This window comes from Dyella jejuensis (genome assembly GCF_044904675.1).
Taxonomy (GTDB): Bacteria; Pseudomonadota; Gammaproteobacteria; order Xanthomonadales; family Rhodanobacteraceae; genus Dyella_B; species Dyella_B jejuensis.
Window position 1 is genome coordinate 57,672 of record NZ_JADIKJ010000004.1, and the last position, 115,343, is coordinate 173,014.

Consider the following 115,343-nt stretch of genomic DNA (forward strand, 5'->3'; position numbering starts at 1 on the left):
TTCATTCCCTTCCTGGTGATCGACGTGGTGGTGGCGAGCGTGCTGATGTCGATGGGCATGGCGATGGTGTCGCCGTCGATCATCTCGCTGCCGTTCAAGATCATGCTGTTCGTGATGGTGGACGGGTGGTCGCTGCTGATGGGTACGCTGGCAGGGAGTTTCTACACATGATCGCCGCCAGCGGGAAATCGCCGCCATGACGCCGGAGTGGGTCATCAACTTCGGCCAGCATGCGCTCTATGTCGCCATGATGGTGGCCGCGCCGCTGCTGCTGACCGCGCTGCTGGTGGGGTTGCTGGTCGGCATCATCCAGGCGGCCACGCAGATCCACGAGATGACGCTGAGCTTTATTCCGAAGCTGCTGGCGATGGCGCTGGTCGGGTTGCTGGTGGGCCCTTGGATGCTGCGCACCCTGGTGCAATTCACGCACGACATCATCGTGGGGCTGCCCGGGGCGATCAAATGACGATCCAGATGTCGGCGCTGATCTACTGGCTGTCCGGCCTGTTGTGGGCGCTGGGCCGGGTTGGCGGCTTGTGCATGGTGGCGCCGATCTTCAGCGCGACGGTGATGCCGGCGCGCCTTCGCGTGGCGGTCATCGTGGTGATTACCCTGGTGCTGTCGCCGCTTGCCCCGACGCAGATGGATCTGTTCAGCGCGACCGGCGCCGCGACCATGGTGACGCAGATCCTGATCGGCGGCAGCATCGGTTTCGTGCTGCAACTGGTGTTCCAGGCTGTTTCCTATGGCGGCATCCTGATCGGCCAGAGCATGGGATTGGGGTTCGCCGAAATGGTCAGCCCCACCAGCAACGCCAGCGCGCCGGTGCTGGGGCAGTTCTATCTGGTGATGGTGTCGTTGCTGTTCCTGGCGATGGACGGCCATTTGCAGGTGATATCGCTGCTGGCCGGAAGCTTTCGCAGCCTGCCGCCCGGCGCCACCGGCCTCGATGAAAAATCCCTGTGGGCGATCGTGCTCGCCGGCGGCGACCTGTTTTCCGGTGCGCTGCGCGTCGCCTTGCCCGCGATGACCGCCTTGCTGCTGGTGAACATCGGCTTCGCCGCTACCAGCCGCGCGTCGCCGGCGATGAATCTGTTCGCGGTCGGCTTTCCGATCAGCATCTGCATGGGATTCATCGCGCTGTGGCTGGGGTTGCGCGGCATCGCGAGCGCCTATGCCGCCTTGCAGGGCGTGGGCTGGACTTTGATGCAGCGATTGGCGGGCTTTTGATATGTGCGGCGAAGCCCACATGAACGCGCTATCTGCCTCCTCTCCCCTGCGGGGCACGCGCAGAGGAAGGAAATCGCCAGGAGCTGAGGACTAGCCCATGGCCGAGACCGAAAACGAAGACCGCACCGAACGAGCGTCGGAAAAACGCCTCCAGGAAGCGCGCGACAAAGGCGAGATACCCCGCTCGAACGATCTTTCCGCCGCGATGGTGGTACTGGCCGGCGCCAGCATCCTGCTTTCCTACGGCAGCAGCATGTACGTCCACATGCAGCGCATCTACACGCTGGGCATGGGCTATTCGCGCGAAGACCTTTTCAGCGACCGCCTGACCACCCATGTGCTGGGCGCGGTCATGCACGAAATGCTCGGCGTGCTCGCGCCGGTGTTCGCCGCCACCTTGCTGGCGGCGGTGGGTTCGTCGGTGCTGATCGGCGGCTTCAATTTCAGTGCGGAAGCGTTGATACCGAAGTTCGAACGGCTCGATCCGATCGCCGGCCTGGGCCGCCTGTTTGCGCTGCGTGGCCTGGTTGAGCTGGCCAAGTCGCTGCTCAAGGTGGTGTTCATCGGCGGCGCGCTGGCGCTGCTGTTGCGTCACGACGAAGCCGCCGTGATGACCACCGGCAACGGTTCGGTGGGCGCGGGCGTCGGCGCGGCGCTGTCGCTGGTGGCGCATGCGGCCATGTTGTTCGCGGTGGTGCTGGGCCTGATCGGCGGTATCGACGCAATCTGGCAGCGCTTCGACTACGACCGTCGCCATCGCATGTCCAAGCAGGAAGTGAAGGACGAGCACAAGGACACCGACGGTAATCCGCAGCTGAAGGGGCGCATCCGCCAGATGCAGTACCAGATGGCGCGGCGGCGCATGATCCAGGAAGTGCCCAAGGCCGACGTGATCGTGGTCAACCCCACACACTTCGCGGTGGCGCTGCGCTACGACGATGCACGCATGCGCGCGCCGCGCGTGATTGCCAAGGGCGTGGACGTGCTCGCCCAGCAGATCCGCATGGTGGCTGCCGCGCACCACGTGCCGCTGGTGGAGGCGCCGCCGTTGGCGCGCGCGTTGTACGCCACTACCGAACTGGGCCATGAGATCCCGGCCGCGCTGTACGTGGCGGTCGCGCAGATCCTGGCCTATGTCTACCAATTGAAGCAGGCCGTCGAGCGTGGCGCGCCTGCTCCCGAAGTGCCCAGGCCGGATGTCGATCCCGAGCTGCAGGGCCGCTACCGGCAACCGTAACCCAAGCAAGCAACCGTCAAGGCGACAGGGCATGGCCACAGCAAGCGTTCTGGATACTTTCAAGCAGGTGAGCCGCCGCGGCGCGGGTGCGCCGGTGGTGATGCTGGCGATGCTGGCGATGCTGATGCTGCCGTTGCCGCCGTTCGTGCTGGATATCCTCTTCAGCTTCAACATCGCGCTGTCGCTGGTGATCCTGCTGGCGGTGGTGTACGTGATGCGGCCGCTGGAATTCGCGGCGTTTCCCACGGTAGTGCTGATGGCCACGCTGTTGCGGCTGGCGCTCAATATCGCCTCCACCCGCGTGGTGTTACTGCACGGCCACGATGGCCCCGGCGCCGCCGGCAAGGTGATCGAAGCGTTCGGCGAGTTCGTGATCGGCGGCAATTTCGCGGTCGGCCTGGTGGTATTCGCCATCTTGATGATCATCAACTTCGTGGTGATCACCAAGGGCGCCACCCGCGTGTCGGAAGTCACCGCGCGCTTCACCCTCGATTCGATGCCCGGCAAGCAGATGGCGATCGACGCCGACCTCAACGCCGGCCTGCTGACGCAGGAACAGGCGCGCGAGCGCCGCCAGGAAGTGCGCGAAGAAGCGGATTTCTACGGCTCGATGGACGGCGCGTCGAAGTTCGTGCGCGGCGATGCCACCGCCGGCATCCTGATCCTGCTGATCAACATCGTCGGCGGCTTTTTCGTCGGCGTGCTGCAGCACGGCCTGTCGGCCGCCGAAGCGGCGCGCACGTATACCTTGCTCACCATCGGCGATGGCCTGGTCGCGCAAGTGCCCTCGCTGATGCTGTCGATCGCCACCGCGGTGATCGTCACGCGCGTGTCCAAGTCGCAGGACATGGGCAAGCAGATGGTGGGCCAGGTGTTCGCGCAGCCGCGCGCGCTGGCTGTGGCCGGCGTGGTGCTGCTGGTGATGGGCCTGATTCCCGGCATGCCGAACGTTGCCTTCCTGATGCTGGCCGCCGCCTGCGGCGGCGCGGCCTGGCTGATGATCCGGCGCGAACACGAAGCCAAGGAACGCCTGGCCAAGGCCTCGGCCGAAGCGCTGCCCGCGCCGGCCACGGCCGAGCGGCTGGAACTGGGCTGGGAAGACGTCGCCAGTGTCGATCCGGTCGGCCTGGAAGTGGGCTACCGGCTGATCCCGCTGGTGGACAAGAACCAGGGCGGCGAGCTGATGTCGCGGATCAAATCGGTGCGCCGCAAGCTGTCGCAGGAGCTGGGTTTCCTGGTGGCCGCGGTGCATATCCGCGACAACCTAGACCTCGGCCCCAACACTTACCGCATCGCCCTGATGGGCGTGCCGATGGGCGAGGCCGAGGTGTATACGGAGCGCCACCTGGCGATCAATCCAGGCCGCGTGCACGGCACCCTGCAAGGCGTCGCCACGCGCGATCCCGCGTTCGGGCTGGAAGCGGTGTGGATCGAGAACAGCCAGCGCGATCACGCGCAGACGCTGGGCTACACGGTGGTCGATCCGGCCACGGTGATCGCCACCCACCTGTCGCACATCCTGCAGAACCACGCGCACGAGCTGCTCGGCCACCAGGACGTGCAGCAACTGCTCGACCGCCTCGCGCAGACCGCGCCCAAGCTGGTGGAAGACCTGGTTCCCAAGCGGCTGTCGCTGGGCGTGGTGGTGAAAGTGCTGCAGAACCTGCTCGCCGAGCGGGTGCCGATCCGCAACATGCGCAGCATCGTCGAGTCTTTGGCGGAGCATGCCGGGCAGAGTCAGGATCCCGGCGCGCTGACCGCCTATGTACGGGTCGCCCTGGGCCGCCAGATCGTCCAGGAAATCGCCGGCCTGGGCACCGAAATCCCGGTGCTGACGCTGGCGCCGGAGTTGGAACAGATCTTGCTCGGATCCCTGTCAAGCAGTGGCGCGGCGGGTGCGGCGGTGGAGCCGGGGCTTGCCGACCGCTTGCAGCAGAGCGTGGCGGAAGCGGCGCGGCGGCAGGAGGCCAGCGGCGAACCGGCGGTGATGCTGGTGCAGCCGCAACTGCGTCCGTGGCTTTCGCGCTTCACCCGCCACGTGGCCCAGAACCTGCATGTGCTGGCTTACAACGAAGTACCGGACAACCGTCGCGTGCGATTGGTGCAGGCGATAGGGCGATAGCCCTGCGGGCCAGGATGGCCCGAGCAGAAAAAGTGCAGGACGCACTTTTTCCGCATCAAGCATGACGGTGGTTAGGTAGCAGATAAGTCTTGGAGCATCGGATGATTGACATCAGCGTGAATACAAAGTGGCTCATGCACGCGACATCCGAGGTCGAAGTCAGGAGCATGCCATGAAGATCAAACGTTTCCTGGCTCCCGACATGCGCCAGGCCATGCGCGACGTGCGCGCGGAACAGGGTGCCGACGCGGTGATCCTGTCGACGCGCCGCATGGAAGAAGGCATCGAGATCATCGCCGCGGTCGACTACGACGAGACGCTGATGCGCGAGGCCGTGCGCCACAACGCGCCCGCGCCGGCGATCACGCCTGAAGCGATCAAGCCGCCGCTGAAAGAAGTCGCCAGGGAACTGCCGAAGGAGCGCATGAAAGAAGTGCCCAGGGAGCCGGTCAAGGAAGTGCGCGCCACGACACCACCACCGCCGCCGATGCCGGTCCCGCCCAGCGAGATCGCCGCGCTGCAGCCGATGATGGAACAGAACGCGCTGGAGACCGCGCGCATGCGCACCGAACTGGGTGGCCTGCGCCAGTTGCTCGAGCAGCAGCTTTCCAGCCTGGCGTGGAACGATATGGAACGCCGCAGCCCGATGCGCGCGCGCGTGCTGCGCGACATGTCGCGGCTGGGCATCGAGACCGATGTGGCGCGCCAGCTGATCGACGAGCTGCCCGAGGAATTGAATGCCGACCAGGCGCGCTACCTGCCACTGGGCCTGCTCAGCCGCAGCCTGCAAGTCAGCGGCCGGCGCCTGGCCGATACCGGCGGCGTCACCGCGCTGGTCGGTCCCACCGGCGTGGGCAAGACCACGACGATTGCAAAATTGGCCGCGTGTGCGGTGATGAACCATGGCCCGGCCAAGGTGGCGCTGGTCAGCACCGATCACTACCGCATTGGCGCGGCCGCGCAGCTGGAACATTACGGCCGCCTGCTGGGCGTGCGCGTGTATCCGGCCTACGACGCGGCCGGCCTGGCGCAGACGCTCAACCTGCTGCGCGATCACCACACCGTGCTGGTCGATACCGCTGGCGTGTCCGGCAACGATCCGCGCCTGCAACAGCAGATGGATGTGTTGCGCGACGCCGGCGTACAGGGCGGCGCGAAGCTGCGCGCCTGCCTGGTGCTGGCGGCCAATGCGCAGGCCTCCGCGCTGGACGAATCCGTGCGCGCCTACCTGCCGCTGCGCCCGGGCGCATGCATCGCGACCAAGCTGGACGAGGCGCCGAGCCTGGGCGGCTTGCTGTCGACGCTGATCCGCCACCGGCTGGCGCTCGATTGCACCACCGACGGCCAGCGCGTACCCGAGGATATCGCCGCCGCCGATGCGCGCGTGCTGGTGTGCCGCGCGGCGCAGACACCGAAACGGCTGGGCTCCGGCCCGGACGACCTGGACATGGCCGAGCGCTTCGGCCTGGCGGTGGCCGGTCTATGAACACGGCGCACTTCAACGAATTTCATCGCCGCGCGAGCGTGGTCCCGAGCCTTGGACGTTCCCTGGCCAAGGCGGCAGGGAAGCATGAGGGTGCACGGAACGTATCAACGCACACGGGCGTCAACGCATGAGCGAGGCATTGCAAGTGAATCAGGCAGCAGGCTTGCACCATCTTTTTTCCGCCGCCCGCGAACACCGGGACGAGCTGGACAGTTTCCACCAGGCGGCGAGCCTGCGCCCGGTGGTCGGCAAGTGTCGCACCACGCGCACCATCGCCGTCGCCGGCGGCAAGGGCGGGGTCGGCAAGACCACGGTCGCGGTGAACCTGGCGATGGCGATGGCGATGGCCGGGCGCGACGTGATGTTGCTGGATGCCGACATGGGCGTCGCCAACATCGACGTGCAGCTTGGCCTGAACCCTACGCGCCATGTCGGCCATCTGCTGGAGGGTCACTGCACCTTGCAGGACCTGATCATGCCGGCCCAGCACGGCCTGAAGGTGGTGCCGGGCGGCTCGGGCGTGCGCCGGCTGGCAAAGATGGGCAACGGCGAGCACGCCGCGGTGATCCGCGCCTTCGACGAGCTGATCCAGCCGCCGGAGTTCCTGGTGGTGGATACCGCCGCCGGCGTCGCCGACAACGTGGCGATGTTCGCCGCGGCCGCCGACGACGTGCTGATCGTGGTCTGCGATGAGCTGGCCTCGCTGACCGATGCCTACGCGCTGATCAAGATCCTGGCGCACGACTTCGGCGTGCGGCGCTTCCATATCGTCGCCAACATGGTGCGCCAGGCTGGCGACGCGAAAAAACTCTACGAAAAACTGGCGCGGGTATGCGGGCGGTTCCTCGACGTAGCCCTCGATTACATGGGCATGCTGCCGTATGACGAATGGCTGCGCCAGGCCATCCGCCGGCAGGGCGCGGTGGTGGACCTGTGGCCGTCCAGCCGTGCGGCGGTCGGATTCAAGCAATTGGCGGGTGCGGTCGATACATGGGGAAAACCCGCGTGCCCGGACCTCGGACGCATTGCTTTTTTCAGCGGCCAGAACATACCGGCCGCGGGGTGGTGACATGAACGTGGCTTCGGAATACCTCCAGCTGCAGCGCGAAGATGCGGACCAATTGGTGCGCCGGCACGCGCCGCTCGTGCGGCGGATCGCCTATCACCTGATGGGACGGTTGCCGCCCAGCGTGGATGTGGGAGACCTGGTGCAGGCGGGCATGATCGGCTTGCTGGAAGCGGCGCGAAACTTCACCACCGATCGCGCGGCCAGCTTCGAGACGTATGCGGGCATCCGCATCCGTGGCGCGATGCTGGACGAACTGCGGCGTACCGACTGGACCCCCCGTTCGGTGCACCGCAAGGTGCGTGAAGTGGCCGAGGTGGTGCGGCAGATCGAAAACGAAACCGGGGCCGACGCGGAAAGCGCCGAAGTGGTGAAGCGGCTTGGCATCAGCGCCGAGGAATACCACCAGGTGCTGGCCGATGCGACCAGCGCGCGGCTGCTCAGCCTGACCGCGCCGGACGACGGCGAAGGCGGCGAGGGCAGTGCGCTGGATGTGGCCGACCACGACAACCTCGGCCCGCAGGACAGCATCGAGCAGAACGGCCTGCGCGAAGCGCTGGCCGAAGCGATCGGCACGCTGCCCAAGCGCGAGCAACTGGTGATGTCGCTGTACTACGAGCAGGAATTGAACTTGAAGGAAATCGGCATGGTGCTTGGCGTAACCGAATCGCGCGTATGCCAGATCCATGGCCAGGCGCTGGTGCGGCTGCGCGCGCGCATGGGGGACTGGCGCGATGGTTGACCGCAACAACATGTGGAAAGGCTGCGCACGCGCGCGCCCTCTGCCCACCGGGGAGGGGGCTGGGGTGAGGGGTCAGCCTTGCGAGGCGTCGCATCCATAGGCCGGCGCTTCAAAAAACTATCGCGCGAGCTTGCTCCCTCACCTCGATCCTCTCCCCGGTGGGGAGAGGAAGAACAACTCCCCACCCGTTTCTGCTTTCGGAGAAAAAGCGTTGGACAAGAACATGAAAATCCTCGTGGTGGACGATTTCTCCACCATGCGGCGAATCGTCCGCAACCTGCTGGTCGAACTGGGTTTCAGCAATCCGCTGATCCAGGAAGCCGACGACGGTCATAACGCGCTGGCCATGCTGAAGGCCAACCCCTTCGACATGGTCGTCACCGACTGGAACATGCCGAACATGACCGGCATCGAGTTGCTGCAGGCGATCCGCGCCGAGCCCAAGCTCAAAGGCTTGCCGGTGCTGATGGTGACCGCCGAGAACAATCGCGAACAGATCATCGCCGCTGCCCAGGCCGGCGTGAACGGATACATCGTCAAGCCCTTCACGGCGGTCACGCTGAAGGAAAAGCTGGACAAGATCTTCGAGCGCCTGGCTGCCAGTGGAGCCTCCGCATGAACGCCCCCGATAACGCCGCAGTCAGTGAAGGCCTGCCGCCCGAAGTCCTCGCATTGCTCAACAGCACCGACGGCGCCGCTTTCGAGCAAGCCCTGGACACGATGGTGCGCCAGCGCGAGCAACACCTGTTCCGCGCGCTTGGCGTGCTTGCGCGCGATTTGCACGGTGCGGTGAGCCGCCTTGGCAGCGACCTGGCCAACGAAGGCGTGCCCGACAGCATGGTCGACGCACGCAACTACCTGGCCGAAGTACTGGAAATGAGTTCCAAGGCGGCCCATCGCAGCCTGGATTTCGTCGACCGCATCCGTCCGGAAGCCGAAGCGCTGTCCAACAACGCCGTCGCCGTGCTTGATTTCAACAACAGCGAAACCGATCCGGCCGCGGTGCTGGCGCGCCAGGCACAAGTGTTCGCGAATGCCTGCTGCGAAGGCCTCAACGACATGGTGCTGGTGCAGTCGTGGCAGGACCTGGCCGGCCAGCGCGTCAAGAAAGTGGTGAGCTTTATCGAGAGCGTCGAATCCTCGCTGCTGGAACTGGTGCGGCTCACGGGTGCGCTCGCCGGGCGCGAAGCGCCGGTGGAAGTGGCCAAGGTGTCCAGCCAGGACGAAGTCGATCGCTTGCTGAGCGAATTCGGATTCTGAGCATGCAGCGAATGCGCGGCACTTCGGCGAAACGAACGATGGCCCTTTTCCTGGAGGGCAGGTTGGCGGGTAACGCTTCATCTCGCCGCGATGTCATGCCCGCGAAGGCGGGCATCCATCTGCACGTTCCGCGGGCGAGCAACGTGGATGCGCGTTTGGGTGGGCACGGCGCGAAAAGACTGGGCGTCGCCAGAAAGAACAGCGGCATGGCCAAGGATGCACATTGATGGATCCGAACCTGGACAGCGAGCTGCGTGACGACTTCCTGGTCGAGGCCGGGGAGTTGGTGCAACGGCTGGGCGAACAGCTGATCGAGCTGGAAGCTTCGCCGCACGATCGCGAGCTGCTCAACGCGGTGTTCCGCGTGTTCCACACGGTCAAGGGCGGCGCCGGATTCCTCGGCGTCGAGCCGATGGTACAGCTGTGCCACAACGCCGAGGAATTGCTCAACGACGCACGCAACGCCAGGCTGGTATTGAACGCGGCGCATATGGACGCGCTGCTCGAAGCGCTGGACCTGCTCAATGCGATGATGTCGGCGCTGGCCAACGGCGAGCCGATGACGCCGCCGCCGCAAGCATTGTTGCAGCGGCTGCAACCGGTGGTGGATGCCGTGCCGATGGCCGACGCCGCGCCGGCGCGCGCCGCCGATCCGGTCGAAGTGGAATTCGAAGCGCTGCTCGATACCTTGTATGGCCGTGGCGGCGTCCCCGGCGCTCCCGCGCATGCGGCCAAGGAAATCGGCGACGACGAATTCGAAAGCCTGCTCGATACCCTGCACGGCAAGGGTGCCGCACCGGGCGCGAAGCCGGAGGTGGTGGAAAAGGCCGACATCAGCGAGGACGAATTCGAAGCCTTGCTGGACAATCTGCATGGCAAGGGCGCGGCACCGGGCCACGTGGCTGCGGCGCCGGCTCCTGCGCCCGCACCGGCTCCTGCACCAGGCGCCGCCCGTTCGCCCGCCGCCAAGCCGCAAGGCGAGAACACGGTGCGCGTCGATACCACGCGCCTGGATACGCTGGTCAACCGCGCCGGCGAGCTGGTGTTGTTGCGCAATCGCCTGTTGAGCCTGGCTACCCGCAGCGAGAACGAATCGCTGTCGGCGATGGCGGGCGATCTCGATCGCGTTTCCGACGATCTGCAAACCGCCGTGCTGGGCATGCGCATGCAGCCGGTAGGCCGCCTGTTCCAGCGCTTCCCGCGCATCGTGCGCGATCTTGCGCGCCAGCTCGGCAAGGAAATCGAGCTGATCACCCAGGGTGAAGACACCGATCTGGACCGCAGCCTGGTCGAAGCGTTGGCCGATCCGCTGATCCACCTGTTGCGCAACGCCGTCGACCACGGTCTGGAAGATCCGGCCGGCCGCGCGCGTGCCGGCAAGCCGGCCAAGGGCAAGGTAACGCTGTCGGCCAGCCAGCGCGGCGAACGCATCGTGATCTCGGTCAGCGACGACGGCCGTGGCATGGATCCGGAAGTGCTGCGACGCAAGGCGGTCGAAAAAGGCGTGATCGACGCCACGCAGGCCGCGCGCCTGTCGGAAGTGGAATGCTATGAACTGATTTTCCGTCCCGGCTTCAGCACTGCCGCGACGATCTCCGATATCTCCGGCCGCGGCGTCGGCATGGATGTGGTGAAAACCCGCGTCGCCGAACTTGGCGGCACCTTGCAGGTGCATTCGCGCCTGGGTCATGGCAGCACGCTGGAACTTACCGTACCGCTGACGCTGGCGATCCTGCGCGTATTGATGGTGCGCGTGGCCGATCGCCTGTTCGCGCTGCCGCTCAGCAACGTCAGCGAAGTGTTCGAACTTTATCCGCAGCACGATCACCTGCTCGATGGCCGCCGCGTTGCCGCGCATCGCGGCCGCGCGCTGGTGCTGGGCGACCTGGCCGACTGGGCCGGCGTGCAAGGTGCCGGCGGACACCACGGGGTGGTGCTGCACGTAGGGCATATGCATCTGGGTTGCCTGGTGCATGAAGTGATCGGCCGCGAGGACGTAATGGTGAAACCGCTTGGCCCGCTGTTCGAAGGCGTACCAGGCGTGGCGGGCGCGACCGTAACCGGCGACGGCCGCCTGGCGCTGGTGCTGGACCTGGCAGCCCTGTCGCAGGACGACGGACGACTGCTGCCTTCGCTGAAGGTGTCGGCATGATGCACGCGCACTTCGCCGCGACACGCATGACTCCCTCTCCCCTGCGGGGCACGCGGAGAGGGAGCCATAGCAAGATCGCGTTGACGCACGGTGAGTCGGCATGGACGTCGTAAGCATCGCCGGCACCATCCTCGCCTTCGTGGTGCTGATCGTCGGCGCCATCCTCAAGGGCACCGACGTTTCCGCGCTGTGGAATCCGGCGGCGTTCGTGATCGTGTTCATCGGCACCATCTCCGCCTTGTTGTTGCATACACAGGGCAAAGTACTCAAGCGTGCGGCGGGCATGTTGAAGATGGTCTACAAGCCGCCGGAATTGCATCCTTCGGACCTGATCAGCCGGGTGATCGGCTGGAGCGAAATCTCGCGCCGCCAGGGCCTGCTCGGGCTGGAATCGCACATCGAGGCCGAAGAAGATCCGCTGGTGAAGAAGGGCCTGCAATTGCTGGTCGACGGCAGCGAGCCCGAAGCGATCCGCAGCGTGCTGGAGCTGGAAGTGGAAACGCGCGAGCAGGCCGATCTGCATGCTGCGAAAGTGTATGAGCAAGGCGGCGTGTATTCGCCCACCATGGGCATCATCGGCGCGGTGCTGGGCCTGATGGCGGTGATGCGCGATCTCACCGATCCGGCCAAGCTCGGCCATGGCATCGCCGCGGCGTTCGTCGCCACCATTTACGGCATCAGCCTGGCCAACCTGTTGCTGCTGCCGATCGGCGCGCGCCTGAAGGCGCTGATCAACAAGCAGACGCAGGTGCGGGAAATCTTGATCGAGGGCTTGATCTCGATCGCGCAGGGCGACAACCCGCGGCAGATCGAGAGCAAGTTGCAGGGTTATCTCGTATGAGACGCCGGCACAAGCACGAAGAGCACGCCAATCACGAAGCCTGGGTGATCCCGTATGCGGATCTGCTGACCTTGCTGCTGGCGCTGTTCGTGGTGCTGTATGCGATGTCGAGCGTCAACACCACCAAATATCGCGCGCTGGCGCAGGCGATTTCGGCTGCTTTCAACGGCTCGCGCAGCGTGATCCAGCCGATTACGCCCAACCCGTCGCAATCGAGCATGCCGGTGCCGACCAACAAGCCGGCGCCGATCCCGCGCACGCCGCTGGCGCAGATCCTGCTGCCGGTGCTGACCCAGCACATCGCCACGCCGGCGACCGAGCAAGGCAAGGCTTCGGACCAGAACAAGAACCGACTGAGCGACGAACAGCAAAACCTCGAACGCATCCGCAACGAAGTCGAGCACGCGCTGCAACCGCTGATCGACAAGAAACTGGTGATCGTGCGGCGCACGCCGAACTGGCTGGAAATCGAAATCCGCACGGACATTCTGTTCCCCAGTGGCGTCGCCACGCTGTCGCCATCGGCCAACCAGGTGCTGAGCAGCCTCGGCACGATCCTGGCGCCGTTTGCCAACCCGCTGCGCGTGGAAGGCTATACCGACGACATGCCGATCGATACCGCCGTGTATCCGTCGAACTGGGAGTTGTCCGCCGCACGCGCCGCCAGCGTGGCGCGGCTGTTCGCCGAGCACGGCGTGGATCCGGAGCGGCTGGGCATCGTCGGTTGGGGGCAGTATCGTCCCGCGGCCGATAACGCCAGCGAAGACGGACGCAACCGGAATCGCCGCGTGCTGGTGGTGGTGCTGAGCGACAAGGCGGGACCGCGACGCTTCTATACCAACAGCGACCAGATCAACCAGACCGCCGACGCAGATGGCCATGCCACGGACGATTCGAACGCCGCGCCCGTCGCGACACCGGTTTCCGCCGCGCTTGCCGCGCCCGTCCATACGGCGCCGCTGGTGGTGACGCCGGGCGGGCTTCCGTCCGCGCCGGTGATCACGCCGATCGCGACCATCGTTGCCACGCCAGCGGCGACCTCGCCGCCGCAACCCGTCACACCCCAGAGCAAGGGATAGGGCCCGCGCATGAACCTTGTGTCCGATATCGAAAAAATCGCGAGCGAACCGTGGCTGTCTTTCCAGTTGGGAGGACAGCACTACGCCGTATTGCTGAATAAAGTCAGCGAAGTGATCCGCGACCAGCTACCCACGCCGGTGCCCGGCGCGGCCGCGGACTTGCTCGGCATCTGCCATCTGCGCGGGCACATCGTGCCAGTCATGGACGGGCGCCGCCGCCTTGGGCTGGAGCGGGCGTCAGCGCCTGATCCGGCCTCGGTGCGCATCGTGGTGTTCGCGCATGACACGCATCGCGTCGGTTTGCGGGTGGACGCGGTGGGGGATTTGCTGCAGCCGAAGGCAGCCGCCATCGAGCCGCCACCCGCGCGTCCGGCGCGGATGGACGATCCCGTGCAGGCGGTAATGGGTTGGCAGGGTGGTTTTGTCGCGCTGCTCGATGTCGCGCGTGTGTGCCGTCTTCACCGGGAGTTGAAAGATGTTGCTTGAAACGACAGTGGTTTTGGTAGTGGCGCTGCAGGCGGTCGCGATCGTCCTGCTCTGGCAGCAAGGCCGTCGCTTGAAACGTGGCGTGCGCATGAAACGCGGTGGGGCCGCCAGCGGCGGCGAAGCCGGCGGCGTGCCGGAACTGCTGATCGTCAATGCGCTGAGCAAGATCGATCATCGCCTGGGCATGCTGGAGGAACGCACGCAGCAGCGCGCGGCCGAGCCGGCGGCGTTGCGGCGTTCGGTCGAGGTGCCCGCCACGCAGATGACGTCGCTGCGGTCGGCGGGCCATCACTCTTCCGCCAGCAATTACGAACTGGCGCAGCAACTGGCGCGCGAGGGTAGCGGCCTGGATCAGTTGATGGCGTGCTGTGGGTTGTCGCGCCACGAAGCGGAGCTGGTGCTGCGTTTGTACGCCAAGCGCGCCTGAGCGGCTTTCGGATGTTCCTCCTCTCCCTCCGGGGAGAGGATCGAGGTGAGGGGGACACTCTGGCGCCGTTGCATATCGAAGCGACGCTTCGAAGAATGCTTGCCGCGAGGATGGCTGGAGGGGAGAGGATGTTTCTTGCGACAGGGCTAGGCGTCCGCCTTGCGTGAAGCCTCATAGATGCTCGCCAGCACGGCCGCAGCCGCGGCATATAAAAGCGGCGGTACTTCCGCGCTCATGCGCAGCGATACCAGCAGCGCGGCGATCTGCGGATCGTGGTGCATCGGCAGGCCCAGCGCTTGCGCATGCCGGAACAGGTTTTCCACATCGTGCGTGGGGAAGTTCGCCGAAGCCTGGGTGCCATCCGCGCCTCCCGGCAAGCGAAGCACTACCTTGCGTTGCGGGGCGGGCAGCAGCGGCGCGCTCATACCGTCGCCTTCAGGAATACCGCGCTGACGCTGTTGCCGGCCTGCGGCAGGCCGAACTGGCAACTCAGTTGATCGAGGAACAGGCCGGTGGCATCCAGCCGTGCGCGCAGGTCCTCGAACTGATTTTCAAGGCGATCCACCGTATCGCGATGCTGCGCCCACAACCGCACCGACAGGCGCAAGCCACGCAGGTGCAGTTCGCCAACCAGCGGTCCCAGCGGCGGCAGGTCCAGCGAAAAACCCATCGTCCAGCCTTGTTCGGCTTCTTGCTCGTGCTTCAGCGACAGCTGCAGCACGTCGGCGCCGTCTGCGTTCTGTACCGGAATCTCCACCATCCAGTGATGTGGGTTGGCCTGCAACTGCGCCACTTCCAGTCGCGCCAGCGCGCCCTGCACGTCGGTATACAGGCGTGGCAGGAAGTCGGTGGCCTCGCCGGAACTGGCCAGTTCCTGCGGCAGCGGCAGGCGTCCCTGGGGTACGACGCCGCGGTAAAGCAGCGGCGGATCCACTTCGTCGTCGGCGCTTTCGCCAGGCAGCGGCTGGCCTTTCAGGATCGAAACCAGGCGCAGCATGGCGCCCTTCATGTCATCGTGCGCGGTGGTTGCTTCATTGGCCGGCGCCTGGGCCAGCTGCGATTCGAGGAACAGGCCGCTGCGATTGACCGCCTGGCGCAGGCCTTCGCCGGTTGCCAGTTCTTGCGGCGTGCTCATGCTGTGTTCGAGCAGGGCCAGCGCCGAACGCAAATACGGCGGCAACTGCTTGACGAGCGACCATTGCGACAACGCGCCGATGGTGGCGAGCAGCGGCGCATAACCGTTCTGCTGCGGCAGCCGCTCGCGCAGGGCCTGGTTGAGATGGCTGTCGAGCCGGGAATCGGCCCCGAGTATTTCCAGTTGCGGTTGCGCGCCAAGGCTCAACACGCGCACCTGGAATTGCGATGGAAGGCGGGTGCCGGGCGCCTCGGCTTCTACCGTAAGCGCGCCTACCTGCAAGACCATCAGCCCCTGTTCGGTAATGCCAAGCGGACGCGCGGACAGCACGCTGCCAATACGCCAGCCTTCTGAGCTGGCGCCGGCGGCGGCACCGAGCCAGGTCAGTGCGGCAACGCTGGTTGGCTGGATGATCACGCTTGGTCCCTCGGCCAGCGACAGGCTGGCTCGCACGTTTACGCGAACCTTGATGGCTATCGGCCGGACCGGTTCGAACTTTAGCGCCAGTTGCCCTGGTCTACATCCAGGCAAGGCGTCGCGGCATGCCCGCGCACCCGCCGCCGACCTCTAAAGCTGCCACCGGCCCGGCCGATAAAACCCCCATACAGATATCCGTCGAGGGCGTGGGCTATGGGCGGCAAGGGCAAAGGCGATGCGGTAGCGGTAAAGGGCGAGGCGCGGGTAGGCATGCCCGCCGATTGCCGCATCGCCGACGTAAGCGATCTGCACCGGCAGTTGCGCGAGGCGCTGGACGCCTCGCGCATCGTGCTGGACGGCAGCGCGGTGGAGCGCGTGGATACGGCGGCGCTGCAATTGCTGGTTGCGTTCCAGCGCGATGCGGGCACGCGCGGATGTCCGGTGAGCTGGGCCGGGGCAAGCGCGCCGTTGCGGGATGCGGCTGTCCAGCTCGGCGTGGCACAAGCATTGGCATTGCCGGCAACCGTGCCGGCCTGAACTTGAGGTGGAAGATGGCAAAGATTCTTGCGGTGGACGATTCGGCTTCGATGCGCGGCATGGTGGCTTTCACGCTGCGCAGCGCGGGCTATGAAGTAAGCGAGGCGGAAAACGGCCAGCACGCGCTGGACACCGCGGCCGGCTCACGGTTCGACCTGGTGCTGGCCGACGTCAACATGCCGGTGATGGACGGCCTCAGCATGGTGCGCGAATTGCGCACGCGCGCCGAGTACAAAGGCGTGCCGATCCTGATGCTGACCACCGAATCCAATACGGACAAGAAGATGGAAGGCAAGGCGGCCGGCGCGACCGGCTGGCTGGTGAAGCCGTTCGATCCGGAACAGTTGCTGGCGACGGTCAAGCGCGTGCTCGGCTGAACTTCAGCCGGTTCCCTCTTCCTTCGGGGAGAGGGAAGCCAATTCCCTCTCCCCTCCAAGGAGTGGGAAGCCTCAAGCCAGTCCCCGCTCCCCCTTTGGGGAGCGGGTTAGGGTGAGGGGCCAACTTGCGAAAAACAGCATTCATGCCGGCGCTTTGATTTTCAGGCTTGAGGCAGCGCGCCCCTCACCCCAGCCCTCTCCTCCAGAGGGGAGAGGGAGAAAAGCATGGCCACGAGCATCCGGATTAATCCAGGACTTTTCCTATGAGCAGCGTCAACATCGCGCAATTCCACAAAGTCTTCTTCGAGGAAAGCCTCGAAGGGCTCGACGCCATGGAAGCGGCGCTGCTGGCGCTCGATGACGGCGGCGACGCCGAGCTGGTGCACAGCATTTTCCGTGCGGCGCATTCGATCAAGGGCGGCGCGGCCACGTTCGGTTTTCCGGAGATGGCCGCGTTTACGCACGAGGCCGAATCGCTGCTCGATCAGGTGCGCGATGGCCGTCGTGCGATCGACAAGCCGATCGTCGAGCTGATGTTGCGCACGGTCGACTGCCTGCGCGGCATGTTCGAGCGTGCGCAGAGCGGGCAGCCGCTGGCCGATGCGGGCAGCGAAAGCCTGAAACAGCAACTGTCAGCCGCCGCGGGACACGCTACGCCGGTCGTCGCCAAAGCCAGTGCCAAGCCGGCCGCTTCCGGCGGCTGGATCATTCAATTCCGGCCGCATGCCGGCATGCTGGCCGGCGGCAACGATCCGCTGCGCCTGCTGCGTGAATTGGCCGCGCTCGGCGAGCTGGCGGTCGAGGCGCAACTGGATCGTCTGCCTGCGCTGGACGCGCTCGATCCTGCCGAATGCCACCTGGGCTGGCGCATGCAACTGACCGGCGCGGTCAGCCGCGAGGCCATCGCGACGGTGTTCGAATGGGTCGAGGACGAGTGCGATTTGAGTATCGAACCGCTCGCCGCCGTTGCCCCGCCGCCGGCGCCGGTGGCCGCTCCCGCTCCCGCCAGCACGGCAGGCGTAGCGCGCAGCGCCACCGCCAGCAGCAACGACGCCGGTTCGGTGCGCGTGGGCATCGACAAGATCGATGGCCTGATCGACCTGGTCGGCGAACTGGTGATTACGCAGGCGATGCTCGATCAGTTCCGCGAGGATTTCGATCCATCGCGCCTGGCGCTGCTGCAGCAGGGCCTGGCCCATCTGGCGCGCCATACGCGCTCGCTGCAGGAAAGCGTGATGGGCATCCGCATGCTGCCGATCGGGTCGGTATTCAACCGTTTTCCGCGGCTGGTGCGCGATCTCAGCCAGAAGCTCGGCAAGCAGGTGAAGCTGGAGCTGGTTGGCGAGCACACCGAGCTGGACAAGACCGTGCTGGAGAAAATCGGCGATCCGCTGGTGCACCTGGTGCGCAATGCGATCGACCATGGCCTGGAAACGCCGGACAAGCGCCGCGCTGCCGGCAAGGGCGACATGGGCACGCTGCGCCTGGAAGCCTTCCATCGCGGCGGCTCCATCGTGGTGGAAATCGTGGACGACGGCGCCGGCCTGAATCGCGAGGCGATCGTGGCCAAGGCGCTGCAGAAAGGCTTGCTCAAGAGCGCCGAAGGCATCAGCGACGAAGCCGTCGGCGAGCTGATCTTCCAGCCGGGCTTTTCCACCGCCGCCGTTACCACCGACCTGTCCGGTCGCGGCGTCGGCATGGACGTGGTTCGCCGCAACGTGGTGGACCTGGGCGGCAACGTTTCCATCCAGAGCCGACCCGGCAAGGGCACGACCTTCACCATTACCTTGCCGCTCACGCTGGCCATCATCGACGGTTTGCGCGCGGCGGTGGGCGAGGAGTGCTACATCGTGCCGCTGGTGTCGATCGTGGAATCGATCCAGCTGCCCGCCGATGCGGTGCGCAGCATCACCGGCGGCGGCGAGCTGTTCCGCTTCCGTGGCGAATACCTGCCGATCGTGCGTCTGCACCAACAGTTCGGTTGCGCCAATGCGCGGCCGAACATCGAGGATGGCCTGGTCATCGTGGTGGAGGCGGACGGGAGCCAGGTCGGGTTGTTCGTCGACGAATTGATTGGCCAGCAGCAGGCGGTGGTGAAGTCGCTGGAAGCCAACTATCGCCGGGTCGAAGGCATCTCCGGCGCCACCATCCTGGCCGATGGTTCGGTCGCGCTGATCATCGACATCGCCGGCCTGATCCGCCTGCAGGCGCGGCGCAAGGCGGCATAAAAGCAACAGGCTTGCGGTTTTTGCTCCCCCTGCGGGGAAAGGAGGAAAAGCATGCCTCGCGGATTGTGCTCCCTCTCCCCTTCGGGGAGAGGGTTGGGGTGAGGGGTGTTCTTGCGATAAAGCTCCTTCAAAGCGCCGCTCCGCCCTGGCTCGGTCGCGAGGTTTCCCCTCACCTCGGTCCTCTCCCCGCAGGGGAGAGGAGGAAAAGCATGCCTCGCGGATGGGGCTCCCTCTCCCCTGCGGAGAGAGGGCTGGGGTGAGGGGTGGTTCTTGCAATAAAGCCTCCATCAAAGCGCTGCCACAGTTCGCTGCTTTCGCGAGATATCCCCGCCTTTCGCTCCATTGCGCAGGCGGGCAAAGGCAAAGAGCAAGCCCGGCGATAGCTCAAGTTTTCCCCCGAACCGCCGATCCATCTTCCGAACGGGAGCACCGTGTGGGGCTCCAATGACGAGGCGAAACATGTCTGACCAAGCCCGGGGCGAAGCGCTCCCCTCGCAATACCTCACCGTGAACCTCGCGCACGAGGAATACGGTATCGACATCCTGGCCGTGCGCGAGATCCGGGGCTGGACGCCGGTGACGCGCATTCCGCAATCGCCGCACTATGTGCTGGGCGTGCTGAACCTGCGCGGCGCGATCGTTCCGGTGATCGACCTGCGCCTGCGCTTCGGCCTCGCGCGCGAGGAATACAACGCGACCACCGTCACCGTGATCATCACCGTGGCCGGACGCCAGTTCGGCGTGGTGGTGGATGCCGTGTCCGACGTGCTCGACGTGGCTGGCAACGCGGTGCGACCGGTGCCGGACATGGGCACCACCGTGGATACCGAATATCTGAAAGGACTGACATCGGTCGGCGACCGCATGGTGTTGCTGCTCGACGCAGACAAGTTGCTGCAACCGCAGGACGCGCAAATGCTCGAAGCCGCCTTGAATGCGGTCGACGATGTGAAAGCCGTGGCCTGAAGGAACAAGACAATGAAATTGCGCTTCCCAAAATTCAAATTCAAATCGCTGTCGATCAAGGCCCGCCTGGTCTTGCTGGTCGGATTGCTCGGCGTCATGTTGCTGGCCGGCGCGGCGATCGGCCTGTACTCGATGTCACGGCAGAATGCCGGCACGCAACGCATCTACGAAGCGGAGCTGGTGCCGTCGCAGATCCTGGATGTGGTGCGTGCCGACTCGCTCAAATCCTTCCTTACCCTCAATGAGGCGGCCAGCCTGGTCGGCAAGCCTGACCAGGTGAAGCAGAAGATGGAGGAGTTCACGCGCTACCAGAACGAAATGAACGACTACAAGAAGCGCTTCGCCATGCTTCCGATGAGCCCGGCGGTGGCGGTCGCGGCCAAGGACTGGCACTCCACCGACAAAGACTACGAGCAGGCCAAGCAGGACGTGCTCGATGCCATCAAGCAGGCCGATACCGGCGCCGCCGATCTGGTCGAGATGGAACTGCGCCCGCTGCTGATGCAACGCCAGGACGCGCTGTCCAAGCTGGTGCAGGTACAGAGCGCCGAAGCCGGCCAGATTTTCCAGGACCAGGTCAAGAGTTACCAGCGCGTGCGCACGATTACCATCATCGCGCTGCTCGCTGGCCTGCTGTTCGCGCTGTTGCGCTCCGCGTTGCTGATCCGCTCGATCTCGCATGCGCTGAGCTATGCGATGAAAGTCGCCCATGGCATCGCCGACGGCAAGCTGGGCCATGACGTGCAGGTCAAGGGCAATGACGAGTTGGCCCAGTTGCTCGGCGCCTTGCGCACGATGGACTTGCGCCTGGTGGAGATCGTCGCCGAAGTGCGCCAGGGTTCCGATGCGGTGAGTACGGCCGCGCAGCAGATCGCGCGCGGCAACGACGACCTCAGCCAGCGCACGCAGGAACAGGCCTCGAGCCTGGAAGAAACCGCTTCGTCGATGGAGGAAATGACCTCGACCGTGAAGCAGAATGCGGAGAATGCCAGCCACGCCAATCAGCTGGCCCGCGGTGCGCGCGAGCAGGCCGAGCGCGGCGGCGAAGTGGCGGCGCAGGCGGTGACCGCCATGCGCGAGATCAACAGTTCCAGCCGCAAGATTTCCGACATTGTCAGCCTGATCGACGAGATCGCTTTCCAGACCAATCTGCTGGCGCTGAACGCGGCGGTGGAAGCGGCACGTGCCGGCGAGCAGGGCCGCGGTTTCGCCGTGGTCGCCACCGAAGTGCGCAACCTGGCGCAGCGCAGTGCTGGCGCGGCGAAGGAGATCAAGCTGCTGATCAACGACAGCGCGGACAAAGTGCGCGCCGGCTCGGAGCTGGTGGATCAATCCGGCAAGGCGCTGTCCGATATCGTCGATAGCGTGAAAAAAGTCACCGACATCGTGGCCGAGATCGCGGCTGCCAGCCAGGAACAATCGGCCGGCATCGACCAGGTCAACAACGCCGTGTCCCAGATGGACGAGATGACCCAGCAGAACGCCGCGCTGGTGGAAGAAGCATCCGCCGCCGCGCGCGCCATGCACGAACAGGCCGGCGAGCTGTCGCGCCAGGTGAACTTCTTCCGTCTTGGCGATGCAACAGCCGCGCCGGCATCCGCCAGGCCGAAGACAGCACAGATCCTGGCCGAGACCGAAGCTGTGTTCGCCGCGGTGCGTCAATCGGCGCCAGCGGCGAATAGCGGCCGCCGCGCGGCACCGGAGACGGTCGATAGCGGTGCCTGGAAGGAATTCTGAGCCAGGTTGTTTTCGTCCGCTGGTGTCATGGCTTGCGTCCTCCCCTGCCAGCAAGCAGGGGAGGACAGTTAATCACCAGGCGGCACGCAGCAAGCACACGCAGGCAATGCAGGAGCGCCGTGCAGGCGGTAGGGACACCCGCGCATCGCAAGCGATGCTTGGTCCCATGACTCTATGAGGTTTGTGTCGTGACTCTTCGCAACAGGTTCTCGTTCCGCACATTGATCGCAGCTTCCGCTGTCGGAACCGCCAACGGCCGGATGGCGGCCTGAACCATGGCGACGACCGCGCCCAGCGATTTCCAGGCAACCCCGGCGAGCGGCGGCAGTCCATTGCTCGGCGATGCCGAATTCCAGTTCCTGCGTGACTTTGTCTACCAGCATTGCGGCATTTCACTGAGCGAACAGAAGCGCCAGCTGGTACAAGGCCGCCTGCTGCGCCGATTGCGTGCGCTGGGACTGAGGGATTTCAGCGGTTATTGCGATGTATTGCGCCGGGATCCGGATGGCGAACTGGGCGACCTGGCCAGCGCGATCAGCACCAATGTCACATCGTTCTTCCGCGAGATGCATCACTACGACCTGCTGGTCGACGAACTGCTGCCGCGCTGGCTGGAAGCCAAAAAGAACGGCGGCCGCCTGCGCATCTGGTCCGCCGGCTGCTCCAGCGGCGAGGAACCTTACGCGCTGGCGATGGTGCTGGCCGAAGCGCTGGAGCGCACCGGCAGCAAGGTCGATGCACGCATCCTCGCTACCGATTTGTCGCCGCAAGCGTTGGAGCAGGCGCGTGCCGGCACGTATGCGCTCGAGCGCATGGGCGGCGTCAGCGAGGCGCGTCGCAATCGCTGGTTCTTGCGCGGCGAAGGCAGCTATGAAGGGCTCGCCTGCGTGCATCCGCGGCTGCGCGAACTGGTCACGATACAGCCGCTCAACCTGTTGCATGAGTGGCCGATGCGCGGTCCGTTCGACGCGATCTTCTGCCGCAACGTAGTGATCTATTTCGACAAGCCGACCAAGCAGCGGCTGTTCGATCGCTATGCCGGCTTGCTTGAGCAGGGCGGTTATCTGTTCCTTGGTCATTCCGAATCGATGTACGGCCTGAGCGATTCGTTCGAACTGGTCGGCCGTACCGTCTACCGGAAATGCGTTCCATGACCGCCCCTTTGCCAGGTATCGCCGTCGCGCCGAATACCGCAGCTCCTGTCTTGCCCGGTTTCGAGCATATGCGCCGCTTTTGGGATCCCACGCACGGCTGCATGACCGTCAAGGTGCTGCCTGGCGAGTTCTATGTCAGCGCGCAGGAAGAAATGGTCTCCACCGTGCTGGGTTCGTGCGTGTCGGCCTGCATCCGCGATAACGAGCGGGGTATCGGCGGCATGAATCATTTCATGTTGCCCGAGCCGCTGGGCGCCGAGCGCAACGATTGGTCGGCCGCGGTGGGCCGCGCGGCGCGCTATGGCAGCGATGCGATGGAGCAGCTGATCAACGCGATTCTCAAGGCGGGCGGCAAGCGCGAGTCGCTGACCGTGAAGATCTTCGGCGGCGGCCGGGTGCTGGCGCAGATGACCGACGTAGGCCAGCGCAATATCGCCTTCGTCAGGCGCTACCTGGAAACCGAAAGCCTGCCGCTGGTGGCGGCGGACGTCGGCGATATCTATCCGCGCCAGCTGCAGTATTTTCCTGCCAGCGGCCGGGTGCGGGTGCGCCAGCTGCGCAGCCAGCGCGACGCCGAACTGGCCGCCAGCGAGCAGCGGTACCTCAAGCGTTTGGCGAACGATCCGATAAAGGGAGAGGTGGAGCTTTTCTAGCGAGGCTGGGAAAGCGCCATTCGCGAAGCAGGTGCCACGGGCATTGGCTTCGGTCGAGGTTCATCAGGAAAGGTTAGGCATCCATGTCAAAAGTTCGCGTCCTGGTAGTCGACGATTCCGCGCTGGTGCGGAAGCTGTTGTCGGCCATGCTCGATTCCGATCCGGGCATCGAGGTGGTCGGCGTGGCTGCCGATCCGCTGATCGCGCGCGAAAAGATCAAGCAGCTCGATCCGGACGTGCTCACGCTGGACGTGGAAATGCCGCGCATGGACGGGCTGACGTTCCTCGAGAACCTGATGCGCCTGCGTCCGATGCCGGTGGTGATGGTGTCCTCGCTGACCGAGCGCGGCGCGGAAGTTACCTTGCGTGCGCTGGAAATCGGTGCGGTGGATTTTTTCACCAAGCCATCGAGCGACCTGGCCAACAGCTTTGCCGAGAGTGCGCAGGAAATCTGCGCGAAAGTAAAGCTGGCCGCGCTGACCCGGCCACGCGCTTATACACCGGTGCAGAAACTGGACGTGCCGCCGCGCCTTTCCGCCGACGCGGTGCTGCCGCGTTCGCAATCGGCGGGCACGCGCGGCAGCACGCGCATCATCGCAGTGGGCGCGTCCACCGGCGGCACCGAAGCGATTCGCGTGCTGCTGGAAGCGATGCCGCCGGATGCGCCGCCGATGGTGATCACCCAGCATATTCCCGCCGCTTTCAGCGGTCCCTTCGCGACGCGCATGAATCATTGCTCGGCCATGCGCGTGTGCGAGGCGCGCGATGGCCAGCCGATCCAGCCGGGCCATGCCTATATCGCGCCCGGCGGCGAACATCTGCTGGTGATGTGGGATGGCGCCAAGCATGTCTGCCGCCTGCATGACGGCCCGCAGGTCAATCGCCACAAACCCAGCGTCGACGTACTGTTCCGTTCCACCGCCGCCAGCATCGGCGCCGCCGCCATCGGTGTACTGCTCACCGGAATGGGCGACGATGGTGCGCGCGGCCTGCTCGAATTGCGCGAAAGCGGCGCGCCGACGCTGGTGCAGGACGAGGCCAGCTCGGTCGTGTGGGGCATGCCCGGCGCCGCCTGGAAGCTGGGCGCCGCCGATGAAAAATTGCCGCTCGAACGAATCGCCGCGCACCTGCTGGTGCTGGCGCAACAACCCATTGCCAGCGCACGACGCGCGGCATCCTGACGCACGGAACATCATTATGTCCGCCATCATCTTTCCATCCGCTCCGCGTCCCTTTGCAGGCATTGGCGCAAGCCTGCTCGCCCTGCTGCTGTGCCTGGCCTGGAATCCAGGCTGGATGGCGCCGGTGCTGGTCACTGCGCTGTGCGCCGTGTGGATCTTCGAATGCCGGCGCCTGGCGGTACCTGCCGTCGTGCTGGAAACCTCGCAGAGTCCCGACCACGAACCGGTGCGCGAAGCGCTGGAAGATGTACGTGGCGCGCTGGTCGACGAACTCGGCCACGCCTCGCGCGAACTGCACCAGGCGCTGGACCTGCTGCGCGATGCGGTTTCCGAATTGGGCGGCGGCTTCGATGGCTTGTCGCACAAGACCGGGATGCAGCAGTCGCTGTTGAAGCAGATCATCGACGTGCAGAACGGCGGGGTGTCGGTGCAGGACTTTGCCGCGCGTACCGGCGACCTGCTGGAACACTTCGTCGGCCTGATCGTGCAGCTGTCGCGCGAAAGCCTGCGCATCGTCTATCGCATCGACGGCATGTCCAAGGAAATGGATGCCGTGTTCGCACTGCTCAAGAACGTCAACACGATCGCCGAGGAAACCAACCTGCTGGCGCTCAACGCGGCGATCGAGGCCGCGCGCGCGGGCGAGGCGGGGCGCGGCTTTGCGGTGGTGGCCGGCGAGATCCGCAATCTGGCCAGCCATTCCAACCAGTTCAACGAGCAGATCGGCAGCCACGTCGAGCGCGCCCGCATTGCGATGGAACAGGTGCGCGGCTTGATCGGCGAGTTGGCGTCGCAGGACCTCAACGTGGCGTTGTCGGCCAAGGGCGATATCGATGCGATGATGGCGCACGTCACCGAAAGCGACGCGCGTACCAGCGCGGTGGCGGACCAGGTGGTGGAGATCAATCGCGGCCTGGGCAACGATGTATCCACCACCATCCGCTCGCTGCAGTTCGAGGACATCCTCAGCCAGTTGCTCAACCAGACGCGCACGCGGCTGGTCGAGTTGCAGGGCGTGGCTGCCGAGACCACGCGCGACATCGAGACACTGGCTTGCGAAACCGTCGATGTGCAGGTGCTGCGCCAGCATTCCGAGCGCGTGCGTGAGCGCCTGGCGGTGCAACGCGAGAAAGCCCGCATCCGTTCGCGCGGCCCTGCGCTGCAGAACACCATGGATGCCGGCGAGATCGAACTCTTCTAAGGAACGCTGTCATGAATCTCAACGTCCAGCACGATATCGAGCAGGATTGCCTGACCCTGCAGCTCGGCCAACATTTTGATTTCAGCGTGCATCGCCAGTTTCACGAGGCATGCCTGGGCGAGCGCAAGCCTTCGCGCAGCTACGTGATCGACCTGGGCGAAGTGGAAAGCATGGACAGCTCCGCGCTGGGCATGCTGTTGCTGCTGCGAGAACATGCCGGCGGCGATCGCGCGGAAATCCGCATCGTCAATGCGCACAGCGCATTGCGTGGCACCTTGCGCGTGGCCGGTTTCGACAAGCTCTTTACCCTGCACTGAAGCTTGCCTGCGCCTGTCTTCCTGTAGGGAGCGGCAGGGCGAATCATTGGCCTCATGCGAATCTCACGCGGCACGTGCTTTTGAGCAATCGTGTCGGCGTTTTCGTGCGTATCTACCTTTGCCGTGGGTTGGCGTTGAGTCGCCTTCGTGCCGCGCACGGACGCGCGATTGCCGCGCAGGCGTGCGTCCCTAACTTGAGGCGAAAGCAGCTTTGGACTGGCGCGCTTGGCGGCTGATGAGGCGTCCGCGCCAGCGCGGATGAACGGCGACATCTATATCAAGGATGCGCGCGACACGACCGTGTGGTGCATGGACGATTCGCGCACGAAGCGCAACGATCGCCTCATAAGGGATGATTGGTGCCGAAGTGCAAAGGCCATGACATCGGCGAACTGGCCGGACTGCCCAAAAAAAGGCCGGCGGACATGGGCATGCCGCCGGCAGGTTCACACACGCATTTGGAAAAGCCGGATTACCAGGCGCGGACGCCGACCACGGTAAGGGAATAGTTCTGCATGTCCGACTGGTAATGCAGCAGGCGGCCCATATCGAAATCGACCGATTGGCCAGGGCTGATATTGGTGGTGCCAGCGGGCCAGCCTTGCTTGGATACCAGCACGTTGCCGGAGCCGTCCTTTGCATCCAGGCGCACCTGGGCGGCAGCTGCCGACGTACAGTTGTTGACCAATTTGCCTTTCACGCTCAGGCGCGTCGCGATGCCAGAGCCGACGGCGCTGACCTTGACGTCCTGGATCGCGAAATCGGTGGCTGCGCAGGCCGCATGAGCGGCGATGGGGGCGACCATCAGCACGGTCGCGGCAAGCAGAGTTTTCATATATCAGGTCCTTAGGCCGGGAGCGCCACGAAAGAGCGGCTTGCGGTACCTATCGGCCGGAATCGGAAGGACTTTAGGTTTGAGGCGGACGGATGCCCCGTTTACCGGTTGGGCATAAAAAAATCCCCCGGATGACTCCGGGGGATTCTTCTCGACAGACATGTATATCGCGCTTGCTTAGAAGCGGTATTCCACCGAGGCGGAGTACGCGGCGATATTGGTGCGGGTGTGGCCCACGCCCACGTAGTCTGTGCTGGTGCCGTTGCCGGCCTGCAGGCGGTAGTCATCGTAGTTCAGGCCCACGCTGACGTTCTTGGTAACGTCGTAGCCAACGCCCACACCGGCGTAGAGGCCATTGTTCCAGGTCTTGTAGCGGTTCTCGCCATCACCGGCGGTATAGGCCAGCTCGGTGCGCGAACGCAGGTAACCGGCGTGGGCGGTCACGAACCAGCCCTGGTAGAAGTTGTACTTGGCGTTCAGGCCAATCGTGGCGGCCTGCGGCTTGGCCGAGAACGAACCAAAACCGTTACCGACGTCGGCCTTGGGCCGGCCGAGGTATACGTAGCCGAGTTCCGGTCCGATGATGCCATTCCAGCGCCAGCCGAAGCGGACGTTCTGGAACACGCTGTTGTTGTGCGACAGGTCGCTGGTGCGAGCCTGGGTCTGGCCCAGGTTGCCGGCAACGAAGAAATTGTCCTGCCAGTTGGGGTTGACGTTGGCGCCGTAGGTGGCGGTGCTGGTGTCGTCCGCATGGGCGGCCTGGCTCAGCACGGGTGACAGGGCAAGGGCGGCCACGGCGGCCGAGAGGGCTAGCTTATTCATGGGGAAACTCCGTGTCTTTCTTATTGGCCGACACAGTGATGGGGAGGTCACTGCGCGGATCGCGCGGGGTTACGCGATGTAACGACATTGTAACATCTGTCTTACTCCAAACTTTCCGCAACCTTCCGCATGGAAGCTACTGTTCAGCTTTAACAAACAGCAGCAGGCGCGCGATCTGCCGGGAAAAGTGAGGAATTCGTTAGATGGGGCCACGGCGCGCCAGCACAAGAGCACCGATGGAATCCGTTCAGCCTGTGACCTCTGGCAGGGGAGCTCGGTGCATGCAGGTGGCTAGCATCGAAGGCTCACGCCGCGTTTACACGTTGAGCACGGCCGCTTGCCGCACCAGGAGATACCCCTTGAAACGCCACCCGCTTGCTGCTGCCATCCTTGCCACCGTGCTGGGATGCACCGCTTTTGCCGTTTATGCCGATGACGTGCCTGCCCCGCAGAACGTTCCCTACAGCGCAGGGACGCTGAAGATCGATGTCGATGCCACCGATCTCGCCCATCGCGTGTTCCGCGTGCACGAAGTGGTGCCGGCGGCGCCAGGTCCGCTTACCTTGCTGTATCCGCAATGGATTCCCGGCAATCATTCGCCGACCGGCCCGATCGACAAGTTCGCCGGCCTGGTGGTGAAGGCCAATGGCCAGACGCTGCCGTGGAAGCGCGACGAATACAACGTCTATGCATTCCACGTGGATGTGCCGCAGGGCGCCAACGCGGTAGAGGTCGAGTTCCAGTACCTGTCGCCGCAGGACACCCGCCAGGGTCGCGTGGTGATGACGCCGGAAATGCTCAATCTGCAATGGAATACGGTATCGCTGTACCCGGCCGGCTACTACGCGCGCCAGATCCAGGCCGACCCCAGCGTGAAGCTGCCGGCCGGTTGGCAATTCGGCTCGGCACTGGACGTAGCCTCGCAGGATGGCGACACCGTGCACTTCAAGCCGATCAACTATGACGACCTGGTCGATTCGCCGATCTACGCCGGCAAGTATTTCAAGCGCGTCGATCTCGATCCGGGCGCGAGCACGCCCGTGCACATGGACATCGTCGCGGACGATCCGAAGTTCCTGGAGATCACCCCGGAGCAGCTGAAGATTCATCGCGCACTGATCCAGCAGATGTACAAGCTCTACGGCGCGCACCATTACAACCACTACGACTTCCTGTTCTCGCTCAGCGACAAGATGAGCGGCAACGGCCTGGAACATCACCGTTCCAGCGAAGACGGCACACCGACCGGCTATTTCACCGAATGGGACAAGAGCTGGATCATGCGCGACCTGCTGTCGCATGAATTCAATCATTCCTGGGACGGCAAGTATCGGCGCGGCGCAGACCTCGCCACCCCGAGCTTCAACGTGCCGATGGGCGACTCGCTGCTGTGGGTGTACGAAGGCCAGACGCAGTTCTGGGGTCAGGTGATGGCTGCGCGTTCGGGCCTGTGGAACGGCGACCAGTACCACGAAATGATCGCCGCGGTCGCCGCCAGCTACGACAAGGGCCGGCCTGGCCTGGCCAGCTGGCGCAACGTGCAGGACACCACCAACGATCCCACCATCGCCCAGCGGCGCCCGCTGCCTTATCGCAATTACCAGGCGAGCGAGGATTACTACTCCGCCGGTGAAATGATCTGGCTGGACGTGGATGGCAAGCTGCGCGAACTCACCGGCAACAAGAAGAGTATCGACGATTTCGGCAAGGCCTTCTTCGGCGTGAACCCCGGCGCATGGGATGTCGATACCTACACGTTCGAAGACGTGGTCAAGACGCTCAACGACATCGCCCCGTATGACTGGGCGAGCTACCTGCGCAAGCGCCTTGACGGCCATGGCGGATTGACCGGAGGTTTGGAAGCGCACGGCTGGAAACTGGTCTACAACGACAAGCCGTCCGACGCGATCAAGGCCGCCGAAGCCTTCCGCCATACCGCCGATCTCACCTATTCATTGGGCGTGTCGGTAGGCAAGGAAGGCGCCATCTCCGATGTGCTGTGGGATGGTCCCGCGTTCAATGCCGGTATCTCGCCGGGCATGACGATCGTGGCCGTCGATGGCCGCAGCTACGATCCGGACGCCCTGAAGAGCGCGGTCACGGCTGCCAAGGACAGCAGCCAGCCGATCGAGCTGCTGGTGAAGAATTTCGACGAGTACAAGACCGTGCGCATCGACTATCACGGCGGCCTGAAGTATCCGCACCTGGAGCGCGATACCAGCAAGCCGGACACCTTGACCCAACTGATCAAGGCTCGCTGACAAACCGCATCCCGCTCCCTGCCGGGGAGCGGGATGCCGCGAGGGCGCGCTCGCGACCAGCCGTGGGCGTGTGCTCTCATCTCCGCTATACTCGCCCCTCGCCCTGGCGCGCATCCTCGGATCGCCTTCAGCCAGTGCGCATACCAGGCGCCCGTAGCTCAGCCGGATAGAGTAGTGGCTTCCGAAGCCATTGGTCGGGGGTTCGAATCCCTCCGGGCGCGCCAATTGATGGTCATCGATGCAAGGTAAGTCCAGAAACCTCGAAAAAATCGGGGTTTTTTATTGCTTTTTATCCGTCCCTGTCCGGGGGATCCATTGAAATCCAGGCAATCTGGGGCGCATGTGGGGGCATCCTGAGCCTCTCTTCTGAGAGACGCCCCAAAATCCTTGAGTGATGTCGCTATACGCAAAGCGCACCAGCCGGCCTTTGAGTTGTTTGATGGTGGCGGTTTGTACTTCGAAATCTTGCCAACGGGGGAGTGAACTTTGGCGTTGGAAGTATCGCTTTGCCGGAAAAGAAAAGAGGTCCGCCTTGGGCTCATGGTTGTCCTCCACCTGCGATACCGATGATTGGATTTCCGCGTCGCCATCATGGTGGTTGGCATAGATCCTGGCTATCGGTCTGCCTCGGGTGTTCGACTCGAGCCCTCCGCGCACACGAATGTCTCGCAGATGGGTGTTCGACGATGTCATTAGTGACTGACGATGGCCGCGACGACTTTGATAAGGCGCCGGATCACGTTCGTTCGAAGATAGCGGCGATCCCCTGACCGCCGCCGATGCACATAGTCGCGAGTCCGTAGCGGCCACCGGTGCGTTGTAACTCATGCACCAGCTTGACGGTGATGATCGCACCGGTCGCTCCGACCGGATGACCCAGCGCAATGCCGCTCCCGTTGGGGTTGACCTTGGCAAGGTCCAGGCCCAGTTCTCTGGAAACGGCACATGCCTGGGCGGCGAAGGCCTCGTTAGACTCGATCACGTCAAGATCGTCGATCGACAGGCCCGCACGCGCCAGCGCCATGCGCGTGGCCGGCACCGGCCCCATGCCCATGTACAGCGGCTCCACGCCGGCGTGCGCATAGGCGACCAGCCGGGCGAGTGGTCGCAAGTCGTGCCGCCTGACAATTTCGCCGGTAGCCAGCACGACCGAGGCGGCACCATCGTTAATGCCCGATGCGTTACCGGCGGTGACCGTTCCGTCGGGCTTGAATGCTGGTCGCAGCGAGGCCAAATCGTTCGGCAAGAGGTCGGTGCGGACGTGTTCGTCGGTCTTGAAAAATATCTCCTTGCCGCGCCTGCCCACCTTCACCGGAACGATCTGGCCATCGAAACGGCCATCGACGATGGCGGCGGTGGCGCGACGGTGGCTTTCGATGGCGGCCTCATCCTGCTGGATGCGGTCGACCCCATAGCGTTCGGCGATGTTTTCCGCCGTGACGCCCATCAGTATCTGATTGAAGGGGTCGGTGAGGGCGCCGTTGAGCGCGTCCACTAACATCGCATCGCCGAGCTTACGGCCCCAGCGATGGGTGGGTACGTGGAACGGCGCCCGGCTCATCGATTCCGCGCCGCCAGCCAGCGCCGCCGTGCAATCACCGAGCATCAGCGACTGCGCCGCCGAGATGATGGCCTGAAGGCCGGAGCCGCACAGCCGGTTGACGGTCAGTGCGGGTGTCTGGACCGGAAGGCCGGATTTGATGCCGATGACGCGGGCGAGGTAAGCGTCGCGGGGCTCGCTTGGAATGACCTGCCCGAAGACCGAGTGCCCGATCTCGTCCATGGGGATGCCTGTGCGTGCGATCGCCTCCCTGGCGGTCGCGACGCCGAGCTCCGAAGGTGGTGTGTCCTTGAGTGAGCCACCAAATGCGCCGATGGCAGTGCGTACACCGGAGACGATGAATACGTCGGTCATGTCATTGGTCCTCAAGGGTGGGAGTCATCGGGCGGCGTCAATGCCAGGAGGTTGTTGTGTGCGCCTACTTGATCGAGCCATAGGCTGGCCTTGGGCAATTCGTGTTCGAAGCAATAGCACGCGCGGACCGGCGCCGGCATCGAGACCATCCATGCCCGCACCGGCGGAAAGAACCGGGCACTGTCGATGGTGATGACCGTATGGATGCCGGATTCCTCGCTGATCGCGAATAACTCCAGGTCAGTTCGGCGGCCATTTCGCGTCCGCGTTGACGGGCGATGAGCACCGCGTCGGGTTCGTCTTCGCGGCATGGCCATCGTCCGGAATCCGGCTGAGGCTTGGTGAGGCATGGGTCGATGGATGAGACAGGACGAGGTGCCGACAGGGAACGGTCAGGTTGCTGTCGTTTCGGTCATGAAGAAACCGGCCTTCTTCAATTCGTGACGGCTTTGGTCGAAGCCCTGGGCCGGCACGAACTCGCCTTGTCGATCCGTAACCTTCGCCCATTGGGCAAGCAGGTCGTCGGCCGAAGCGGGTTGCTGGGGAAGGTAGACGCCTTGCGTCAAGGTAATGTTCGCCAGCTCAAAACCGCCGCCGCCGGCACAGACGATCGCGCGCGTCGGTGCGTGTTCTGAAACCAGCGCCAGCACCGCCGGGCTGACCAGCTCAGGCCGCAGCATCGCCAGCTGTGCCTGTGGAAGGATGTCTTCCATCATTTGCGTGGCGGCAGTGGGCGCGATGCAGTTGACGCGGATGTCGTACTTTACGCCTTCGAGCGCCAGCGTCTGCATCAAGCCTACCAGTCCCATCTTCGCGGCAGCGTAGTTCGCCTGGCCGAAATTGCCGTAGAGGCCGGAGGATGAAGTGGTCATGACGATGCGGCCGTAACCTTGCGCGCGCATCGTTTCCCAGACAGCCTTGGTGCAGTTGGCCGCGCCCATCAGATGGACTTCGATCACCAGACGAAAGTCGTCGAGGCTCATCTTGGCGAATGACTTGTCGCGCAGGATGCCGGCGTTATTGACCAGGATGTCGATCCGGCCCCAGTTAGTCAGCGTCGACTCGACCATCTGCTGCACGAACGCCAAATCGGAGACCGAGCCACGGGCCGCGCGCGCCGTGCCGCCGGCGTCGTTGATCTCGTTGGCCACGGATTCGGCGCCATCACCCAAATCGTTGACCACTACCTGTGCCCCGTGTTGGGCGAGCAACAGCGCATGACAGCGGCCCAAGCCGGCACCTGCGCCGGTCACGATCGCTACGCGACCTTTCAAATCGATCACCATCGCCTCCTGATTGATGCCGCCAGGTGCGGCGAGCGAAGGCTAGCATCCGGAAAATCAATGGTAAAGATATTCACTAAGACAATAATTAATATTGACACTACGTAAAAAACCGTGCCAAATGCCGGTCGGGGGGAACACGTCGAACCATAACGACGCCCCATCCAGATTGATTCCTTGGGGAGAAGGATGATGAAAAAGCATGTTTGGGATAACCGCGCGCGCTACCTGGGGCTGCTATTGGCCCTGCCGTACTGCGCGCTGGCACAGGCGCAGACGCAGCCCGCTGCAGCGCCATCCGCCACCGATCAGACGACGCAAAAATCCAAGCCCTCCAAGGGCGTGACCAATTTGAAGGCGGTCACCGTCACGGCGGAGCGACGGGACAAGCCCTTGCAGACCTCGCCGGTCGCGGCAACGGTGTTGTCGGGCGACGACCTGTCCAAGATGGGCGTCAATGTGGTCGATCAACTGCAGTTTGCGAGTCCGTCGGCCACCGTGAACAACTTCGGCCAGGGTATCGATTTCGATATCCGCGGTATCGGCAAGGCCGAGAACAACACACAAACAACCACGGGTGTCATTACCTACCGCGATGGTGTGGCGACCTTCCCCGGCTACTTCACCGAGGAGCCTTATTACGACATTGCGTCGGTGCAGATCCTGCGTGGTCCGCAAGGCACGTTCGGTGGTCAGAACGCCATCGGTGGCGCTGTACTGGTCAACTCGAATGACCCGGTTATCAACGGTGGCTATCACGGCTACGCGCAGGCGCAGGTCGGTAACTACGGCGACGTGGGTCTGCAAGCGGCGATCAATCTGCCGATCAGCAACACCCTGGCCGCGCGCATTGCCGTCGACAGCGATAATCGCGACAGCTTCTGGAACATCAAGGGTCCGTACACCGGCTCCAATGCTCGGCAGCGCGACCGCAGTATCCGCCTCGGCCTGCTTTGGCAACCCATCGAAAACTTGTCGGTGTTGTTCAAGACCGACTACGACCATCTCGATATGGGCGCCTATCCGGCCGATCCGGTAAATTCGCCCAATAATCCGTTCGATATCACCGCGAACGCGGATCTGATGGCGCTGGATCGCTTCATGCGCTCGGTGCTGAAGATCGATTACAAGTTCGCCAACGGTGTCGACCTGCGCGCAATCTCCGGTTACCAGCACGGCAATACCAGCTATCGCACCGATCTGGATGGTACGGACCTGGGCGACGAGACATTCCGCGACTCGGTCAATGAGACGATTTACTCGCAAGAGATCAATCTGATTTCGCCGGATAGCGGCTGGTTCACCTGGATCCTCGGCGCTTACTGGCAGCGGGACACTTACGATTTCCTGCCCGGTCAATATTTGATCGGCTTGCCGGCAGGCAATCCGGCCACCGAATACACGCTGCAAGGAACCAATCCGAAAACCAATGAGGCGGCGTTCGGCCAGGTGACCTTCCAGCTTGCCGATCCGCTCAAGCTCGATATCGGCGGACGTTTTTCCAAGAGCACCACCTCGAATGACGTTTCAGTTGTGCAGTATGGCCTGCCATTGCTAGATCAGCAGTCTGCCAGTTATACGAACTTCTCCGGCAAGGTGTCGCTCGACTACACCTTGAACGATCGCAACTTCCTCTACGCCTTCGTCGCCACCGGTTTTCGTCCGGGCGGCCTGAATGTTCCGGTCGGCCTGGGCATCCCGGCGCCGTTTAAGGCGGAGAAGGTGATCAACCAGGAAATCGGCTGGAAGGCGCAATGGTTGGGCGGCCATCTGCGTACGCAGGTCGATGCGTATCACAACAACTACGAAAACTTTCAGGTGACCATCGGCTATCCGGACAATCCCACGTTCGGCATCGAAATGAATACACCCAACCTCACCAAGATCTACGGATTCGAATCCTCGGCGCAGTTGGTGTTCGGCAACTGGTCGTTGAATGGAAATCTCGGTTGGATGCATAGCGAGCTGGGCTTGTTCTACGCCACCGATCCGCGAATTATCGCCGAAGCGTCGTGCAACCCGATGACGGGGCCAGCCAGCGCCAGTTGCTTCAATCTCGCGGGACATGAGCAGACCTATGCCCCGAACCTGACCTACAACATCAGCCTCGAGCGTGTCTTCAATATTGGCAACGACAGCATCACGCCACGCCTCAGCTATGCGCACATCTCGCCACAGTGGGCCACGTTGTTCGAGAACGAGTTGCTCGGCGATCGTCTGCAAAGCCGCAACCTTCTGGGTGCGCAGATCGACTGGAGTCACGGTGACTTCCTGACGACGCTGTATGGCTCGAACCTGACCAACCAGCGCTACATCGCAGCCATCAACTCGAACCTGCGCTTTGCCGGTGCGCCACGTCAGTTCGGTGTACGTGTCACGAAATATTTCTGATTGACGCGGTGCCCTCTTGTCGTTGCGTGACGATACCGAGGGCACCGCATGCAGGTACCTATAACCGCTCATGCAGTCCTATACCCTGACCATCGACAAATTTCTCGACCATGCCGCCAAGTGGTGGGGGCGACGTGAAGTCGTCTGGGCACAAGCGGGAGGCGCCAAGGGACGCATCGGCTATGCCGCGCTAAGAGAGCGCAGCAATCGTTTGTCGGGTGCGATGCAAAAGCTTGGCCTCATGCATGGCGATCGCGTGGGCACGCTGGGCTGGAATACCCAGCATCATCTTGAGACGTATTACGCCACGATGGGTGCGGGGCTTATCTGCCACACGCTCAATCCGCGCTATACCGCCGAGCATCTAGCCGCGATCATCAATGAAGCCAAGGACCGCGCGCTGGCCGTTGCATCGAATCTGCTGCCGCTGCTGACGTCGCTGTTGCCGCTTTGTCCGTCGGTCGAACATGTGATCCTGATGGATGGCGATCTATCTGGTGATTTTTCCGTCGCGAAATATGCGGCCACCTGGTGGTTGCATGACGTGTTGCTCAACCACTATGGTGCCGAAATCAGATGGGGCGACTTCGATGAAAACATGCCAGCCGGACTCTGCTACACCTCGGGAACAACCGGCGCACCCAAAGGCGTGCTCTATACGCACCGCTCAAACTATCTGCACACCTTGCGCATACTCCAGGCGGATGCCATCGCGCTGACCGGCCAGGATGTAGTGTTGGCCGCAGTGCCCATGTTCCACGCCAATGGTTGGGGCTTGCCGTTCGCCGCGCCCGCCGTGGGCGCCAAGCTAGTGTTGCCCGGCCGTCATGCCGACGGTGCCAGCATGGCTATGCTGATGCGCGAAGAAGAGGTCACCGTTGCCGCGGGTGTGCACACGTTGTGGCTGGGTGTGATCGACCATCTCGATGCCGTCGGTGGCGAACTGCCGCATTTGAAACGCATACTTATCGGCGGTTCGAAATGCCCCGATACGTTGATCCGGCGGATGGAAAATCGGCTGGGCGTGCAGGTGCAAACAAGCTGGGGCATGACGGAACTTTCGCCTACCGGAACGATTGCGTTGCCAGGTGTGCCGTCGTCGGATATTCAGCACTCCGGCCGTCCCGTCCTCGGTATCGATCTGAGGCTCACCACTGCGGACGGTACGGCGCTGTCACAACAACGCGGGGTAGTCGGGCATTTGAAGGTGAAGGGCGCGAGCGTGATCGACCGTTACTACCAAACGGATATCTCTGTGCTGGATGACGAAGGCTATTTCGCCACTGGTGACCTGGCCAGCCTTGATGAGGAAGGCAATCTCACTATCCACGGACGTTCGAAAGACCTGATCAAATCCGGCGGTGAATGGATCAACCCATCGGAAATAGAAGACATCATCGGCCAGCATCCAGCCGTCGGCCTCGTCGCTGTCATTGGTCGTCCCGACGTGAAATGGGGTGAGCGCCCGGTGTTGGTAGTCGAACCGCGCACGGGGCAAACCATCGATCCCAACGACTTGCTGGCTGACCTGAAAGGCAAGGTCGCCGACTGGTGGATTCCCGATGCGGTCGAGCAGGTCAGCGCCATGCCGTTAGCGGCCACCGGGAAAATCGACAAGCAACAACTGCGCGCGAAATTCGCCGCTGCGGACGGTAATGGGTAGGCCGTTGTTGACCTGGCCGAACCGCCGTGCATAGACTCATGCTACTTCTCCTTACAGCCGTTATCACGCCGCGATGCCAACGGATACGAAAAAGCGGCCACGTCAAAGAAAGTCCGAGCAACGCGCCGCGAGCATGGAGCAAATTCTCGACGTTGCCGAGCTGCTCTTTTCCAAACATGGACTCCACGGCGTCACCCTCGGCGACGTGGCCAAGCATGTGGGTGTCCATACGACGCTCGTCCATTACTACTTCCAGGACAAGCTGAGCCTGTTCGAAGCCGTGTTTGCCCGGCGCGCCGGCGTGACCAGCGGCCGCCGCATGGCCGCGCTGGAGCAGTACGAGGCGGAGGCCGGAGATTCACCCACGGTCGAAGGCGCGCTGCATGCGTTCCTGGATACCGATCTCGACCTGTACTTCGAAGGTGGCGAGAACTGGATGAACTACGCTGCCTTCTGCGCGCGCGTCAGCAACACGCCCGAAGGGGCGGCGTTGATGGATGAGCATTTCGATCCGGTCGTGCTCAAGCTGGTGGGCATCCTCAAACGCGCATTGCCCGATTATTCCGAAGAGGACATTTTCTGGGGCTATCACTTCGTGACGGGTGCGCTGATGAACACGCTCGCCCGCACCGGACGTATCGATCGTCTCTCGGGCGGTGTCTGTCATTCGGATGATTTTCCGGCCGTCAAGCAGCGCATCAGCCGTTTCATGACGGCGGGCTTTCTGTCGCTAAAGCGCTGAGCGTTTGCGAGTTGCATGATCACATGCGATACCGTCGTCAGCATGCTGACGACGGTAGGCTGCATTCATCCTCCAGCTTTGCTTTCGAACGTCTCTGCACTGATTGCAGCCGTTCAGTGCGATGCGCACTCCGGCGTCGCTGCAGGAAGCTTCGGCGCCCAGATGCCCACATTCCAATTCCATGGCTGATCGCCGCTGGCCCGTCGCCGGCAGACCACCTCGTTGACCAGTTTGTACATGCCGGGCATCAGATGCTGCGATGGTTGTGGCACATGGATGAATGCCATGTAGGCGTCATTGGAGCCAAACACCGGCCAATCGGGTTCACCCTTGGCCACCGGTTTGCCGGTGCGGGCAAAGCTGGTCCAGTAGCCGATCATCGCATCGGAGAGACGACGCTCGTTCGCGGTATCGGGAACCTTCGGCCATAGGGGTGGCGTGCCATCGAAGGTGCCGAACACGAAGGGCAACTCGCTGGCATGGAAGCCATGCAGCTTGGCGGCATCGGCCGCCGGATAGCCGTGGTCGAAGAAGTACAGATAAGCCGGCTGGCCGATCGCCGTCTGCTTGCGGATCAGTTCCTGTGCGGTCCAGCTGTACAGGGCGTCGCGGGTGGTGGCGATGATGCTCTCTTCCAGATGGTTGCTGGGATAAAGATGCAGGAAATCATGCGCGAGATCGCCATAACGTTCGCGAATCATGCTTTCGTAGATGGCCGCGCTGGCGGGTGGCTGGGGCGCCAACACCCGCAGCGAGCGGATCTCACCGCTGTTGGAGCCCGCCAGCAGCGGCACGGGTGCTTGTTCACCCTTTTCGAACGTATCGACCAGCTGCTTGGTCAGCAAATGGCCATCGATCGTTATCCAAGGGGCGAATCCGGCATCCGACGCGGCACGTGTCAGTTCGCCTGCGTCCATCGCCCGCAACGCGGCGAGATTCGGTGCATGCAACGCGGCGGCGAGCTGCGTGCCGCTTTGCTCGGCGGATGGCGCGCCATGCACGCTCTCTTTCAATGCCGGCATGGAGATCATGTACGCGCTTTCCGCGATCGCCTTTGCGAACAGCCCCCGTGCCTCCTGCGAGGCCATCAGGTACATCACGCTCAGACCGCCTGCGGATTCGCCGGCGATGGTGACATTCGCCGGATCGCCACCGAAGGCGTTGATATTGGTTTTGACCCAGCGCAGCGCGGCGATCTGATCCATCAACCCGTAATTGCCCGATATGCCGAGCGGCGATTCGGCACTGAGCGCCGGCAGCGCAAGCCAGCCGAGCGGCCCCAGTCGATAATTGATCGATACGACGACGATACCGCGTTCCGCCAGGCGCTTTCCATCGTAAAGAGGGTCGCGACTCGCACCGCCCCATAACGCGCCACCGTAGATCCAGAAAAACACCGGTGCGTTATGCGCGTTCTTCGGCGCCCAGACATTGAGCGTGAGGCAGTCCTCGCTCATCGGTACAGGCTTGGCTTCGTAGATGCTCGATAGCTTCGGCTTGGGTTGCAGGCACGCAGGCCCGAACTCGGTGCTTTTTCTGACGCCCGACCAGGCCTGCACCGGTGCGGGCGGCTTCCAGCGCAATGCACCGACCGGCGGTGCCGCGTAAGGGATGCCCTTGAACACATTCAAAGCGCCCTCGACGCTGCCCTGCAGTCGGCCGGCGGATGTGTTCACCACGGGAGCAGAGGTTGTCTGCGTTGTCGACGGCATGGCGGCACCTTCGCTCGAATAAGATGGGGTCAGGCTGGCAAGACCAACGATCAGGACGCCCAAGGCGCCCGTGCGAAGCGATATCACGGTGTGGTTCCCCCATTCTTGTTGGTGAGGCCTTCTCGCCGCAGCACCCGCGCCAGACACAAAAAAAGCACGATGGCGAGGATGTAGAACGGCACCAAGGTATAAAGCGCCATTTGCAACGAATGCGTCGGATGATTGGCCCGAAAATAATCGCTGGCAGCGCCGACGTAGGTCGGACCCAGACCGAGGCCGATGAAATTCATGATCAGCAACAGCAGTGCGCCCGACATGACGCGCTGCTCTGGCCGCACTTCCTGTTGTACCAAGGTCACCGAGGACGTCAGATAGAAATAGTTGAGCGACATCGGTCCGAGCAGGAACAACAATGACAGCGACCATCCCGGCGCCCACACAAAGCCCAGGTAAAGCGGCATGGCAAGGGCCAGCGATGCGGCAGGCAGCAAGCCATAGGCTGCTTTAGAACGACGGGTAAAGCGATCTACCAACCGTCCGGACAGAAAAATGCCCCCGCCCATGCCGATCGCCACGACCAATGCGTAATACAGCGCGACCTGATGCAGCGTCATACCTTTCTCGCGCATCAGGAACAAGGTGGTGAAGTTGCCCATTCCATAGGTGATCACCTGAGTCGCGCCACTGCCGAACGAAGCAAGCAACAGGACGGGGCGCGAAAAAAACATCTTCAATGTTTCGAGGAAACCTGCGGTTGCGGCGACGATGCTTCCCGCGGGTTTCGCAACGGCGTGATCCAGTCCACCGCGCGGCGGTTCGCGCACGATAAAGGTGAAAGCGGCGGCTGTCAGCAGCCCGACGCCGCCAAGAATGAGGAATGCATAGCGCCAACTGAAAGCGGCAGCGATGGAAGCGCCAAAAGCGATGCCCAATGCTGCGCCGATCGGCGGCCCCAGGTTGTACATACCCAACGCCGTGCCACGGCGGCTCGGTGGAAAATAGTCGGAGATAATCGCGTAGGACGGTGGCACACCGCCTGCTTCCCCAAAGCCCACCGTCATGCGGGCCGCCGCGAACTGCGCATAGCTCGTCGCGATACCGCAGGCCATCGTTGCCGCACTCCAGATGGCACACGCCAGCGACAGTACGCCGACCCGGTGGGTCTTATCCGCTAGCCAGCCGATCGGAATCGAGATGAAGCAATAGAACAGTGCGAAGTAGAGGCCGCCGATCAGCCCCAACTGGCTGTCTGACAAATGCAAGGTGTCCTGGATGGGTTTGGCGAGAATCGCCAGCAACTGCCGATCCAGAAAATTCAACACATAGACGAAACACAGCACGCCCAAGGCGACCCAGGCGCGGGTATTGGGCATCGAAGATGGATGGTGGACGGGGAGTTGAGCGTCAGGGATGTCGAGGGCTGCCATGCGTGCTAAGCCTCCCCGGCCGTGGAATCTGCCGGGCGGCCCTTGCTCGGATAGATGCGCCAACGATGGCAGCATCCGAATGGCCCATATCGAAGTTCCACTCGCACCGGCATCTCCCACTTCACCTTAGCTAACTGGCAGCACGCGAGCCATGCGTCTTAATTAAATCGATCGCAAGCCCAGCAACCCCGTTCCGGCCTCTTGTCACCGCAGCAGGTCGTTCCCGGCATGCGCCAGCCATGCCGATACCCGACGATCATGCAGGCAAATGCGAGAAGGGTCAATATTCACTATCATTAGTGTGAATATTATGAGCGCCGGGGAAAGATGGCTGCTGCGGTTGGCGGTGCTGGCCAGCAAGGCTTGGGCGAACTGGGCCAATCCGCGCTTCATCAGTGGTGCTCCCGTATTCAGCACGCACCGAATCCACATTTCACATCTTACGGAGGCTTGCGTGAATCGGTTTGTTGGCAAGGTTGCATTGGTAACGGGTGGAAGTTCTGGCATTGGCGAGGCCACGGCACTGCGGTTCGCCGAAGAAGGCGCCAAGGTGGTGATCGCTGCCCGACGCGCCGAGCAAAGCGCGCGCGTCGTGCAACGTATTATCGCTTTGGGGGGTGAGGCCCATTTTGTGCAAGCCGACGTTAGCCGGGCTGCGGATGTCGAAAGCATGATCAAGGCGACCCTGGAGCGATTTGGCCGTCTGGATTGCGCAGTCAACAATGCCGGCGTGGCGGGTCCGCGCTTCACTCCACTGGCGGAGGTTACCGAAGCGCAGTGGGATGAAGTGATGGGCGTGAACATGAAAGGTGTGTGGCTATGCATGAAGCACGAAATACCCGCCATGCTTGCCACAGGGAGCGGCGCGATCGTGAATGTTGCGTCGATCTACGGAACGAAGCCGAGCGACATCGGGCACTCTTCCTATTCGGCTAGCAAATTCGGTGTCATTGGCCTCACCCAATCGGCAGCAGCCGACTATGGTCAGATGTCCCTTCGCATCAACGCGGTTGCGCCGGGCTTCACCGTATCGGAAATGGTTGACCCAGAGCGACCAGGCGCCGCCGAACGTTACCACACGTTGACGGCTCGCCATTGCGGCATGAATCGATTCGGGGAAGCGCAGGAAACGGCAAACGCGATTGTCTGGTTGTGCTCAGAGTACGCCAGCTTTATCAACGGAGTTGTTCTTTCAGTGGATGGAGGGGGTGCTACTCGTTTGTATTGATCTACGCCATTAGCAGGCTGTTGAGAATACCCCCAACGCGCGACAATCACGGACCTCATCAATGGCTGGACCGTTGCCGTGCGCGGAGCAGATGTACAACAGTTAGGCATGTTTTCGTATGTGTCAGTGGACGAACGTGTCCCTGCCGATTCATCCGATCCGCAAGTTTGAAAAATTCAAATATTTATAGATTTGAATCCCTCCGGGCTTATGGTCCATCACTGTCCAATGCGCGATCCAGCATAGTTTGGACAAACTTCGATGGACGTCCAATAAGTTTGTCCAGTCGGACGCAGAGTTAGCTCCAGAGCTGGGTTGACCTCGGAATTGCGCTACGTGCAGGCGTCAAAAACGAGTGTCCAAAGGTCCACGCTGACGCCTCCGCGCAATTGCGAAGCTCTTTATGCGCTTAACTAGCCTCTAAATCAATGTTATCGCGCGAGTTCTTATGATTATCAGTTTCATTCGATTGTCCCTTGCGTGCGAGATCACGTGCGCAATCTTTGCGTTTCGGACGGGCTTCTCCGAGGAATCTCCAGGGCATTTAGCTGGCGCTCCCCCAAACTACTTTTTATGAGCCAAGGAGTCGTGTGCAATAGTTGGCACAGGATTTCGAGCGCTTGGATGCCAGATTTTTATGCATAGCACCTAGCATTGTGATGGCAATCATCGCTTCGTTGCCGCCATGTTTCGGCCCAGGAGTGATTAGGCACCAGATTCTGGAAAAACGCAGTTGCTCGCTAGCAGACAAACTATGGCGGATCGCGCAATCAAGTTTGATAATGCCGCCGCCTGGGTTGACGGACGAATCTGGAGTCGTTTTCATGTTTGCTTGTGGCGGGGCAGATCGAGTTGGAGCATAGGCTTTGTCCAGACTCGATCGTTAAACACGCACCCTCACGGCGAGGCCGCCTGTTGCCCCCGTGGCACTACGCTGCTCTGGCTTACCCCCAGGTTGGCATCGAAGAAGCCGAGCAGGTGACCATAGAAGTCGATGCGCTGGTCGTCCTTTTCCAGTCCGCCAAATTCGTCGGTGTAATCCAGATACACAGGCGCATTACCTGACTTGGCAAGCGCATCGCGCATCAGCTCGGCTATATAAATAGGTGCCGTGCCGTTCATGCGTGTATGCGCAATCAATACCGGCACTTTGATGTCGCTCGCGTGGGTAAGCGGTGAGCGATCCGCCAGTTGCTTGCTGTCGTTGCCGAGCAGTTCCTCAACCAAAGTGGCTTGCATCGGCGTTTCTCTGCGGACATACCATCGGGAAATCTTGCTCAGATCGTAGACGGCTGAATTGGCTGCCACGCACCGGTAGAGAGTAGGCTCTCGCACAGCCCCCATGAACGCTGCGTAGCCGCCATAATTGGAACCGTAGATGCAAATGCGCTTCGCATCGGCAATGCCCTGGTTGATGGCCCAATGGGTGGCATCGGTGACATCGTCTTGCATCGCCGCACCCCATTGCCTGTAGCCGAGCTGGTAGAAAGACCTGCCGAAGCCGTACGATCCGCGATAATTCACCCGCAGCACGGCATAGCCATGTTGCGCCAGCAACTGCACCTCGTTGTCGAAGTACCAGCTGTCGCTTTCGATATTTGGGCCGCCATGTACCAGCACGATCATGGGTGCCGGACCGGCATGGCCAGTTGGTCGCGTCACGAAGCCGGTCAGCACCAGTCCATCGCGCGCCCGCATGGTAAAGGGTTCGGAGGGAAGCTGGTGTTTGGGGTCGAGTGCTGCATAGGACCGGAACAAAAGCCGCGCCTTATGATTCCGGCGATCAAGCAGGTAATACGTGCCCGGGTCGCGGTCGCTCAGGGTGTGTATTACCATCAGATTTCCATCGGTGCTGACGCTAGTAACATTCGTCGTTGCATCCGGGAATGCCTTAAAAACCCACGCGCGCCAGATCGCGTCCTGACTGTTGGGGTCAATGAACCGAGCCTCAGGCCGTCCGGTACCAAAAAAAGCGCCCAACGTTTCGTATCCATCCAGGGATAAAAGCTTGCCCAAGGGATTGGTCACGGCATCACGCAGCAACTGCGTGCGCATACCTGTCGCAAAGTCGTAGCGGTCAAAACTGTTCGGACCTTCCTTATGCTCGACGATAAGGAACAAGGATCGGTTGTCGCGCGAGATGGAATTCGGATACATCTTCACCCCGCTAACGGTGCTGTCGTTCAGCGGCTTCCAATCCTTGCCGTTGTTCGTCACATAGACCGACATTTGATCATTGTCATCCAATGCCCAGGCCACGCGGATGACGCCGGCATGGTCAGCCATATACTTGGCGCCGTAGATCGGGCCTTCGGCGACGACATCGCCACCGTCCGGACTGATGTTGTTGGTATCCACCAAACGTGCCTGGGTTTTGCATTTTCTATTGATTACCCGCAGGCAGTAGTCAATCAGTACATGGTGGTCATCATTGGGAATAGTGCCGATCAACATGCCATGGAAGTTGACCTCGCTGGATTTGTCGATATAACCCAAGTGCAGGGTGGGATTATCCCCTTTGCCGTCTGGAAGCTGCACGAACTGGTTGTAGCGATCGGTGAAATGGGTCATCCGTGCAACCACCTGGTTGGAACCTACCCAGACAAGACTATTGATCGCGGTACGTTCGCCGGTGGAAATGGTTTTGACCACGCTCAGGTCTGCGACATTCACAATGACAATGAATGACGTGTCATGGGCGTGCTCGACGACAGCCAGCAACTTGCCATTTGGCGAAATGATGGCACCTTCGTGCTGTGGCCGGCTCACCAGCATCTTGCTGTTGTCGTCCAGTGCAACGGCGGTCTGTGGTGCCGCGGTAAGCGCCGCTGCCAGCCATAAAGCTCCAAGCATCATCTTTCCCCTTGTGAACGAAGCCGATTCGCTTCGATATCCGTACCGCTAAATCGGGGAGTGCGCGCGGCTGATATCCAGCGCATGAGGCTAGATAGCCTCGATGCTTGACTGCAACCGCCCGAACCTATCCCGCACGCACCATTTCACTCGCACGCAAGACCGTATAGCCCTTGCCAGAGCGATAGGCGCACAAGTAATGCAGCGTAAATTCCCCCAGACCCCCGCAGCAGAAAACCCAGTAGAGGTCTTCTGCTGATACTGTGGGTGCCAATGCTTACGCAAACGGGACATCTGGCGCAATGGGGTTATCCGGTACTCACGACAGTGGGCTGCTGTTTCCCTTTGTGCAATCCCTTACGTCGCTATATAAAACGCCCCCAATTGATTGGCGTCGGAAAATGCCCTGGGGGGCAGAGCACCGTCAGCAATTGGCTGACCATGCCGGACGGCCAGAGCGTATATCTTCGCGACTGGTCCAACCGTGACGCACGCGATGCGGTGTTGATCGTGCATGGACTGGGCGAGCATGGCGGGCGCTACGAAGCGCTGGCGCAATGGTTCCTGGCGCGGGGATACGCAGCGCGCAGCTATGACCAGCGCGGGCACGGCCTTACGCCGGGACAGCGTGCAGCCTTGCGGCATGACGACGATCTGTTGCGCGATCTTTCCGCGGTCTACCAGGATTACGCTGCCAGCTTCGGCAAGCCGCCGCTGTTGCTTGGGCATAGCATGGGCGGCCTGGTGGCGCTGCGCGCCGTATTGGACGGCCGTGTCGAGCCGCCTGCGCTGGTACTTTCGTCGCCCGCATTGCGAACGTTCGAAACGCCTTGGCTGCGCCGGCTGGCGCACCTGCTTTCGCGCGTGGCGCCGAATCTGCCGTTGCGAAGCAGGTTGCCGCTCGAAAAGCTGTCGCACGATGCGAAAGTGATCGAGGAATATCGCAATGATCCGCTCTGCGGCGGCTGGATTACCCCGCGCATGGCCGACTTCATCTTCAGCGCTGGGGCGTCCAGCATCGCCGATGCCTGGCGCCTGCGCGTGCCGACCTTGTTGCTGGTGGCCGGCAGCGATCGGCTGGTCGATCCTTCCGGCAGCCGCCAATTCGCCGACAGCGCATGGGCCACCAGGCAACTTACTAGCCGTTTCTTCGATACGCTGTTCCACGAGCTTTTCAGTGAAACGGAAACCGGCCGTCATCAGGTGCTGGCGCAGTTGGCGGAATGGCTGCGGCGAAGGGTAGCGGCTGGCTAACTTTATGGTGGCGGCCGATGAGCATTCGCGCGATCAGGCAGCCATCTCTTTGGGCCTTGCTGCATAGCGACATCGTCGCACGGCATGCGCCGCCCTTGGCACGCCGGGATGCATGCCGATAGCCTGTGCCAATTGATGCGGAGCCGATGCAGGCGCATGCTTGACTGACGCAAGCAAAGGTCAGCACGATGGCAACCAGCGCCTTGAAAGTCCTGCTCGACTGTCTGGAACAGGACCGGTCATGGCGTGCGCCGGATCAATTGCAACGGCGTGTCGATGCACTCGATCGCCTGGAAAGCTGTCTCATCCATGTGCAAGCCATGCTCGAACCGTCGCTCTATCGGCGCGTCGAAGCGATCCAGCTGGAGCTGGAAGCAATCAACCGTATGCTGTATCGCTCGATCCGCGACGAGATTCGGCGTGGAGCCGGTGTGCAGGCGTTACTGCCCTGGATGACCGTGCCGGAAGACGGCTTCGATCAAGATGGCTACGACCACCTGGATGCCCTGGCGAGCGGTGTCCTGCAATTGGCCGAACCCGAGGGCGATATCGCCGATCCGCTGCCCGGCATGGTGTTCTACCAGCCCACCCCCGCGCGTCACATCTTCGACTTCATCCGGCATGCGTCGCTCGGCGAGCGCGATGTGCTGATTGACCTCGGTTCCGGGCTAGGCCACGTACCGTTGCTGGCCGCCGCCTGCACGCCGGCTCGCTGTGTCGGTATTGAACGTGAGCCGGCCTACGTGGCCAGCGCCCGGCAAGCCGCCTTGGCGCTGAAGCTGGGCAACGCGACGTTCCTGCAGCAGGATGCGCGAAGCGCCGATGTTTCCGAAGGGACCGTGTTCTATCTGTATACCCCTTTCACCGGCGTCGTCCTGCGCAGCGTGCTGGACATGCTGCGCAGGGAAGCGCGGCGGCGCGAAATCCGCCTGGGCACGTTCGGTCCATGCACGTCGTTCATTGCGCAGGAAGCGTGGCTGAGGGCGGAAGGGCGATGCACGGAGCAGCGCGTTGCCATGTTTCACAGCGCCGGCTGAGCTTGCCGCGATCGCCTGTTCGCAGGTCAGACTGCATTGCCTCAGCGATGGGGTTTCCCGCGATGCGGACAAGGACCAGCCGGCACGCCTGCGCGATGATCTTTTTATCCAGGCGACGGGCTGAATCAGCAAGCATGCGATCGAAGTCATCGCATGGAAAAAGGGCACTGCGGCATCAACCAATGCCGCAGTGCCCTGCAAGGAAAGCGATTGATGACTTAAGGACGCGGTCCCCTGCGGATGCCGCCGAAAATCAACGACAGCACGAACAGGATAATGAAGACCACGAACAGAATTTTCGCGATGCTGGCTGCACCAGCGGCGATGCCACCGAAGCCGAAAATGGCGGCGATGATGGCGATAATGAAAAATACGGCAGCCCAGTAAAGCATGACAGTCTCTCCTGATGTGAAGGCATGCGTGTTTGCGCTAACTCCCAGGCCGGCGTCGTACTCGACATAAGCCGGACTGGGCACGCTGCGGTTAATGGCTACGGCTGCCGGTGCCTCGGCGGCTCATGTCCAGGTCTTCCTCGAACTCGCGCACTTGCCGTTCCGCGTCCTCACGGGCTATGCCGTAGCGCTCCTGCAGTCTTCCGGCCAGCATCTGGGCATTGCCTTCGACCACTTTCAGGTCGTCGTCGGTCAATTGGCCCCACTTCTGCTTGATTCGCCCGCTGAACTGTTTCCACCGGCCGCTGATCGTGTCCTGATTCATGACGGATACCTCGTGCGGATCGACATTGTGCCGACGCAGTGCGCGTTCGGCGTTATCGATTCGACCAATGCAGCCGTGAACACAATGTACGCGCGCGCCCAGGCGGTTCAGGCAGATGAAAAGGTTGCGCACATAGCGTGAGCATCGTGTGCGCACAGCGCCGTTGTTTTGGCGCTGACACGGTTTGAAGCGCGCAGACGCGAGCCCAAGATTGTGCGCAAGCGCTCCGGGCTGCTTAATTCCGGAGGGTGCCGGAGTGATGAAAAGGTGACTAAGGCCTGGACAACGTCTTCTATCGAGTCGCTGGCGCGGCGGAAGCCGTACCGGGCAGTTCGTCGATCATGCGCGCGGCAAGGCCGTCATAGTTGTAATCGAAATGATGGTCGCCCGGCATCTCGTGGACCTTTACCCAGGCGGGCAAGTGCGGATCGTCGCACACGGTGTCGTCGCTATCGTCGTGGCCGTAGTAGCACACCACCGGTGGCTGGGCCTGTAGCGCCTGGATCGGCGGCAGCGCCGGATAGTGCGGCACCGGGTTGATCCATTGCATGATTTCTTTCAGGTGCGTTTTGAGCCAGTTCTCGCGCACCATGATGTAGCCCTCCAGTTCCACCTCGAAGTTCACATCCTGGCTGGGCGAGAGCAACACCATCTGCGTGATCCGCGCGCGATTGGCCGGGCCAAGCTTGTCGACGATGGTGGGCAGCACGTCCGCGCCAAATGAAAAGCCGATCAGCCATATCTTTTGCTTATGCCATTGCGCGGTGTACCGGGTGATCAGCGCATCGAGGTCGCGCGCCGATTCCTCGGGTGAGCGATTGCGCCAGTAATAGTCCAGGCAGCTGACCCCCAGCACCGGAACGCCGCGCGCGACCAGCCGCGTGCCCAATTGCTTGTCCAGGTCGCGCCAGCCGCCATCGCCGGAATAGAAAATCGCCAGCACGTCGTCGTGGCCGGCCGGTGCCTGCGTGGTGGGCGACAGCTTGACCGTGGCCGCGTCCAGGCTGGGACGGGGGAAGGGCTTCCAGATCGCCAGTGCGGCGATGATCGCCACGCAGACCACCACGGCGATAACACGAAATTTCATCGACGCACCACTCCGGTAAGGCCGCCCGAGATCAGGCTGGCGACATTGGTAAGCACCACCGGCAGCGCAATGCCGCCTGGGACCGCCATATAGCGAGGCTCCCACTCGGGATCGAACTTGTCCTTGTAACGGTGCAGGCCCTGGAAATTATAGAAGCGCTCGCCACGGCCGAAGATAAGCGCGCCGAAACGATTCCACAGTGGCGCCTGGCGCCTGCTCTGCAGGCCCGAAAGCGGCGCCATGCCGAGATTGAACCAACGGTAGCCTTCCGCCTTGGCCCACAGCATCAGCTCCACGAACAAGTAATCCATCAGGCCGGCTGGGCCATCCGGCAACTGGCGCATCAGGTCTACCGAGGCTTCTTCCATGCTGTCGCTGAGGAACAGATTGGCGAAGGCGACGGCTTTGTCGTCCTGCCACACCACCGCCATCGGCGTGCGCGCGAGATACGGTTCGTCGAAGGCGCCGAGCGAAAAGCCTTTCTCGCGCACGCGCTTGTCGCGCAGCCAGGCGTCGGAGATCGGCTTCAGCCGCGGCAGCAAGGCGGGAACCTGCGCGATCGGCACGATCTCCAGGCGCAGGCCTTCGCGGGTCAGCTTGTTGACGGTGCCGCGCAGGGTCTTTTTCGATTTGCCGTCGAGGTTGAACTGTTCCAGCCTGACGCGAGCCTCTTCGCCGACCTTCAGCAGGCTCATGCCGACTTCGAGGTAAAGATCCAGGTCGGCCGGATTCACCTGGTAGAACACCGGCCAGCCGCCGCCGCGCTCGCAACGTTCGCGGAACGTCCATACCAGCTCCTGCCGCGCGCGATCGTCGCGCCCGACCGGATCGCCCATCGCCACCCAGCTGCGTCCCTCGATGCCGTACATGATGAAAGCCTTGCCGTCCGGGTCGAACAACAGGCTCTTGTCGCCCATCAAGGCCAGATGCGCCTGGGCGGAAGGAAATTGCTTGATCAGCGGCAGCGCGCGCGCCAGCTCCGCGTCGTCGGGCAGGGTGGGGCGCGGGCGCGCCGAGCGGATCAAGGTAGTGAGCGCGAACAGCAGCGCCACGCCGGTGGCGCCAACCAGCGCGCGCAACGCACGCGGCGCGTTGCCGTGGTAGAAGCTGAATTGCCACCACAGGTCGCGGCTGTAGTCCACGTGCTGGTAGCTGAAGAGCACCAGCCACACCGTGCAACCCAGCACCGTGGCGCAAGCGAGCAGCCAGCCGAACGAGAACGTCATCTCGAACAGCGAGGCGCGGCGATAGAACAACCGATGCGCGGGGGCCAGCGCCACGGCGAGCAGGATCAGCAGACAGGCTTCTTCGTAGTCGATGCCCTTGAGCAGCGAAGCGACCGCGCCGGCGACCAGCAGCACCAGCGTCAGCCAGTACGCCGCGTCCAGGCGCCGCTGCAATCCTCGCGCGAGGATCAGCAGCGACATGCCGATCACGCTGCTGAGGAAATGCGAGGCCTCCAGCACCGGCAGCGGCAACAGGTCGCTGAGCAATTCCAGCCGGCCCGGCAGCACGGCCGTGGCGCCGGAAAACAGCAGCACCGCGCCGGATACCAGCGTAAGCCCGGCGAAGAACGGCGGCAGCAGTCCGTTGAACCATGGCGAAAGCAGCGCGGCGTGGCGCAATCCGCGCGCTTCGCGCACCACTACCACTACCGTTGCCGCACATAGCGGCAGCAGATAGTAGACGCCGCGATAGGCCGCCAGTGCGCCGAGGATCGGAGCCGACAAGGCCTGGTTGCCGGTGGCGCCGAAGCCGGCCAGCATCACCGCTTCGAACACGCCCAGGCCGCCGGGCACATGGCTGATCAGGCCGGCGATCTGCGCCAGCGCGAAAATCGCCAGGAACGAGCCGAAATGCAGCACCAGGGCGTCCGGCATCAGCGCATACAGCACGGCTGCGGCCAGGCCCCAATCCAGTGCGCCCACGAAAATCTGGCGCAGCCCCACTTCCAATGGGGGCAGCCGCAAATCCCAGCGCCATAGCCTGATCGTGCGACGGAAAACCTGCCCGCCGATCAGCCACGCCAGCGGCACCAGGCACAACACGACGCCAAGCAGGAGCCGCGCGTGTGCCAGTTGCAATCCCGGCGGTATCGGCACCAGCAACAGGGTGACGCCGGTGATCGCGAACAGCCCAAGCCAGAAACTGACGGTACAGAACAGCACGACCTTGGCCACGTCCATGGTGGACAGGCCGGCCTGGATGTAGAAGCGGTAACGGATCGAGCCGGAAACCAGCATCGCCATGCCCAGCGTGTTGCTGAAGGCGTAGCTGATGAAAGAGATCAGCGCCACGCGCCGCTTCGGCAGCGTGCGGCCGATGGCGCCGAGCGCGAACAGGTCGTACAGCGGCATCACGGCATAGCCGAGCGCGGTGAGCACGATGGCCTGGCCGATGCGCCCGCGACGCAGGCGATGCATGTACTCGCCCACCTGGTGATAGCTCACCTCGCCAGCCAGGCGATAAAGCGCCCACAACGCCAGGCACAGCATCAGCACCGAAAGTGCCGGGCCACCGAACCGGCGCAGCCACACCGGGCCCGGCCGGGTCAGGGCATCTTCCTGGCTAAGGACTTCAGCCCCGCCTTGTTGCTCCACGCTACGATTGCCTCCTAGCGCCGGACCACGCACAGACCATGATCCGGCCCCACATTCCCCAAAGACCGCGATGGTGCCACACCCATCATGGCAGGCGACAACTTGCGGCCTGCGGGTTATGGCGTCCGCATGACGGCGCGTGATCGGAACGCGCTGCGGCAAGGGGGCTATGACAACAAAAGGGCGCTCCATCGGAGCGCCCCGGCGTACTTCGCGTCAGCGGCGATCAGCTCTTCTTGATTTCAAAGGTCTTGCTTGCCGCCTGCTTGCCGTCCAGCGAGATATCCACCTTGTACTTGCCTTCCGGCCACAGGTTCGGATTCTGCACCCGGAAGGTGGTGGTGGCCGGGCCATCGGCGATGATCGACTGGCTGGTGCTCATCACCTGCTGGCCGCTGCCTTCGAGGTAGCTCCACTTGGCGTTGAGGGTGGCGCCGGGCGTGCTGCCGGTGGTGTCGACGCTGACGTAGATGGTCTTCTGGCTCGGCGCGAAGGTGGTCATCTCCTTGCGCACCTTGTGGTCGGCATTGACCGCGTCGCCTACCGTGATGGTGCTGACCTGGAAACCCTCCGCGGCCGGCGTGGCCGCGGCAGTTGTTGCTGCCGCCGTACTGGCCGATGCCGGCGCGGCGCTGGCGGTGCTGGTCGCTGCGGGTGCGGCGGCCGTGCCGACCGGCGCCGGCTTGGTGGCGGCCGTGGACGGCGCGGCGGGCGCGGCGGCGGTGCTGGGTGCAGCAGGCTGGTTCGCCGGCTGTTGCTCGTTCTTGCCGCAGGCGCTGAGTGTCAACAGCCCGGCGAACGTAACGCTGCAGAGGACGGCGGAACGTGCGGAGAGTTTCATGGGTGAGATTCCGAAAGGGGGGACAGGAAACCGGAGGCCGGCGGCTTCATGGCAGTCCGACTAGGCTAGCGCCGCCGATCTGAAGTGCCGATGACCAAAACGCAGAGTTTAACCGTTTGCGCGTCGGGTTCGACGCAGGCCGCCACGCTTATTGCCGGGCTCCGCGGCGGTTGTCCGGAAGCGCCTGGTCCGTGCTGCGGAAGGGGTTGATGTCCAGCCCGCCGCGTCGCGTGTAGCGCGCGTAGACGCTCAGTCGCTCCGGTGCGCAACGCTGCCGCACATCCATGAAGATGCGTTCCACGCATTGCTCGTGGAATTCGTTGTGGATGCGGAACGACACCAGGTAGCGCAGCAGTCCTTCCCGGTCGATCGGTGCGCCGTGGTAGCTGATCTGCACGCTGCCCCAATCCGGCTGGCCGGTGACCGGGCAGTTGGAGCGCAGCAGGTCCGAGACCAGGATTTCGTCCACCGCTGGCGCGGTTGCATCGGCGCGCAGGTAGCCGGCGTTCGGCGGCCCGTAGTCGTCGACGGTTATCGGCAGCGCGTCGATCGAATCGCCCGCCAGATCCGCAAACACGTGTTGCGCGGTACGCGCCGCGCGGAGCTGCACCATCACCGGCGCGCCCGCCGCGCGCGACAAGTCCTGTTGCAGCAGCGCGCTCAGCGCGGCCGGATTGGCCAGCGGCTCTTGCGCGAAACCATTGAGATACAGCTTGAACGATTTGGATTCGATGATGTTGGGCGAATGCGCCGGCACCCGGAACTCCGCCACCGCCGCCACCGGCTTGCCATGCATATCCAGCCACGACAGTTCATAGGCGTTCCAGATATCCACGCCCTGGAACGGCAGCGGCTCGCTCACGCCGATTTCATCGCGCTTGGCCTGGCGAGGAATGGGAAATAGCAGGGTGGGATCGTAACGGTCGGCGTAGACGGTGTGCTTGCCGAGCGGGGAGTGTTCGGGAGTGCTCATCCGTGCATTCTATCGCTTCGGCCTGCCTGCTTCGCCGGGAACGGATCGAGGAACCCGGATCACAACGCGCATCGACGGTGGATCCGGCGCGGGACCATCCGCTCATCGCGGCCCTCTCCCTGGAGAGGAGAGGGCCTGTGCATGCGTGGTAGACCGGCGCTATCGGTTGACGTGCGCCATGCCCGCCGGCGCATAACGCTCGCCGGCCACCGCTTCGGCAGGAAAAATCCTTTCGATCGAATCCAGTTCCTGCTTGCTCAGCCGCACGTCGAGCGCGCCGAGGTTTTCGTCCAGGCGCGAGCGGCGTTTGGTGCCGGGGATCGGCACGATGTCCTCGCCTTGTGCCAGCACCCAGGCCAGTGCCAGTTGCGCCGGCGAACAGCCTTTTTCCGCGGCCAGCTCCTCCACCTGTTTCACCAGTTGCAGGTTGCGCGCAAAATTTTCGCCCTGGAAACGCGGATTGGTGCGACGGAAATCATCCTCATCGAAATCCTCCGGCTTGCTGATGGCGCCGGTGAGAAAGCCGCGGCCCAGCGGCGAATACGCCACCAGCGCAATACCCAGCTTGCGGCACATCGCCAGCGAGCCGTTTTCTTCCGGATCGCGCGTCCATAGCGACAACTCGCTTTGCAGCGCGGCGATCGCATGCACCTTGCTCGCCCGCTCGATGTTGTGCGCCGACGCTTCCGACAAGCCCAGGTAGCGCACCTTGCCGGCCGCCACCAGTTCGGCCATCGCACCGACGGTTTCCTCGATCGGTACGTCCGGGTCCACGCGATGCTGGTAGTACAGGTCGATGTGCTCCACGCCCAGCCGCTTCAGGCTGTGGTCGCAGCTGGCGCGCACGTAATCCGGACGGCCGCTGATGGCGCGCTTGGCGGGATCGGACGCATCGCGCACGATGCCGAACTTGGTCGCCAGGAATACCTGGTGGCGCCGGCCCTTGATCGCCTTGCCGACCAGTTCCTCATTGGTGAAAGGGCCGTACATGTCGGCGGTGTCGAGCAGGCTCACGCCGCGGTCGAGTGCATGCTGGATGGTGGCGATGGATTCGGCGTCGTCGCGCTGGCCGTAAAAGTCGCTCATGCCCATGCAGCCGAGGCCGAGGGCGGAAACGCCGGGACCGTTCTTGCCGAGAGTGCGGGTCTGCATGGGATCGCCTTTTCACGAGTGGAAGATGGCGCATCTTCGAACCATGCGGGCGTGCGATAAATGCTCAATAATGGTTATCACTATTCCATCTAGATCAATAATCCGTGGATCGTCTCGATGCCATGCGCCTGTTCACGCGAATCGTCGAGCTGGGCAGCTTTACCGCCGCGGCGGACGACCTGGACCTGCCGCGCGCCACCGTCACCCACACCATCAAGCGGCTCGAGGCGCGGTTGGGCACGCAACTGTTGCAGCGAACCACCCGGCGCGTGCATACCAGCCGCGAAGGCGAACTCTATTACGGCCATTGCGTGCGCCTGCTGGCGGACATGGATGCGGTGGAAACGGATTTCCGCGAAACAGCCGTGCTGCCGCGCGGACGCTTGCGCGTGGACCTGCCCGCGCAAATGGCGCGTCTGTGGCTGATTCCCGCCTTGCCGACTTTTTTCGCGCGCTATCCGCAACTTGAACTGGACATCGGTACCGGCGACCGCTTCGTCGACCTGTTGCGCGAAGGCGTCGATTGCGTACTGCGCGTCGGCCAATTGCCGGATTCGGGCTTGACCAGCCGGCGCGTTGGCACACTCGAGCAAGCCTCCGTGGCGAGTGCGGCCTATGTGCGCAGGCAAGGCATGCCGCAAAGCTTGGCGGATTTGCAAAACGGCCATTACGCGGTGAACTGGGCATCGCCAACCACGCATCGCAGCGAGCCGCTGGAATTCATGCTCGGCCGCAAGCGGCGCGAAGTGACGCTGCCCGGCCGTGTCACCGTCAGCGGCGTCGAAGCCTACATGGGCTGCTGCGAAGCCGGCCTGGGCATCGCGCAATTTCCGCGCTATCGCGTGGCGGACGGGTTGGCGAGCGGACAGCTGCGGGAAATCCTGCCATCGATGCCGCCGCCATCATTGCCGGTGTCGGTGTTGTATCCGACCCACCGGCAGATGCCGGCAAGGTTGCGGGTGTTCGTCGACTGGTTGGTGGAGTTGATGGCCAGGCAGCTTTGAGCATGTTGGACGTTCCCCCCGGCTGGCGCTTAGGGACCTGCCGGCGCGGCAGTGCGGCACCCTTCTTTTACTCGGTCCTTCAGGGGCCGGGTTGCCCCATGCCATGCCGCGTTTCGTGCTGGCGATCAGTCGAGTCAGGCGAAACTCATTCTCTTGGCAATCCATGTCGTGGTCGTGCCGTTGCCATCGTCTCCCGTGTAAGCGGCGCTCCCGCCGCCGCCAGCGCATCGCGTTGCTGTGCAAGCGGAATGCGCAGCGTGCAATCCTCCAACTGCGCCAGTTTCCGGAAGACCGGCAGCGCTTGCACGCGCTGTACGAAGGCGGCCGTGCGCGGCCAACGTTCGGCATCTACTGCGTAGCGCACAAAAGCTGCGGTGCGGAAATAGCAGGCGATGCTGATATCGGCAATCGATAGATCGCTGAAGATAAAGCCATCCGCAGGCAGCTGTGTTTCCAGATAATCGAGTGCGGAAGGAATTTCGATTTCGCGCGCCTGCTTGACGATCTGCTCGTCCGTGGTCTCGCCGAATACGTGGCGGCGGACTGACAACTGGTAGAAGAGGCGCCAGATCAGCACGTCCGCAAGGCGGGTATCGGCATATTCTTCCAGCCAGCGCGCCTTGGCACGGTCGGCGATATTGGCGGGATAGAGCGGGGGCACCGGATGCTTGTCTTCCAGGTATTGGCAGATCACCGAAGAATCGTTGAGCACCAGATCGCCGTCGAGCAGCACCGGCACGCGACGCAAGGGGCTCAAGTGACCGAAATCGTCGTTGCCGACGAACGGCGCGATCGGATCGATCTCGTAGTCGAGCCCTTTCAAGTCCAGGCACACCAGCACTTTGCGCACGTAAGGCGATACGTAATTGCCAATGACGATCAGTCGGTGCGACATGCTTGCGTTCCTTCAAGCGACAGGCAGGGACGGTACGGCCGTGGGCGAGCCGTTGGAATCGAGCGCGATCATCACGAAGCGGCCGGTGGTGCAGACGCGGCGGTCGCCGGTGAGCGGGTCTTCGGCGGTCATTTCCACTTCCACCCGCATCGAGCTATGCCCGACGCCGACCAGGCGCGCCACCAGTTCCACCAGCTGGCCTTCCCGTACCGGCACGCGGAAATTCACCTCTTCCGAGCGCGCGGTGACGACCGTGCGCCGGGCGTGGCGGGAGGCCACGATAAAGGCGGCCTTGTCCATCCAGGCCAGCGCCTGGCCGCCGAACAGGGTGCGCAGGTGGTTGGTGTGGTCGGGAAAGACCATTTCCAGCAGGCGGGCTTCGGGCAGGGTCGGAGTCATGGATCGCGGGCCGGAACGGAGAGGTGCACACGATACGGCGCCGCTTGCCGGGATGCCATGCCAGGGACCTTTGGCAGGGGTGCGGCGCGATCGCCGCTACTACGATGAAGGGTCATGACAAGATGGGGTGGCCGCCGTCGCGGCCAAACGTTTTCATTGGGAGCAAGCATGCGTTCGATAATCGGCACGTCGCGTCTGTACGGCGCTTTGGTGTGTGGTCTGCTGACACTGGCTGCGAGCCCGGGCAGCGCGAAGGCGGAAGGTCGCACGTTGACCGCGCAGGATTATGCGCAGGCCGAACGGTTCATGCCGTACAACACCATGCCGCTGGTGGATCATGCGGTACACGTCGTGCATTGGCTGGACGGCACGCACTTCTGGTATCTCGACCATGACGCGAGCGGCGATCACTATCTGCGCATGGATGCCACCAGCGGCAAGGCGTCGCCGCTGTTCGACCAGGCCAAGCTGGCCGCGGCACTGGACCACGCCGGCGACAAGTCGGCCAAGGCCGACAAGCTCGGCATCGCCGACTACCGCGTGGCTGCCGACGGACGTGATGACATCGAGGTCCACGGCAAGCATTACCTGTGCGACCTGAAGGGCGCCGGTGAATGCGTAGACCGGAACACGCTGGTAAAAACCGGCAAGGAGCCGGGCGTGCTGTCGCCCGACCGCAAGCAGGAAGCCTTCATCCGCAACTGGAACCTGTGGGTGCGCGACGTCGCCACCGGCAAGGAAACCCGGCTCACCACCGATGGCGTGGAGAATTTCGGCTACGCCACCGACAACGCCGGCTGGAAACACACCGACAACGCGATCCTCGAATGGTCGCCCGACTCGAAGCGGATCGCGACCTTCCAGCAGGACCAGCGCCAGGATGGCGACATGTACGTGGTGACCACCCAGGTCGGCCATCCGCAATTGCAGTCCTGGAAATACCCGTTGCCGGGCGACGAACACGTCACGCTGATCCAGCGCGTGATCATCGATGTGCCGGCGCATCGGGTAGTGCGACTGAAGATGCCGCCTGACCAGCATCGTTCGTCCCTGTGCGACGACGTCAGCTGCGGCGAGGATGGCGGCTGGGACGATGTGAAGTGGGCGCCGGACGGCAACACGCTGGCCTTCGTATCCACCTCGCGCAACCACCAGCACGAAACCTTCCGCATCGCGGACGCCAATACCGGCGAAGTACGCACCGTGTTCCACGAAGACGTGCCCACTTATTATGAAAGCGGCAACGGTGCGGTGAACTGGCGCTATCTGCCGGCCAGCCACGAAGCGATCTGGTTCAGCGAGCGCAACAACTGGGGCAATCTCTACCTCTACGATCTCGGCAACGGCAAGCTCAAGCACGCGATCACCACCGGCGACGGCAACGTGACCGAAGTGCTGAAGGTGGATGCGAAGACACGTACCGTGTGGTTCCGTGGCGTAGGCCGCACGCCTGGCGTCAATCCCTATTACCAGCAGCTCTGGAAGGTGAGCCTGGATGGTGGCGAACCGGTGCTGCTGACGCCCGAGCCGGCCGACCACACCATCACCCTGTCCGACGACGGCAAGTATTTCGTCGACAGCTATTCCACCACCACCACGACGCCGGTGACTGTGCTGCGCGATGCCAGCGACGGTCGCACCCTCGCTACCGTCGCCAAGGCCGACATCAAGCGTCTGCTCGCCACTGGCTGGCAGCCGCCGGAACAGGTCGTGGTCAAGGCGCGCGACGGCAAGACCGATCTGTATGGCCTGATGTTCAAGCCCACGCATTTCGATCCGCAGAGAAAATATCCGATCGTCGATTACATCTATCCCGGCCCGCAGACCGGCTCCGTGGCGACCTTCGGCTTCACGCCCTCGCATTACGACAATCAATCGCTGGCGGAACTGGGCTTTATCGTGGTTGCGATCGACGGCATGGGTACGCCATGGCGCTCCAAGTCCTTCCATGATGCCTGGTACGGTCACATGGGCGACAACACGCTGCCCGACCAGGTGGCCGCCATCAAGCAGCTGGCGCAGCGCTATCCGTGGATCGATCTCGATCGCGCCGGCATCTGGGGCCATTCCGGTGGCGGCGATGCCACGGCGGACGCCATGTTCCGTTATCCCGATTTCTTCAAGGTCGGCTGGTCGGAAAGCGGCAACCACGACAACCGCGACTACGAGGATGACTGGGCCGAGAAATGGCAGGGCCTGCTGGAGACCCACAAGGACGGCAGCACCAACTACGACAACCAGTCCAACCCGCTGATCGCCAAGGACCTCAAGGGCAAGCTGATGCTGGTGCACGGCAGCATCGACGACAACGTGCCGCCCTACAACACCTTGCTGGTGGTCGATGCGCTGATCAAGGCCAACAAGGATTTCGACATGTTGCTGTTGCCCAACGAGCACCATGGCTACGCAGACGATACCCCGTACATCACGCGCCGCCGCTGGGATTACTTCGTGCGCAACCTCGCTGGCGATACGCCGCCGAAGGAGTACGCGCTTAAGCCGTGGCCGTGGCGATAAATACGTGACCGGGCGCCGCGGCAAGGCAAGTTGCCTTGCCGCGGCGCGGGGCCATCGGTGTCTTCCTTTGTTCTGGCCGACAATCCACCCTGGGCTTTTCTTCGCGTCGTAGCGGCGATACAGCATGGCGCGCAAGGCGGGACCAAGCACCGCCAGTTGGCCGGGCAACCCTGGTGCGATCGCGCCGATCGCCAGGCACGGTGCCGGTAGCCTGAGCTGCTCGTCGCTGTTGGCCGCGCCAGTAATCGGAGAGAAAACCGCGGCAGGCACGGGCCTTGGCGACGCTATCAAGTGATCATCCGGCATCACGCGCAACCCGGTGATCATGGTCATGCTGGCACCAAGGCCCAGGCTGATAGCCGCCACCATCAGGGCGGTCATGACGCGCTGGTGCCTGAGGTTGCGCAAGCCAGTATCAGGTAATACGCGAGCAGGAGCGGATTTCCTCGGCGATAACCACGGGCGCAAAATTGCTGGCGCCTGCCGCAGCAGGCGTTCGCTTTGATCCATGCATTTCAACAGCAGCAGCGGAACCCTTCTCTGCCGCAGCAGATCCGGTGCTTGAGTCGGTTACATGCGCATATGCCGTAGTGACTCGGAAGGTAAGTGGCCGCTCAGTGGTTCACCGGCTCAGCCATGCCGTTCGTCACCGCATCGTCCAATAGCTTGTCCAATTGCTGATTGGCGCGTTGCGTTGCGAGCTTTTCCTGCTTCGATAGTTCGGACTCGCGCACCGACAGTTGCGCCTGTTGCCTGGACAGCGTTGCAGCGGACTGGTCGAGCGTTCGGGTTTCGCGTGCGATCTCGGCGTTTTCCTGGTTCAGGCCGTGCAGGCTTGCCTGTTCGGCGAGGCCTTCCTGTGAGCTGCCGCTGACTTGCAGGGCGATGCGCTGGGCTTCGATGCTGGCGCGCCGGCTTTCCAGCTCGGCCTGGCGACTTGCCAAGGCACTCTGGCGCGCGGCCAGTCCACTTTGCTGCCCAGCCAGTTCGCCCTGCCTGCCGGCCAGTTCGCCCTGGGCGCGCGCCAGTTCGTTGACCGGAACGTAGGCCTGTTTGGCTTGCTCGATCGTGCCCGAACTGAATGCCGGCACTTGGCAACGCGGATCGCGTTCGAAACGTCCCCTTGAGGTCACGCGGCCCGTGCATACTTTCACTCATGCCCGCAGCGTGCCGGCGTCCACAAGCAGCTTTACGGAGTCCCCATGACACCCCAGGAACAACTTCTCCTCGATGATTTTCTCCAGCGCCTGGCTGCCGTCGGCGGCGTGGCGAAGGACGCGCAGGCCGACGCGCTGATCCGCCAGCGCCTGTCCGGCCAGCCGGATGCGCTTTACCTGCTGGTGCAGCGCAGCCTGTTGCAGCAGCATGCGCTGGACGCGGCCAAGGCGCAGATCGCGCAGTTGCAGGCTCAGGTGACCAGCCAGCAGGGCGGCGGCAGCTTCCTGGGTGGCCAGCAACCGGCGTGGGGCCCTGTTCCGCCTGCGTATCCGCCGGCCCCGCAGCCGGCTGCTGCGCCAAGCTGGCGCGAGCGCCTGTTCGGTGGCGCGCCCGCCGCGCCGCAGGGTGGCGGTTCCAGTTTCCTTTCCAGCGCAGCCACCACGGCGGCCGGCGTGGCCGGTGGCATGTTCCTGTTCGATGGCATCGAGAACCTGCTGGGCGGCCACCACGGCGGCGGTTTCGGTGGCGGTGGTTTCTTCGGCGGCGGGCAGCCGGAAGTGATCGAGAACGTCACCGAAAACAATTTCTTCGACGACGGTAATGCCTCGCAGGGCGGCGGTCAGGATTTCGCGTCCAACGATTTCGACGACGTCAACTCGGACAACAATTTCGACGACGACAATTCCGGCGGCAATTTTGACGACGACAGCAGCTGGACCTGAGCTCGTTGCGCACTGCCTGGAGCGAGGGCGAACCTGGCCCATGCCATGTGATCCTGGAATGGCATGGGTGGCGCGATCGAGGCGGTGATCGTCTCGTGTAAGCGCGTTACAAGGCGTCGCGACGGATTCAATCGGCCGCGATCAGCGGCTTGCTAAGGAAGATGCGGCAGGAACCGGGCGGGTCGCACGGGATGGTGCCGAATTCGCGCCAGCCGTATTTTTTGTAGAAACCCGGGGCCTGGAAATCGTTGGTATGCAGCACGCCCGTATGACAGCCGCGTTGACGGCCTTCCGCTTCGGCCTGGCGTAGCAGCGTGCTGCCCAGTCCTTGCTTGCGCAGGGCCTCGGGCAGAAAGAACATATCGATAAACAGCACTCCGCGCGACGTGCGGCCGCTCAGGCCGCCGAGTACCTCGTGCGTGGCAGGGTCCTTTACCACCAAGGCGAGCGGCCGCTGATCGTCGATGCCGCAGGCCGCGACATTGAACCGGTCAAGCTGCTGACGGATCACCGCCAGCTCGCCGGCCTGTGGCGTATCCGTAAGAACGATCAGCGGCGCGTGCATGCGAGTCGGTTTCCGTCAGAACGCCATGTCGAACGCGACTTCGCCTTCCACGCCCACCTGGTAGGCCGAGACGCGGCGCTCGAAGAAGTTGGTGACTTCCTGCACGTCCTGCAGGTCCATGAAGTCGAACGGATTTTTCGCGCCGTATTTCTTCGGCAAGTCCAACTGCGCCAGCCGCTGGTCTGCGCAATATTCCAGGTATTGGCGCATATCCTTCACTGACAGGCCAGCCACGCCGCCGGAAAGCACGTCTTCGGCGAACTGCGTTTCGCAGGCGATGGCTTCCTCCAGCATCGCTTCCACTTGCGTGCGCATGTCCGCATCGAACAGCTCCGGTTCCTGCGCGCGCACGGTGCGCACCACGTCGAAGGCGAACGCCATGTGGCCGGACTCGTCGCGGAACACCCAGTTGGTGCCCGAGGCCAGGCCGTGCAGCAGGCCGCGCGAGCGCAGGAAGTACACGTAGGCAAAGGCGGCGAAGAAGAACAGTCCCTCGATGCAGGCGGCGAAGCAGATCAGGTTGAGCAGGAACCGGCGCCGCTGTTCGCGCGTTTCCAGGCGCGGCAGGTTCTGGATCGAATCGATCCATTTGAAGCAGAACGCGCCCTTCTGGCGGATCGAAGGAATGTTCTCGATCGCGGCAAACGCCTTGTTGCGCTCGCTCGGGTCGGGAATATAAGTGTCGAGCAGGGTGAGATAGAACTGCACGTGCAGTGCTTCCTCGAACAACTGGCGCGACAGATACATGCGCGCTTCCGGCGCGTTGATGTGCTGGTACAGGTTCAGCACCAGGTTGTTCGACACGATGGTATCGCCGGTGGCGAAGAACGCGACCAGGCGGTGGATGAGATGGCGGTCGGCATCCGTCATCTTCGACTTCAGGTCGGTCACGTCGAGCGAGAAATCCACTTCCTCCACCGTCCAGGTGTTCTTGATCGCGTTGCGGTACATCTCGTAGAACTCGGGATAGCGCATCGGGCGCAGGGTGAGCTCGAAACCGGGATCGAGGAGGTGCGAAGAACGATCGGACATGGTGGTTCCTTCAAAACAGCGATCAGTCGAGTTTGCGCACATAGCGATCGCGCACGAACCGGCTGATATAGGTGGAAAGGCCGACCCCGGCCGTGGCGAGCCGCTGCATGTTGTGCACATGCGCGCGGCCGGGTGTCGTATCGGTGTATTCGTAGGTGCCGTCGTGCCCGAACCGCACCCGGATGAAGCCTTTGCCGATCGCATAGGCGCTCACGCCGGAGCGCCCGCTGCGATTGCGATAAGGCGTCATCCCAGGCATGGCGCGCTACTGGCAGGCCTCGCAATATTCCGGGTTCTCCAGCGAGCAGAACACGGCGGCGGTGGCCGCTTCCTGCGCATCCGGCGCCATTGTCGCCACCGCAGGCGCGGTCACGGTGGTCTTGGTGATCTTGGTCGCCGGTCGCGAGCGCAGGTAATAGGTGGTTTTTACTCCCGACTTCCACGCATACATATACATCGAGCTGAGCTGGCCGATGTTCGGGTTCTCCATGAACAGGTTCAGCGACTGGCTCTGGTCGATGTACGCGCCGCGCGCGGCGGCCAGGTCGATCAAGGCCTTCTGCGGCAGTTCCCACACCGTGCGATAGATCGTGCGCAGGCGTTCGGGAATGGCGGCGATGCCCTGGATCGAACCTTCCGCCAGCTTGATCGCATCGCGGACTTCCGGCGTCCACAGCCCCAGCGTCTTCAGTTCGTCCGCCAGGTAGCGATTCACCACCAGGAAGTCGCCCGACAGCGTTTCGCGCTTGAACAGATTGCTGACCTGCGGCTCGATGCACTCGTAGCAACCGGCGATCGAAGCGATGGTAGCGGTCGGCGCGATCGCGATCAGCAGCGAATTGCGCAGGCCGTTGGCCTTGATCGCTTCGCGCAGCGCGTCCCAGCGGGCGCTATCATGCGGCGTGGCGGCGGGCCAATAGTCGAACTGCAATTCGCCGTTCGCCGCGCGGCTTTCCGCAAATCCCGGATGCGCGCCGTGCTGTTCGGCCAACGCATTGGATTGCGACAGCGCGTTGAAGTAGATCTCTTCCGCGATGCGCGTGGACAGGGCCAGCGCCTCGGCCGAATCGAACGGCAGGCGCAGCTTGAAGAACACGTCCTGCAGGCCCATCACGCCCAGGCCGACCGGGCGCCACTTGCGATTGGCGACGGCAGCGGTATCGATCGGATAGAAGTTGAGATCGATCACGCGGTCGAGCTGGCGGATGGCGGTGCGCACGGTACTGGCGAGCTTGGCGAAATCGAACGCTCCATCCGTCACATGGCGCGCGAGATTGATCGAGCCCAGGTTGCACACCGCCGTCTCGCCGGCGTTGGTGACTTCCAGGATCTCGGTGCACAGATTCGACAGATGGATGACGTTTTCGGCCTTGGCCGTCTGGTTGCTGGTGGCGTTGCTGCGGTCCTTGAAGGTCATCCAGCCATTGCCGGTCTGCGCCAGGGTACGCAGCATGCGCGCGTACAGTTCGCGTGCCTTCACCGTCTTGACCGCCAGCCCTTCCGCCTCGGCCTGGTGATAGGCGCGCTCGAACGTTTCGCCCCAGCTGTCGACAAAGTGCGGCACCACCTTGGGATCGAACAGCGACCAATGGCCGTCGTGCTCGACGCGGCGCATGAATTCGTCGGGGATCCAGTTGGCGAGATTCAAGTTATGCGTGCGGCGCGCCTCGTCGCCGGTGTTGTCGCGCAGTTCGAGGAATTCTTCGATATCGGCGTGCCACGGCTCCAGGTATACGCAGGCCGCACCCTTGCGCTTGCCGCCCTGGTTCACCGCGGCGACCGAGGCATCCAGCGTCTTCAGCCACGGTACCAGGCCGTTGGAATGGCCGTTGGTGCCCTTGATCAATGAACCACGCGAACGCACGCGCGAATAGGCCAGGCCAATGCCGCCGGCGAACTTGCTGAGCTTGGCCACGTCGCCGTATTTCTCGTAGATCGATTCGAGCGAATCGGTCGGCGAGTCGAGCAGGAAGCATGAACTCAGTTGCTCGTGCGCGGTACCGGCATTGAACAGCGTGGGCGAGCTGGCGATGTATTCCAGCGAGGAGAGCAGGCGATACAGCTCCAGCGTTTCGCCGATCTCGTTGCCGCCCAGCGCGCAGGCGATGCGCATGAAGAAATACTGCGGGGTCTCGATCACCTTGCGCAGTTGCGGATGACGCAGGAGATAGCGGTCGTAGACCGTGCGCAGGCCGAAGTATTCGAAGCGGCGCGTGGCGAGCGGATCGATCGCATCGTTGAGCTTGCGCGCGTTGGCGGTGACGAAATCGCGCAGGCGCGCATTGAGGATGCCCAGTTCCGCGCCGCGCGCGATGGACTGCGAGAAGCTCTGGATTTCCTGGCCGCTCACTTCCTTGTCGATGAACGCCCCGAGCAGGCGCGCGGCCAGCTGGCCGTACTCGGGTTCTTCCGCGGTGAGCGCGGCGGCGGTGCGAATGGAAAGCTGATCCAGCTCCTGCGTGGTGGCGCCGTCGTACAGGCCGCCAATGGTCTTCAGCGCCACGCGCAGCGGATCGACCGCATGCAATCCTTCGGCGCTGCGCGTTACGGCGCGCACGATCTTGTTGACGTCGACGACCTCGTGTCCGCCGTTGCGCTTGGTAACGCGCATCTGGCCGGGGTTGTGCGGCGGGGTGAGGGCGAACGGTTCACTGGGAGCAAGGGTTTGGGCGGTGGCGGACATCGGTGCGTACTGGGCAGTGGCCGGCGCGTCGGCGTCGGCGGAAAAAGCGGACGTGTCCGCGCGGGCGGCGCTGCGCTCGCGCGATTCGGTATCGAGAGGCTGCATGTCGGATGCTCCGAGTGGCGGAACCTGCCCAGGCCGGATGTAGATCCGGTTCGATCGGGACGGGCTCCAGGGATTCAACCGCCTGCTCCCGCGCGCAGGGCTGATGTGGCGGTACCGCGGTCGATCGCGCGTTGCGGGCAGGCATCCCGCGTCGCGCGACACGCCTCCCCGCGGAGGCCGTCACCTTCGGCCTGGCACTCCGGCCATGCCGTGTCGGCAGGTCTTCGGACTCGCGGACATGGGCCTTGCGGCCCGCCTACTCACCCGGCTTCCCGGCCCGTGGGCCAGTGCTGAAAGGGCTTTTGTTTCCGCTTACCGCTGCGGGGCAGCTCCGGATTCACACCGGATTCCCTCGAACCGGACTCGAAATTGTTCGAGTTCGGCGACCGACGGGGCACAACATATCGGGGTGGCGGGGTTCGGTCAACCCAAGAAATTGTGGATAAGCGGTGGATAAGCGGCACGAGCCCAGACGGGGCGCGGCCTGCGCGATGTTCATGATTTCCAGGCAACGCCGGCGTTACGCCAGCACCGCAATCGCCGTCGTCAGCTACCACGGGCCCGGCCCTCGGCGAATGCCTGGCATCTATTCCTCGCCCGGCGAAACCACCTGCGGCGGCTTCACCGGCAGCTATGGCCATGAGGCGCAGGATGCCCGCCTGTTCGCCAGTTGGGGCGTGGATTACCTGAAGTACGACCTGTGCAGTTTCCACCGGCACATCGAAGGCAAGCCGGAAGCCGAGCAAACCGCGATGATGAAAGCGGCGTATTGCCTGATGCGCCGGCAACTGGATGCCACCGGACGCCCGATCGTCTATGCCTTGTGCAGCTACGGCTGGGGACGTGTATGGGAATGGGGGCCGGAAGTCGGCGCCAATCTCTGGCGCACCACCGACGATATCCAGGCCAACTACGACAGCATGATGTTCAACGCCAGCGCGCAGCTTGGCCTGCAGCGTTACGCCGGACCGGGCCACTGGAACGACGCCGACATGCTTGAAATCGGCAACCAGGGCCTGGACCAGCTCGATCCGCAACGCACCCATATGACGTTGTGGGCCATCCTTGCCGCGCCGCTGATGGCCGGCAACGATCTGTCGGCGATGAGTGCGCATGCCCGCGAGGTGCTTACCAACCGGGAAGTGCTGGCGATCGACCAGGATACCCGCGGCATCCCGGGCAATCGCGTGATGCAGGAAGGGCCGATCCAGCTATGGGCGCGCCCGCTGTCCGACGGCACGCTGGCGGTGGCGCTGGTCAATACGCTCAATCATTCGTTGCGCGCCACGCTGGATTTCAAGGCGCTGGGCTTGAGCGGTCCAGTGCCGGCGCGCGACCTGTGGCAGCACCGCGACCTGGGGAATGTCGATCGACAGCACGTGTTCGAGGTGCCGTCGCTGGGCGTGGTGTTGTTGAAGATGGGGGTTGCGTCCGCCAGCCTGCGATGACAGCCATCAAGCAAGATGTTGCGTGCGGCTGCGTGGATCGCGGAACGCCACCAGCGTTGCCGTCAGGCCGCAAAGCGCCGCGAACGACAGCCACAATCCCGGCGCGGCCTTGTTGCCGGTGGCATGGATCAGCCACTGCGATATCGCCAGGCTGGAACCGCCGACTGTCGTGGCCAGGCTATAGGCCAGCGAGAAGCCGGTCGTGCGCACGTCCACGGGCATCAGTTCGGTCAATGCCACCACCAGCGCGCCGTTGTAGCTGGCATAGATAAAGGACAGCCACAATTCCACGCCGAGCAGCCTGCCGAAGTCCGGCGCCGCGACCAGCCAGTGCAATACGGGGTAGGCGCTCAGCAGCGCCAGCACCGTGCAGCCAAGCAACAGCGGGCGGCGCCCGATGCGATCGGACAATGCGCCCATCAACGGCAGCCAGATGAAATTCGACACCCCCACGCACAACGTCACCACGAACACATCGGCCTGCGAAAGCTTGAGCACTTCCACGCCGAAGGTCGGCGTATAGGCGGTGATCAGATAGAACGACACCGTGGTCATCATCACCAGCGCCACGCCGACCAGCACGATGCGACCGTTGGCAAGCATCGAGCGGTAGATCGTGCCGACGTCTGGGCGGCGGCGTGCCAGGAAGGCCTCGGTTTCTTCCAGCGAACGGCGGAGCAGGAACAGGAACGGCACGATCAAGCAGCCGATCAGGAACGGAATGCGCCAGCCCCACGCGGAAACCGCTTCCGGCGGCAGCCACGATTGCAGCAGCAGGCCGAGCAGCGCAGCAAACACCACCGCCACCTGCTGGCTGGCCGACTGCCACGCGCAGTAGAAGCCGCGGTGCCCGGGCGTGGCGATTTCCGCCAGATATACCGATACGCCGCCCAGTTCCACGCCGGCCGAAAAACCTTGCAGCAAACGCCCCGCCACTACCAGCAGCGGCGCCAGCACGCCGATCGTGGCGTAGCCGGGAACCACCGCCACCAGCAGCGTGCCGATCGCCATCAGGCCCAGGGTAAGGATCAACCCGCGGCGCCGCCCGTGATGATCGATGTACGCGCCCAGCACGATCGCGCCGACCGGGCGCATCACGAAGCCCGCGGCGAACGCGAGCAGGGTAAGCAGCAAGGAGGCATACGCGCTGTGGCTGGGGAAATACGTCCTGGCAATGGCCGGGGCGTAATAGCCGTAGACCATGAAGTCGTACATCTCCAGGAAATTGCCCGAAACAACCCGGAAAATCGCCAGGATGTTGTGATGCCTAGTGTTCGCCGCCATCGGGCCCCCAAAAAATCACCCAGGTGGCAAAATCGGCGGAGAAATGCTCAAACCGATGCTCGATACCCGCTTCCACGAACAGGACGTCGCCTGCTTTGAACGAACGGCGTTCTTCGCTTTTCAAAAATTCGCCAGTGCCACGGATGACGATGTAGAGCTCGTCCTGCTTGTGGGGTGATTGCGAGTCAATGCCTCGGGGCGCATAGAGTCCGACTTTCCTCGAACCATGCCGCAGGCCATAGTGGAAACGGAACACGTCCGGGCTATCGGGAAGTTTTCCCAACGTATCTTCCAGCCCGAACATCCAATCGCTAGCTGACATGGCGTATCGATCTGCCGTTTGCGCGCACGCCTGAATTTACGGCACGTGAGTCTTGCCACGCAAACATGTCGACCATGCAGAACGGCTCGGATATTTCCAGGAAGCTGCCGTTGCCGACCCGGAAGATGGCTTGGGCATCCTCGTTGCGCGAGCGCCGGGGCGGGACGGTGATCAACGCAGGGTTCCTTCGTTCAACATGGCGGCAAACTCACGTGCGAAGCGATGCACGTCGCCGGGCCAGCGCGCGGACAGATAGTTGCCGTCGCGCACCACGAAGGCCGGCGTGTCGTCGGTATCGCTATCGCGCACCAGGCCGGAAGTCTTGCAGCGATAATGCGGTGCGTCGTGCGGCACGTCGAGAAAATCGGCTGGACTGGCCAGCGCGCGCGACACTTCCTGCTGCACCGACATGTAGCCTGCGGGTTGTCCCGCCGATTCGGTGTAGGTGCGGTAATAATCCGGATCCCAATAGCGCGTGATGCGCGTCAGCGACCAGGCCGACTTTTCCAGCGCCCACGTCAGCCCGGTCGTGCGGCGTCCATATAAGACCGAACGCCCATCGGCGCGGCGTGTACGCGCAACCAGCAATACCCCGTGGCAGATGGCGGCGACGGGTTTGCGGTCGGCGAAGCAAGTGCTGACGAAGGACGCCAGCTGGCCGCTTTCCAGATAGCTGCGCATGCCGCGCGCGCAATGACCGCCCGGCAGCAGCAAGGCATCGATGGATGCCATGTCGACGCCGTCCCATCGCAACGGTGCGCGATAAGCCGCGTCGTATTGCAATCGCGCATGATCTTTGCGCGCATCCCGATTCGCACGCAGCAACAAACCAAAAAGCCGCAAGCGACGCAGGCCAGGGACGCGGCCCCACACATCGAGCCCTGCGCCGCTCAGCATGAGCGGATCAGCCGATGCGATCGCGCCGTCCGGCGTGGCGAATACGATCTTATGGCCAGCCTGCGATAACACGCGCCACGGTACGGCGACCTCGCTGGGATCGTAGTCCATGCCGGGAAGCGGAATCAGTACCGTGGCCATGTGCGGCCTACTTCACGCTCATGTCGATCACGATCGGGTAATCGGCGGAGCCGCCGAACGTCGGCGGCGCGGGAAATGTCCAGGTCGAAAACTGCGCGGCCACGCAACGCGCCACCGGTATCGGCGCAACCACTTCCACGTTGAGCGGATGGCCATCCGGCGAAATATCGGCCACCAGCGTAAATGGCGTCTTGTCGCCACCATGGCTATCGATGCAACTGCGGTACGTATCGGTCATTGCATGGCCGGTCTTGTTCCAGAACTGCTTCTGATAAGCCGGTCCGCTGGCCGCCCCCTCCGCCATATGGGCGCGTTGCACGCGCGCATCAAAGGTATCGCGGGCCGCCGCGGTTTGCGGGGCGCCCGCCAGTGCGGCGAAGGCAAGGATGCTGAGCATGCTGGTTCCAGGTGTCATCGAATGGTTGACGGTAGCAGCTTGCGCCGGTGCCGGAGAAGTAGGCGCCTTATCGGTTCGGTTCCGCTCGCTGGATCTGAAACGACCTGATGGCGATCAAGCATGGCGGAGAGGTTGCACCCTTGAATGGGTGAACGTGTATCGCTTGCTTCGTGCGCCGGCATCGCTATCGAAAAACGCCAGCGGCAATTCCATCGTAAGTGGGTCAATTGGCCCGCTTTTTTCCGGGAAATTCTTCACTGTTGATCGACAATGCGCCACTCACTATCCGCGAGCAGCAGGGCTTCCGCGCTGCAAGCGTCTTTAATGCCGTGAAGCGGCATCGTCATCGCACGTCGGTTTTTTTCGCGTATCAGCTAATGGTCGCCAGGTGCTTGGCTGGGGCGACCCCCTATCTGTTTTGCGTTTATGACTTGGACAAGGAGCCTGGAGCGATGAAACGCATTCCTGAGCCGTTCCGCATCAAGATGGTCGAGAACATCCGCATGACTACGCGCGAGGAGCGCGAGCATGCGCTTGCCGATGCGGGCTATAACCCATTTCTATTGCCGAGCGACAGCGTTTATATCGACTTGCTGACCGATTCGGGCACCGGGTCCATGAGCGACAAGCAGTGGGCCGGATTGATGCTCGGCGATGAAGCTTACGCCGGCTCACGCAACTTCTTTCATCTTCGCGACAAGGTGAAGCGGCTCATCGGATATCCCTTTGTTATTCCCACGCACCAGGGACGGGGCGCCGAACAGATTCTGTTTCCATGTCTGATTGCCAGGAAGAAACGGGAATGCGGCGAGAAAAAGCCGGTTTTCATTTCCAACTTTCACTTCGATACGACCGCTGCGCATATCGAATTGAATGGCGGCAGGGCCATCAATGTCGTGACGCCTTTGGCGTTTGATACCGCCACGCACTACGACTGGAAAGGCAATTTCGATCTTGACCTGCTGCGCGCGGCGATCCATGAGCATGGCGCCGATACCGTGGCGGCGATTATTGTCACGGTGACTTGCAACAGCACCGGTGGACAGCCGGTCGCCATGAGCAACATGCGCGAGGTCTACCGGATCGCCAAACGGCACCGGATACCCGTGGTGATCGATTCGGCGCGCTTTTGCGAGAATGCGTGGTTCATCAAGCATCGCGAGCCTGGTTATTCGGAAAAGTCCATCCAGGACATCGTGCTTGAGATGTACGGCTATGGCGACATGCTCACCATGTCTGCGAAGAAAGACCCGATGGTGAACATCGGTGGCCTATGCGCTTTCCGGGACGATGAAGCGCTGTTCAACGAGGTGCGGATTCGTTGCGTGCCGATGGAGGGCTTTGTCACGTATGGCGGCTTGGCGGGACGTGATATGGAGGCCATGGCCATCGGCATCGAGGAAGGCATGAACGAGGACTTCCTCAGTTATCGCATCGGACAGGTTGCGTATCTTGGAAAGCTCCTGCAACAAGGCGGCGTGCCGATCCAGCAACCCACCGGAGGACACGCCGTATTCATCGACGCCAAATTATTCCTGCCGCACATCCCTTCCGACCAGTTCCCGGCCCAGGCGTTGAATAATGAGCTTTATCTGCAAGCAGGCATCCGCAGTGTCGAAATAGGTTCGTTGCTGCTGGGACGGGATCCGGACAGCGGCGTGCAAAAGGATTCGCCGGTGGAGTTCCTGCGTCTGACGATTCCACGGCGCGTGTATACCAACGACCACATGGATTATGTCGCCGACGCGCTGATTGCCCTGAAACGTCGGGCCGGCGAGATAAGGGGGCTGGAATTCACCTATGAGCCACCCGTGCTGCGGCATTTCATCGCGCGCATGAAGCCGGTCGAATGGAGTTATGCCTGATCGTGCTATTCCACGCGATGCGGCAGGGCGAGATATTCCTCGCTCTGCATTTCGATCAGGCGCGATTCCGTGCGGCCGAATTCGGCGCGCAGCCGTTCGCCGTCATACAGCTCGGTGATCGGCGCGGCAGCGGAGAGGATCAGCTTGACGTGGCGATCGTAGAACTCGTCGACCAGCTGCACGAAACGCTTGGCCGGGTCTTCGCTGTAGAGAGTGAATTGCGGCACGTTGGAAACGATCACTGCCGGGCCGGACTTGGCCAGCGCGATGTAGTCGGCCACGGCGCGCGGGCCGTCGCATAGCGCGGCGAAATCGAACCACAGGATATTGTCCGCGCGCTTGCGCACGGGAATCGGCCGATCGTTGATCGCGATGGTGCCGCCGTCGACGACCTCGCCCTGCGCCTGGCTGGAAAAGATGTGCGACAGCGCGCGCTCGGCTTCGGCGCCCGGTGGCGTGTGATACACCGGCGCGTGCGTCAGCGCGCGCAGGCGCCAGTCGTGTGTGGAAATCATCTCGACCACGTGGCAATGCGCCTGGATCGAGGCGATCGCGGGCAGGAAGCGGGCGCGCTGCAAACCGTCCTGGTACAGGTTTGCCGGCGCGGTATTGGAGGTGGTGACAAGCGTGACGCCACGCGCGAACAGGGCCTCGAGCAGGTTGGCCAGGATCATCGCGTCGCCGATGTCGTTGACCAGGAATTCGTCCAGGCACAGCACCCGGCAGCGCGCGGCGATGCCGGCCGCCACTTCAACCAGCGGATCCTGCCGTTCGCCCAGTTCGCGCAGGCGTTCATGCACCTCGCCCAGGAAGCGATGGAAATGCCGGCGCAACACCAATCCATGCGGCAGGCTGGCGGCGAACAGGTCCATCAGGAAGGTTTTGCCGCGACCGACGCTGCCCCACAGGTACAGGCCCGGTATCGCCGTGCGTTCGTCCGCGCCGAGCAGTGATTTCAGGCGACCGAACAAGCCGTGGCTGGTATCCACGCTGGCGCACAGCGTCGCATGCATGCGATCGAATTCCGGCAGCACGGCCAGCTGCGCAGGGTCGGCGCTCCAGCGGTGCGCGGCAATGCCTTCCTGGTAACGTGCGCTCGGCGCGCCGGGGGGTGTGTCGGCCATAGCTGGAAAGCCTGCTCAAGAAGTTATTTGCCCGTGCCCACAGGCTGCGCGGAAACGTCAATCCCGGACGGGTGGCAACCAATGCTTGATGACGTTTTTCACCGCGCCGCGCAGGTCCATCAGGCGGCGGTGAAAAAAGTGGCCGGTCTCCGGCATGCGGACCAGCTCGGGCGGCCGCTCCAGGCTGTCGATCCAATCGAACACCGCCTGGGGTTCGACCACTTCGTCTTCCTCGCCCATCACCACCAGCCAGGGACAGCTGGGCAGCGCCAATGTTTCGTGGGACCAGCGGCCGACCGGCGGCGCAATGCTGATGAGCGCATCGGCGCGCAAGCGGACGGCGTTGCGCAGGGTGACGTAGCTGCCGAAGGAAAATCCGGCCAGCCATAACCCATCGTCGGGACGCACCTTGCGCACCCACGCCACTACTGCGGCGAGGTCGTCGCTCTCGCCCTTGCCATGGTCGTAGTCGCCGGCCGATTCGCCGGCGCTGCGGAAATTGAAGCGCAAGGTGTCCAATCCGCATTCGCGCAGGCTGCGTTCGAGCATGGTCACCACTTTGTTGCGCATGGTGCCGCCATCCTTGGAATTGGGATGGCAGATCACCGCCACGCCGCGGCGCGCGCCGGGACGCTCGGCGACGTCGCCGATGGCTTCGAGCGGGCCGACCGGGCCTTGCAGCGTGAATTCGCAAAGCCCGTCGGGAAAGCTGGACGGATCGGGGAAAGGAGCAGCGGGTGTCATGGCGCTCATGATAGCCGGCTGGCCCGCGTCGCGTTTTCGCGCCTGCCGGCTGGTGTCACAGTGCTGGCCGCCGGAGCGGATCCATGGCGGCATCGAACGACAACGCCGTCCGCCGGCGGCGTCGGGCGGTAGTGCGCGAAGGTTACTTCGCCTGGCTCACGATCCAGGTCACCGCGGCCTTTACCTGCGCATCCGTCAGCGCGGGATTGCCGCCCTTGGCGGGCATCGTGTTGCCGTCCGGTCCGTGGTAGCCGTTGATCGCATGCTGTACCAGCGTGTCCAGTCCTTCGGCGATGCGCGGCCCCCACATGGCCTTGTTGCCCAGTATCGGCGCGCCCGCCACGCCGGCGGTATGGCAGCTGTGGCAAAGGTTGTCGTAGATGGTCTTGCCGTCGGTGGTGCCGCCGTAGGCGACCTGCGCGGCGGCGGCCTTGGCGGCGGCTTGCTGCGCGGCTTCCATGGCGGCGCGGCCGGTATTGCCCGCGTACACCGCACCGTTCGGGGCGAGGCTGGCGGAAAGTTGCTGCGCGGCTTGCGGATCGGTTTCCTTCGGCTCGCGCTCGTAAATCGTCCAGGCGGTGAAGATCAGGACCAGGGTCAGTACGCCGAGGCCGGCGATAAGCAGCGAGAACTGACGCAGGAAGCTCTGGTCGGATTTGCTCATGGAACCGCTCACGCAATTACTCCAGTCATCGAATGATCAATCTGGAAAGCCGCCACGGCCGCCGTGGCGTGCCTTGCCGCCCCTGGGCGACCATGCGCCGCGGCCGATGGAGCCGCAGCGGACAACAAGTTCCGGAGTATAGACGAAGCCTGCGGCAAGTTTGAGACCTTGGTCTTGCCGAGCTTGAGTCTTGCCGATACGCGCGCGCCGGCCCGGCAGCGATTCGACCGGCGGGGCCGCGCACGGCGGCGCGCATCTGTCCATGCAGCCATCGAGTCATGTTTCGCTGCTAATCTTTGACGCGCGGACCCTGCCATCGGTCATAAGGCACCTGTGTCAACCGGCATTGTCCAATCTCGTTGAGCAGAGCCTATGCTTGCTTCCAGGTAAGCGTGCAATGTTCGCACCGGCACAGTCGGGTGGCTCGGCCGTTTTTATTCCAGGAGTTTCACATGTCGCGTTTTTGGAAGATCGCGTTGATCGTGATCGCCGTACTCGTGGTGGGTGGCGTGGCGTTCCGCCTGCTGCACAAACCCGAAGCCGCCGGTGAGCACGGCGAAGCAGGTCGCAGGCACCATGCGGGCCAGGAGGCCAGCCAGCCTGGCGGCAGCGGTGGTGACAACGCACCGGTGCCGGTAACGGTGGAGGCCACGGCCAAGCAGAATGTGCCGGTCTACCTCACCGCACTGGGCACGGTGACCGCGCTCAACAATGTCACGGTCAATCCGCAGGTGGCCGGCCAGCTGTGGACCATCAATTTCAAGGAAGGCCAGGCGGTGAAGAAGGGCGACGTGATCGCCCAGATCGACCCGCGCACCTTCCAGGCCGCCTACGATCAGGCGGTGGCCAAGCAGAACCAGGACGAAGCGTCGCTGGGGACCGCGCAAAGCACGCTGGAGCGCAACCAGAAGCTGGTCGCCAACGGCTACGTCGCCGCCCTCGACATGGATACCTACCGCAACAACGTCGCCCAGTACAAGGCCACCGTGATCGCCGATCAAGCGAGTGCGCGCTCGGCCAAGGTGCAGCTGGACTTCACCAAGATCGTCTCGCCGATCGATGGCGTGGCCGGCATCCGCAATGTCGATCCGGGCAACGTGGTCACCACCACCACCTCGATCGTCACGCTGACGCAGATCCAGCCGATCTACGTGATCTTCAGCCTGCCCGAGCAGAACCTGGAGACCGTGCGCGATGCATTCCAGAACGGCGCCGACAAGCTGCAGGTAATCGCGCTGGATCGTGCCGATGCGCATCCGCTGGATACCACCGGCTTCCTGCAAGTGGTCGACAACCAGATCGATACGACCACCGGTACCTTCAAGCTGCGTGCGCAGTTCAACAATCCCGGCAGCACGCTGTGGCCGGGACAGTTCGTCAACGTGCAACTGCGCGTGCGCACCGTCGCCGGTGGACTGGTCATCCCGGCGCAGGCGGTGCAGCGCGGTCCGGACGGCGATTTCGTCTACAAGCTGCAGCCGGACCAGACCGTCGCCATGCAGCCGGTCACCGTGGCCGGCGAAGTGGGCGACAGCCATGTGATGGTGAGCAAGGGCCTGGCCGATGGCGACCAGGTGGTAACGGAAGGCCAGTTCCGCCTCAAGCCCGGCAGCAAGGTGCAGGCGCTGAAGCCCGGTGAAGTGCCGGCCGCGCCGACGGCTTCGGATGCGGACAAGAAGAAGTGGAAGAAGGGCGGCGGCCGCCGCGGCAATGCTGGCGGTGGTGGTGGCGGCTGATGCGGCCCATGCCTTGCCCTCTCCCCATTGGGCGAGGGCAGGGTGAGGGGACAGCCTCGCGATGCGTGTCTTCGAGAAAAATCAAAGGCCAGGCGATGACCGGATGTCATGTAACCGGCGGCAAGCCCGGCCCCTCACCCCAACCCTCTCCCCGGAGGGGAGCGGGAGCTGACCTCTAAACGGTATTTCGCATGGGCTTTTCCTCACTCTTCATCCGTCGACCCATTGCCACCGCGCTCCTGATGGTGGCGGTCATGCTGCTGGGCATACTCGGCTATCGCGAACTGCCGGTGTCGGCGCTACCGGAAATCGAAGCGCCCAGCCTGGTGGTTACCACGCAATACCCGGGCGCCAGTGCTTCCACCATGGCCTCGCTGGTGACCACGCCGCTGGAGCGCAACCTGGGCCAGATCTCCGGCCTGGACATGATGACCTCCGACTCCTCGGCGGGCCTCTCGACCATCGTGCTGCAGTTCAACATGGATCGCGATATCGACATCGCGGCGCAGGATGTGCAGGCCGCGATCAACCAGGCGCGCGGCACGCTGCCGACCACCTTGCCCTATCCGCCGGTGTACAACCGCGTGAATCCGGCCGATGCGCCGATCATCACGCTGGTGCTCACCTCGGACAGCCGCCAGCTGCGCGACGTGAACGACCTGGCCGATTCGATCCTCGCGCAGAAGCTCTCGCAGGTGCAGGGCGTGGGCCTGGTGTCGATTGCCGGCAACGTGCGGCCGGCCGTGCGCATCCAGGTGAATCCGGCGCAGCTGGCCAATCTCGGCCTGACCATGGAAGACGTGCGCAATGCGCTGACCGAAGCCAACGTCAATGCGCCCAAGGGCACGCTCAACGGCGCGACGCAGTCGTACACCATTTCCACCAACGACCAGCTGGCGACCGCGGCCGAATACAAGAACACCATCATTTCGTACAACAGCACCACCAATGCGCCAGTGCGCCTCTCCGACGTGGCCAAGGTGGTGGACGGCGTTGAAAACGACCAGCTCGCCGCGTGGGCGAACGGCAAGCCGGCGGTGCTGCTGGATATCCGTCGCCAGCCGGGCGCCAACATCGTGCAGACGGTGGCGCAGATCCGGCAGATCCTGCCGCAGCTGCGCGCCGTGTTGCCGGCGGACGTACACCTGGACGTCTTCGCCGACCGCACCGTCACCATCCGCGCCTCGGTGGAGGACGTACAGTTCACCCTGCTGCTCACCATCGCGCTGGTGGTGGCGGTGATCTTCGTGTTCCTGCGCCGGCTGTGGGCCACCATCATTCCGTCGGTGGCGGTGCCGTTGTCGTTGCTGGGCACGTTTGGCGTGATGTCGTTCGCCGGCATGTCGCTGGACAACCTCTCGCTGATGGCGCTGACCGTCGCCACCGGCTTCGTGGTGGACGATGCGATCGTGATGATCGAAAACATCGTGCGCTACATCGAGCAGGGCAAGGAAGGCAAGGAAGCGGCGGAGATCGGCGCCAAGGAAATCGGCTTTACCGTGCTGTCGCTGACCGTATCGCTGATCGCGGTATTCCTGCCGCTGCTGCTGATGCCGGGCGTGACCGGACGCCTGTTCCACGAATTCGCCTGGGTGCTGGCTACCGCCGTCGTGATCTCGATGCTGGTGTCGCTGACGCTCACGCCGATGATGTGCGCCTACCTGCTCAAGCCCGATGCGCTGCCGGAAGGCGACGACGCGCACGAGCGCCACGCCGCGGCCGGCAAGCGCACGGTGTGGTCGCGTACCGTAGGCATGTACGAAACATCGCTGGACTGGGTGCTTGACCATCAGCGGCTGATGATCGTGGTGGCGTTCGTGGCCGTCGCCGTGACGATCTTCCTGTACATCGTGATTCCCAAAGGCCTGCTGCCCGAGCAGGACACCGGCATGATCACCGGCGTGGTGCAGGCCGACCAGAACGTCGCCTTTCCACAGATGGAACTGCGCACCAAGGCGGTGGCCGACGCGCTGCGGAAAAATCCCAACGTGGCAGGCGTGGCGGCCTTCATCGGTGCCGGTTCGATCAATCCCACGCTCAACCAGGGCCAGCTCAGCATCGTGCTGAAGGACCGCAGCAAGCGCGCCAGCCTGGATGACGTGGTGGCCAGCCTGCAGAACGACGCGGCCGATATTCCCGGCGTGGCGCTGTACCTCAAGCCGGTGCAGGACGTGACGCTGGATACGCGCGTGGCCGCGACCGAATACCAGTACTCGCTGTCCGACGTGAATGCGCAGGAGCTGGCCACCTATGCCACGCAGATGACCCAGGCCTTGCGCCAGCGGCCGGAACTGGCCGACGTCGACAACAACCTGGCCGACCAGGGCACGGCGCTGAAGCTCGCCATCGATCGCGACAAGGCCAGCACGCTGGGCGTGCCGGTGCAGACCATCGACGACACGCTGTACGACTCGTTCGGCCAGCGCCAGATCTCCACCATCTTCACCCAGTTGAACCAGTACCGCGTGGTGCTGGAAGTGGAGCCGCAGTTCCGTACCAGTACCGCGCTGCTCAATCAGCTGACGGTCAAGAGCAACGGCAGCGGCGCGCTCACCGGCAGCAATGCGACCAGCTTTGGGCAGGCGACCTCGAGCAATTCGTCCACCACTACCGGCATCGGCGTCGCCAACACCGGCATCATCCTCGGTGCCGGCGGCACCATTCCGCTGGCCTCGCTGGTCAGTGCCCAGGTCACCAATGCGCCGCTGGTGATCAGCCACCAGCAGCAGTTGCCGGCCGTGACGGTGTCGTTCAATCTTGCGCCCGGCTATTCGCTGTCCGAGGCGGTGGATGCCATCCGGCAAGTCGAGCAGCAGTTGAACTTTCCGCCGCAGGTGCGCGGCCAGTTCATCGGCAAGGCCGCGGAATTCTCCTCGTCGCTGACCAATGAAGCGCTGCTGCTGCTGGCTTCGATCATCGTGATCTACATCGTGCTGGGCGTGCTGTACGAAAGCTACATCCATCCCATCACGATCATCTCCACCCTGCCGCCGGCCGGCGTGGGCGCGTTGCTGGCGCTGATCCTGTGCAACATGAGCCTGTCGGTGGACGGTATCGTCGGCATCGTGCTGCTGATCGGTATCGTGAAGAAGAACGCGATCATGATGATCGACTTCGCGATCGAGGCGCAGCGCACCGGCATGAAGCCGCGCGAGGCTATCCATCGCGCCTGCCTGCTGCGCTTCCGCCCGATCATCATGACCACCGCCGCGGCCATGCTCGGCGCCTTGCCGCTGGCGCTGGGCAACGGTATCGGCGCGGAGTTGCGGCGTCCGCTGGGCGTGTCGATCGTCGGCGGCCTGCTGCTGTCGCAGCTGGTGACGCTGTACACCACGCCGGTGATCTACCTGTACATGGAACGGTTCTCGGATCGGCTGCGCGAGCGCAGGGAGCGGCGAGCGCTGCGTCACGCGCCGCGTGGCACAGCTTGAAATACGTGCTTCTGACGCTTGCCTCCTCTCCCCTCCGGGGAGAGGAGTGAGGTGAGGGGCCGCTCTTGCGCAGCCAACCACCCAGGCACGCTTCGAAAAGCTGTTGACGCAGGCATGGCCCCTCATCCGATCCTTCGGGCCATCTTCTCCCGGAGCGCGGAAGGGATGTGCGGCTCAACCAATCCGCTCCTAGCACGTTGATCCAGGCATGAACATTTCCGGTCCCTTCATCCGCCGCCCGATCGGCACCTCGCTGCTGGCGATGGGTGTCTTCGTGATCGGCGTGATCTGCTATTCCCTGCTGGGCGTATCCGCACTGCCGGACATGCAGTTTCCGGTGATCTTCGTTTCCGCCAGCCAGGCCGGGGCCAGCGCCGAGACCATGGCCGCCACCGTGGCGGCGCCGCTGGAGCGCCACCTGGGCCAGGTGCCGGGCATCGATACCATGCGTTCGTCCAGTTCGCTGGGCAGTACGCAGGTCCTGCTGATGTTTGACAGCGGCCGCAATATCGACGACGCCGCGCGCGACGTGCAGGCGGCCATCAACGCGGCCCAGTCGGACCTGCCTTCCGGCCTCAACAGTCCGCCCAGCTACGAGAAGGCCAATCCTAACGACGATCCAATCATCGCTTTTGCGCTGACCTCCGAAACGCAGTCGGCGCGCGACCTGTACGACGTGGCCGACTCGCTGCTGGCACAACGCCTGCGCCAGCTTACCGGCGTGTCGGAAGTGGACATCCTTGGCGCCGCGACGCCGGCGGTGCGCGTCGACGTCAACCTGCGCGCGCTCAATGCCATGGGCATTTCGCCGGACCAGCTGCGCAACGCGCTGACCGCGGCCAACGTGTTCGAGCCGCAGGGCTTCCTGTCCGATGGCAAGACCACCATGGCGGTCCAGGCCAACGATGCGCTGCATACCGCCAGCGACTTCGCCAACCTGGTGGTGGCCACCAATGGCAAGGGCGTGCCGGTGCGGTTGAAGGACATCGCCAACGTCTACGACGGGCAGCAGGATGCGTACCAGGCCGCCTGGTTCCAGGGCAAGCCGGCGATCCTGATGTACGTGTACAAGCAGTCGAATGCCAACATCATCGGCACGGTCGACCGCGTCAAGGCGGAAGTGCCGATGCTGCGCAGCTTCCTGCAACCAGGCACCACGCTGACCCCGTACTTCGACGACACGCCGACCATCCGCGCATCCCTGCACGAAGTGCAGGCCACGCTGCTGATCAGCCTGGCCATGGTGGTGCTGGTGATGGCGTTGTTCCTGCGCCGGCTGGCGCCCACGCTGATCGCTGCCGTGGCAGTGCCGCTGTCGCTGGCGGGCGCGGCGGTGATCATGTACGCGCTGGGCTTCACCTTGAACAATCTCACCCTGCTGGCGCTGGTGATCGCGATCGGCTTCGTGGTGGACGATGCGATCGTGGTGATCGAGAACATCATCCGCCACATCGACCAGGGCATGAATCGGATGGAAGCGGCGCTGGCCGGCGCGCGCGAGATCGGCTTCACCATCGTCTCGATCACCGCCTCGCTGGTCGCGGTGTTCATCCCGCTGCTGTTCATGGGCGGCATCACCGGCATGTTCTTCAAGGAGTTCACCCTGACGCTGGTCGCGGCCATCGTGATGTCGGCACTGGTATCGCTGACGCTCACCTCCTCGCTGTGCGCGCATTTCCTCAGCGGCCACCGTGACCCTGGCAAGCCGTCGCGGCTGGGGCGCGCAGTGGATCGCTTCCACGAAGGCATGCTCAAGTTCTACCAGGCGTCGCTCGATTTCTCGTTGCGCCACGCATTGCTGTTCTCGCTTACGCCGCTGTTCCTGATCGCGCTGACAGTGTTGATTGCCCTGTCCGGCCAGATCAAGACCGGCTTGTTTCCCGCGCAGGACACTGGCCTGATCCGCGGTCGCGCCACCTCGGGCGCTACCGTATCGTTCGACGATTCGGTCCAGCGCCAGCAACGCCTGATCGACATGCTGCTGCGCGACCGCGATGTGGCGGTGGTCGGCTCGCGCCTAGGCAGCACGCGCCAGGGCGCCGCCGGCACGTTCGACATCCAGTTGAAATCGCACGCCCAAGGTCGCACCGACGACACCTTCACCGCGTTGACGCGCCTCAGCGAGAAAGCAGCGCGATATCCCGACCTCAACGTTCGCCTGCGCGCCATCCAGGATCTGCCCAGCTTCGGCGGCGGCACCAGCCAGGGCGCGCAATACCAGATTTCCCTGCAAGGCAACGACACCGCGGAGCTGCAACAGTGGCTGCCCAGGCTGGTCGCCGAACTGCGCAAGAATCATAAACTGCGCGACGTCGGCAGCGACCTGGACGAGGCCGGCCTGCAACAGAACATCGTGATCGACCGCGACCGTGCGGCGCGCCTGGGCGTCAACATCGGCACTATCGATTCGGTGGTCTACGATTCCTTCGGCCAGCGCCAGGTCAGCACCATCTACTCCGATCTCAACCAATACAAAGTAGTGGTCAACGCCTTGCCCGGGCAGACAGCCACGCCCAGGTCCATCGACGAGATACTGGTGCCGGCCACCAACGGCACGATGGTGCGGCTATCTGCGTTTGCGCATCAGGTACCGGGCCTTGCGCCGACCCAGGTGTCGCACATGAACCAGTACAGCACCATGGACCTCAGCTTCAATCTCGCACCGGGCGTCAGCATGGGCGAAGCCTTGCAGATCGTGCAGGCTACCGCGTCGAACATGCGCATGCCGGGCGATATCAAGCTCAACGTGGGCGGTGACTTCCGCCGCTTCCAGCAGTCGCAGAGCGGCATGCTGTGGCTGGTGTTCGGCGCGATCGTGACGGTCTACATCGTGCTCGGCATTTTGTACGAAAGCCTGATCCATCCGGTGACCATCCTCTCGACCCTGCCGGCGGCGGGCGTGGGCGCGCTGCTGGCGCTGTGGATCACCAACACGGAGTTGTCGGTGATCGCGCAGATCGCACTGGTGCTGCTGATCGGCATCGTGAAGAAGAACGCGATCATGATGATCGACTTCGCCCTCGTCGCGCAGCGCGAGCACGGCAAGACGCCGCTGGAAGCCGCGCGCGAAGCCAGCCTGGTGCGCTTCCGCCCGATCATGATGACCACGATGGTGGCGATCCTCGCCGCGCTGCCGATCGCGATCGGCCTGGGCGAAGGTTCGGACCTGCGCCGCCCGCTGGGCATCGCGCTGATCGGCGGCCTGATCATTTCGCAAAGCCTGACCCTGCTCAGTACGCCGGCGCTGTATGTGATCTTCTCCTGCCTGGGTGAGCGCTGGGCAGCATGGCGTGCGCGCCATCGCAAGCAGCAAGGCGTGCTTGCGCGCGAATCCTGAGATCCGGCCCGCATAGGTGCCGCCGACGACAGGGCGCTTCATGCGCCCCGCCGCATGCGTCGGCTCAGAACAACTGCTGGGTGTACTTCAAGTAAAGCACGCGACCGAAGTCATACTCCGGGTTATAGGCAAAGGCCGTATAGCCGTCCGTACCGGTCGGCCCCAGCGGGCCGATCACGCTTTCCGCGCCGGTATACGTCAACGGTGCATGCCGGTTGAAGATATTGGTGGCGCCCACGGAAATGCGGCCCTTCCAGGGGGCGTTCCAGTTCACCTGCAAATCGTTGAAGGCCAGGTTGCCTTGGCGATACACGCCGGATTGTTGTCCCTGTACGCTGCCGGTGGGATCGGGGCAAGGAAAGTATTCGGCCAGCTGCGGCGTATCCGGGCGGCATGACTCCTTCAGCGAAGAGAAGTAGCGGATCGTCCAGGTAGCGCCGAAGTTGCCGTATGACCAGTTCAGGTTGGTGGTATCGCGGAAGCGCCATATCGGCCCCAGGATCGGATCATACGTGCCCACGTCGTAGGTAATCACCGGTCCGCCGGCGACATCCTGTTCCTTCAGCGCATTGATGTAGGTGCCGTTGGTATCGATCTTGAACTTGCCGACCGGCGTTTCGGGGAACAGGTAGCTCATGGTCAAGTCGGTGCCACGCTCATCGATGAAACCCTCGTTGACCACCGCCTGCAGCAGGTCGATCACCTGTCCATTTGTCGCCGAGCGCTGGAACTGCGCGCACTGCTCTGCTTCGCCGAGCAAATAGCAATTGTCGAGGATACTGTCGGCGGAGGGCAGGGTAATCACGTTGTCGACGCGGATCCGGTACGCATCCAGCGTGACATTGAAGCCGTTGAACCAGCTCGGGCTGTAGACGATACCCGCCGTGTAGCTCTTGGAAGTTTCCGGTCTCAGCCTGGGGTTGGCGCCGGTGTAATAGGGCGTGGTACTGGTGCTGTTGGGACTGCTGACGGGTACCCCGGTCGCAGTCAGCTGGGTAAAGCCCGGACTGACCGCGGGCAAGCCGGCATAACCGTTGAGGCAGCGCTGCTGGACCACCGGATTGCCGGTCAGGCCGAAGTTGACGTCGCAAGGATCGGTGTAGCTGGTGAAGCTCTGCATCGTGCCGCCGTACAGGTTGGAAATCGACGGCGCGCGGAAGCCGGTGCCGTAGCTGGCGCGAACCAGCAGGTCATCGATCGGCTTGTACGACAGTTTGTAGGAGTTGTTGTTGGTGTCGCCGAAGTTGGTGTAATGCGAGAAGCGGTGCGAGACGTCGAAATCCAGCAACTGCGCACCGGTCATATCCTTCAACAGCGGAACGTTGACCTCGGCATAGGCTTCGTTGATGCCATACGAACCTTCGCCGGGGTTCTGCTGCAGGTTCGTGTTGAGGCCTTCCTGGGTATAGATATCGGGCGTGACGCCACCGGAAACGTCGCGGTGATCCGCGCCCACGGCGAACGTCACGTCGCCGCTGCCGAGCGACTGTGGCAACGTAAACATGTCGCCGCTGAAATTGGCCTCCACATCACGCTGTTCGCTCCACGAATGCGTAAAGAAGCTGTAGTTGAGGTAATTGAGTTCCGCCGGCGTAAGCCCGCCTGCGCCGGAGAAGGGGTTGAGGGGCACGCAACCGGCAATCACGTTGCCTGGCGTTCCGCATTCCACGACGCCGTTCGGCCCCATGAAGGAGGGCCCCAAGGCGTTGTACAAATTCACCAGGTTCAAGTTGCCGCCGCCGCCCATGTCCTGGATGTAGCGATAGTCGCTGTAGCCCACATCCCAGTTGTATTCGTTCTCGCCGAATGAGAAGTCGCCTTCCAACCCGGCCCGGAAGCCGTATTGCTTGATGTTGTTGACCGTGACGCGATTGGGCTCGTACAACGGCAGGCTGAAAGAGACATTGTTGCCCGGCAACGGGTTGTAGTAGCTGTTCGGCGACAACGTGGGAAACCAGGCCGCACCCAGGCTGCCAACGGGCAGGCCCAGCGCCGCCGCGAGGTTGGTGCCGTTGGCCGGCGTCTGCGAACTCAGCGGATAGCCGCCGATATAGTCGGTGGCATTGTTGGTGTTATAGGTGCCAGTGAAGTTGGCCGTGATGTGATCGGTCACCTTGAAATCGCCCTTCAGGGTGTACGAACGCAGGCGATTGTCCGGCAGCAGCGTTTCGTAGCCGGCCTGATTGGCATAGTCGTTGGCGTAGTACGGCGTGGGGTAAATGACGCCGAATGTATTGGGATGGTAATTGGCGATGTTCAATCCGTTCTCGCCCGCGTTGACCGTGAGCGGGAAGGGCAGGTTGAGCGAGGCGCCGGTAATCGGATTGGTTGCGCCAAGGATGGTGCCGAAGTTCGAAGGCTGCACGCTCTGCGGATATTGCGGCACGCTGCCATAGCCATAACGGCTGAACCAGACTTGGTCCGCCATCAGCCCATTGATGTTCTGCACGGACATATTGAACGTGAACGAGCCGCGCGAAAACTTCTTGCCGCCGGTCAGGCTGAACTGGCTGGTCTTGCCATCGCCGCCGGGCGAGTAAGTGCTGTTATAGGTGTCCAGGTACAGGCCATCCACGTTCCTGGTGTGGATGTTGATCACGCCGGCAATGGCGTCGGAACCGTAGATCGAGGATGCGCCGTCCTGCAGGATCTCAACGCTGTCGATCAGCGAACTGGGGATCGTGCTCAGGTCGGTCTGGCCGAAGATGTCGGTGGTGTAGCGATGGCCGTCGACCAGGATCAGGGTGCGCGGCGCGCCGAGCCCACGCAGGCTGGCGTACTGGCCGACGATATTGCCCAGCGAGCTTTGGTTACTGGTGCCGGAAGATCCGACCGAAGGCACGTTCTGCAGAATCTGGCCGACGCTGACGAAGCCTTGTTGTTGCAACGCCTCGTGCGAGAGTTCGGTGACCGGTTGCGCCGTTTCCACGTCCACGCTGCGGATCAGCGAGCCGGTAACGGTGACGCCTTGCAGGGTTACCGTCTTGTTCTGCGGTGGCGGCGCTACACCGCCATTCTGCACGGCGGCCGGTTGCGTGGTTTGCCCCTGCGCCTGCGCAGGTTGGGCGGAAGTGCCCGGTGCGGAAGCTTGTGTGGCAGGAGATGAAGGGTTGGGGCTTTGGGTTTGCGCCAGGGTGACGGTTGTCAACGCGCAGCTGCCCAGTATCAACGCTGTGCGGATCGCAAGAACGATTTTTTGCTGCTGAATGTTCAAGGTAAATACTCCCCAGTCTTTACGTTTTTAATGATGCGTGTGCTGCTCCGTGCTCTGTGTGGTGGTCAATGTCATGGCTGCTTCACGATGGTAAGCATCCATATATAAAGTCATGCATGAAAATTTGAAAAAAATCGAGCGCCAATTTATGCGTTTTTTTAGCGTGGACTGTGGCAAAGGCTTTGCAAATAAGCTTTGGCAGGAAATGGTCGAACCTGTTCGCTGTCGGCATGTCAGTTGCGCGAAAGCTAATGCTCCGCGTACCGCTTGCGAGCTTGAAGCACACACACGTGTGTGTGCATACAAATGCGATCGCGTGTCGCCTATCTGAGGGCTGGACGGCGACGGAAGCATGCATGGGCATGCTTCATTTCGCCGTTACGCTTGATTGGCGCTTCGATAACGGCGCGCCATCGGAGAGGGCGTGGAGCGCCCCTATGAGATCCAAATAGGTGAACGAGCGCGCATATCATGCGCGCGACATGGCTGCGGCATGCGGGTTGCTAGTCATGCGGGTTGCTAGTAGCGCGTGACCATTTCCATGTGCAGCAGGTCGCCGCAGATGTCGCGCAGCCGCGACAGCAAGATGTGCCGGTGTGCGGCCACTTCCGCGGGCAAGCGCCCGATGCCATGCAGCTCGGCGCAACGCAATGCGGCTTGATAAGCAAGTAGCGGTCCTGGTACTTCCGAGCGACGTTGCGCATCACCCTGCCACAACACGGCCACCCAGCCTTCTTCGCGTCCGCCGCCGGATTCATCGACCGGCATGTAGAGCGTGCCGTCGATCAGCGACAGTGCACAGTCATGGCCATCGGCAAACTGGAACGTATACAGCGGCATCAGTTCGGCGATGTAGTCGACGATGCGTTGGCTCAATCCGTTCATGCGGCTCTCCGTGGCGGGCATGGAAGTTCCGAATGGTAGCTGGGTTGATTCGTCGATTCAGCCGATACCGTGGTGCTTGTGCGCTGTTGTGAGCCCGGTCACCTTGTCCATGACCATGCATCGGCATGAGTGATGGATGCCTCTTGGGAAAAGGCACATCGAGCGCATGCTGCGATGGACGTTTCATGGCAGGCCGGCTTTGGGAGCGCCACGCACGCTTTCCCCCATCCCCATAAACCGCGACAATAAGGAGTTCCCTGGATCCCGTCGCCATCGCAACGGTTGATTTTGGACGATCCGCCGCCAGTAGCGTAAGGCGCGTCGCGTGAGTCCGGCTTCCTGGCTTTGCGGCGTTTCCCCTTATGAATCACGCCGTTGCCAGAGAGGTTACTGAAGACCATGCCCCAGACGCCGACGATCATCTATACGCTAACGGACGAAGCGCCCTACCTCGCCACGCAGTCCCTGCTGCCGATCATCGATGCCTACACCCGCACCGCGGGCATCAAGGTGGAGACGCGCGATATCTCGCTGGCGGGCCGCATCCTGGCGCAGTTCGCGGACACCCTGAAGGATGGCCAGAAGATCTCCGACGATCTCACCGAGCTGGGCGAGCTGGCGACCACGCCGGATGCCAACATCGTCAAGTTGCCGAACATCAGTGCATCCATGCCGCAGCTGAAAGCCGCCATCAAGGAGCTGCAGGGGCAGGGCTACGCCTTGCCGGACTATCCGGAAGAGCCCAGGGACGTCAGCGACTGGAACGTCCGCGCGCGCTACGACAAGGTCAAGGGCAGTGCGGTCAATCCGGTGTTGCGCGAGGGCAATTCCGATCGCCGCGCACCGCCGTCGGTCAAGAGCTACGCGCGCAAGCATCCGCACAAGATGGGTGCCTGGAGCGCGGATTCGAAGACACATGTGGCGCACATGGATGGCGGTGATTTCTACGGCAGCGAAAAGTCCGCCGTGGTCGAGCAGCCGACCGTCGCCAGGATCGAGTGGTCCGGCAAGGACGGCGCCAGCAAGGTGCTGAAGGAAAAAACCAACCTCACCGCCGGCGAGATCATCGACGCGGCCGTGATGAGCAAGCAAGCCCTGGCAAGTTTCGTCGACAAGCAGATCGAGGACGCCAGGCGGCAGGGCGTGCTGTTCTCGCTGCATCTGAAGGCCACCATGATGAAGGTGTCCGATCCGATCATGTTCGGCGATGTGGTCAACGAGTTCTACAAGGATGTGCTGGCCAAGCACGCCGACACGCTCAAGCGGATCGGCTTCAATCCGAACAACGGCATCGGCGACCTGTACGCGCGCATCGGTTCGCTGCCGGCCGAGCAGCAGGCGCAAATCAAGGCGGATATCGAAGCCGAATACGCCAGGCGGCCGGCGCTGGCGATGGTCAACTCCGACAAGGGCATCACCAATCTGCATGTGCCCAGCGACGTGATCATCGACGCTTCGATGCCGGCGATGATTCGCGACTCCGGCAAGATGTGGAATGCCCAGGGCCAGCTGCAGGATACCAAGGCAGTGATCCCGGATCGCAGCTATGCCGGCGTCTACCAGGCGGTGATCGAGGACTGCAAGGCGCATGGCGCCTTCGATCCGGCCACCATGGGCAGCGTGCCCAATGTCGGCCTGATGGCGCAGGCGGCCGAAGAATATGGCTCGCACGACAAGACCTTCCATATCGAAGCCGACGGCGTGGTGCGCGTCATCGATGCCAACGGCAAGGTCTTGCTGGAGCAGAACGTGGCGGCGGGCGACATCTGGCGCATGTGTCAGACCAAGGACGCCCCGATCCAGGATTGGGTGAAGCTGGCCGTGACCCGCGCGCGCCTCAGCAACACGCCGGCGGTGTTCTGGCTGGACAAGCATCGTGCGCACGATGCGCAGATCATCGCCAAGGTCGAGCGTTACCTCAAAGACCATGACCTCAACGGCCTGGATATCCGCACACTCTCGCCGGTCGAGGCGACGAAGTTTTCGCTGGAGCGCATCCGCAAGGGCCAGGACACCATTTCGGTCACCGGCAACGTACTGCGCGACTACCTGACCGACCTGTTCCCGATCATGGAACTGGGCACCAGTGCCAAGATGCTGTCCATCGTGCCGCTGATGGCCGGCGGCGGCTTGTTCGAGACCGGGGCGGGCGGTTCGGCGCCCAAGCACGTGCAGCAGTTCCTGGAAGAGAATTGCCTGCGCTGGGATTCGCTGGGCGAATTCCTCGCGCTGGCCGCCTCGCTCGAGCACCTCGCCAATCGCTACGACAACGCCGCCGCGCGCGTATTGGCGAAGACGCTGGATCAGGCCAACGGCAAGTTCCTCGACAACAACAAGTCACCCGCCCGCAAGGTCGGCGAATTGGATAACCGCGGCAGCCATTTCTACCTGGCGCTGTACTGGGCGCAGGCCCTGGCCGGGCAGGACGACGATGCGGCCTTGAAAGCGAAGTTTGCGCCGCTGGCCAAAACCCTTACCGAAAACGAAGCGAAGATCGTCGGCGAGCTCAACGGCGCGCAGGGCAAGCCGAACGATATCCACGGTTACTACCATCCGGATATCAAGCGGGTAAGCGAAGCAATGCGGCCGAGCCGGACGTTCAACGAGGCATTGGCAACCTTGTAAATATGCAAGGCGGCGCGACAAAACGCGGAGCCTGGCGGTCTGGATGCCAGGCCGTCGGTGATGAAGGTCCGATCCGTACCGGCCACGGGTTCCCTGGATCAAATCCAGGGAACCCGTGGCCGCCCATGTCACCGCAATCTGCGTCCGGCACCGCGAGTCGCCTGCTACAGGCTATTGCTGACAGGCATGGCTTGAGGCTTGGGCGCAATCTTCGGCAATGACTGCGATATCTCTCTCTTGATACGGCTTACAGGCCATCATCGAGGTGTTGCGTTTCACCGGCTTCGGAAAGACGGCGGTCATGCAGGGGACAGCCGGCTTTTTCAGAACGAAAGCGTTGCGAGGCGGCATAGGCGGACTTGCGTAAACGCATCAAGTCGCCCAGCGGCCGATGCTCTTCAATGCCCTGCCATGGACTGAATCCCATGCCATCGTCCACCCACTTGGCTTTTTCGGCGCTCCAGCCGACCTGGCGTGGCGCAATCAGCCTCGCCACGGTGCGGAACGGACTTTGGCTTTCATCCCATGGCACCGACGCATCTTCGATGGGCATGTCTTTCAGGTTCGTAGACAATTGAACGCGAAGCTCCCATATCGCAGTGTTCTGGGCAAAGTAACGATTGACGGCTTCACGCAACGCATCGGGGTTGCCGAGATCGATGGGTTCATCCTTGAGCGCGCTCAACGGCTGGTTCACCGGTACCAACTGCAACTTCGCCACATAGTCGCCATAACGGATCGGCAGCTGCGTAAAGAACGTCTCCCCCAAGATATGGGTAGCCGGGTGTCCACCCAGGCTTTTTATCGTTGCGCTTTCGCCATCGAGGGCCTCGATCGCCCGTTCCGCGCCTCGCAAAACGGTTGAGAGCGCCTGCTTGGTGCGCGGTGCGCGATCGGTCGTGGACGCCAGCAGTTTCAGGCTGCGTAAAAAGGTTCTGGCGTTGGGCGTATGAAACTGGGGGCCGTCCACCAGGATGAAATCCTGGCAGCTGCGGTCTTCACTGCCTTCAAGGCGTTCCCCCGGTACATCCAATACTTTGATTGCCATGCCCCGCGGCGTGGAGACCCGGTCCGAAAGCAGGTCGCCGGGTGATGTGGATAATCTGGCGACCACCTCGTAAGTCGCAGGCACCGCGAACAATCCCTGCGCCAGTTCAGGCGCAAGGTTGGGCAGTACTTCAAGCTTGGCGCTCAGGATGCCATGGCTTTTGGCGTGCACGCTGCGCAGCGGCTGATGATCATCTTCCCAAGTCTTCCGTGAAATGCTGAGGAGTACCTCGTTCAGTTCGCCGGCCAGCTCGAACTCTTCGGGTTGCGGTGCCGCCATATGGGGTTCATAGGTCGTATAGATGCGAATGGACGTGCTTCCCATCTCGAACTCCAAGGTGGATCGGCAAGGCTATTGAGCGACAACACACGCCGTCGAGCTAAGCGGCGTGCTTCTGCCGGGCGTTTCATGAGAGGTAAGAGAGAGCATTCCCAGAATTGCGTGCTTCCCGTCAAACGATTGCGAAGGTGCTGGAATAAAAACGTGTTATCCGAACTCGCTACTCGTTTCGACAGCGATTCTTCGCGCGACCTTGGCACTGGATTCACGTGCTATTGCTGCGCAAAGACGTATTGAGTACTACGCTGTTCCAGGGCTCCTTTTTATGAAAATGTGTGAAGTCGGTAAAGAATCTGACGGTCAATCAGTCAAGCTGTATTTCGAAGACGTGGGGCATGGCCGCCCGGTGGTGCTCATCCATGGGTGGCCGGTTTCCCAGGCCATGTGGGAGCACCAGATCTTTGCACTTGCCTCAGCGGGATGTCGCGTCATCAGCTACGACCGGCGTGGTTTCGGACGCTCGTCCAAGCCATGGACTGGCTATCACTACGACACCTTCGCGGACGATCTCAAGGCATTGCTGGATCATCTCGACCTTCAGGATGTCACCTTGGTGGGGTTTTCCATGGGCGGCGGCGAAGTTGCGCGCTATATGGCCCGTCATCATGGCAACCGGGTCAGCCAGGTTGCCTTCGTCAGCGCGGTGACGCCCTGCTTGCTTAAAAGCAAAGAGAACCCGGAAGGCGTGGACAAAGATGTCTTCGATGACATGAAAGCCAACATTTGCAAGGATCGCCCCGCCTTTCTCCAGGACTTTGGCAAAAAGTTCTTCGGTGTAAGCGCCATCCATCACCCGGTAAGCCAGGCTACCTTGGAGTGGCAGCAATTCCTGGCGCTACCCGCTTCGCTGAAAGCAACGCTCGATTGCGTGGATGCATTTGGAATGACGGACTTTCGCAAAGATCTCTCCAGCATCCAGGTTCCGACGCTGGTTATCCACGGTACCGACGACAAGATCGTACCCAGCGAGGCCTCGGGCCGGCTGACCGCGAAAATGGTCCAGGGCGCCGCTTTTAGAGAATACGATGGCGCCCCGCACGGTCTATTCATCACTCACAAAGACCAGCTCAACGCCGATCTGATCAGCTTTGTCAGGTAAAGCCACGAAAGCGTTGTGAATGAGGCATATCGTTGGCTTGGCGATCGTGGCTGGCTTTCGTTGACGAATATTTTCCGCGCCTGGCAGCGCAGATCGGCGCTGCCGACCTTTCTTCCTCGCCTCTCAAAGCCGGGTGCATCCGCATACATCCCCGCCTGCGCCGACGGCCTGCGCCCGCGAGCCGACAGCCACGGTGATGCGCGGCACTTGATCGGAGCATCCAGGACAGGCGCATCCTTGGATATCGTTAGAATCCGCGGGCAGGCGATCGACGCCTGCCTGCGATGCGGGAGAACGATACGTGCGCATTTTCGTGATCATTGGGTGGCTGGGTGCCTTTCTCGCGTTGCCCGCGTGGCCGCAATCGGCGCCTGCGGCAGCTGGCACTGCGTCTTCTGTGGCGAGCGTCGACGCGCCTTTGCTGTCGGCAGTCACGGTGACCGGCGTGCAGCCTGGGCCGGGGTTGTGGAAGGTGAGCAAGGGCGATCACGTGATGTGGGTGCTTGGCACGCTTTCGCCGCTGCCCAGGCATATGGAGTGGCGATCGTCGGAAGTAGAGCAGGCGGTTGCGCAATCGCAGGAATTGCTGGAACAGCCCACTGCCGAATTGAAAGTGGATGCCGGATTCTTCAGCAAGCTTGCGCTGCTGCCTTCCGTGTACGGCGCGCGCAAGAATCCCGATGGCGCCAGCCTGCAACAGATTCTGCCGCCGCCGATGTACGCGCGCTGGGAAGTGCTCAAGCGGCAATATTTCGGCGATGATCGCGGCATCGAGTACTGGCGGCCGATCCTGGTCGCGTTGAAGCTCTACCAGAAGGCGCTGGCCAAGGCGGGCCTCACCAACGCCAGCGACGTCAACAAGGCGGTGCTCAGGATGGCCGGCCGCCACGGCGTGAAGCGCGTGCCGGTCAAGTATCAATGGGTGATCGAGCATCCACGCGACGCGCTGGATACCATCAAGCAGACCAACCTGCATGACATAAGCTGCTTCAACCAGACGCTGGATACCGTGCAGAACGACATGGGCGCGTTGGCCGAACGCGCAAACGCATGGTCGACCGGCGATATCCAGGCGCTGCGTCGCTTCGCGCTCGGCAATCGGCATGAATCCTGCGTGATCGCGGTGGTCAACGCGGATTTTGCGCAGCAGTTGGGGCTGCATGACCTGCCCGGGCGCATCGGGGCGGCGTGGCTGGCTGCGGCGCAGGCGGCCTTGGCGCGCAATACGCAGACTTTTGCAGTATTGCCGATGGACCAGGTGCTAGCGCCGGACGGCTTGCTGCCGCAATTGAAGGCCCGCGGGTACACGGTGCAGGCACCGGACGAGATGGATCAGTGATGCGGCCAGGGCCGAGCCCGCTCGGCCCTGGATCGACGCGCGGGACTTATCAGTTACAAGCCTGCGCTGGCATCATCCAGCGCGGTCATCTCATCCGGCTGCAGTGACAGCTTGGTTGCGCCGAGCAATTCATGCAGCTGTTCCACGCTGGTGGCGCTGGCGATCGGCGCGGTGATACCGGGGCGGGCGATCAGCCAAGCCAGCGCGACCTGCGGCGGAGTCGCCTGGTGAGCGGCGGCGATTTCATCCAGCGCGGCGAGCACTTTCAGGCCCTGCGGATGCAGATATTTCTTCACTGCGCCGCCGCGCGCGCTGCTCTTGGCGAGATCTGCATCGCTGCGGTATTTGCCGCTGAGGAAACCGCTGGCGAGCGCGTAGTAATTGATGACGCCGATATGCTCCTTGCGTACCAGCGGCTCCAGTTCCTGTTCGTAACCGCGGCGGCTGACCAGGTTGTATTCCGGCTGCAGGCTTTCGTAGCGCGGCAGATTATGTTCCCGCGATGCCTGCAGTGCCTCGGCGAAACGATCGGCGCCGTAGTTGGAGGCGCCGATCGCGCGTACCTTGCCTTGCTCGATCAGCGTCCCGAAGGCTCCGAGCGTCTCGCTCAGCGGCACGCTCGCGTCGTCTTCGTGCGCCTGGTACAGGTCGATGCGATCGGTCTGCAGGCGCTTGAGCGAACTTTCCGCCGCCTGGCGGATATTCAACGGCGACAGGCCGCGGTGTTCGGTCCACTTTGCCACCTTGGTGGCGATCAGCACCCGGTCGCGCTTGCCGCTGCGCTTGAGCCATTTGCCGATGATGGTTTCCGATTCGCCGCCGCGATTGCCCGGCACCCACGCCGAATAGACGTCCGCGGTATCGATCAGGTTGAAGCCGGCATCGACGAAGGCATCGAGCAGCTCGAACGAGCGTTGCTCATCCACGCTCCAGCCGAACACGTTGCCGCCGAAGGCGAGCGGTGCGATGGAAAGACCGGAGCGGCCCAGTTGGCGCAATTGCATAGGAAGTTCCTCGGGCAGGTTGGACGATAGCGTCGAACATCGACGGACAATCTTCCCGAGGTGGGTGTGGGTGCGCCGTAATCAAGCGCACCGGACGGTCTCGCGTGGCGTGCCGCCTCACAGTGGCAACTCCGCCACATCGACATCGATCTGCGGCGGCTCGCAAGCGCAGGTGGGCGCGTCCGGTCGCCACGCCAGCGTGGCCGGGGTGGCGTGGCCGTGCAGGAACAGCAGGTCGATCCATGGCGAGCGCATGGCGAATCCTCGTCGCGTGGCTTGGGTATGCGCAAGGTAATGGCGTGCCCTGACAGGAAAAAGCGATATATTCGCAAGCCAGAATTGAGGGATATTCAAGATGAGTCGGGTGCCGCTCAGTCTTTTGCAGCAATTCGTGCAGGTAGCGCGGTTGGGCAATCTCTCCCGCGCCGCCGGCCAGGCGAATCTCACCGTCAGCGCCTTGAGCCACCAGATGCGCCAGCTGGAAGAGCGGCTGGAACGGCGGCTGTTCGAGCGCGGTCCGCGCGGCGTCAGCCTGACGGTGGAGGGCTGCAGTTTGCTTGAAGCGGTCGGCGAACATTTCGACGGTATCGAGCATGCATGGATGCGTTATCGCGAGCGACGCCATGAAGCGCTTACGCTCAGCGCCAGTCCCGGCATCATGTCCAGTTGGCTGGTGCCGCGGCTGCCGCGTTTGATGGCAGCCCATCCGGAGCTGGAATTGAACCTGCAATCCAGTTCCGCGCTGGTCAATTTCGAGCGTGAGGCGGTGGATGCGGCCTTGCGCTACGGGCGCGGAGAGTGGGACGGGCTACGCAGCGAAAAGCTGTTCGGCGAATGGATCGCACCCGTCGCCACGCCCGAACTGATCGCGAAAATGCCGGACGCCGATCCGCACGACTTGTCGCAATGGCCGCTGCTGGGCGATCCCAATGCCAATCGCTGGCGCGAATGGTTCGCGCAGTACGGCGGTGAATTGCCGCGCCGCTTCGTGGCGAATTTCGACAGCCTGGAAGCGCATCGCCACGCCGCGCTCGAAGGCCTTGGCGTGGCGATGGGGCGCATGGTCATGTCCAAGGCGCTGATCGACGCGGGACGCCTGGTGGTGCTCGGCGACCGCTATCTCGCCGCGACGGATGCGTATTGGCTGGTCTATCCGCCGCGTTCGGAAGATCACCGCGGCATGCACGCTTTCCGCGCCTGGCTGCACGAGGAAGCGGACGCCTACTGCCGGCAGATGCCACAGCCGCATCGCGACGAGACGGCTGCGCGCGTTGCGCTTGGGCATTGAAGGCTGCGCTGCGCCGAGCGCGATCGTCAGGTGCAAAGCGGCTTGTCGGGTTAATCCGGCCGGCGGCCAGCATGCCAACTTGCGCACGCCGTTGGCTTGGCTGCCGGCACCGCACAGGCCATCACTCGAAGGGCCATCCCGCCATCCAGCGTTTCAGGCGCCATCCCCGGGCAGCGTGCCGCGACTTTAGCGATGGCCCATGTAGGGGAAGAAAGACCTTCGCTATGGCGTCGCACGGATTACGACGCATGCAGCCCATGGCGTAAACTGCCGGCGCCGAACACTATCGATCGGCATTCCATTCTGTTGATGACACGCACATAAGGATTTCCTATGCCCAATACCGCCATTCTCGTCGACGGTGCCTTCTTTCTTGCCCGCTACCGCAAGGTGTGGGGCGATCGCGACGTCAATGATGCCCGTACCGTGGCCAAGACCGTATTCGGCATGGCGCTGGAGCATCTGAAGGCCCTGGACCGTCCACGCGAGGCGCTTTACCGGATCTTTTTCTACGACTGCCCGCCGCTGGAGAAAGTACTGGTGAAGCCGATCAGCGGCGAGAGCATCGATTTCGGCCGCACCGGCGCGGCCGCCTTCCGTCGCGACCTGCACGACCAACTGCGCCGCCAGCGCAAGATGGCGTTGCGGCTGGGCCGCCTGTCCGACCGCGGCGAGTGGAAGCTCAAGCACCAGGCCTACCAGCAATTGCGCGACGAATCGCTGTTCTGGGATGAATTGGGCGATGAACATTTTGAGCCCGATATGCGCCAGACCCAGGTGGACATGAAGATCGGCATCGATATCGCCGCACTGGCTTATAAAAAGCAGGTCGACCAGATCATCCTGGTCGCCGGCGATGCCGATTTCATCCCGGCGGCGAAGCTGGCGCGCTACGAGGGCATCGATTTCATCCTCGATCCGATGTGGCAGGGCATCGCGCCGGACCTGCACGAACATATCGACGGGCTGCAATCGGTCTGCCCAAGGCCATTCTGACTCGATGGCGCTGCGCTGCATGCTCGATCGCTGGAATGGGTCAAACGAGGGCAGCGCTTTTTCTATCCGAAGTCGTCAAGAACGGGCTGTCGGTCGCTGGCGCTGCAGTCGTAAACTAATCGTAAAATGTCTACATTCGCTGCACACGGCTGCCGGCACCCTGCCGCAGGAAACTGTCGAGGAATCGTCATGAAGCTCAGGCTTGCCTTTGGATTGTCCGCCGCGCTGCTGTTGGTTGGCATGGCCCACGCACAACAGGCGGCGCAGGACCAGCCCGCGGGCGACCTGGTGCCGCCCACCAGTGCCAGCGATTTCACCTCGGGCCAGCTCGATGCGGTGCTGGGCGGGTCCTGGCGCTCGGCCTATGACAAGGCGCGCGACGCCTACCGTCATCCCAAGGCGACGCTGCAGTTCTTCGGCCTGCAGCCCGACCAGACGGTGATCGAAATTACGCCCGGCGGTGGCTGGTATAGCGAAATCCTCGCGCCGCTGCTGCGTGACAACGGCCATTACATCGCCGCGGTGCCCGGCGGCAACGACGCCGAAAGCCAGCAGGACGCCGATGCATTGCGCGCCAAGTTCAAGGCCGACCCGGCCCAGTACGGCAAGGCCAGCATCGAGACGTTCAATCCCAAGGCGCCGGCGTTCGGGCGGCCCGGTTCGGCGGACATGGTGCTGACCTTCCGCAACGTGCATAACTGGGCCATGTCCGGCACGGCCGAAGCGATGTTCAAGGCGTTTTATGCGGTGTTGAAGGTCGGCGGCACCTTGGGCGTGGTGGATCATCGCGCGGCGTCGGGCGCCACCCTCGACGCGGACAAGGGCAGTGGTTACCTGCCAACCGACTACGTGATCAAGCTGGCCACCGATGCCGGCTTCAAGCTGGACGGGCAGAGCGAGATCAACGCCAATCCCAAGGACACCAAGGACTACCCCAAGGGCGTATGGACCTTGCCACCGACACTCGCCCTGGGCCAGCAGGATCGTGCCAGGTACGTGGCGATCGGCGAGTCCGATCGCATGACGTTGCGTTTCGTGAAAGTTGGCGTAAACAAGGCGCCGGTCACGCCTGCCACGCCGGCTTCCAGCCCGACGGCGCATTGAGCCTGCGACACTGCCGGCCACAATCGCGGGCGTGACCGTTCCATGTTGATGGCGTTGAACAAGCCGTTCGGCGTGCTGTGCCAGTTCACCACCCACGACGGGCGTCCGACCCTGGCCGATTTCGTCCGGCAAAAAGACGTCTATCCGGCCGGACGCCTGGATCATGACAGCGAAGGCCTGCTGTTGTTGACCGATGACGGTGGACTGGCGCACCGCCTCACCGATCCCAGGCATAAGCAGCCGAAAACCTATCTGGTGCAGGTGGATGGTGCATTGTCCGACGAGGCAGTGCAGGCGCTGCGCCGCGGTGTGGCATTGAACGACGGTCCGACGCTACCGGCCCAGGCCGAGCGCGCGGGAGAGCCGGCATGGCTGTGGCCGCGCGATCCGCCGGTGCGCTTTCGCAAAAGCATCCCGACCAGCTGGTTGACGATCACCTTGCGCGAAGGACGCAACCGGCAAGTACGCCGGATGACGGCGGCGGTCGGGTTTCCGACCTTGCGCTTGATACGGGTACGGATCGGCGATCATGCGCTGGATGGATTGATGCCGGGCCAGACGCGCACATTGTTGCCTTGACGGCGTCAAGCGTCACAGGCCGAAGAACGCCCTTGCCGTCGTCGTGCTGTTCGCCGCCGTCACCTCTGCCGGCTCGCCACGATCGCGCGCGATCTGCGCACAGATGTGCTGCAGGTACATCGGTTCGTTGCGTCGATGGCTCGGTTGTGGCCGCACGGTGCGCGGCAGCAGATAAGGCGCATCCGTTTCGATCATCAGGCGATCGGCCGGAATCTCGCGCACGAATTGGCGCAAGTGCGTGCCGCGGCGCTCGTCGCAGATCCAGCCGGTAATGCCGATGTGGCAATCCAGCGCGAGATAATCGCGCAAGGCTTCGTGCGTATCGGTGAAGCAATGCACCACCGCCGCCGGCACCCGCGAGCGATAACGCTGGAGCAGGGCCAGGAAATCCTCGTGCGCATCGCGCTGGTGCAGGAACAGCGGCTTGCCGATCTCCGCCGCGATCCGCAGTTGGCGCTCGAATACGGCCAGTTGCACATCGCGCGGCGAGTAATTGCGATGATAGTCCAGCCCAGTTTCGCCGATGGCGCGCACTTGCGGGTATTGCGCCAGCTCGCGCAGGCGGGCGTCGGTCGCGTCGTGGTAGTCGATCGCATGGTGGGGATGCACGCCAGCGGTGGCATGCAACAGCCCGGGGTGGGAGCGGGCGAGCTCGAGGGCGTGTTCGCTGCCGTCTTGTGACGCACCCGTGACGATCATGTGCGCCACCCCATGCGCGCGCGCGCGTTCGAGCACGGCGTCGAAATCATGCCGGAATGACTCGTGGGTGAGGTTGGCCCCGATATCGACAAGCTGCATGGCGAACCCTTCAAAGCTTTCATTGTCCCATTCAAGCGCATCGCCGCCCAGTCGCAGCATGAACGGTTGATCAGCATGCAGACGCAACAGCCAGGCAAAACTCGCCAGTCGCTTTATGGATGTGTTACGAATGGGTGCTCTGTCTGGCGTGAGGGGACGCCGGCAGATCGTTAGCAATTGGTGATGACAAGCGGGGTGCAACATGTCGGCAGTCGTAAAGCCGGCGTCCGTAGGGGCGGCAAGGGCCACGGATGACCACGAAATGGCAGTGTGCGCGCTGCTGGTCGCGCGCGGACGCCTGAAAGACAACGACCTGGCACGCGCCAGGCGTCTGCATGAGGAGACCCCCGAAGGCACCCTCACGACGTTGCTTGCGCGACTGGGCCTGGTTTCCGAGCGCGATCTGGCCGAAGCCTGGGCCGAACGGCTGGATGCGCCCTTGCTGGCGTCGCGCGATGCGCCAGACATGCCGCCGGCCGATCTGGATGTTTCCATCCGCTTTCTCAAGCAGCAGCACGTGGTGCCGGTGCGCATGGGCGACGATGGCCTGGCCCTGGTGGTCGCCGATCCGGCCGACCCGTATCCGCTGCAGGCGGTGCGCCTGGCGTCGGGCAAGCCGGTAGCGATGTGCATCGGCGTGCGTTCGGAAATCGATGACCTGATCGAGCGCTATTACGGCCAGGGCCGCTCCGCGATGGGCACCATCGTGGAAAACCTCGATGGCAGCGCAGCCGAGGAAGACGACGTGGAGCATCTGCGCGACCTCGCTTCCGAGGCGCCGGTGATCCGCCTGGTCAACCTGATCCTGCAGCGCGCGGTGGAACAGCGGGCATCCGACGTGCATATCGAGCCGTTCGAGAATCGCTTGAAGGTGCGCTATCGCATCGATGGCGTGTTGCATGAAGTGGAAGCGCCGCCGTCCAGTTCCACGGCCGCGGTGATCAGTCGCGTCAAGATCATGGCCAAGCTCAATATTGCCGAGCGCCGCTTGCCGCAGGATGGACGCATCCAGCTGCGCGTGCAGGGCAAGGAGCTGGACTTGCGCGTGTCCACCGTGCCGACCAGCTTCGGCGAATCGGTGGTGATGCGTATCCTCGATCGCGAAACGGTGGTGTTCGATTTCGCCTCGCTCGGTTTCACCGAGCAGTTCCGCGCGCGATTCGTGGAAGTGCTGCAACGCCCGCACGGCATCCTGCTGGTCACCGGCCCCACCGGTTCGGGCAAGACCACCACGCTGTACACCGCGCTGTCGAAGATCAACACGCCGGGCGTGAAGATCATCACGGTCGAAGATCCGGTCGAATACCAGCTCGAAGGCATCAACCAGATCCAGGTCAAGCCACAGATCGGGCTGGACTTCGCCAATGCGCTGCGCTCGATCATGCGCCAGGATCCGGACGTGATCATGATCGGCGAAATGCGCGACCTGGAAACCTGCCGCATCGCGATCCAGTCCGCGCTCACCGGTCACCTGGTGTTGTCCACGCTGCATACCAACAGCGCTTCCGGCGGCGTCACCCGCATGCTCGACATGGGGGTGGAGGATTACCTGCTGGGCTCCACCGTCAACGGCATTCTCGCGCAGCGCCTGGTGCGCCGGCTCGATCCGGAAACCGCGATCCCCTACGAGGCGCCGCCCGAAGTCGTGCAGCAATTCGAGCTGGAGAAATACACCGACGAACGGCCGATCCGCTTGTGGAAGCCTGGCACCAGCGTGTCCAATCCCACTGGCTACCGCGGCCGTCGCGCGATCATGGAATTCCTGGTAATGAGCGACGCATTGCGCCGCCTGGTGATGCAGCGCGCCGACGCTGGCGAGATCGAACGGCAGGCGCGCGCCGAAGGCATGCGCACCATGTACGAAGATGGCATCGCCAAGGCGGTCACGGGCATCACCACCATCGAGGAGGTGTTGCGTGTTACGCAGGAAGGCTGAGGCCGGCTCGCTTATTCCCCTTGCCCTCCGGAAAGAGAGCGGGGGTAAGAGGCGGCGCTTGCCGCGCTTTTACGTCGGAAGCTGCTGCGGTATTGGACCTGCGCAAGATTGGCCGCTCCACTCGATCCTCTCCCCGCAGGGGAGAGGAGGCGAACGCCAAGAGCTGTTTCTCCCATGAGCCAGTTCCGCTACCGCGCCGTCAGTGCCGCCGGCGAAATCGTGCAGGGCCATATGGAGGCGGCCAGCCTCGACGAAGTGATCGTGCGCCTGCAGGACCAGGGGCACACGCCGCTGGAAGCCAAGCTCGCCGACACGGGCGATGCGGGCAGCGGGCTGGCCGGCCTGTTCAAGCGAGGGCCCTTCAGCGGCGATCAGCTTGCGCAGTTCACGCACCAGCTGGCGACCCTGCTGGGTGCCGGCCAGCCGCTGGATCGCGCGCTCGGCATCCTGATGGACTTGCCCGAGGGCGAACACGCCAAAAAACTGATCGAGCGCGTGCGTGACCGCGTCCGCGGCGGCACGCCGTTGTCACAGGCGCTGGACGAAGAACACGGCGTATTTCCCAAGCTCTACATCGCGCTGGTGCGTGCCGGCGAAGTCGGCGGCTCGCTGGAAGACACCTTGCGCCGCCTCGCCGACTATCTCGAGCGCACGCAGCAATTGCGCGGCAGCATCATCAATGCGTTGATCTATCCGGCGTTCCTGATGGTCGGCGTGCTCGGCTCGCTGCTGCTGCTGCTTACCTACGTGGTGCCGCAGTTCGTGCCGATCTTCCAGGACATGCAGGTGCCGATCCCGTGGATTACCCGTGCCGTGCTGGCGCTGGGCACCACCTTGCAGGATTGGTGGTGGCTGATCCTGGCGCTCGTGATCGGCGGCGTGTTCGTGTGGCGCGCCCGCATGCGCGATCCCGCGCTGCGCCTGGCGTGGCACGAACGCCTGCTGACATTGCGCCTGGTCGGTCCGCTGGTGCTGAAAGTGGAAACCGCACGCCTGGCGCGCACGCTCGGCACCCTGGTGAAAAACGGCGTGCCGCTGCTGTCCGCATTGGGCATCGCGCGCATGGTCACCTCCAATCGCGCGCTGGACCAGGCGCTGGTCCAGGGCACCGAGATGGTCAAAGGCGGCAATGGCCTAAGCCTCGCGCTGGGACAGTCGCAGCGTTTTCCGCGGCTGGCGATCCAGATGGTGCAGGTCGGCGAGGAGGCCGGGCAGCTGGACACCATGCTGCTGAAAGTGGCCGATACCTTCGAGCTGGAAAGCCGCCGTTCGATCGATCGCCTGCTGGCGGCGCTGGTGCCGGCGCTTACCATCATCATGACCGTCTTCGTGGCCATCATCATGGCGGCCATCCTGCTGCCGCTGCTCAGTCTTACCAGCAACATCCAGTGATCGGCGTTGTCCGATCCTGTGGCCCTTATTCAACGCCCTCAACATGGAGAAACCAGCCTATGCAGTATAGATATCCACGGACCCGGCAGCTGCGCCATCCGCATCGCAGCGCCGGTTTCACCCTGCTGGAGATGTTGGCGGTGATCGTGCTGATCGGCATCGTCGGCGCCATCGTGGTGCGCCAGGTCGGCAGCAGCGTGGACAAGGGCAAGTACGGCGCCGGCAAGGCACAGCTGACCACGCTCAGCCAGGCCGTCGATGCCTACGCCCTGGATAACGGCTCGCCGCCGGCGCAGTTGCAGGACCTGGTCGCCAAGCCTGCCAACGCCAGCAATTGGCAGGGTCCCTACGTCAAGCCTTCGCAGCTGAAGGATCCCTGGGGCCACGACTTTGGCTACAAATATCCCGGCGAGCATGGCAACTACGACCTGATCTTCTATGGCCAGGACGGCAGGCCGGGAGGCGATGGATACAGCGCCGACGTGGGGAACTGGCAGTGACATACCGGGAATCGGCCACGGTAGACAGGGAGGGGGTGTCGCGTGGCGGCGCCGTCTTCCGGTTGCCGCTTGCCGATTCCCGTTTTGCGGGCAACGACGCCGGCTCGCGGCGTGCCGTCGCCAACGTATCCCGTGTGCGGCTTTCCGTTTTGCGGCAGTGCGGCTTCACGCTGCTGGAAATGCTCGCCGTCATCATCTTGATCGGCGTTGCCGCGGCCGCGGTATCGATCTCGGTAGCGCACGGGCTGGCCAGCGCGCGCATCAACGCGGCGGCCGGCGAGCTGGCCGCCGCGTTGCGCGCCACGCGCACCCAGGCCATCGTGCATGGCGAGCAGCGCATCTTCCAGGTCGATATGCATGGCGAGTTCTACCGCGGTGCCGACCAGCGCGATGTGCATTTGCCCAAGGGGCTGGAGCTGTCGGTCACCAGCGCGGCCAGCGACCAGTCGGGCGGCGATATCGCGCGCATCCGTTTCTTTCCCGACGGCAGTTCCACCGGCGGGCGCATCACCTTGCGCAGCGGCCAGCGCGAGTGGCACGTCAATGTGTCATGGCTGACCGGCGCGATCAGCATTTTCGATACAGCCCAGCATTCATGAATACGCCGGCTCGCCATGCGCGCGGTTTCAGCCTGCTGGAAGTGATCGCGGCGATCCTGCTGCTGGCCATTACCTTCGCCGCATTGATGGAAGTGGCCGGAGGTTCGATCCGTCTGTCGCAGAACGCCGCCGAACATACCCAGGCCGCATTGTGGGCGCGCACGCTGCTCGATACCCGTTTCACCCTGGATCCGATCCAGACCGGAACCAGCGAGGGTCATTTCGACAATCGCTACCGCTGGCGCCTGCAGGTAACGCCGTGGGTCGGGCCGGGCGTCACGGCGCCGGCGACACCCTACGCTTTCCAGATGTACAAGCTTGACCTCGATGTGATGTGGGGCACGGCGCCCTTTGATCACACCGCGCACTTCAGCACGCTGCGCATCGGCAGCAACGCACCATGAAACGCGGCGCTGCTCCATCGTGGCTTGCAGCAACCGGATCTTGCGCCCCCGGGAGCGCGCCGGGTGGATGGACTGCAGGGAGAACCAGCGCAGGCAAGCATCCCATGCCGAAGCAGGCCGGCTTCACCTTGCTGGAAGTGCTCGCCGCGCTGGCGCTGCTGGCGCTGCTGTTGCTCGGCGTGTACTCCGGTGTGCGCTCGGCTACGCATACGGTGCAGGCGGGCGAGGTGAAGATCGAGCAACTGGACGAAGTGCGCTCCGCGCAGATGTTCCTTCGCCGCGAATTGGCGCAAGCGATGGCGCAGGCCATCGGGCATGACGACAACGGTAACGGCATTTTCTTTGTCGGCGACAGCGATAGCATGCGTTTCGTCGCGCCCTTGCCCGGCTACCTCGGCCGAATGGGACCGCAGCTGATCGAGGTGAAGCTGGTACGCGGCGACCACGGCAAGCAGCTGGTGGCGAGCCTGGCCGAACTGCCGCCCGACGGCAGCGCACCCAAGCCGCTGGGCGATCCGCAGGTATTGGTGGACAGCGTGGTCGACGGTGGCTTCAGCTATCGCGGCGTCAACCAGCAGGGTCAGCCGATGGATTGGCAAAGCGACTGGAAGACCACCGGCAACATGCCGAACCTGGTCACCATCAAGCTGGCGCTGCACTCCGGGCGCGAGTGGCCGGAATTGAGCGTGCCGCTGCGCGTCAACGCAGCAGCCATGCAGGGGCCGGGCAATCTGCTGCGCGGCCTGAATGGTCCGGGGGTGGGGCCATGATGCGCGGCCGGCCTGCGCAGCGCGGAGTCGCCTTGCTGCTGGTGATGTGGGCGTGCACCTTGCTCGCCATCCTGCTTGGCGGTTACGCGACGCTGGCCCATACCGAAGGCTTGCAAGCCAGTTACCAGTTTGAGCAGGCACGCGCGCACTATGCCGCCGAAGCGGGACTGATGCGCGCGATCTACGCCTTGCAGGCACCGAACATCAACGACCGCTGGATCGCCGACGGACGGGTCTACCCCTTTGCGTTCGACCAGGCCCGGGTCGGCGTATCGATCATCTCGGAAAGCGGCAAGGTGGATCTCAATGCCGCCTCGTCCGACGTGCTTACCAATCTGTTTCGCAACGTCGGCGTGGACCCCGCGCGTGCCTCGGCCATCGCGCAGGCGATCGTCGATTGGCGCAGTTTTCCGATGACGCCGCAGCAGGTTTCGCAGCGTAACGCGGCCTACGCCGCCGCCGGACGCGACTATGGACCGCGCAACGGCCCGTTCGCCAGCGTCGAGGAATTGCAGATGGTGCTGGGCGTCGATCCGGCGCTGTACGAAAAAGTTGCGCCGTATGTCACGATCTGGTCCGGTCGGGCCAGCCCGGACCCGAATACCGCACCGCTGCTTGCGCTCGCTTCGCTGCCCGGCATGGACCTGCAACAGGCGGCAGCCGCCATCGCTGCGCGGCCGGCGGCTGCCGCCGGCGCCACGGTGACGGGCGGGCTGGGGCTGGTCGGCAACAATGGCATCACGCATAGTATTCGTTCAGAGGCCGTGCTTGCCGATGGAACGCGCGCGGTATTGCGCGCCACGGTACGCTTGCAAGGATATCGACCCGGCTCGCAAGCTTTTGCGGTGCTGCGCTGGCAAGAGGGAGATGGGGAGTGAATTCCGCTACGCAGACATTGCGACCGCAACTCGAACGCGCACGTCGCGCCTGGCGCGGCTCGCCGTTGCCGGGTTTCTTCGCCTGGTGGGGAAGCGAACTGCGTGCCCTGCTGCCGGTGCGCTGGCAAGCTTTCTTCAGCGGCGGCAACGTCTGGTACCTGCTGCGCCATCAAGATGGCCAGTGGCATGTACGACGCAGTGCGCAAGCCGAAGCGATCGCACCATGGAGCGACGCACTGGATGCACCCGGTCAGCAAGCCTTGTTGAACGCGGCAGTGGCCGGCGTGGATCCGCAAGACCTGCGGCTCGCCTTGTGCCTGCAGCCCGATGCCGTATTGCGCCGGCGCTTGCTGCTGCCCGAAGCGGCACGCGACAACCTGCGCCAGATCGGCGCTTTCGAGATGGACCGGCAGACCCCCTTCCGCCCCGACCAGGTGTATTACGACTTGCGCGAACTGCCGGGCCCCGCGCCGGCCGGTCGCATGGCCGCCGAACTGGTCGCCGTGTCGCGCAGCGCGGTGGACGGGCACCTCGAGCGCCTGCGCCTCGCCGGTATCGCCATCGATGCGGTGGACCTGTGCGATAACAACGCACGTCTGGGCGTGAACCTGTTGCCGCCCGAGATGGCGCGCGTGCACCGCGATCCACGCCGCCGGCTCAACCTTGCCCTGATCGCTGGCGCCGTGCTGCTGCTGCTGCTGTGCCTGGGGCAATGGCTGCACAATCGCCAGGATGCGCTGGCGACCATGCAAACGCAGGTGGACGACATGCGTGGCGACGCGCAAAAGATCGCCGAGTTGCGCAAGCAACTGGAGGACAGCGCCGGCGCGGCCGGATTCCTCGCGCGCCGCAAGACCGACTCGGTCGCCATCGTCGATGTGCTGCAGGACCTGACCGCGCGCATTCCCGACGATACCTGGCTGGAGCGCTTCACCGTCGATAGCGGTGGCCGCGTCGGCATGCAGGGGCAAAGCGCCAAGGCCGCATCGCTGATCGATGCCCTGCAAGGCAGCAAGCTGCTCACCGGTGCGAATTTCCAGGGGGTGATCCAGCGCGATCCGGCGACCAACAAGGAACGATTCTTCATGGATGCGCAAGTGCGCAATCCTGCCAGCGGCAAGCCTGCCGCAAGCAGCAGCGCGGGGACGACGCGATGAAGCTGCGTCCCATGAAACCGTTGGAAAGCCGCCTCGCCGCCCTTGGCCTGCTGGTATTGGTGCTGGCGCTGGCGTACTTCCTGCTGCTGCACTGGTGGTTTGTCGCCCCGCTGCGCGACGTCGACAGCCAGATGGATGACCTGCGCGATACGCAAAGCCGCTATGCGGCGGCGATCGCCGAAAAACCGCAGTTGCAAAAGCGCCTCGCCGAACTGGGCCACGACCAGACCGACAGCAGCACCTTCCTGTCCGAAACCGATCCGAACGCCGCGTCGGCGGCGCTGATGCAGCGGGTGGTGGACGACGCCGCGGCACACTCGCAGGAAGGAACCTGCGAAGTCAGCCAGAAAATGCCGGTCAACAATCCCGCCTCCACGCCTGGCGATCCTTACCAGAAAGTCGTGGTGAGCATCAGCCTGCATTGCGATATGCAACCGCTGATCGGCCTGTTGTACACGCTGGAGAAAGGCAAGCCGTACCTGTTCGTGCAGGATTTCAGCGTGTATCGCAATCCACTGATGAACATGCAGAAGAGCGGCGCCGCACCGCTGGAAGTGCAGTTCACGCTGGCCGGCTATGTGCGTGTCGCCGCGCCGCCGCCCGGTTCGGCAAACGCATCGGCACCGAGCGGGGAGGATGCGCGATGAATGCCGCTGCGCAACGCCGCCTCACCCCCGCGTTCGCCATCGCCACGGCAGTGTTCGGCATCGCACTGCTGCTGCTGTTGTTCGGCGTGGGCCGCGGCGTAACCTGGAACCCGCCGCGCAGCACGCCGCCGTTGCCTGCCGCGCATAGTGTTCCCCTGCCGACCCCGCCACCGCTGCAAAGCTATGCGCAGGTGTGGGAACATCCATTGTTCAGTGCCGACCGCAAGCCGATCGTCACCAATGGCGGTGGCGAAGGCGTGAGCCTGGGCGACCTGCAACTCACCGGCATCATCCTCACGCCGGCGCTGCACATGGCGCTGCTCGGTCCCGCGCACGACAAGGGCGACAACAATAAGGACGACGACAGCCAGGAAGTTCGCGTGCGCGAAGGAACGACGCTGCCGGACAGCAACTGGAAATTGATCAAGGTGCTGCCGCGCTCGGCGGTATTTACCTCGCCTACCGGGCGCACGGAGCTGAAACTTCCCGCTGGCGCACCGATCGACCAGCCGGCCTCCAGCACGTCGCCGGGTGCGATGCCGATGAACAACCAAGGCCAGGGTGTGGCCCATCCCGGTAACGGGATGCGTGGCGCCATGATGCAACCCATGCCAGCGCCGGTGCGACCGAACGACGCGCAGGCAGAACGATTACAGAAACTCAGGGCCGCCATTCTTAAGCAGCGTTCCCAGCAAGCCGGGAACGCCCAGGGAGAACACTGACTCATGTCACACGAGCGCATGCAACCTTATCTACGCCATGGAATGCGCATCAGCGCGATGGCGCTGGCGATCTTTCTGAGTGGCTGCGGCGCCAACCGGCCGCTGGTCCAGTCCAACGACCATGAACTGGAACGCGAAGCCGTGGCCGGCACGGAAAAGCCCGCGCCGCAACCACAGCCGTTGAACAGCAACCTGAGCAACCCGCCCGCTGCGCCTGCCGTGGCGAGCATCAGCACCGGCACTGGCCGGTTCGTGCGGCCGACGGCCTTGACTACACCCCGGCCGGCGGCCGCCGGCAGTGGCGCGGTGACCTTCAACTTCGAGAACCAGCCGGTGCAGGCCGTGGTGAAGGCGATCCTCGGCGACCTGCTGCAGCAGAACTACACCATCGTGCCGGGCGTGCAGGGCAATATTTCCTTCTCCACCTCCGAGCCGGTGGACAGCAGCCAGGCCATGCCGATCCTGGAGACATTGCTGTCGTGGACGCACAACGCATTGATCAAGACCAACGGCCGTTACGTGGTCATGCCGGAGAAAGATGCGGTGCAAGGCAACGTCGCGCCGAGCCTGGGCGCTGTCGCGCCGGCCGGCGGCATGCAGGCGCGCCTGTTCCCGCTGCACTACATCGCCGCCGACCAGATGCAGAAATTGCTCAAGCCGTTTGCGCGTCCCGACTCGATATTGCTGGTCGACAATGCGCGCAACGTCATCGTGGTTGCCGGTACGCCGGATGAGTTGGCCAACTACAATCGCACCGTGCGCACCTTCGATGTCGACTGGTTGAAAGGCATGTCGGTCGGGGTGTTCAACCTCCAGCACGCCACCGTCGACGACCTGATGCCACAGCTCGACAGCATGTTCGGGACAAAGGGCGACACGCCGCTCGCCGGCATGCTGCGTTTCATCCCGATCAAGCGCACCAATGCGCTGGTGGTCATCAGCACGCAGCCTAATTACCTCAGCGAAGTCGGCGACTGGATCGCCAAGATCGACCTGGGCGGCGGCAACGAACCGCAGCTCTACGTCTACGACGTGCGCAACATCAGCGCGTCGGACTTGGCGCATTATCTCGCGCAGATCTACACCGACAATGCCGGCAATGGCGAGAATGATCACGGCGGCGCGGTGGCACCGGGAGCGGGCGGCGCAAGCACGCTAGGCATCGGCAACAACGCGAGTGGTTCGTCCAGCGGCATGGGCAGTACCGCCGGCAGTTTCGGCAGTTCCACCACCGGCGGGCTTTCAAGCGGCCTGGGCGGCAGCACCGGAACCGGCACGTCGACGACGGGCACGAGCAGCGCCTTCGGCAGCAGCTCCGGCAGCGGTGGCGGCATCGGCGGCAATACCGGCGTAAGCGGCGTAGGCATGAACGGCGGACTGGCCAACGGCGCCAGCCAGGACAAGGGCTACAGCTCGAAAGACGGCAGCATCCGCATCAGTTCGGTGGACGCCAACAACCAATTGCTGGTGCGTGCGCGGCCGGCGCAGTGGGAAGAGATCCTCGGTGCGGTCAAACAGCTCGATATGCCGCCTTTGCAGGTACAGATAGAAACGCGAGTGTTTGAGGTCGACTTGGTGGGCGATCTCCAATATGGCGTGCAATGGTATCTGCAAGGGCTCGCCGGCGGTTCGGAAAATTCCAGCGGTGGCTACACGCCAGGCAATCCGGAGGCACACCGCATGATTGGCCTGGGAGGTGGCTTCGGTACCAGTTCAAGTTCAACTGCAACTACAACTTATAGCGGGCAGCCGTTCTTCTATTCCTTCCTGAGTTCGAATGGAAAATTCCAAGTCGCGATCAACGCACTGGAAAGCAGCAGCAATACCAAGACGTTGTCGGCGCCCTCGCTGGTCGTGCTCAACAATCAGGTAGCGCATATCGCAGTGGGTGACCAGATACCAGTCAACCAGACCTATTACACCGGACTGGGAACCACCGACACGTCAACCACGGTGGGCCAGGTGGAATACATTCCCACCGGTGTCATTCTGGACGTACAGCCGCGTGTGAACCCGGGTGGACTGGTTTACCTCAATATCGATCAGCAGGTTAGCTCCACCATTGGTGGCGCCAACAATCAAGGTAATTACACGATTCAACAGCGCCAGATCGCAACCCAGCTGGGTGTGCAGAACGGCCAGACCGTGTTGCTTGGTGGCTTGATTCAGCAGCAGAACCAGGATCAGACCGAAGGGGTTCCGTGGTTGAGCGATATTCCCATTTTAGGCAAATTGTTCGGCTCCACCAGCAAAAACAAGACACGTACCGAATTGATCGTGTTGATCACCCCGCGCGTGATTACCAATAGCGAAGACGCCAAGCAGATCACCGACGACTATCAGAACGGGTTTGAGTCGCTGGCGCCGTTGCGCGCGCATCCGGCAGCAACAGCAACGCCTGCTACGACAACTCCCATCCACTAGGTTTGCTAATGCCTTGCCTGTGATCTTCAATGAGTGCACATGGATCGCTGGGCAATGAATGCCCAGCGATCGTCGTCATAGGCCGGAAGTTGCTCAGTTTGCAGAGTTTTTTGATCGGGTTCTCCCCTTAACTTTCGAAGGCTAAGGAGAGGTGATGTGAGAACGCCGCAATGTCACGTTCTTTGGGATGAGCAGCGAGCTATAGATTACGAATATCGCTGTATCACCAACGCCTGCGCCTGCCCTTGAAAGCAAATAGTTGTCGGCGCTACGGCTACCTGATACCAACCTACAGGGATGGGGTAGGCGCCTTGGCACATATGGATTTGTGTGCCCACTGGTTTATCAAAATAGCTTTCGTAAACGTAGTAACCCAGGTAGCCCCCGATGTTGTTGCCGCCACAATTTTTGCTGGAATTCCCTGGATATGCTGCGGTGACGACATAACCATTGGGCGGAATGTTGGAGCACCCGGTCAGTGCTGTGTAGGGATGTACCAAGTCATTGCTACCCTGCTCGGCCATTGCTTGTGATGAGAAAATTAAAAGCAAAAGCACTAGGCCCGTTTTGGTTTTCATCGTTAAATCCTCCTGATTGAACGGAACAGCCCCGTTTTGACGAGGCTTTTTGATCGTATTGCTGCGATCCAGAGATATCAGTAGGCCATTGGAGTTCTCGTTGTGCGTAGTAGCGGCGCAGATGTAGGCGATGAATGACGCGCGCGTGACGGTCTGTGCAGTTGGACGGGGTGAAGTGTTGATGAGAATTGGGCCTCACTCGAGCGCCCGACTATCATCGCGTACATGAATACGCCGATATTCCCAATTGACCCTCTGCTACCCGACATCCGCAGCTCTCTCGCTGCACAGCCTCGCCTGGTGCTGGAAGCGCCCCCGGGCGCCGGCAAGACTACCCAGGTACCGCTGGCCCTGCGTAACGAGCCATGGCTGGCAGGCAAAAAGATCGTGATGCTGGAGCCGCGCCGTATCGCGGCGCGTGCGGCGGCGCAGTTCATGGCGCAACAGCTTGGCGAGGCGGTGGGGCAGACGGTGGGCTATCGGATTCGCTTCGAGTCCAAGGTCAGCGCGGCCACGCGCATCGAAGTGGTCACCGAAGGCATTCTCACGCGACTGGTGCAGGCCGACCCGGAACTGGCCGGCGTCGGTGCGATCCTGTTCGACGAATTCCACGAGCGGCACCTGGCCGGCGACCTGGGCGCGGCATTGGCGCTGGATATCCAGGCCACGCTGCGGCCGGACCTGCGTGTCGTGGTGATGTCCGCCACGCTCGATGGCGAGCGCGTGGCGCAATGGCTGGATGCGCCGCGCATCAGCAGTCCGGGCCGGAGTTTTCCGGTGCGCGTCGATTATCCGCCGGCGCGCGCACAAGAAAATGTGGAACATCATCTGGTGCGGGTCATTCGGCAAGCCTTGACGGAAAACGAAGGCGATGTGCTGGCGTTCCTGCCGGGCCGGCGCGAGATCGCGCGCGCGCAAAGCGCACTGGCGCAGTCGTTGCAGCGTGACGATGTAGAAGTGGTGGCATTGCATGGCGAGCTGTCGCTGGCCGAGCAGCAACTGGCGTTGGCACCGGCAGAGCCGAGTACGCGCCGCATCGTGCTGGCGACCAACGTTGCCGAATCGAGTGTGACGCTGCCGGGCATTCGCGCAGTAGTCGATACCGGTCTTGCGCGCGCGCCGCGCTTCGATCCCAATTCGGGATTCACGCGCCTGGAAACCGTAGCGATCTCACAGGCGTCCGCCGATCAACGCGCCGGCCGCGCCGGCCGCGTCGCCGAAGGCACGGCTTATCGGTTATGGCCGCAGAGCCGCCGCCTGGATGCCGCGCGTACGCCGGAAATCATGCAAGCGGAACTGTCCGGCCTGGCGCTGGAGTTGGCGGCCTGGGGCAGCGCGGCGTTGCCATGGCTCGATCCGCCGCCCGGCGGCGCACTGGCCCAGGCGCGCGCATTGCTGACCGGCCTGGGCGCGCTCGATACCCGGCAACGCATCACACCGCTCGGCCGGCGCATGCTCGAACTCGGTGCGACGCCGCGGCTCGGTGCTGCGGCCTTGCGCGCGCCGGAAACCTTGCGTGCCTTGGTCGCCGACCTGCTGTCCTTGATGGAGGCGCGTTCGCCGTTGCGTGGAGAGCAGGCACGCAGCGATGATTTCCGCGTGCGTGTAACGGCGCTGCACGCATGGCGCGATCGCCGCAGCGCTACGGGTTATCACAGCGGCGCGGACGCAGGGGCGTTGGCGGCAGTCGAAGCCATCAGCAAGGGCTGGCGTCGTCGCCTAGACGTGCGCAGCGCCGCGAGCGGCGTGCCGCACAGTCACGCGGTTGGCGACTTGCTGCTGCATGCTTTTCCAGACCGTCTTGCACGGCAGGACGAAAGCAATCCGCTGCGCTACACGCTCTCCAACGGACGCGGTGCGCGCTTGCACGAACAGACCGCGTTGATGGGCGAGCCGTGGCTGGTCGTGCTGGATCTGCGCCATGAAGCGCGCGATAGCCTGGTCCTTTCCGCCGCGCCGTTCGATCCGCGCGTGCTGGAGCGTGACTACGCCGATCAGTTCCAGCGGGTGCGCAGCGTGCGTTGGAACGATGAACGTGCAGCAGTCGAGGCGTTTGAGGAGCATCGCTTCGCGGCCATCGTGCTCGAGCGCCGCAGCGTTCCCGTGCAGGCGGAAGACGCCGTGCCCGCATTGCTCGCCGCCATTCGCAGTCGCGGCCTCGATGCGTTGCCATGGAGCGAAGCCGCGCGTCGCCAGCGCGTACGCATGCAATCGCTGCGCGAATGGATGCCCGAATTGGGCCTGCCGGATGTTTCCGATGATTATCTGCTCGGCACTTTGCACGATTGGTTGGCACCGTATCTGCAAAACAAGCGCAAGCTCGATGCGGTGTCGGAGAATGATCTCTCGCAGGCATTGGCGGCGCTGTTTGATTACGAGCAACGCTGTCAATTGGATGCGCACGCACCGGACAGCCTGACGGTACCCAGCGGGCAGGTGCGCCGCCTGGAATATCGGCCCGGCGACACCCCGGTGCTGGCGGTGAAGCTGCAGGAGCTGTTCGGCCTTGCCGATACGCCGCGCATTGCGGATGGCCGCGTGCCCGTCACCTTGCACCTGTTGTCGCCAGCAGGCCGGCCGATCCAGGTGACGCAGGACCTGAAAGGCTTCTGGGAACGCACCTACCCGGAAGTGAAGAAAGAATTGAAAGGGCGCTACCCCAAGCATCCCTGGCCGGACGATCCATGGACGGCGACGCCCACGCATCGCGCCAAGCCGCGTGGTACCTAGCGCGGCCATCGCGCAACGTGCGCGGAGCAGGCTGTGCGGGGTCGCGCGTGAATGCACCGCATGCCTAACCAGCGCAAGGTTTGAAAGCAGCCATGTCATGCTGGTACGCCGCGGCAAAAAGCACATCGTCATCGAGCACGACATGGTCAGACGCGGCCAGTTGACGGGCCTGGTCGTCGTCACGCTCGGAATGCGAGAGTTCCCAGGCGGGATTCTTGAAGTTGCTCGCCGCGAACGCACGCACCGTCTTGCGCCATGATGGCTCTTCTGAAGGAGCCGCACAGCCGATTGCCGTCATGAGGCACAGCCCGGTCACCAGCGCAGCAAGTGTCCGCACTTGTCGCGCAGACTCTTGCCATCGACCCATCCCTTATCTTGATCTCCACTTGTCAAAATGATTACGCCGCTACCATCAAGGTTGCAGCGATTCAGGCACCCGGGCGAGTTACTCATGCGCCAGATTCGACCTGAACTCAGAAATCGCTTCCAGCGTTGTCGCGCTCGCAGCTCGAGGCCTTCCGCCGCGCAAGCGCTGTCTTGCGCTCATCAGGTTGAAGCTTGCCATCTGTCGAGGCGTGGGCTGGTTCACGGCCTGGGCTGCAGGATGTCCTCGAGCAAGTCCGGTGTTCCTGGTATCCGTTCCAGATGTGGATAGCGCAATCCACCTTTCCACGTCAGCGAAAGCGACTGCTCCGTCTGACCTCGTGCGACCTGCAATTTGATCGGACGATCGGCGTGCGCCGCCGAAACGGCTGACTTGATCACGGATGCCTGATAGGGCTGACCGTCGACCAACACGACCTTCGCGCCGACGACCAGGCCTGCGCGCCAAGCGGCGCTATCCCAGACGACGTTTGTCACCTCGCCGTCCTTGTCCAGATCGACGCCCACCGAGAATCTAAGGTTAGCTCCCCCGCTCTTGGTCTCGCTGGCTTGTTGGGCGCCTGAAGGTTGGTCGTTCCAAGTCAGCCGGTAGCCGGCGCGCGTGATGCCG

General features: G+C 63.1%; 100 protein-coding genes, 1 tRNA gene and 1 riboswitch (2 of these 102 cut by a window edge). Of the genes, 62 read left to right on the forward strand and 39 right to left on the reverse strand.

Annotation, left to right across the window (positions count from 1 at the left end):
* The 16 genes from fliP to ISP15_RS05285 form a co-directional block, all read left to right on the forward strand.
* On the forward strand, positions 1-171 hold the 3' end of the coding sequence (gene fliP / locus ISP15_RS05210) for a flagellar type III secretion system pore protein FliP (RefSeq protein ID WP_404545820.1). It extends 648 nt beyond the left edge of the window; the window shows 171 of its 819 coding nt (coding positions 649-819); its start codon lies off the left edge, out of view; its stop codon occupies positions 169-171.
* A gap of 25 nt (positions 172-196) precedes the next feature.
* A complete protein-coding gene (fliQ, locus tag ISP15_RS05215) occupies positions 197-466 on the forward strand; it encodes a flagellar biosynthesis protein FliQ (protein WP_404545821.1) in 270 nt (89 codons plus the stop codon).
* A complete protein-coding gene (fliR, locus tag ISP15_RS05220) occupies positions 463-1,230 on the forward strand; it encodes a flagellar biosynthetic protein FliR (protein ID WP_404545823.1) in 768 nt (255 codons plus the stop codon). Before fliQ ends, fliR begins: the two co-directional genes overlap by 4 nt.
* 97 nt (positions 1,231-1,327) lie before the next feature.
* Positions 1,328-2,467, forward strand: coding sequence for a flagellar biosynthesis protein FlhB (gene flhB, locus ISP15_RS05225; protein ID WP_404545825.1), 1,140 nt, complete (start codon positions 1,328-1,330; stop codon positions 2,465-2,467).
* Positions 2,468-2,498: 31 nt separating this feature from the next.
* The gene (gene flhA, locus ISP15_RS05230) at positions 2,499-4,589 is read left to right on the forward strand and encodes a flagellar biosynthesis protein FlhA (RefSeq protein WP_404545827.1); all 2,091 of its coding nucleotides are present in this window, start codon (positions 2,499-2,501) and stop codon (positions 4,587-4,589) included.
* A 172-nt stretch (positions 4,590-4,761) separates the two neighbouring features.
* Positions 4,762-6,075, forward strand: coding sequence for a flagellar biosynthesis protein FlhF (flhF, locus tag ISP15_RS05235; RefSeq protein ID WP_404545829.1), 1,314 nt, complete (start codon positions 4,762-4,764; stop codon positions 6,073-6,075).
* Between the two features lie 127 nt (positions 6,076-6,202).
* Complete coding sequence (locus ISP15_RS05240) at positions 6,203-7,144, forward strand: MinD/ParA family ATP-binding protein (protein WP_404545831.1); 942 nt, start codon at positions 6,203-6,205, stop codon at positions 7,142-7,144.
* Position 7,145: 1 nt separating this feature from the next.
* Positions 7,146-7,883, forward strand: coding sequence for an RNA polymerase sigma factor FliA (locus tag ISP15_RS05245; protein ID WP_404545833.1), 738 nt, complete (start codon positions 7,146-7,148; stop codon positions 7,881-7,883).
* Between the two features lie 211 nt (positions 7,884-8,094).
* Positions 8,095-8,502, forward strand: a complete 408-nt coding sequence (gene cheY / locus ISP15_RS05250) for a chemotaxis response regulator CheY (protein WP_404545835.1) — start codon at positions 8,095-8,097, stop codon at positions 8,500-8,502.
* Positions 8,499-9,143: a protein phosphatase CheZ gene (locus ISP15_RS05255; protein WP_404545838.1), complete on the forward strand. Its 645-nt coding sequence runs from the start codon at positions 8,499-8,501 to the stop codon at positions 9,141-9,143. Before cheY ends, ISP15_RS05255 begins: the two co-directional genes overlap by 4 nt.
* A 2-nt stretch (positions 9,144-9,145) precedes the next feature.
* Positions 9,146-9,370, forward strand: coding sequence for a hypothetical protein (locus ISP15_RS05260; protein ID WP_404545839.1), 225 nt, complete (start codon positions 9,146-9,148; stop codon positions 9,368-9,370).
* The gene (locus ISP15_RS05265; protein WP_404545841.1) at positions 9,370-11,295 is read left to right on the forward strand and encodes a chemotaxis protein CheA; all 1,926 of its coding nucleotides are present in this window, start codon (positions 9,370-9,372) and stop codon (positions 11,293-11,295) included. The genes ISP15_RS05260 and ISP15_RS05265 overlap by 1 nt, the downstream gene beginning before the upstream one ends.
* Positions 11,296-11,395: 100 nt before the next feature.
* Positions 11,396-12,136, forward strand: coding sequence for a flagellar motor protein (locus tag ISP15_RS05270; RefSeq protein ID WP_404545842.1), 741 nt, complete (start codon positions 11,396-11,398; stop codon positions 12,134-12,136).
* The gene (gene motD / locus ISP15_RS05275; RefSeq protein ID WP_404545844.1) at positions 12,133-13,215 is read left to right on the forward strand and encodes a flagellar motor protein MotD; all 1,083 of its coding nucleotides are present in this window, start codon (positions 12,133-12,135) and stop codon (positions 13,213-13,215) included. Before ISP15_RS05270 ends, motD begins: the two co-directional genes overlap by 4 nt.
* A gap of 9 nt (positions 13,216-13,224) precedes the next feature.
* Positions 13,225-13,701 carry a chemotaxis protein CheW gene (locus tag ISP15_RS05280; RefSeq protein ID WP_404545846.1) on the forward strand — a complete coding sequence of 159 codons (477 nt, stop codon included), beginning with the start codon at positions 13,225-13,227 and terminating at the stop codon, positions 13,699-13,701.
* Positions 13,691-14,128 (forward strand): DUF2802 domain-containing protein, encoded by a 438-nt coding sequence (locus tag ISP15_RS05285; protein WP_404545847.1) that lies wholly within the window; start codon positions 13,691-13,693, stop codon positions 14,126-14,128. The genes ISP15_RS05280 and ISP15_RS05285 overlap by 11 nt, the downstream gene beginning before the upstream one ends.
* Positions 14,129-14,274: 146 nt before the next feature.
* Here ISP15_RS05285 and ISP15_RS05290 read toward each other — a convergent pair whose 3' ends face one another.
* Together ISP15_RS05290 and fliK are read right to left on the reverse strand one after the other, a co-directional pair.
* Entirely contained in the window at positions 14,275-14,553 is a 279-nt protein-coding gene (locus tag ISP15_RS05290) for a flagellar biosynthesis protein (RefSeq protein WP_404545849.1), read from the reverse strand.
* Positions 14,550-15,716, reverse strand: coding sequence for a flagellar hook-length control protein FliK (fliK, locus tag ISP15_RS05295; protein WP_404545851.1), 1,167 nt, complete (start codon positions 15,714-15,716; stop codon positions 14,550-14,552). The genes ISP15_RS05290 and fliK overlap by 4 nt, the downstream gene beginning before the upstream one ends.
* Before the next feature lie 177 nt (positions 15,717-15,893).
* Here fliK and ISP15_RS05300 point away from each other — a divergent pair, with 177 nt between their 5' ends.
* From ISP15_RS05300 to ISP15_RS05345, 10 genes are all read left to right on the forward strand, one after another.
* A complete protein-coding gene (locus ISP15_RS05300; protein ID WP_404545852.1) occupies positions 15,894-16,217 on the forward strand; it encodes an STAS domain-containing protein in 324 nt (107 codons plus the stop codon).
* A 14-nt stretch (positions 16,218-16,231) separates the two neighbouring features.
* A complete protein-coding gene (locus tag ISP15_RS05305) occupies positions 16,232-16,594 on the forward strand; it encodes a response regulator (RefSeq protein WP_404545853.1) in 363 nt (120 codons plus the stop codon).
* 263 nt (positions 16,595-16,857) lie between these two features.
* Positions 16,858-18,822 (forward strand): chemotaxis protein CheA, encoded by a 1,965-nt coding sequence (locus ISP15_RS05310; RefSeq protein ID WP_404545855.1) that lies wholly within the window; start codon positions 16,858-16,860, stop codon positions 18,820-18,822.
* A gap of 459 nt (positions 18,823-19,281) precedes the next feature.
* The gene (locus ISP15_RS05315) at positions 19,282-19,788 is read left to right on the forward strand and encodes a chemotaxis protein CheW (protein WP_404545857.1); all 507 of its coding nucleotides are present in this window, start codon (positions 19,282-19,284) and stop codon (positions 19,786-19,788) included.
* A 12-nt stretch (positions 19,789-19,800) separates the two neighbouring features.
* A complete protein-coding gene (locus tag ISP15_RS05320) occupies positions 19,801-21,525 on the forward strand; it encodes a methyl-accepting chemotaxis protein (protein WP_404545859.1) in 1,725 nt (574 codons plus the stop codon).
* 275 nt (positions 21,526-21,800) lie between these two features.
* Entirely contained in the window at positions 21,801-22,679 is an 879-nt protein-coding gene (locus tag ISP15_RS05325; RefSeq protein ID WP_404545861.1) for a CheR family methyltransferase, read from the forward strand.
* Positions 22,676-23,332 (forward strand): chemoreceptor glutamine deamidase CheD, encoded by a 657-nt coding sequence (gene cheD, locus ISP15_RS05330; protein WP_404545862.1) that lies wholly within the window; start codon positions 22,676-22,678, stop codon positions 23,330-23,332. The genes ISP15_RS05325 and cheD overlap by 4 nt, the downstream gene beginning before the upstream one ends.
* Before the next feature lie 83 nt (positions 23,333-23,415).
* Positions 23,416-24,513, forward strand: coding sequence for a protein-glutamate methylesterase/protein-glutamine glutaminase (locus ISP15_RS05335; RefSeq protein ID WP_404545864.1), 1,098 nt, complete (start codon positions 23,416-23,418; stop codon positions 24,511-24,513).
* A gap of 16 nt (positions 24,514-24,529) precedes the next feature.
* Complete coding sequence (locus ISP15_RS05340; RefSeq protein WP_404545866.1) at positions 24,530-25,714, forward strand: methyl-accepting chemotaxis protein; 1,185 nt, start codon at positions 24,530-24,532, stop codon at positions 25,712-25,714.
* Between the two features lie 11 nt (positions 25,715-25,725).
* The gene (locus ISP15_RS05345) at positions 25,726-26,031 is read left to right on the forward strand and encodes an STAS domain-containing protein (RefSeq protein ID WP_404545868.1); all 306 of its coding nucleotides are present in this window, start codon (positions 25,726-25,728) and stop codon (positions 26,029-26,031) included.
* Positions 26,032-26,503: 472 nt separating this feature from the next.
* Here the strand turns inward: ISP15_RS05345 and ISP15_RS05350 are convergent, their stop codons facing one another.
* Both ISP15_RS05350 and ISP15_RS05355 read right to left on the reverse strand, forming a co-directional pair.
* Positions 26,504-26,866 (reverse strand): hypothetical protein, encoded by a 363-nt coding sequence (locus tag ISP15_RS05350; RefSeq protein ID WP_404545870.1) that lies wholly within the window; start codon positions 26,864-26,866, stop codon positions 26,504-26,506.
* A gap of 177 nt (positions 26,867-27,043) precedes the next feature.
* On the reverse strand, positions 27,044-27,688 hold the full coding sequence (locus tag ISP15_RS05355) for an outer membrane protein (RefSeq protein ID WP_404545872.1): 645 nt from the start codon (positions 27,686-27,688) through the stop codon (positions 27,044-27,046).
* A 359-nt stretch (positions 27,689-28,047) separates the two neighbouring features.
* Here ISP15_RS05355 and ISP15_RS05360 point away from each other — a divergent pair, with 359 nt between their 5' ends.
* Together ISP15_RS05360 and ISP15_RS05365 are read left to right on the forward strand one after the other, a co-directional pair.
* On the forward strand, positions 28,048-29,949 hold the full coding sequence (locus tag ISP15_RS05360) for a M61 family metallopeptidase (protein WP_404545874.1): 1,902 nt from the start codon (positions 28,048-28,050) through the stop codon (positions 29,947-29,949).
* A 147-nt stretch (positions 29,950-30,096) separates the two neighbouring features.
* Positions 30,097-30,173: transfer RNA gene (locus ISP15_RS05365), tRNA-Arg, on the forward strand.
* A 512-nt stretch (positions 30,174-30,685) separates the two neighbouring features.
* On the opposite strand, the gene ISP15_RS05370 is transcribed toward ISP15_RS05365, so the two are convergent.
* Both ISP15_RS05370 and ISP15_RS05375 read right to left on the reverse strand, forming a co-directional pair.
* Positions 30,686-31,864 carry an acetyl-CoA C-acyltransferase family protein gene (locus ISP15_RS05370; RefSeq protein ID WP_404545875.1) on the reverse strand — a complete coding sequence of 393 codons (1,179 nt, stop codon included), beginning with the start codon at positions 31,862-31,864 and terminating at the stop codon, positions 30,686-30,688.
* A gap of 392 nt (positions 31,865-32,256) precedes the next feature.
* Positions 32,257-33,147 (reverse strand): SDR family NAD(P)-dependent oxidoreductase, encoded by an 891-nt coding sequence (locus ISP15_RS05375; protein ID WP_404545877.1) that lies wholly within the window; start codon positions 33,145-33,147, stop codon positions 32,257-32,259.
* Positions 33,148-33,339: 192 nt separating this feature from the next.
* Here ISP15_RS05375 and ISP15_RS05380 point away from each other — a divergent pair, with 192 nt between their 5' ends.
* The 3 genes from ISP15_RS05380 to ISP15_RS05390 all read left to right on the forward strand — a co-directional run bounded on the left by ISP15_RS05380 (position 33,340) and on the right by ISP15_RS05390 (position 37,943).
* Positions 33,340-35,538: a TonB-dependent receptor gene (locus tag ISP15_RS05380; protein WP_404545879.1), complete on the forward strand. Its 2,199-nt coding sequence runs from the start codon at positions 33,340-33,342 to the stop codon at positions 35,536-35,538.
* A 70-nt stretch (positions 35,539-35,608) separates the two neighbouring features.
* Complete coding sequence (locus ISP15_RS05385; protein ID WP_404545881.1) at positions 35,609-37,201, forward strand: AMP-binding protein; 1,593 nt, start codon at positions 35,609-35,611, stop codon at positions 37,199-37,201.
* Between the two features lie 133 nt (positions 37,202-37,334).
* Positions 37,335-37,943: a TetR/AcrR family transcriptional regulator gene (locus ISP15_RS05390; protein ID WP_404545883.1), complete on the forward strand. Its 609-nt coding sequence runs from the start codon at positions 37,335-37,337 to the stop codon at positions 37,941-37,943.
* Between the two features lie 113 nt (positions 37,944-38,056).
* Here ISP15_RS05390 and ISP15_RS05395 read toward each other — a convergent pair whose 3' ends face one another.
* Both ISP15_RS05395 and ISP15_RS05400 read right to left on the reverse strand, forming a co-directional pair.
* Positions 38,057-39,655, reverse strand: coding sequence for a carboxylesterase/lipase family protein (locus ISP15_RS05395; protein ID WP_404545885.1), 1,599 nt, complete (start codon positions 39,653-39,655; stop codon positions 38,057-38,059).
* A gap of 83 nt (positions 39,656-39,738) precedes the next feature.
* A complete protein-coding gene (locus ISP15_RS05400; RefSeq protein ID WP_404545886.1) occupies positions 39,739-41,157 on the reverse strand; it encodes a spinster family MFS transporter in 1,419 nt (472 codons plus the stop codon).
* A gap of 235 nt (positions 41,158-41,392) precedes the next feature.
* Here ISP15_RS05400 and ISP15_RS05405 point away from each other — a divergent pair, with 235 nt between their 5' ends.
* Complete coding sequence (locus ISP15_RS05405; protein ID WP_404545887.1) at positions 41,393-42,310, forward strand: SDR family NAD(P)-dependent oxidoreductase; 918 nt, start codon at positions 41,393-41,395, stop codon at positions 42,308-42,310.
* Positions 42,311-43,207: 897 nt separating this feature from the next.
* Here the strand turns inward: ISP15_RS05405 and ISP15_RS05410 are convergent.
* Complete coding sequence (locus ISP15_RS05410) at positions 43,208-45,166, reverse strand: alpha/beta hydrolase family protein (RefSeq protein ID WP_404545888.1); 1,959 nt, start codon at positions 45,164-45,166, stop codon at positions 43,208-43,210.
* 438 nt (positions 45,167-45,604) lie between these two features.
* Here ISP15_RS05410 and ISP15_RS05415 point away from each other — a divergent pair, with 438 nt between their 5' ends.
* Positions 45,605-46,417 carry an alpha/beta hydrolase gene (locus ISP15_RS05415; protein WP_404545889.1) on the forward strand — a complete coding sequence of 271 codons (813 nt, stop codon included), beginning with the start codon at positions 45,605-45,607 and terminating at the stop codon, positions 46,415-46,417.
* Positions 46,418-46,605: 188 nt separating this feature from the next.
* The gene (locus ISP15_RS05420; protein ID WP_404545890.1) at positions 46,606-47,454 is read left to right on the forward strand and encodes a methyltransferase domain-containing protein; all 849 of its coding nucleotides are present in this window, start codon (positions 46,606-46,608) and stop codon (positions 47,452-47,454) included.
* Between the two features lie 218 nt (positions 47,455-47,672).
* On the opposite strand, the gene ISP15_RS05425 is transcribed toward ISP15_RS05420, so the two are convergent.
* The 7 genes from ISP15_RS05425 to ISP15_RS05455 form a co-directional block, all read right to left on the reverse strand.
* Complete coding sequence (locus ISP15_RS05425) at positions 47,673-47,846, reverse strand: DUF1328 family protein (protein WP_404545891.1); 174 nt, start codon at positions 47,844-47,846, stop codon at positions 47,673-47,675.
* A 91-nt stretch (positions 47,847-47,937) separates the two neighbouring features.
* Positions 47,938-48,171 (reverse strand): CsbD family protein, encoded by a 234-nt coding sequence (locus ISP15_RS05430; RefSeq protein ID WP_404545893.1) that lies wholly within the window; start codon positions 48,169-48,171, stop codon positions 47,938-47,940.
* Positions 48,172-48,463: 292 nt separating this feature from the next.
* Entirely contained in the window at positions 48,464-49,258 is a 795-nt protein-coding gene (locus ISP15_RS05435) for an AcvB/VirJ family lysyl-phosphatidylglycerol hydrolase (RefSeq protein ID WP_404545894.1), read from the reverse strand.
* Entirely contained in the window at positions 49,255-51,858 is a 2,604-nt protein-coding gene (gene mprF, locus ISP15_RS05440) for a bifunctional lysylphosphatidylglycerol flippase/synthetase MprF (RefSeq protein ID WP_404545896.1), read from the reverse strand. The genes ISP15_RS05435 and mprF overlap by 4 nt, the downstream gene beginning before the upstream one ends.
* 226 nt (positions 51,859-52,084) lie before the next feature.
* Positions 52,085-52,699, reverse strand: a complete 615-nt coding sequence (locus ISP15_RS05445) for a hypothetical protein (RefSeq protein ID WP_404545898.1) — start codon at positions 52,697-52,699, stop codon at positions 52,085-52,087.
* 148 nt (positions 52,700-52,847) lie between these two features.
* Positions 52,848-53,672 (reverse strand): NADPH-dependent 7-cyano-7-deazaguanine reductase QueF, encoded by an 825-nt coding sequence (queF, locus tag ISP15_RS05450; protein WP_404545900.1) that lies wholly within the window; start codon positions 53,670-53,672, stop codon positions 52,848-52,850.
* A 159-nt stretch (positions 53,673-53,831) separates the two neighbouring features.
* Positions 53,832-54,824, reverse strand: a complete 993-nt coding sequence (locus ISP15_RS05455; protein ID WP_404545902.1) for an aldo/keto reductase — start codon at positions 54,822-54,824, stop codon at positions 53,832-53,834.
* Between the two features lie 104 nt (positions 54,825-54,928).
* Here ISP15_RS05455 and ISP15_RS05460 point away from each other — a divergent pair, with 104 nt between their 5' ends.
* On the forward strand, positions 54,929-55,828 hold the full coding sequence (locus ISP15_RS05460; RefSeq protein WP_404545904.1) for a LysR family transcriptional regulator: 900 nt from the start codon (positions 54,929-54,931) through the stop codon (positions 55,826-55,828).
* Between the two features lie 145 nt (positions 55,829-55,973).
* Here the strand turns inward: ISP15_RS05460 and ISP15_RS05465 are convergent, their stop codons facing one another.
* On the reverse strand, positions 55,974-56,723 hold the full coding sequence (locus ISP15_RS05465) for a glutathione S-transferase family protein (RefSeq protein ID WP_404545906.1): 750 nt from the start codon (positions 56,721-56,723) through the stop codon (positions 55,974-55,976).
* A 12-nt stretch (positions 56,724-56,735) separates the two neighbouring features.
* Complete coding sequence (locus ISP15_RS05470; RefSeq protein ID WP_404545908.1) at positions 56,736-57,122, reverse strand: acyl-CoA thioesterase; 387 nt, start codon at positions 57,120-57,122, stop codon at positions 56,736-56,738.
* Between the two features lie 168 nt (positions 57,123-57,290).
* On the opposite strand from ISP15_RS05470, the gene ISP15_RS05475 reads away from it, so the two are divergent.
* Complete coding sequence (locus ISP15_RS05475) at positions 57,291-59,639, forward strand: S9 family peptidase (protein WP_404545909.1); 2,349 nt, start codon at positions 57,291-57,293, stop codon at positions 59,637-59,639.
* A gap of 124 nt (positions 59,640-59,763) precedes the next feature.
* Positions 59,764-59,934 carry a hypothetical protein gene (locus ISP15_RS05480; protein ID WP_404545911.1) on the forward strand — a complete coding sequence of 57 codons (171 nt, stop codon included), beginning with the start codon at positions 59,764-59,766 and terminating at the stop codon, positions 59,932-59,934.
* A gap of 319 nt (positions 59,935-60,253) precedes the next feature.
* Here ISP15_RS05480 and ISP15_RS05485 read toward each other — a convergent pair whose 3' ends face one another.
* Positions 60,254-60,772, reverse strand: a complete 519-nt coding sequence (locus ISP15_RS05485; protein WP_404545912.1) for a hypothetical protein — start codon at positions 60,770-60,772, stop codon at positions 60,254-60,256.
* 69 nt (positions 60,773-60,841) lie between these two features.
* On the opposite strand from ISP15_RS05485, the gene ISP15_RS05490 reads away from it, so the two are divergent.
* A complete protein-coding gene (locus ISP15_RS05490; RefSeq protein ID WP_404545914.1) occupies positions 60,842-61,519 on the forward strand; it encodes a DUF2076 domain-containing protein in 678 nt (225 codons plus the stop codon).
* 127 nt (positions 61,520-61,646) lie between these two features.
* Here the strand turns inward: ISP15_RS05490 and ISP15_RS05495 are convergent, their stop codons facing one another.
* From ISP15_RS05495 to ISP15_RS05510, 4 genes are read right to left on the reverse strand one after another with little or no spacing between them, the layout of a single operon-like run.
* Positions 61,647-62,084: a GNAT family N-acetyltransferase gene (locus ISP15_RS05495; protein ID WP_404545916.1), complete on the reverse strand. Its 438-nt coding sequence runs from the start codon at positions 62,082-62,084 to the stop codon at positions 61,647-61,649.
* A gap of 15 nt (positions 62,085-62,099) precedes the next feature.
* Positions 62,100-63,116, reverse strand: a complete 1,017-nt coding sequence (locus tag ISP15_RS05500; RefSeq protein ID WP_404545917.1) for a ribonucleotide-diphosphate reductase subunit beta — start codon at positions 63,114-63,116, stop codon at positions 62,100-62,102.
* Between the two features lie 22 nt (positions 63,117-63,138).
* Positions 63,139-63,375: a hypothetical protein gene (locus tag ISP15_RS05505; protein ID WP_404545919.1), complete on the reverse strand. Its 237-nt coding sequence runs from the start codon at positions 63,373-63,375 to the stop codon at positions 63,139-63,141.
* 6 nt (positions 63,376-63,381) lie between these two features.
* On the reverse strand, positions 63,382-65,799 hold the full coding sequence (locus tag ISP15_RS05510; RefSeq protein WP_404546042.1) for a ribonucleoside-diphosphate reductase subunit alpha: 2,418 nt from the start codon (positions 65,797-65,799) through the stop codon (positions 63,382-63,384).
* Between the two features lie 303 nt (positions 65,800-66,102).
* Positions 66,103-66,310, reverse strand: a riboswitch (cobalamin riboswitch).
* A 91-nt stretch (positions 66,311-66,401) separates the two neighbouring features.
* Here ISP15_RS05510 and ISP15_RS05515 point away from each other — a divergent pair.
* Positions 66,402-67,352 carry a glycoside hydrolase family 27 protein gene (locus ISP15_RS05515; RefSeq protein ID WP_404545920.1) on the forward strand — a complete coding sequence of 317 codons (951 nt, stop codon included), beginning with the start codon at positions 66,402-66,404 and terminating at the stop codon, positions 67,350-67,352.
* 6 nt (positions 67,353-67,358) lie between these two features.
* Here the strand turns inward: ISP15_RS05515 and tcuC are convergent, their stop codons facing one another.
* The 4 genes from tcuC to ISP15_RS05535 all read right to left on the reverse strand — a co-directional run bounded on the left by tcuC (position 67,359) and on the right by ISP15_RS05535 (position 70,393).
* Positions 67,359-68,636, reverse strand: a complete 1,278-nt coding sequence (gene tcuC, locus ISP15_RS05520; protein WP_404545922.1) for an MFS transporter — start codon at positions 68,634-68,636, stop codon at positions 67,359-67,361.
* On the reverse strand, positions 68,620-68,940 hold the full coding sequence (locus tag ISP15_RS05525) for a cupin domain-containing protein (protein WP_404545924.1): 321 nt from the start codon (positions 68,938-68,940) through the stop codon (positions 68,620-68,622). Before ISP15_RS05525 ends, tcuC begins: the two co-directional genes overlap by 17 nt.
* A gap of 189 nt (positions 68,941-69,129) precedes the next feature.
* Positions 69,130-69,996: a type 1 glutamine amidotransferase domain-containing protein gene (locus ISP15_RS05530; RefSeq protein ID WP_404545925.1), complete on the reverse strand. Its 867-nt coding sequence runs from the start codon at positions 69,994-69,996 to the stop codon at positions 69,130-69,132.
* Positions 69,997-70,003: 7 nt separating this feature from the next.
* Entirely contained in the window at positions 70,004-70,393 is a 390-nt protein-coding gene (locus ISP15_RS05535; RefSeq protein WP_404545926.1) for a peptidase C13, read from the reverse strand.
* 452 nt (positions 70,394-70,845) lie between these two features.
* Between ISP15_RS05535 and ISP15_RS05540 the strand changes: the two genes are divergently transcribed.
* Entirely contained in the window at positions 70,846-72,258 is a 1,413-nt protein-coding gene (locus ISP15_RS05540) for a tryptophanase (RefSeq protein WP_404545928.1), read from the forward strand.
* Between the two features lie 5 nt (positions 72,259-72,263).
* Here ISP15_RS05540 and zapE read toward each other — a convergent pair whose 3' ends face one another.
* The 3 genes from zapE to ISP15_RS05555 all read right to left on the reverse strand — a co-directional run bounded on the left by zapE (position 72,264) and on the right by ISP15_RS05555 (position 74,790).
* A complete protein-coding gene (gene zapE, locus ISP15_RS05545; protein WP_404545930.1) occupies positions 72,264-73,382 on the reverse strand; it encodes a cell division protein ZapE in 1,119 nt (372 codons plus the stop codon).
* A 57-nt stretch (positions 73,383-73,439) separates the two neighbouring features.
* A complete protein-coding gene (locus ISP15_RS05550) occupies positions 73,440-74,126 on the reverse strand; it encodes an alpha/beta hydrolase (RefSeq protein ID WP_404546044.1) in 687 nt (228 codons plus the stop codon).
* 142 nt (positions 74,127-74,268) lie between these two features.
* Positions 74,269-74,790 carry a c-type cytochrome gene (locus tag ISP15_RS05555; protein WP_404545931.1) on the reverse strand — a complete coding sequence of 174 codons (522 nt, stop codon included), beginning with the start codon at positions 74,788-74,790 and terminating at the stop codon, positions 74,269-74,271.
* Between the two features lie 452 nt (positions 74,791-75,242).
* On the opposite strand from ISP15_RS05555, the gene ISP15_RS05560 reads away from it, so the two are divergent.
* The 3 genes from ISP15_RS05560 (at position 75,243) to ISP15_RS05570 (ending at position 83,294) form a co-directional block, all read left to right on the forward strand.
* Positions 75,243-76,526: an efflux RND transporter periplasmic adaptor subunit gene (locus ISP15_RS05560; protein ID WP_404545933.1), complete on the forward strand. Its 1,284-nt coding sequence runs from the start codon at positions 75,243-75,245 to the stop codon at positions 76,524-76,526.
* Between the two features lie 191 nt (positions 76,527-76,717).
* A complete protein-coding gene (locus ISP15_RS05565; protein WP_404545934.1) occupies positions 76,718-79,957 on the forward strand; it encodes an efflux RND transporter permease subunit in 3,240 nt (1,079 codons plus the stop codon).
* A gap of 208 nt (positions 79,958-80,165) precedes the next feature.
* The gene (locus ISP15_RS05570) at positions 80,166-83,294 is read left to right on the forward strand and encodes an efflux RND transporter permease subunit (RefSeq protein ID WP_404545935.1); all 3,129 of its coding nucleotides are present in this window, start codon (positions 80,166-80,168) and stop codon (positions 83,292-83,294) included.
* Between the two features lie 64 nt (positions 83,295-83,358).
* Here ISP15_RS05570 and ISP15_RS05575 read toward each other — a convergent pair whose 3' ends face one another.
* Positions 83,359-86,508, reverse strand: coding sequence for a TonB-dependent receptor plug domain-containing protein (locus ISP15_RS05575; protein ID WP_404545937.1), 3,150 nt, complete (start codon positions 86,506-86,508; stop codon positions 83,359-83,361).
* A 519-nt stretch (positions 86,509-87,027) separates the two neighbouring features.
* A complete protein-coding gene (locus ISP15_RS05580) occupies positions 87,028-87,393 on the reverse strand; it encodes a hypothetical protein (RefSeq protein WP_404545939.1) in 366 nt (121 codons plus the stop codon).
* 399 nt (positions 87,394-87,792) lie between these two features.
* Between ISP15_RS05580 and ISP15_RS05585 the strand changes: the two genes are divergently transcribed.
* Positions 87,793-90,018, forward strand: a complete 2,226-nt coding sequence (locus ISP15_RS05585; protein ID WP_404545941.1) for an NADP-dependent isocitrate dehydrogenase — start codon at positions 87,793-87,795, stop codon at positions 90,016-90,018.
* A 247-nt stretch (positions 90,019-90,265) separates the two neighbouring features.
* Here ISP15_RS05585 and ISP15_RS05590 read toward each other — a convergent pair whose 3' ends face one another.
* Positions 90,266-91,390 (reverse strand): catalase family protein, encoded by a 1,125-nt coding sequence (locus ISP15_RS05590; protein WP_404545943.1) that lies wholly within the window; start codon positions 91,388-91,390, stop codon positions 90,266-90,268.
* 280 nt (positions 91,391-91,670) lie between these two features.
* On the opposite strand from ISP15_RS05590, the gene ISP15_RS05595 reads away from it, so the two are divergent.
* Together ISP15_RS05595 and ISP15_RS05600 are read left to right on the forward strand one after the other, a co-directional pair.
* Positions 91,671-92,504: an alpha/beta fold hydrolase gene (locus ISP15_RS05595; protein WP_404545945.1), complete on the forward strand. Its 834-nt coding sequence runs from the start codon at positions 91,671-91,673 to the stop codon at positions 92,502-92,504.
* Between the two features lie 301 nt (positions 92,505-92,805).
* Entirely contained in the window at positions 92,806-93,843 is a 1,038-nt protein-coding gene (locus ISP15_RS05600; RefSeq protein ID WP_404545947.1) for a TraB/GumN family protein, read from the forward strand.
* 53 nt (positions 93,844-93,896) lie between these two features.
* Here the strand turns inward: ISP15_RS05600 and ISP15_RS05605 are convergent, their stop codons facing one another.
* Both ISP15_RS05605 and ISP15_RS05610 read right to left on the reverse strand, forming a co-directional pair.
* A complete protein-coding gene (locus ISP15_RS05605; protein WP_404545949.1) occupies positions 93,897-94,847 on the reverse strand; it encodes an aldo/keto reductase in 951 nt (316 codons plus the stop codon).
* A 117-nt stretch (positions 94,848-94,964) separates the two neighbouring features.
* Positions 94,965-95,102: a hypothetical protein gene (locus ISP15_RS05610; RefSeq protein ID WP_404545951.1), complete on the reverse strand. Its 138-nt coding sequence runs from the start codon at positions 95,100-95,102 to the stop codon at positions 94,965-94,967.
* A gap of 100 nt (positions 95,103-95,202) precedes the next feature.
* Between ISP15_RS05610 and ISP15_RS05615 the strand changes: the two genes are divergently transcribed.
* The 4 genes from ISP15_RS05615 to ISP15_RS05630 all read left to right on the forward strand — a co-directional run bounded on the left by ISP15_RS05615 (position 95,203) and on the right by ISP15_RS05630 (position 98,814).
* Entirely contained in the window at positions 95,203-96,135 is a 933-nt protein-coding gene (locus tag ISP15_RS05615) for a LysR substrate-binding domain-containing protein (protein ID WP_404545954.1), read from the forward strand.
* A 333-nt stretch (positions 96,136-96,468) separates the two neighbouring features.
* A complete protein-coding gene (locus ISP15_RS05620; RefSeq protein ID WP_404545957.1) occupies positions 96,469-97,131 on the forward strand; it encodes an NYN domain-containing protein in 663 nt (220 codons plus the stop codon).
* A gap of 189 nt (positions 97,132-97,320) precedes the next feature.
* Positions 97,321-98,235 carry a class I SAM-dependent methyltransferase gene (locus ISP15_RS05625; RefSeq protein ID WP_404545959.1) on the forward strand — a complete coding sequence of 305 codons (915 nt, stop codon included), beginning with the start codon at positions 97,321-97,323 and terminating at the stop codon, positions 98,233-98,235.
* Between the two features lie 42 nt (positions 98,236-98,277).
* Positions 98,278-98,814 (forward strand): pseudouridine synthase, encoded by a 537-nt coding sequence (locus ISP15_RS05630; protein ID WP_404545961.1) that lies wholly within the window; start codon positions 98,278-98,280, stop codon positions 98,812-98,814.
* Between the two features lie 12 nt (positions 98,815-98,826).
* Here the strand turns inward: ISP15_RS05630 and ISP15_RS05635 are convergent, their stop codons facing one another.
* Positions 98,827-99,612 carry a TatD family hydrolase gene (locus ISP15_RS05635; RefSeq protein WP_404545962.1) on the reverse strand — a complete coding sequence of 262 codons (786 nt, stop codon included), beginning with the start codon at positions 99,610-99,612 and terminating at the stop codon, positions 98,827-98,829.
* A gap of 202 nt (positions 99,613-99,814) precedes the next feature.
* Between ISP15_RS05635 and gspE the strand changes: the two genes are divergently transcribed.
* From gspE to gspD, 11 genes are all read left to right on the forward strand, one after another.
* The gene (gene gspE, locus ISP15_RS05640; RefSeq protein ID WP_404545965.1) at positions 99,815-101,548 is read left to right on the forward strand and encodes a type II secretion system ATPase GspE; all 1,734 of its coding nucleotides are present in this window, start codon (positions 99,815-99,817) and stop codon (positions 101,546-101,548) included.
* Positions 101,549-101,722: 174 nt separating this feature from the next.
* Positions 101,723-102,940, forward strand: a complete 1,218-nt coding sequence (gene gspF / locus ISP15_RS05645) for a type II secretion system inner membrane protein GspF (protein WP_404545967.1) — start codon at positions 101,723-101,725, stop codon at positions 102,938-102,940.
* 59 nt (positions 102,941-102,999) lie between these two features.
* Entirely contained in the window at positions 103,000-103,440 is a 441-nt protein-coding gene (gspG, locus tag ISP15_RS05650) for a type II secretion system major pseudopilin GspG (protein ID WP_404545968.1), read from the forward strand.
* Positions 103,437-104,039 carry a GspH/FimT family pseudopilin gene (locus ISP15_RS05655; RefSeq protein ID WP_404545970.1) on the forward strand — a complete coding sequence of 201 codons (603 nt, stop codon included), beginning with the start codon at positions 103,437-103,439 and terminating at the stop codon, positions 104,037-104,039. Before gspG ends, ISP15_RS05655 begins: the two co-directional genes overlap by 4 nt.
* Entirely contained in the window at positions 104,036-104,443 is a 408-nt protein-coding gene (locus ISP15_RS05660) for a type IV pilus modification PilV family protein (protein WP_404545971.1), read from the forward strand. The genes ISP15_RS05655 and ISP15_RS05660 overlap by 4 nt, the downstream gene beginning before the upstream one ends.
* Before the next feature lie 104 nt (positions 104,444-104,547).
* Positions 104,548-105,213 carry a prepilin-type N-terminal cleavage/methylation domain-containing protein gene (locus tag ISP15_RS05665; protein ID WP_404545972.1) on the forward strand — a complete coding sequence of 222 codons (666 nt, stop codon included), beginning with the start codon at positions 104,548-104,550 and terminating at the stop codon, positions 105,211-105,213.
* A complete protein-coding gene (locus tag ISP15_RS05670; RefSeq protein WP_404545974.1) occupies positions 105,210-106,091 on the forward strand; it encodes a type II secretion system minor pseudopilin in 882 nt (293 codons plus the stop codon). Before ISP15_RS05665 ends, ISP15_RS05670 begins: the two co-directional genes overlap by 4 nt.
* A complete protein-coding gene (locus tag ISP15_RS05675; RefSeq protein ID WP_404545976.1) occupies positions 106,088-107,248 on the forward strand; it encodes a PilN domain-containing protein in 1,161 nt (386 codons plus the stop codon). Before ISP15_RS05670 ends, ISP15_RS05675 begins: the two co-directional genes overlap by 4 nt.
* A gap of 11 nt (positions 107,249-107,259) precedes the next feature.
* Positions 107,260-107,895, forward strand: a complete 636-nt coding sequence (gene gspM / locus ISP15_RS05680) for a type II secretion system protein GspM (protein WP_404545978.1) — start codon at positions 107,260-107,262, stop codon at positions 107,893-107,895.
* Positions 107,892-108,617 (forward strand): hypothetical protein, encoded by a 726-nt coding sequence (locus ISP15_RS05685; RefSeq protein ID WP_404545979.1) that lies wholly within the window; start codon positions 107,892-107,894, stop codon positions 108,615-108,617. The genes gspM and ISP15_RS05685 overlap by 4 nt, the downstream gene beginning before the upstream one ends.
* Before the next feature lie 3 nt (positions 108,618-108,620).
* On the forward strand, positions 108,621-111,041 hold the full coding sequence (gene gspD, locus ISP15_RS05690) for a type II secretion system secretin GspD (protein WP_404545981.1): 2,421 nt from the start codon (positions 108,621-108,623) through the stop codon (positions 111,039-111,041).
* Positions 111,042-111,247: 206 nt separating this feature from the next.
* Here gspD and ISP15_RS05695 read toward each other — a convergent pair whose 3' ends face one another.
* Positions 111,248-111,619 (reverse strand): hypothetical protein, encoded by a 372-nt coding sequence (locus tag ISP15_RS05695; protein ID WP_404545983.1) that lies wholly within the window; start codon positions 111,617-111,619, stop codon positions 111,248-111,250.
* A 225-nt stretch (positions 111,620-111,844) separates the two neighbouring features.
* Here ISP15_RS05695 and hrpB point away from each other — a divergent pair, with 225 nt between their 5' ends.
* On the forward strand, positions 111,845-114,349 hold the full coding sequence (gene hrpB / locus ISP15_RS05700) for an ATP-dependent helicase HrpB (RefSeq protein ID WP_404545985.1): 2,505 nt from the start codon (positions 111,845-111,847) through the stop codon (positions 114,347-114,349).
* 64 nt (positions 114,350-114,413) lie between these two features.
* On the opposite strand, the gene ISP15_RS05705 is transcribed toward hrpB, so the two are convergent.
* Positions 114,414-114,647: a hypothetical protein gene (locus tag ISP15_RS05705; RefSeq protein WP_404545986.1), complete on the reverse strand. Its 234-nt coding sequence runs from the start codon at positions 114,645-114,647 to the stop codon at positions 114,414-114,416.
* A gap of 287 nt (positions 114,648-114,934) precedes the next feature.
* Positions 114,935-115,343: the end of a M61 family metallopeptidase gene (locus tag ISP15_RS05710; protein WP_404545988.1), read on the reverse strand. It continues 1,544 nt past the right edge of the window; the window shows 409 of its 1,953 coding nt (coding positions 1,545-1,953); its start codon lies off the right edge, out of view; the stop codon is at positions 114,935-114,937.

Excerpts from the sequence above, each read along its gene's own strand:
- ISP15_RS05410 (WP_404545888.1), bottom strand. The coding sequence starts at position 45,166 with ATGATGCTTGGAGCTTTATGGCTGGCAGCGGCGCTTACCGCGGCACCA.
- ISP15_RS05500 (WP_404545917.1), bottom strand. The coding sequence starts at position 63,116 with ATGTCCGATCGTTCTTCGCACCTCCTCGATCCCGGTTTCGAGCTCACC.
- ISP15_RS05670 (WP_404545974.1), top strand. The coding sequence starts at position 105,210 with ATGATGCGCGGCCGGCCTGCGCAGCGCGGAGTCGCCTTGCTGCTGGTG.
- ISP15_RS05530 (WP_404545925.1), bottom strand. The coding sequence starts at position 69,996 with ATGGCCACGGTACTGATTCCGCTTCCCGGCATGGACTACGATCCCAGC.
- ISP15_RS05340 (WP_404545866.1), top strand. The coding sequence starts at position 24,530 with ATGTCCGCCATCATCTTTCCATCCGCTCCGCGTCCCTTTGCAGGCATT.
- ISP15_RS05705 (WP_404545986.1), bottom strand. The coding sequence starts at position 114,647 with ATGACGGCAATCGGCTGTGCGGCTCCTTCAGAAGAGCCATCATGGCGC.
- ISP15_RS05455 (WP_404545902.1), bottom strand. The coding sequence starts at position 54,824 with ATGCAGACCCGCACTCTCGGCAAGAACGGTCCCGGCGTTTCCGCCCTC.
- ISP15_RS05510 (WP_404546042.1), bottom strand. The coding sequence starts at position 65,799 with ATGTCCGCCACCGCCCAAACCCTTGCTCCCAGTGAACCGTTCGCCCTC.
- ISP15_RS05555 (WP_404545931.1), bottom strand. The coding sequence starts at position 74,790 with ATGAGCAAATCCGACCAGAGCTTCCTGCGTCAGTTCTCGCTGCTTATC.
- ISP15_RS05505 (WP_404545919.1), bottom strand. The coding sequence starts at position 63,375 with ATGCCTGGGATGACGCCTTATCGCAATCGCAGCGGGCGCTCCGGCGTG.
- fliQ (WP_404545821.1), top strand. The coding sequence starts at position 197 with ATGACGCCGGAGTGGGTCATCAACTTCGGCCAGCATGCGCTCTATGTC.
- ISP15_RS05420 (WP_404545890.1), top strand. The coding sequence starts at position 46,606 with ATGGCAACCAGCGCCTTGAAAGTCCTGCTCGACTGTCTGGAACAGGAC.
- ISP15_RS05625 (WP_404545959.1), top strand. The coding sequence starts at position 97,321 with ATGAAGCTCAGGCTTGCCTTTGGATTGTCCGCCGCGCTGCTGTTGGTT.
- gspM (WP_404545978.1), top strand. The coding sequence starts at position 107,260 with ATGAAACCGTTGGAAAGCCGCCTCGCCGCCCTTGGCCTGCTGGTATTG.
- ISP15_RS05540 (WP_404545928.1), top strand. The coding sequence starts at position 70,846 with ATGAAACGCATTCCTGAGCCGTTCCGCATCAAGATGGTCGAGAACATC.
- ISP15_RS05615 (WP_404545954.1), top strand. The coding sequence starts at position 95,203 with ATGAGTCGGGTGCCGCTCAGTCTTTTGCAGCAATTCGTGCAGGTAGCG.
- ISP15_RS05415 (WP_404545889.1), top strand. The coding sequence starts at position 45,605 with ATGCCGGACGGCCAGAGCGTATATCTTCGCGACTGGTCCAACCGTGAC.
- flhA (WP_404545827.1), top strand. The coding sequence starts at position 2,499 with ATGGCCACAGCAAGCGTTCTGGATACTTTCAAGCAGGTGAGCCGCCGC.
- ISP15_RS05610 (WP_404545951.1), bottom strand. The coding sequence starts at position 95,102 with ATGCGCTCGCCATGGATCGACCTGCTGTTCCTGCACGGCCACGCCACC.
- ISP15_RS05395 (WP_404545885.1), bottom strand. The coding sequence starts at position 39,655 with ATGCCGTCGACAACGCAGACAACCTCTGCTCCCGTGGTGAACACATCC.
- ISP15_RS05335 (WP_404545864.1), top strand. The coding sequence starts at position 23,416 with ATGTCAAAAGTTCGCGTCCTGGTAGTCGACGATTCCGCGCTGGTGCGG.
- ISP15_RS05355 (WP_404545872.1), bottom strand. The coding sequence starts at position 27,688 with ATGAATAAGCTAGCCCTCTCGGCCGCCGTGGCCGCCCTTGCCCTGTCA.
- ISP15_RS05270 (WP_404545842.1), top strand. The coding sequence starts at position 11,396 with ATGGACGTCGTAAGCATCGCCGGCACCATCCTCGCCTTCGTGGTGCTG.
- ISP15_RS05515 (WP_404545920.1), top strand. The coding sequence starts at position 66,402 with ATGATTTCCAGGCAACGCCGGCGTTACGCCAGCACCGCAATCGCCGTC.
- ISP15_RS05245 (WP_404545833.1), top strand. The coding sequence starts at position 7,146 with ATGAACGTGGCTTCGGAATACCTCCAGCTGCAGCGCGAAGATGCGGAC.
- ISP15_RS05305 (WP_404545853.1), top strand. The coding sequence starts at position 16,232 with ATGGCAAAGATTCTTGCGGTGGACGATTCGGCTTCGATGCGCGGCATG.
- ISP15_RS05550 (WP_404546044.1), bottom strand. The coding sequence starts at position 74,126 with ATGACACCCGCTGCTCCTTTCCCCGATCCGTCCAGCTTTCCCGACGGG.
- ISP15_RS05620 (WP_404545957.1), top strand. The coding sequence starts at position 96,469 with ATGCCCAATACCGCCATTCTCGTCGACGGTGCCTTCTTTCTTGCCCGC.
- ISP15_RS05535 (WP_404545926.1), bottom strand. The coding sequence starts at position 70,393 with ATGCTCAGCATCCTTGCCTTCGCCGCACTGGCGGGCGCCCCGCAAACC.
- flhF (WP_404545829.1), top strand. The coding sequence starts at position 4,762 with ATGAAGATCAAACGTTTCCTGGCTCCCGACATGCGCCAGGCCATGCGC.
- ISP15_RS05405 (WP_404545887.1), top strand. The coding sequence starts at position 41,393 with ATGAGCGCCGGGGAAAGATGGCTGCTGCGGTTGGCGGTGCTGGCCAGC.
- ISP15_RS05430 (WP_404545893.1), bottom strand. The coding sequence starts at position 48,171 with ATGAATCAGGACACGATCAGCGGCCGGTGGAAACAGTTCAGCGGGCGA.
- ISP15_RS05350 (WP_404545870.1), bottom strand. The coding sequence starts at position 26,866 with ATGAAAACTCTGCTTGCCGCGACCGTGCTGATGGTCGCCCCCATCGCC.
- ISP15_RS05570 (WP_404545935.1), top strand. The coding sequence starts at position 80,166 with ATGAACATTTCCGGTCCCTTCATCCGCCGCCCGATCGGCACCTCGCTG.
- ISP15_RS05390 (WP_404545883.1), top strand. The coding sequence starts at position 37,335 with ATGGAGCAAATTCTCGACGTTGCCGAGCTGCTCTTTTCCAAACATGGA.
- ISP15_RS05435 (WP_404545894.1), bottom strand. The coding sequence starts at position 49,258 with ATGAAATTTCGTGTTATCGCCGTGGTGGTCTGCGTGGCGATCATCGCC.
- ISP15_RS05425 (WP_404545891.1), bottom strand. The coding sequence starts at position 47,846 with ATGCTTTACTGGGCTGCCGTATTTTTCATTATCGCCATCATCGCCGCC.
- ISP15_RS05595 (WP_404545945.1), top strand. The coding sequence starts at position 91,671 with ATGAAAATGTGTGAAGTCGGTAAAGAATCTGACGGTCAATCAGTCAAG.
- ISP15_RS05480 (WP_404545911.1), top strand. The coding sequence starts at position 59,764 with ATGGCGCGCAAGGCGGGACCAAGCACCGCCAGTTGGCCGGGCAACCCT.
- motD (WP_404545844.1), top strand. The coding sequence starts at position 12,133 with ATGAGACGCCGGCACAAGCACGAAGAGCACGCCAATCACGAAGCCTGG.
- ISP15_RS05685 (WP_404545979.1), top strand. The coding sequence starts at position 107,892 with ATGAATGCCGCTGCGCAACGCCGCCTCACCCCCGCGTTCGCCATCGCC.
- flhB (WP_404545825.1), top strand. The coding sequence starts at position 1,328 with ATGGCCGAGACCGAAAACGAAGACCGCACCGAACGAGCGTCGGAAAAA.
- ISP15_RS05315 (WP_404545857.1), top strand. The coding sequence starts at position 19,282 with ATGTCTGACCAAGCCCGGGGCGAAGCGCTCCCCTCGCAATACCTCACC.
- ISP15_RS05580 (WP_404545939.1), bottom strand. The coding sequence starts at position 87,393 with ATGAACGGATTGAGCCAACGCATCGTCGACTACATCGCCGAACTGATG.
- ISP15_RS05285 (WP_404545847.1), top strand. The coding sequence starts at position 13,691 with ATGTTGCTTGAAACGACAGTGGTTTTGGTAGTGGCGCTGCAGGCGGTC.
- ISP15_RS05345 (WP_404545868.1), top strand. The coding sequence starts at position 25,726 with ATGAATCTCAACGTCCAGCACGATATCGAGCAGGATTGCCTGACCCTG.
- gspE (WP_404545965.1), top strand. The coding sequence starts at position 99,815 with ATGTCGGCAGTCGTAAAGCCGGCGTCCGTAGGGGCGGCAAGGGCCACG.
- queF (WP_404545900.1), bottom strand. The coding sequence starts at position 53,672 with ATGAGCACTCCCGAACACTCCCCGCTCGGCAAGCACACCGTCTACGCC.
- ISP15_RS05605 (WP_404545949.1), bottom strand. The coding sequence starts at position 94,847 with ATGCAATTGCGCCAACTGGGCCGCTCCGGTCTTTCCATCGCACCGCTC.
- ISP15_RS05525 (WP_404545924.1), bottom strand. The coding sequence starts at position 68,940 with ATGTTCGGGCTGGAAGATACGTTGGGAAAACTTCCCGATAGCCCGGAC.
- ISP15_RS05320 (WP_404545859.1), top strand. The coding sequence starts at position 19,801 with ATGAAATTGCGCTTCCCAAAATTCAAATTCAAATCGCTGTCGATCAAG.
- ISP15_RS05310 (WP_404545855.1), top strand. The coding sequence starts at position 16,858 with ATGAGCAGCGTCAACATCGCGCAATTCCACAAAGTCTTCTTCGAGGAA.
- ISP15_RS05370 (WP_404545875.1), bottom strand. The coding sequence starts at position 31,864 with ATGACCGACGTATTCATCGTCTCCGGTGTACGCACTGCCATCGGCGCA.
- ISP15_RS05325 (WP_404545861.1), top strand. The coding sequence starts at position 21,801 with ATGGCGACGACCGCGCCCAGCGATTTCCAGGCAACCCCGGCGAGCGGC.
- ISP15_RS05695 (WP_404545983.1), bottom strand. The coding sequence starts at position 111,619 with ATGAAAACCAAAACGGGCCTAGTGCTTTTGCTTTTAATTTTCTCATCA.
- ISP15_RS05300 (WP_404545852.1), top strand. The coding sequence starts at position 15,894 with ATGGGCGGCAAGGGCAAAGGCGATGCGGTAGCGGTAAAGGGCGAGGCG.
- ISP15_RS05565 (WP_404545934.1), top strand. The coding sequence starts at position 76,718 with ATGGGCTTTTCCTCACTCTTCATCCGTCGACCCATTGCCACCGCGCTC.
- ISP15_RS05495 (WP_404545916.1), bottom strand. The coding sequence starts at position 62,084 with ATGCACGCGCCGCTGATCGTTCTTACGGATACGCCACAGGCCGGCGAG.
- ISP15_RS05240 (WP_404545831.1), top strand. The coding sequence starts at position 6,203 with ATGAGCGAGGCATTGCAAGTGAATCAGGCAGCAGGCTTGCACCATCTT.
- ISP15_RS05470 (WP_404545908.1), bottom strand. The coding sequence starts at position 57,122 with ATGACTCCGACCCTGCCCGAAGCCCGCCTGCTGGAAATGGTCTTTCCC.
- cheD (WP_404545862.1), top strand. The coding sequence starts at position 22,676 with ATGACCGCCCCTTTGCCAGGTATCGCCGTCGCGCCGAATACCGCAGCT.
- gspF (WP_404545967.1), top strand. The coding sequence starts at position 101,723 with ATGAGCCAGTTCCGCTACCGCGCCGTCAGTGCCGCCGGCGAAATCGTG.
- fliR (WP_404545823.1), top strand. The coding sequence starts at position 463 with ATGACGATCCAGATGTCGGCGCTGATCTACTGGCTGTCCGGCCTGTTG.
- gspG (WP_404545968.1), top strand. The coding sequence starts at position 103,000 with ATGCAGTATAGATATCCACGGACCCGGCAGCTGCGCCATCCGCATCGC.
- ISP15_RS05255 (WP_404545838.1), top strand. The coding sequence starts at position 8,499 with ATGAACGCCCCCGATAACGCCGCAGTCAGTGAAGGCCTGCCGCCCGAA.
- gspD (WP_404545981.1), top strand. The coding sequence starts at position 108,621 with ATGTCACACGAGCGCATGCAACCTTATCTACGCCATGGAATGCGCATC.
- ISP15_RS05280 (WP_404545846.1), top strand. The coding sequence starts at position 13,225 with ATGAACCTTGTGTCCGATATCGAAAAAATCGCGAGCGAACCGTGGCTG.
- ISP15_RS05260 (WP_404545839.1), top strand. The coding sequence starts at position 9,146 with ATGCAGCGAATGCGCGGCACTTCGGCGAAACGAACGATGGCCCTTTTC.
- ISP15_RS05490 (WP_404545914.1), top strand. The coding sequence starts at position 60,842 with ATGACACCCCAGGAACAACTTCTCCTCGATGATTTTCTCCAGCGCCTG.
- ISP15_RS05560 (WP_404545933.1), top strand. The coding sequence starts at position 75,243 with ATGTCGCGTTTTTGGAAGATCGCGTTGATCGTGATCGCCGTACTCGTG.
- ISP15_RS05465 (WP_404545906.1), bottom strand. The coding sequence starts at position 56,723 with ATGTCGCACCGACTGATCGTCATTGGCAATTACGTATCGCCTTACGTG.
- ISP15_RS05385 (WP_404545881.1), top strand. The coding sequence starts at position 35,609 with ATGCAGTCCTATACCCTGACCATCGACAAATTTCTCGACCATGCCGCC.
- ISP15_RS05400 (WP_404545886.1), bottom strand. The coding sequence starts at position 41,157 with ATGCTGCCATCGTTGGCGCATCTATCCGAGCAAGGGCCGCCCGGCAGA.
- ISP15_RS05665 (WP_404545972.1), top strand. The coding sequence starts at position 104,548 with ATGCCGAAGCAGGCCGGCTTCACCTTGCTGGAAGTGCTCGCCGCGCTG.
- ISP15_RS05585 (WP_404545941.1), top strand. The coding sequence starts at position 87,793 with ATGCCCCAGACGCCGACGATCATCTATACGCTAACGGACGAAGCGCCC.
- ISP15_RS05635 (WP_404545962.1), bottom strand. The coding sequence starts at position 99,612 with ATGCAGCTTGTCGATATCGGGGCCAACCTCACCCACGAGTCATTCCGG.
- ISP15_RS05265 (WP_404545841.1), top strand. The coding sequence starts at position 9,370 with ATGGATCCGAACCTGGACAGCGAGCTGCGTGACGACTTCCTGGTCGAG.
- hrpB (WP_404545985.1), top strand. The coding sequence starts at position 111,845 with ATGAATACGCCGATATTCCCAATTGACCCTCTGCTACCCGACATCCGC.
- ISP15_RS05590 (WP_404545943.1), bottom strand. The coding sequence starts at position 91,390 with ATGGGAAGCACGTCCATTCGCATCTATACGACCTATGAACCCCATATG.
- ISP15_RS05630 (WP_404545961.1), top strand. The coding sequence starts at position 98,278 with ATGTTGATGGCGTTGAACAAGCCGTTCGGCGTGCTGTGCCAGTTCACC.
- tcuC (WP_404545922.1), bottom strand. The coding sequence starts at position 68,636 with ATGGCGGCGAACACTAGGCATCACAACATCCTGGCGATTTTCCGGGTT.
- ISP15_RS05290 (WP_404545849.1), bottom strand. The coding sequence starts at position 14,553 with ATGAGCGCGCCGCTGCTGCCCGCCCCGCAACGCAAGGTAGTGCTTCGC.
- zapE (WP_404545930.1), bottom strand. The coding sequence starts at position 73,382 with ATGGCCGACACACCCCCCGGCGCGCCGAGCGCACGTTACCAGGAAGGC.
- ISP15_RS05660 (WP_404545971.1), top strand. The coding sequence starts at position 104,036 with ATGAATACGCCGGCTCGCCATGCGCGCGGTTTCAGCCTGCTGGAAGTG.
- ISP15_RS05475 (WP_404545909.1), top strand. The coding sequence starts at position 57,291 with ATGCGTTCGATAATCGGCACGTCGCGTCTGTACGGCGCTTTGGTGTGT.
- ISP15_RS05380 (WP_404545879.1), top strand. The coding sequence starts at position 33,340 with ATGAAAAAGCATGTTTGGGATAACCGCGCGCGCTACCTGGGGCTGCTA.
- ISP15_RS05445 (WP_404545898.1), bottom strand. The coding sequence starts at position 52,699 with ATGAAACTCTCCGCACGTTCCGCCGTCCTCTGCAGCGTTACGTTCGCC.